At 56.0% G+C, this 81,747-nt stretch carries 73 protein-coding genes, 5 tRNA genes and 2 pseudogenes; 60 read left to right on the top strand and 20 right to left on the bottom strand.

The genetic code is table 11. The features are described 5' to 3' along the window. The first annotated feature begins 44 nt into the window (after window positions 1-44). A tRNA-Trp gene (locus GRPL_RS21680) sits at window positions 45-120 on the top strand. A 92-nt stretch (window positions 121-212) separates the two neighbouring features. On the opposite strand, the gene hdfR is transcribed toward GRPL_RS21680, so the two are convergent. Next, a complete protein-coding gene (gene hdfR / locus GRPL_RS21685; RefSeq protein ID WP_032690060.1) occupies window positions 213-1,034 on the bottom strand; it encodes an HTH-type transcriptional regulator HdfR in 822 nt (273 codons plus the stop codon). A 118-nt stretch (window positions 1,035-1,152) separates the two neighbouring features. On the opposite strand from hdfR, the gene GRPL_RS21690 reads away from it, so the two are divergent. Continuing rightward, entirely contained in the window at window positions 1,153-1,491 is a 339-nt protein-coding gene (locus tag GRPL_RS21690; RefSeq protein WP_004869479.1) for a MaoP family protein, read from the top strand. Window positions 1,492-1,515: 24 nt separating this feature from the next. Here GRPL_RS21690 and GRPL_RS0125510 read toward each other — a convergent pair. After that, window positions 1,516-3,037: pseudogene (locus GRPL_RS0125510) on the bottom strand (YifB family Mg chelatase-like AAA ATPase). A 365-nt stretch (window positions 3,038-3,402) separates the two neighbouring features. Here GRPL_RS0125510 and ilvL point away from each other — a divergent pair. The 7 genes from ilvL (at window position 3,403) to ilvA (ending at window position 9,973) form a co-directional block, all read left to right on the top strand. Beyond that, the gene (gene ilvL / locus GRPL_RS26510; protein WP_001311244.1) at window positions 3,403-3,501 is read left to right on the top strand and encodes an ilv operon leader peptide; all 99 of its coding nucleotides are present in this window, start codon (window positions 3,403-3,405) and stop codon (window positions 3,499-3,501) included. 66 nt (window positions 3,502-3,567) lie between these two features. Continuing rightward, a complete protein-coding gene (gene ilvX / locus GRPL_RS28485) occupies window positions 3,568-3,639 on the top strand; it encodes a peptide IlvX (protein WP_201405924.1) in 72 nt (23 codons plus the stop codon). A gap of 2 nt (window positions 3,640-3,641) precedes the next feature. Next, the gene (ilvG, locus tag GRPL_RS21695; RefSeq protein ID WP_032698435.1) at window positions 3,642-5,288 is read left to right on the top strand and encodes an acetolactate synthase 2 catalytic subunit; all 1,647 of its coding nucleotides are present in this window, start codon (window positions 3,642-3,644) and stop codon (window positions 5,286-5,288) included. Further along, window positions 5,285-5,542 (top strand): acetolactate synthase 2 small subunit, encoded by a 258-nt coding sequence (gene ilvM / locus GRPL_RS21700; protein ID WP_004869489.1) that lies wholly within the window; start codon window positions 5,285-5,287, stop codon window positions 5,540-5,542. Before ilvG ends, ilvM begins: the two co-directional genes overlap by 4 nt. 16 nt (window positions 5,543-5,558) lie before the next feature. After that, a complete protein-coding gene (gene ilvE, locus GRPL_RS21705) occupies window positions 5,559-6,488 on the top strand; it encodes a branched-chain-amino-acid transaminase (RefSeq protein WP_004869492.1) in 930 nt (309 codons plus the stop codon). 87 nt (window positions 6,489-6,575) lie between these two features. Next, a complete protein-coding gene (gene ilvD / locus GRPL_RS21710) occupies window positions 6,576-8,426 on the top strand; it encodes a dihydroxy-acid dehydratase (RefSeq protein ID WP_032697961.1) in 1,851 nt (616 codons plus the stop codon). A gap of 2 nt (window positions 8,427-8,428) precedes the next feature. Continuing rightward, window positions 8,429-9,973, top strand: coding sequence for a threonine ammonia-lyase, biosynthetic (ilvA, locus tag GRPL_RS21715; RefSeq protein ID WP_015585418.1), 1,545 nt, complete (start codon window positions 8,429-8,431; stop codon window positions 9,971-9,973). A 70-nt stretch (window positions 9,974-10,043) separates the two neighbouring features. Here ilvA and ilvY read toward each other — a convergent pair whose 3' ends face one another. Continuing rightward, window positions 10,044-10,934, bottom strand: coding sequence for an HTH-type transcriptional activator IlvY (gene ilvY / locus GRPL_RS21720; protein ID WP_004869503.1), 891 nt, complete (start codon window positions 10,932-10,934; stop codon window positions 10,044-10,046). A 150-nt stretch (window positions 10,935-11,084) separates the two neighbouring features. On the opposite strand from ilvY, the gene ilvC reads away from it, so the two are divergent. Continuing rightward, entirely contained in the window at window positions 11,085-12,560 is a 1,476-nt protein-coding gene (gene ilvC / locus GRPL_RS21725) for a ketol-acid reductoisomerase (protein ID WP_032698433.1), read from the top strand. Window positions 12,561-12,644: 84 nt separating this feature from the next. On the opposite strand, the gene ppiC (GRPL_RS21730) is transcribed toward ilvC, so the two are convergent. Together ppiC (GRPL_RS21730) and ppiC (GRPL_RS21735) are read right to left on the bottom strand one after the other, a co-directional pair. Then, window positions 12,645-12,926: a peptidylprolyl isomerase PpiC gene (gene ppiC / locus GRPL_RS21730; RefSeq protein ID WP_004869510.1), complete on the bottom strand. Its 282-nt coding sequence runs from the start codon at window positions 12,924-12,926 to the stop codon at window positions 12,645-12,647. A 50-nt stretch (window positions 12,927-12,976) separates the two neighbouring features. Continuing rightward, window positions 12,977-13,258, bottom strand: a complete 282-nt coding sequence (gene ppiC, locus GRPL_RS21735; protein ID WP_032690055.1) for a peptidylprolyl isomerase PpiC — start codon at window positions 13,256-13,258, stop codon at window positions 12,977-12,979. Between the two features lie 112 nt (window positions 13,259-13,370). Between ppiC (GRPL_RS21735) and rep the strand changes: the two genes are divergently transcribed. Then, complete coding sequence (gene rep / locus GRPL_RS21740) at window positions 13,371-15,392, top strand: DNA helicase Rep (protein WP_032690054.1); 2,022 nt, start codon at window positions 13,371-13,373, stop codon at window positions 15,390-15,392. A gap of 70 nt (window positions 15,393-15,462) precedes the next feature. Here rep and gppA read toward each other — a convergent pair whose 3' ends face one another. Together gppA and rhlB are read right to left on the bottom strand one after the other, a co-directional pair. Then, a complete protein-coding gene (gene gppA, locus GRPL_RS21745) occupies window positions 15,463-16,947 on the bottom strand; it encodes a guanosine-5'-triphosphate,3'-diphosphate diphosphatase (RefSeq protein WP_015585415.1) in 1,485 nt (494 codons plus the stop codon). Window positions 16,948-16,955: 8 nt separating this feature from the next. Then, window positions 16,956-18,221, bottom strand: a complete 1,266-nt coding sequence (gene rhlB, locus GRPL_RS21750) for an ATP-dependent RNA helicase RhlB (protein ID WP_004869522.1) — start codon at window positions 18,219-18,221, stop codon at window positions 16,956-16,958. Window positions 18,222-18,563: 342 nt separating this feature from the next. Here rhlB and trxA point away from each other — a divergent pair, with 342 nt between their 5' ends. The 17 genes from trxA to GRPL_RS21835 all read left to right on the top strand — a co-directional run bounded on the left by trxA (window position 18,564) and on the right by GRPL_RS21835 (window position 33,922). Beyond that, entirely contained in the window at window positions 18,564-18,893 is a 330-nt protein-coding gene (gene trxA, locus GRPL_RS21755; protein WP_004869525.1) for a thioredoxin TrxA, read from the top strand. A 333-nt stretch (window positions 18,894-19,226) separates the two neighbouring features. Continuing rightward, window positions 19,227-20,486, top strand: coding sequence for a transcription termination factor Rho (gene rho / locus GRPL_RS21760; RefSeq protein WP_002883293.1), 1,260 nt, complete (start codon window positions 19,227-19,229; stop codon window positions 20,484-20,486). A gap of 240 nt (window positions 20,487-20,726) precedes the next feature. Beyond that, window positions 20,727-21,830, top strand: coding sequence for a UDP-N-acetylglucosamine--undecaprenyl-phosphate N-acetylglucosaminephosphotransferase (wecA, locus tag GRPL_RS21765; RefSeq protein ID WP_004869531.1), 1,104 nt, complete (start codon window positions 20,727-20,729; stop codon window positions 21,828-21,830). Between the two features lie 13 nt (window positions 21,831-21,843). Then, window positions 21,844-22,890 (top strand): ECA polysaccharide chain length modulation protein, encoded by a 1,047-nt coding sequence (gene wzzE, locus GRPL_RS21770; protein WP_015585414.1) that lies wholly within the window; start codon window positions 21,844-21,846, stop codon window positions 22,888-22,890. Window positions 22,891-22,946: 56 nt separating this feature from the next. After that, a complete protein-coding gene (gene wecB, locus GRPL_RS21775; protein ID WP_072000056.1) occupies window positions 22,947-24,077 on the top strand; it encodes a non-hydrolyzing UDP-N-acetylglucosamine 2-epimerase in 1,131 nt (376 codons plus the stop codon). Further along, window positions 24,074-25,336: a UDP-N-acetyl-D-mannosamine dehydrogenase gene (wecC, locus tag GRPL_RS21780; RefSeq protein WP_032698432.1), complete on the top strand. Its 1,263-nt coding sequence runs from the start codon at window positions 24,074-24,076 to the stop codon at window positions 25,334-25,336. The genes wecB and wecC overlap by 4 nt, the downstream gene beginning before the upstream one ends. 78 nt (window positions 25,337-25,414) lie before the next feature. Then, window positions 25,415-26,089: a dTDP-4-amino-4,6-dideoxy-D-galactose acyltransferase gene (gene rffC / locus GRPL_RS21785; protein WP_032698430.1), complete on the top strand. Its 675-nt coding sequence runs from the start codon at window positions 25,415-25,417 to the stop codon at window positions 26,087-26,089. A 4-nt stretch (window positions 26,090-26,093) separates the two neighbouring features. Beyond that, on the top strand, window positions 26,094-27,224 hold the full coding sequence (gene rffA / locus GRPL_RS21790) for a dTDP-4-amino-4,6-dideoxygalactose transaminase (RefSeq protein ID WP_032690062.1): 1,131 nt from the start codon (window positions 26,094-26,096) through the stop codon (window positions 27,222-27,224). Between the two features lies 1 nt (window position 27,225). After that, a complete protein-coding gene (gene wzxE, locus GRPL_RS21795; protein ID WP_032698429.1) occupies window positions 27,226-28,476 on the top strand; it encodes a lipid III flippase WzxE in 1,251 nt (416 codons plus the stop codon). Then, the gene (locus GRPL_RS21800) at window positions 28,473-29,552 is read left to right on the top strand and encodes a TDP-N-acetylfucosamine:lipid II N-acetylfucosaminyltransferase (RefSeq protein ID WP_032698428.1); all 1,080 of its coding nucleotides are present in this window, start codon (window positions 28,473-28,475) and stop codon (window positions 29,550-29,552) included. The genes wzxE and GRPL_RS21800 overlap by 4 nt, the downstream gene beginning before the upstream one ends. Then, window positions 29,549-30,898, top strand: coding sequence for an ECA oligosaccharide polymerase (gene wzyE / locus GRPL_RS21805; RefSeq protein ID WP_032690044.1), 1,350 nt, complete (start codon window positions 29,549-29,551; stop codon window positions 30,896-30,898). The genes GRPL_RS21800 and wzyE overlap by 4 nt, the downstream gene beginning before the upstream one ends. Before the next feature lie 8 nt (window positions 30,899-30,906). Beyond that, window positions 30,907-31,647 carry a lipopolysaccharide N-acetylmannosaminouronosyltransferase gene (gene wecG / locus GRPL_RS21810; RefSeq protein WP_032690043.1) on the top strand — a complete coding sequence of 247 codons (741 nt, stop codon included), beginning with the start codon at window positions 30,907-30,909 and terminating at the stop codon, window positions 31,645-31,647. 339 nt (window positions 31,648-31,986) lie between these two features. Continuing rightward, entirely contained in the window at window positions 31,987-33,372 is a 1,386-nt protein-coding gene (gene thrP / locus GRPL_RS21815; RefSeq protein WP_032690042.1) for a bifunctional threonine/serine APC transporter ThrP, read from the top strand. 102 nt (window positions 33,373-33,474) lie between these two features. Then, a tRNA-Arg gene (locus tag GRPL_RS21820) sits at window positions 33,475-33,551 on the top strand. Window positions 33,552-33,618: 67 nt separating this feature from the next. Continuing rightward, window positions 33,619-33,694: transfer RNA gene (locus GRPL_RS21825), tRNA-His, on the top strand. A gap of 22 nt (window positions 33,695-33,716) precedes the next feature. Next, window positions 33,717-33,803: transfer RNA gene (locus GRPL_RS21830), tRNA-Leu, on the top strand. 42 nt (window positions 33,804-33,845) lie between these two features. Beyond that, window positions 33,846-33,922 (top strand) — tRNA-Pro (locus GRPL_RS21835). A gap of 528 nt (window positions 33,923-34,450) precedes the next feature. On the opposite strand, the gene hemY is transcribed toward GRPL_RS21835, so the two are convergent. From hemY to hemC, 4 genes and pseudogenes are all read right to left on the bottom strand, one after another. Further along, window positions 34,451-35,647 (bottom strand): protoheme IX biogenesis protein HemY, encoded by a 1,197-nt coding sequence (hemY, locus tag GRPL_RS21840; RefSeq protein WP_032690041.1) that lies wholly within the window; start codon window positions 35,645-35,647, stop codon window positions 34,451-34,453. Window positions 35,648-35,650: 3 nt separating this feature from the next. Further along, window positions 35,651-36,851 (bottom strand): annotated as a pseudogene (gene hemX, locus GRPL_RS0125505) (uroporphyrinogen-III C-methyltransferase). A gap of 21 nt (window positions 36,852-36,872) precedes the next feature. Continuing rightward, on the bottom strand, window positions 36,873-37,613 hold the full coding sequence (gene hemD / locus GRPL_RS21845; protein WP_032690039.1) for a uroporphyrinogen-III synthase: 741 nt from the start codon (window positions 37,611-37,613) through the stop codon (window positions 36,873-36,875). After that, window positions 37,610-38,551, bottom strand: a complete 942-nt coding sequence (gene hemC, locus GRPL_RS21850) for a hydroxymethylbilane synthase (protein WP_032698426.1) — start codon at window positions 38,549-38,551, stop codon at window positions 37,610-37,612. The genes hemD and hemC overlap by 4 nt, the downstream gene beginning before the upstream one ends. Before the next feature lie 356 nt (window positions 38,552-38,907). Here hemC and cyaA point away from each other — a divergent pair, with 356 nt between their 5' ends. Next, window positions 38,908-41,460: a class I adenylate cyclase gene (gene cyaA, locus GRPL_RS21855; RefSeq protein WP_032690037.1), complete on the top strand. Its 2,553-nt coding sequence runs from the start codon at window positions 38,908-38,910 to the stop codon at window positions 41,458-41,460. Between the two features lie 84 nt (window positions 41,461-41,544). Here the strand turns inward: cyaA and cyaY are convergent, their stop codons facing one another. After that, window positions 41,545-41,865, bottom strand: coding sequence for an iron donor protein CyaY (gene cyaY / locus GRPL_RS21860; RefSeq protein WP_032690036.1), 321 nt, complete (start codon window positions 41,863-41,865; stop codon window positions 41,545-41,547). Window positions 41,866-42,003: 138 nt separating this feature from the next. Here cyaY and lptM point away from each other — a divergent pair, with 138 nt between their 5' ends. The 8 genes from lptM (at window position 42,004) to corA (ending at window position 48,931) form a co-directional block, all read left to right on the top strand. Next, window positions 42,004-42,207, top strand: coding sequence for an LPS translocon maturation chaperone LptM (lptM, locus tag GRPL_RS21865; protein WP_015585402.1), 204 nt, complete (start codon window positions 42,004-42,006; stop codon window positions 42,205-42,207). A gap of 35 nt (window positions 42,208-42,242) precedes the next feature. Continuing rightward, window positions 42,243-43,067, top strand: a complete 825-nt coding sequence (gene dapF / locus GRPL_RS21870; RefSeq protein WP_004869591.1) for a diaminopimelate epimerase — start codon at window positions 42,243-42,245, stop codon at window positions 43,065-43,067. Then, window positions 43,064-43,771 carry a DUF484 domain-containing protein gene (locus GRPL_RS21875; RefSeq protein WP_004869595.1) on the top strand — a complete coding sequence of 236 codons (708 nt, stop codon included), beginning with the start codon at window positions 43,064-43,066 and terminating at the stop codon, window positions 43,769-43,771. Before dapF ends, GRPL_RS21875 begins: the two co-directional genes overlap by 4 nt. Continuing rightward, a complete protein-coding gene (gene xerC / locus GRPL_RS21880; RefSeq protein WP_032690035.1) occupies window positions 43,768-44,670 on the top strand; it encodes a tyrosine recombinase XerC in 903 nt (300 codons plus the stop codon). The genes GRPL_RS21875 and xerC overlap by 4 nt, the downstream gene beginning before the upstream one ends. Further along, complete coding sequence (gene yigB / locus GRPL_RS21885; RefSeq protein WP_032697954.1) at window positions 44,670-45,386, top strand: 5-amino-6-(5-phospho-D-ribitylamino)uracil phosphatase YigB; 717 nt, start codon at window positions 44,670-44,672, stop codon at window positions 45,384-45,386. The genes xerC and yigB overlap by 1 nt, the downstream gene beginning before the upstream one ends. Before the next feature lie 78 nt (window positions 45,387-45,464). Then, window positions 45,465-47,627 carry a DNA helicase II gene (uvrD, locus tag GRPL_RS21890; RefSeq protein ID WP_046853272.1) on the top strand — a complete coding sequence of 721 codons (2,163 nt, stop codon included), beginning with the start codon at window positions 45,465-45,467 and terminating at the stop codon, window positions 47,625-47,627. A 148-nt stretch (window positions 47,628-47,775) separates the two neighbouring features. Then, window positions 47,776-47,832 (top strand): YsgD/CorL family protein, encoded by a 57-nt coding sequence (gene ysgD, locus GRPL_RS28480; RefSeq protein WP_350028775.1) that lies wholly within the window; start codon window positions 47,776-47,778, stop codon window positions 47,830-47,832. A gap of 148 nt (window positions 47,833-47,980) precedes the next feature. Further along, the gene (gene corA / locus GRPL_RS21895; RefSeq protein WP_004869610.1) at window positions 47,981-48,931 is read left to right on the top strand and encodes a magnesium/cobalt transporter CorA; all 951 of its coding nucleotides are present in this window, start codon (window positions 47,981-47,983) and stop codon (window positions 48,929-48,931) included. A 58-nt stretch (window positions 48,932-48,989) separates the two neighbouring features. Here the strand turns inward: corA and rarD are convergent, their stop codons facing one another. Both rarD and yigI read right to left on the bottom strand, forming a co-directional pair. Further along, the gene (gene rarD, locus GRPL_RS21900) at window positions 48,990-49,883 is read right to left on the bottom strand and encodes an EamA family transporter RarD (protein WP_032690031.1); all 894 of its coding nucleotides are present in this window, start codon (window positions 49,881-49,883) and stop codon (window positions 48,990-48,992) included. A 49-nt stretch (window positions 49,884-49,932) separates the two neighbouring features. Then, window positions 49,933-50,397, bottom strand: coding sequence for an acyl-CoA thioesterase YigI (gene yigI, locus GRPL_RS21905; RefSeq protein WP_032690030.1), 465 nt, complete (start codon window positions 50,395-50,397; stop codon window positions 49,933-49,935). 156 nt (window positions 50,398-50,553) lie between these two features. Here yigI and pldA point away from each other — a divergent pair, with 156 nt between their 5' ends. The 3 genes from pldA to rhtC all read left to right on the top strand — a co-directional run bounded on the left by pldA (window position 50,554) and on the right by rhtC (window position 54,025). Further along, window positions 50,554-51,426: a phospholipase A gene (gene pldA, locus GRPL_RS21910; RefSeq protein WP_032690029.1), complete on the top strand. Its 873-nt coding sequence runs from the start codon at window positions 50,554-50,556 to the stop codon at window positions 51,424-51,426. Between the two features lie 67 nt (window positions 51,427-51,493). Next, window positions 51,494-53,320, top strand: a complete 1,827-nt coding sequence (gene recQ, locus GRPL_RS21915) for an ATP-dependent DNA helicase RecQ (RefSeq protein ID WP_032698424.1) — start codon at window positions 51,494-51,496, stop codon at window positions 53,318-53,320. 84 nt (window positions 53,321-53,404) lie between these two features. Continuing rightward, on the top strand, window positions 53,405-54,025 hold the full coding sequence (gene rhtC / locus GRPL_RS21920; protein WP_032690027.1) for a threonine export protein RhtC: 621 nt from the start codon (window positions 53,405-53,407) through the stop codon (window positions 54,023-54,025). A 45-nt stretch (window positions 54,026-54,070) separates the two neighbouring features. Here the strand turns inward: rhtC and rhtB are convergent, their stop codons facing one another. After that, on the bottom strand, window positions 54,071-54,691 hold the full coding sequence (rhtB, locus tag GRPL_RS21925; RefSeq protein ID WP_004869632.1) for a homoserine/homoserine lactone efflux protein: 621 nt from the start codon (window positions 54,689-54,691) through the stop codon (window positions 54,071-54,073). Window positions 54,692-54,800: 109 nt separating this feature from the next. Here rhtB and pldB point away from each other — a divergent pair, with 109 nt between their 5' ends. From pldB to GRPL_RS21940, 3 genes are all read left to right on the top strand, one after another. Next, on the top strand, window positions 54,801-55,823 hold the full coding sequence (pldB, locus tag GRPL_RS21930) for a lysophospholipase L2 (RefSeq protein ID WP_032690026.1): 1,023 nt from the start codon (window positions 54,801-54,803) through the stop codon (window positions 55,821-55,823). A 14-nt stretch (window positions 55,824-55,837) separates the two neighbouring features. Beyond that, the gene (gene yigL / locus GRPL_RS21935) at window positions 55,838-56,638 is read left to right on the top strand and encodes a sugar/pyridoxal phosphate phosphatase YigL (protein WP_032690024.1); all 801 of its coding nucleotides are present in this window, start codon (window positions 55,838-55,840) and stop codon (window positions 56,636-56,638) included. An 88-nt stretch (window positions 56,639-56,726) separates the two neighbouring features. Beyond that, the gene (locus GRPL_RS21940) at window positions 56,727-57,626 is read left to right on the top strand and encodes a carboxylate/amino acid/amine transporter (RefSeq protein ID WP_032690023.1); all 900 of its coding nucleotides are present in this window, start codon (window positions 56,727-56,729) and stop codon (window positions 57,624-57,626) included. Here GRPL_RS21940 and metR read toward each other — a convergent pair. After that, complete coding sequence (gene metR / locus GRPL_RS26500; RefSeq protein WP_047663719.1) at window positions 57,514-58,467, bottom strand: HTH-type transcriptional regulator MetR; 954 nt, start codon at window positions 58,465-58,467, stop codon at window positions 57,514-57,516. The genes GRPL_RS21940 and metR overlap by 113 nt on opposite strands. A 233-nt stretch (window positions 58,468-58,700) precedes the next feature. Here metR and metE point away from each other — a divergent pair, with 233 nt between their 5' ends. Together metE and GRPL_RS21950 are read left to right on the top strand one after the other, a co-directional pair. Continuing rightward, window positions 58,701-60,962: a 5-methyltetrahydropteroyltriglutamate--homocysteine S-methyltransferase gene (metE, locus tag GRPL_RS21945; RefSeq protein WP_032697966.1), complete on the top strand. Its 2,262-nt coding sequence runs from the start codon at window positions 58,701-58,703 to the stop codon at window positions 60,960-60,962. A gap of 154 nt (window positions 60,963-61,116) precedes the next feature. Further along, window positions 61,117-61,806 carry a transporter substrate-binding domain-containing protein gene (locus tag GRPL_RS21950; protein WP_080718621.1) on the top strand — a complete coding sequence of 230 codons (690 nt, stop codon included), beginning with the start codon at window positions 61,117-61,119 and terminating at the stop codon, window positions 61,804-61,806. A gap of 4 nt (window positions 61,807-61,810) precedes the next feature. Here the strand turns inward: GRPL_RS21950 and GRPL_RS21955 are convergent, their stop codons facing one another. After that, a complete protein-coding gene (locus tag GRPL_RS21955; RefSeq protein WP_032690020.1) occupies window positions 61,811-62,623 on the bottom strand; it encodes a dienelactone hydrolase family protein in 813 nt (270 codons plus the stop codon). Between the two features lie 266 nt (window positions 62,624-62,889). On the opposite strand from GRPL_RS21955, the gene udp reads away from it, so the two are divergent. From udp to tatD, 9 genes are all read left to right on the top strand, one after another. Further along, window positions 62,890-63,651, top strand: coding sequence for a uridine phosphorylase (gene udp, locus GRPL_RS21960; protein ID WP_004869655.1), 762 nt, complete (start codon window positions 62,890-62,892; stop codon window positions 63,649-63,651). Window positions 63,652-63,790: 139 nt separating this feature from the next. After that, window positions 63,791-65,239, top strand: coding sequence for a DNA recombination protein RmuC (gene rmuC, locus GRPL_RS21965; RefSeq protein WP_032698420.1), 1,449 nt, complete (start codon window positions 63,791-63,793; stop codon window positions 65,237-65,239). Window positions 65,240-65,305: 66 nt separating this feature from the next. Further along, a complete protein-coding gene (gene ubiE / locus GRPL_RS21970) occupies window positions 65,306-66,061 on the top strand; it encodes a bifunctional demethylmenaquinone methyltransferase/2-methoxy-6-polyprenyl-1,4-benzoquinol methylase UbiE (protein WP_004869660.1) in 756 nt (251 codons plus the stop codon). A gap of 13 nt (window positions 66,062-66,074) precedes the next feature. Continuing rightward, complete coding sequence (gene ubiJ / locus GRPL_RS21975; RefSeq protein WP_032690019.1) at window positions 66,075-66,680, top strand: ubiquinone biosynthesis protein UbiJ; 606 nt, start codon at window positions 66,075-66,077, stop codon at window positions 66,678-66,680. Continuing rightward, window positions 66,677-68,317 (top strand): ubiquinone biosynthesis regulatory protein kinase UbiB, encoded by a 1,641-nt coding sequence (gene ubiB, locus GRPL_RS21980; RefSeq protein WP_032690018.1) that lies wholly within the window; start codon window positions 66,677-66,679, stop codon window positions 68,315-68,317. Before ubiJ ends, ubiB begins: the two co-directional genes overlap by 4 nt. Before the next feature lie 131 nt (window positions 68,318-68,448). Then, window positions 68,449-68,700 carry a Sec-independent protein translocase subunit TatA gene (gene tatA, locus GRPL_RS21985; protein ID WP_004869668.1) on the top strand — a complete coding sequence of 84 codons (252 nt, stop codon included), beginning with the start codon at window positions 68,449-68,451 and terminating at the stop codon, window positions 68,698-68,700. A gap of 3 nt (window positions 68,701-68,703) precedes the next feature. Next, window positions 68,704-69,252, top strand: a complete 549-nt coding sequence (gene tatB / locus GRPL_RS21990; RefSeq protein ID WP_032697945.1) for a Sec-independent protein translocase protein TatB — start codon at window positions 68,704-68,706, stop codon at window positions 69,250-69,252. 2 nt (window positions 69,253-69,254) lie between these two features. Further along, a complete protein-coding gene (tatC, locus tag GRPL_RS21995; RefSeq protein WP_004869672.1) occupies window positions 69,255-70,028 on the top strand; it encodes a Sec-independent protein translocase subunit TatC in 774 nt (257 codons plus the stop codon). Between the two features lie 27 nt (window positions 70,029-70,055). Beyond that, window positions 70,056-70,850 (top strand): 3'-5' ssDNA/RNA exonuclease TatD, encoded by a 795-nt coding sequence (gene tatD / locus GRPL_RS22000; protein ID WP_181890757.1) that lies wholly within the window; start codon window positions 70,056-70,058, stop codon window positions 70,848-70,850. 8 nt (window positions 70,851-70,858) lie between these two features. Here the strand turns inward: tatD and rfaH are convergent, their stop codons facing one another. Further along, complete coding sequence (rfaH, locus tag GRPL_RS22005; RefSeq protein ID WP_004869678.1) at window positions 70,859-71,347, bottom strand: transcription/translation regulatory transformer protein RfaH; 489 nt, start codon at window positions 71,345-71,347, stop codon at window positions 70,859-70,861. Window positions 71,348-71,524: 177 nt separating this feature from the next. Between rfaH and ubiD the strand changes: the two genes are divergently transcribed. Further along, window positions 71,525-73,000 carry a 4-hydroxy-3-polyprenylbenzoate decarboxylase gene (gene ubiD, locus GRPL_RS22010; protein ID WP_032698418.1) on the top strand — a complete coding sequence of 492 codons (1,476 nt, stop codon included), beginning with the start codon at window positions 71,525-71,527 and terminating at the stop codon, window positions 72,998-73,000. 49 nt (window positions 73,001-73,049) lie between these two features. After that, entirely contained in the window at window positions 73,050-73,751 is a 702-nt protein-coding gene (gene fre / locus GRPL_RS22015; RefSeq protein ID WP_004869682.1) for an NAD(P)H-flavin reductase, read from the top strand. Between the two features lie 297 nt (window positions 73,752-74,048). Here fre and fadA read toward each other — a convergent pair whose 3' ends face one another. Then, complete coding sequence (gene fadA / locus GRPL_RS22020) at window positions 74,049-75,212, bottom strand: acetyl-CoA C-acyltransferase FadA (RefSeq protein ID WP_032690013.1); 1,164 nt, start codon at window positions 75,210-75,212, stop codon at window positions 74,049-74,051. Window positions 75,213-75,221: 9 nt separating this feature from the next. Continuing rightward, window positions 75,222-77,411 carry a fatty acid oxidation complex subunit alpha FadB gene (fadB, locus tag GRPL_RS22025; RefSeq protein WP_032690012.1) on the bottom strand — a complete coding sequence of 730 codons (2,190 nt, stop codon included), beginning with the start codon at window positions 77,409-77,411 and terminating at the stop codon, window positions 75,222-75,224. Between the two features lie 191 nt (window positions 77,412-77,602). Between fadB and pepQ the strand changes: the two genes are divergently transcribed. The 4 genes from pepQ to hemG are packed head-to-tail and all read left to right on the top strand — an operon-like array spanning window position 77,603 to window position 81,586. Then, window positions 77,603-78,934 carry a Xaa-Pro dipeptidase gene (pepQ, locus tag GRPL_RS22030; RefSeq protein WP_032690011.1) on the top strand — a complete coding sequence of 444 codons (1,332 nt, stop codon included), beginning with the start codon at window positions 77,603-77,605 and terminating at the stop codon, window positions 78,932-78,934. Further along, entirely contained in the window at window positions 78,934-79,548 is a 615-nt protein-coding gene (locus GRPL_RS22035) for an IMPACT family protein (RefSeq protein WP_032698417.1), read from the top strand. The genes pepQ and GRPL_RS22035 overlap by 1 nt, the downstream gene beginning before the upstream one ends. A gap of 41 nt (window positions 79,549-79,589) precedes the next feature. Further along, the gene (gene trkH, locus GRPL_RS22040; RefSeq protein WP_004119068.1) at window positions 79,590-81,041 is read left to right on the top strand and encodes a Trk system potassium transporter TrkH; all 1,452 of its coding nucleotides are present in this window, start codon (window positions 79,590-79,592) and stop codon (window positions 81,039-81,041) included. 11 nt (window positions 81,042-81,052) lie between these two features. Then, window positions 81,053-81,586 carry a menaquinone-dependent protoporphyrinogen IX dehydrogenase gene (gene hemG, locus GRPL_RS22045; RefSeq protein ID WP_032690008.1) on the top strand — a complete coding sequence of 178 codons (534 nt, stop codon included), beginning with the start codon at window positions 81,053-81,055 and terminating at the stop codon, window positions 81,584-81,586. Window positions 81,587-81,747 lie beyond the last annotated feature (161 nt).

Genomic DNA, 81,747 nt, shown 5'->3' with positions numbered 1-81,747 from the left:
TTAAGCCTGCTAAATTAATTAGCGGGCTTAATAGTAAGAGATTTAGGGGCGTAGCTCAGTTGGTAGAGCACCGGTCTCCAAAACCGGGTGTCGCGAGTTCGAGTCTCTCCGCCCCTGCCATATATAATCCTTTGCTCAGGCAAAGGATTTTTTTTGTCTGTTATTTTCCATCCCCAAAATCTTCCAGCATCCTCCGTCCCTGGAGGTACGCATTATTCCAGTATGTTTGTCTTCAGTATTTCGCGGATCTGTACCTGTTTATCGCTGTTTTGTAGCCAGATAGCGTACAGGGGGCGGGATAGCGTTGTACTGTCCGTCACCGTATGCAGGCCGCTTTTATCCTTTGCCCAGCGTGTCGGTAGCCATGTGCAACCGTTGAGCGCAGCAAGTTGCTGATAGGCCAGTTCAGCGGAACTGGTTGTCAGCAGAGGAACATCATCACTGCCAATTAGTCCGACCTCATTTTGTTGGAAGTCCGGACCCCATTCCAGGCGCAGATAATTCAATTCATTCTTAGTTTTAAATGGCGAGGCGCAGTAGAGTGCCAGGGTGAAATTACCGAGTAACTGGCTGCTTAATTCGTCCATTTTCGGGGATTCTGTCGTGATCAGTAGATCAAGCTGTCGTTCATGTAACTGTTTAACAAGCGATTGTCGCTGTGCAATCCGCGCTTCAAACTGCAGGTTACAGGGCTCTTTGTAGAGCTTCCCCAGCCATCCGTTAAGCATGCATTCCCACAAAGATGCGCTGCCGCCAATTGAAAATTCATTGTGCCGGGAAGCATTCGCAACCTCTTTTCGCGCCGCCTGCCAGGTGTTCATCAGGGTTTCGGCATAAGGAAGGAGTTTATCGCCGGCTGACGTCAGGCGGATGTTATTGCGATGGCGGGTAAAAAGGTTCACGCCAAGCTGGTTTTCCAGCTGGCGAATACGAAAGCTGACGGCCGACTGCGTCAGATAAAGCGCCTCTGCTGCTCGTCCAAAGTGGCGAGTTCTGCTCACCTCAAGGAAAGTTTTGAGCAATTCCGTATCCACACTCTTCTCCGCAAAATTATTTGTCGTAATGATTTAAATCTTTTGTTTTACACTCTGTCAAGCGTAACTAATACTCCGCGCCATAAATAGCTCGGCCAAAGAATCAGGAGCGTGTAGGATGGCGGAAAGCTTTATGACGACTAATCGTTTTTTCGATAATAAACATTATCCGCGCGGGTTCTCCCGTCATGGTGATTTCACCATCAAAGAGGCACAACTGCTGGAACAGCATGGTTATGCTCTTAACGAACTGGAACTGGGTAAACGCGAACCTGTCACCGAAGATGAAAAACAGTTTGTTTCGGTATGTCGTGGTGAACGTGAGCCAGCCACGGAAATGGAACGCGTCTGGATTAAGTATATGGCGCGTATTAAGCGGCCTAAGCGTTTTCATACGCTGTCCGGCGGGAAACCGCAGGTTGAAGGCGCTGAAGATTACACCGAAAGCGATGATTAACAAAAAAGGGCGTAAGCCCTTTTTTTATGCCATGAGTTTTTGCAAATGGTTCAGCATCCTGTCTATCGCCCGATAACCAAGGGCCTCCTGCAGGTGGTAGCGCTCAATACAGGGTTCCCCCCCTATGTCGGCGATGGTCCGGGCGACTTTCAGCAGACGCTGCCAGGCGCGGATAGAAAGCCCCAGCTGCGATAGTACCTGTTCCAGCCAGATAGCATCCTCTTTACTGAGCGGACACCAGATTTTCATTTCGTTACTCTCCAGATGGGCATTGAGTTTCTCCTGCCGGACCAGCTGTTTGTCTCGGGCGGCGAGAACCCGCTTCCTCACGCTGGCGCTATTTTCCACGCCAGAGACTGCCTGGCTGAGCACGCCTGGAGGCGGTAGAGGAATTTCCAGCGAGAGGTCGAACCGGTCGAGGAACGGCCCGGACAGGCGACCCAGATAGCGTAAGGTTTGTTCCGGTGATGCGCGATTATGATGACCCTGGTAATGCCCGGTGGGGCTGGGATTCATAGCCGCAATAAGCTGAAAATGTGCCGGATAGTCAATTTTCGCACGCGTTCGTGAAATATGTATTTTCCCTGACTCTATCGGCTCCCGCAAAGCATCCAACACCCGGCGTTCAAACTCCGGTAGTTCATCGAGAAATAGCACCCCGTTGTGTGCCAGCGAGATCTCTCCGGGTATCGGGATTGAACCCCCCCCCTACCATTGCCGCGAGAGAAGCGCTGTGATGCGGACTGCGAAACGGCCGCCGGCGCCACTGTTTTGTTGCGCGATGGCGACTCAACAGACTAAGAATGGCGGCGCTTTCGAGCGCCTCCTGATTGCTTAACGGTGGCAGAAGACCTGGCAACCGGCTGGCAAGCATGGTTTTTCCTGTTCCGGGAGGGCCAATCAACAGCAGGTTGTGACCCCCTGCGGCAACGATTTCCAACGCCCGTTTTCCTTGCTGCTGGCCAATAACATCGCTCAGATCAGGTAGAGGGTCATCAGGAAGTTCTTCCTCCGGTATGGAAGGATTGAGCGCATGGCGTCCCTCGAGAAAAGCACACACTTCCTGCAGATGCCCGGCGACAAGACACTCGTGGCCCTCAATGAGCCCCACTTCTGCAGCGTTATCCTCGGCGACGATAATTTGTCGTCCGGCTTTTATCGCCTCCATTGCACTGGAGATAGCGCCAGGAACGCCGCGTAGCGCCCCTGTGAGCGCGAGCTCGCCGATAAACTCATATTGATTCAACCTGGACGCATCTAGCTGCTCCGACGCGACCAGAAGCGCGAGAGCGATGGGGAGATCGTATCGCCCGCCTTCTTTTGGCAAATCAGCAGGGGCCAGATTGATGGTGATCTTTTTGGCCGGAAACGTATAGCCGCTGTTAATTATCGCGCTGCGTACCCGGTCGCGAGCCTCTCTTACCGTGGTTTCAGGAAGCCCTACCATGGTTAACCCGGGAAGCCCGTTGCTGATATGTATTTCGATCGTAATAAGTGGGGCACTGATACCGAAAGCAGCCCGTGTGTAAATAATCGCGAGTGACATAATGCCTCCTGAGTACGGGCATTATGTCGGCAGAAAAAGGGGCAGTAATGAGTAAGAAATGTATTTTACGCGCCATGTTCCAGCGAATATCACCGGTTATTGTGACATTTCACTCATGATGGAAGCAGCATCGCAGACGGCCATCATGGTGAAATAGCGTATTGCCGGAAACCGCCGCATCGTCATAGAAAAGGGTGATAAATTGAATTTTTTTCATTTTATATTTTTTCTATTAAAAACAATTGTTTTACAAAAAACTGTTAGCGCGATCAGTAAGTGATGTATAAAAAAATCTTGTGTTTATTGTGATGTCTGTGGTAACTCTTTAGGTATTCCTTCGAACAAGAAGCCAGAAAGTACAGAAAATGACAGCCCTTCTACGAGTGATTAGCCTGGTCGTGATTAGCGTGGTGGTGATTATTATCCCACCGTGCGGGGCTGCACTTGGACGAGGAAAGGCTTAGAAATCAAGCCTTAACGAACTAAGACCCCCGCACCGAAAGGTCCGGGGGTTTTTTTATAACTTAAAAATGATAAGCGAGGAGCAGACAATGACGAATAGCATAAAATTCTGTTTCTCCCGATCTATGACGGGGAACTAACTATGAATGGGGCACAGTGGGTAGTACATGCTTTGCGGGCACAGGGGGTCGACACGGTTTTTGGCTATCCTGGTGGCGCGATTATGCCGGTTTACGATGCATTGTATGACGGCGGCGTGGAACACCTGTTGTGCCGCCACGAGCAAGGAGCGGCCATGGCAGCTATCGGCTATGCTCGCGCCACCGGCAAAACCGGCGTGTGCATCGCCACATCAGGTCCAGGTGCGACGAACCTGATCACCGGCCTGGCTGATGCGTTACTGGACTCTGTCCCTGTTGTCGCCATCACTGGTCAGGTCGCGGCGCCGTTTATCGGCACCGATGCTTTCCAGGAAGTGGACGTCCTTGGTTTATCACTGGCCTGTACGAAACATAGTTTTCTCGTGCAGTCGCTGGAAGAACTGCCGCGAGTGATCGCTGAAGCTTTCCAGGTCGCAAACTCTGGCCGCCCAGGCCCGGTTCTGGTTGATATCCCGAAAGATATCCAGCTGGCGAAGGGTGAGCTTGAACCGTATTTCTCGACGGTTGATAACGACATTGCCTTCCCCCATGCAGAAGTTGAGCAGGCGCTGCAGATGTTAGCTGCCGCGCAAAAACCGATGCTGTACGTCGGCGGTGGCGTGGGCATGGCGCAGGCGGTGCCTGCGTTGCGCGAATTTATCGCCATTACGCAAATGCCGGCCACCTGCACGCTGAAAGGTCTGGGGGCCGTTGATGCGGCCTATCCGTACTATCTGGGCATGCTGGGGATGCACGGCACCAAAGCGGCCAATCTGGCGGTACAGGAATGTGACCTGCTGATCGCCGTTGGCGCCCGCTTCGATGACCGTGTTACCGGGAAGCTGAATACCTTTGCTCCGCACGCCAAAGTTATCCATCTGGATATCGATCCGGCGGAGCTGAACAAGCTGCGTCAGGCACATGTTGCCCTGGCGGGCGATCTGAATACATTGCTGCCAGCGTTGCAGAAGCCGCTGACTATCGACGCCTGGCGCCAGCATAATCAGGCGCTGCGTGACGAGCACGCATGGCGCTACGACCATCCGGGTGAGGGTATTTACGCACCGCTGTTGCTCAAACAGCTCTCCGACCGTAAGCCGGCCGATAGCGTTGTGACAACCGACGTGGGTCAACATCAAATGTGGTCAGCGCAGCATATGACCTATACACGCCCTGAGAATTTTATTACCTCCAGCGGTCTGGGCACGATGGGCTTTGGCCTGCCGGCTGCGGTTGGCGCTCAAGTTGCACGTCCGAACGATACCGTTATCTGCATCTCCGGCGATGGTTCGTTCATGATGAACGTGCAGGAGCTGGGTACCGTGAAGCGTAAACAGCTGCCGTTGAAGATCCTGTTACTGGATAACCAGCGTTTAGGTATGGTGCGTCAGTGGCAGCAGCTGTTTTTCGAGGAGCGCTATAGCGAAACCACCCTCACCGATAATCCCGATTTTGTCACGCTGGCCAGCGCTTTCGGCATTCCTGGACAGCACATCACCCGTAAAGACCAGGTTGAAGCGGCTCTCGACACCATGCTTTCGAGCCAGGGGCCATACCTGCTTCATGTCTCAATCGATGAGCTTGAGAACGTCTGGCCGTTGGTACCGCCCGGTGCCAGTAATGCAGAAATGCTGGAGAAATTATCATGATGCAACATCAGGTCGCTTTGCAGGCTCGCTTCAATCCGGAAACCTTAGAACGCGTGCTGCGCGTGGTACGTCACCGTGGCTTTCAGGTTTGTTCCATGAATATGGAAACCGCGGCAGATGCCGGCAACATAAATATTGAATTGACCGTTGCCAGCCAGCGGCCCGTCGAATTACTGTTTAGTCAATTAAGTAAGCTGGTCGACGTCGCCTGCGTCGAGATCCAGCAACCAACATCACAACAAATCCGCGCATAAGCGCAAGGGAAGAAAAATGACGACGAAAAAAGCTGATTACATTTGGTTCAACGGCGAGATGGTTCCGTGGGGAGAGGCGAAGGTTCACGTGATGTCTCACGCGCTTCACTACGGCACTTCCGTGTTTGAAGGCATCCGTTGCTACGACTCACATAAAGGACCGGTGGTGTTCCGTCATCGCGAACATATGCAACGTCTGCATGACTCAGCCAAAATCTATCGTTTTCCGGTCTCTCAAAGCATTGATGAGTTGATGGAAGCCTGCCGCGAAGTTATCCGTAAAAATAACCTGACCAGCGCGTATATTCGTCCACTGGTCTTTGTTGGCGACGTTGGCATGGGTGTTAACCCGCCTGCGGGATACAGCACTGACGTGATCATCGCGGCGTTCCCGTGGGGAGCTTATCTTGGCGCTGAAGCGCTGGATCAGGGGATCGATGCGATGGTTTCTTCCTGGAACCGTGTCGCGCCCAATACCATCCCGACCGCGGCAAAAGCCGGGGGTAACTACCTCTCTTCCCTGCTGGTTGGCAGCGAAGCGCGCCGCCATGGTTATCAGGAAGGGATCGCGCTGGACGTTAACGGCTATATCTCCGAGGGCGCGGGTGAGAACCTGTTTGAAGTGAAAGATGGCGTGTTGTTCACTCCGCCATTTACCTCTTCTGCGCTGCCGGGCATTACCCGCGACGCGATCATTAAACTGGCAAAAGATCTGGATATTGAAGTCCGCGAGCAGGTGCTGTCCCGTGAATCTCTGTATCTGGCTGATGAAGTCTTTATGTCTGGTACTGCTGCGGAAATCACTCCGGTGCGCAGCGTTGACGGTATTCAGGTTGGCGAAGGTCGCTGCGGCCCGGTCACCAAGCGTATTCAGCAAGCTTTCTTTGGTCTCTTCACCGGTGAAACCGAGGATAAATGGGGCTGGTTGGATCAGGTTAACCAATAAACATACCCGTCATATTTCAAGCATAAGCATAAAAAAATGGGGTGGCACGCAGCGCCCCATGTCACAGAGACTGGGAGTAACTAAAGCATGCCTAAGTACCGTTCCGCCACCACCACTCACGGCCGTAATATGGCGGGTGCCCGCGCGCTGTGGCGCGCAACCGGGATGACCGATGCTGATTTCGGTAAGCCGATTATCGCCGTTGTTAACTCCTTCACCCAATTTGTACCGGGTCACGTACATCTGCGCGATCTGGGTAAGCTGGTTGCTGAGCAGATTGAAGCCTCAGGCGGCGTTGCCAAAGAATTTAACACCATCGCGGTGGATGATGGGATCGCCATGGGGCATGGGGGTATGCTTTATTCACTGCCATCCCGTGAACTGATCGCCGACTCGGTTGAGTACATGGTTAACGCGCACTGCGCCGATGCCATGGTCTGCATTTCCAACTGTGACAAAATCACCCCGGGGATGCTTATGGCGTCCTTGCGCCTGAATATTCCGGTGATTTTTGTCTCCGGTGGCCCAATGGAAGCCGGGAAAACCAAGCTTTCTGACAAAATCATCAAACTCGACCTTGTCGATGCGATGATTCAGGGGGCGGATCCAAAAGTCTCCGACGAACAGAGTGAGCAGGTCGAGCGTTCCGCCTGTCCGACCTGTGGTTCCTGTTCGGGGATGTTTACCGCCAACTCGATGAACTGCCTGACCGAAGCGCTGGGTCTGTCCCAGCCGGGTAACGGCTCTCTGCTGGCGACACACGCCGACCGTAAGGAGCTGTTCCTCAACGCGGGGAAACGCATCGTTGAGCTGACTAAGCGCTATTACGAGCAGGATGATGCATCCGCGTTGCCGCGCAACATCGCCAGCAAAGCGGCGTTTGAAAACGCCATGACCCTGGATATTGCCATGGGCGGTTCGACGAATACCGTTCTGCACCTGCTGGCCGCCGCGCAGGAAGCGGAAATCGACTTCACTATGAGTGATATCGATAAGCTGTCCCGCAAGGTTCCGCAGCTGTGTAAAGTGGCGCCGAGCACGCAGAAGTACCATATGGAAGATGTGCACCGCGCGGGCGGCGTACTGGGGATTCTTGGCGAGCTCGATCGTGCCGGGCTGCTGAACCGCGAGGTGAAAAACGTTCTCGGTCTGACTCTGCCACAAACGCTCGATCAATATGATGTCATGCTGACTAAAGATGACGCGGTGAAAAAAATGTTCCGCGCCGGCCCGGCGGGTATCCGGACGACTCAGGCGTTCTCGCAGGACTGCCGCTGGGATACATTGGACGACGATCGTGCCGAAGGGTGTATCCGTTCACTGGAGCATGCTTACAGCAAAGACGGCGGTCTGGCGGTTCTGTACGGCAACTTTGCGGAAAACGGCTGTATTGTTAAAACCGCAGGGGTGGATGACAGTATTCTGAAATTCACCGGCCCGGCGAAAGTCTATGAAAGCCAGGATGAAGCCGTTGACGCGATCCTGGGCGGTAAAGTGGTGGCGGGCGACGTCGTGGTTATTCGCTACGAAGGGCCGAAGGGCGGTCCGGGAATGCAGGAAATGCTCTATCCGACGACCTTCCTGAAATCCATGGGTCTGGGTAAAGCCTGTGCGCTGATCACCGACGGGCGTTTCTCCGGCGGTACCTCGGGTCTGTCGATTGGCCACGTCTCACCGGAAGCAGCCAGCGGCGGCAATATCGCGATCATTGAAGACGGCGATATGATTGCCATTGATATTCCGAACCGGGGTATTCAGCTGCAGCTGAGCGATGCCGAAATCGCCGCGCGTCGTGAAGCACAAGAGGCCCGCGGCGATCGTGCCTGGACGCCGAAAGCACGTGAACGTCAGGTCTCCTTTGCACTCCGCGCGTACGCCAGCCTGGCAACCAGCGCCGATAAGGGCGCGGTTCGCGATAAATCAAAACTGGGGGGTTAATGATGGCTGAATCACAACCCCTGTCTGCCGCCCCCGAAGGGGCGGAATATCTCAGGGCGGTGCTGCGCGCACCGGTCTATGAAGCGGCGCAGATTACGCCGTTGCAAAAAATGGAAAAAATCTCGTCGCGTCTTGATAACGTGATTCTGGTGAAGCGTGAAGATCGCCAGCCGGTTCATAGCTTCAAGCTGCGCGGGGCCTACGCAATGATGGCAGGCCTGACGGAAGAGCAAAAAGCGCAGGGAGTGATTACCGCTTCTGCGGGCAACCACGCCCAGGGGGTTGCGTTCTCGGCATCGCGTCTTGGCGTGAAGGCGCTGATCGTCATGCCGGTTGCCACGGCGGACATCAAAGTGGATGCCGTACGTAACTTTGGCGGTGAGGTACTGCTGCACGGCGCTAATTTTGATGAAGCGAAAGCGAAAGCCATCGAGCTGGCGCAACAGCAGAACTTCACCTGGGTCCCGCCGTTTGACCACCCGATGGTGATTGCCGGGCAGGGCACGCTGGCGCTGGAGCTGCTACAGCAGGATGCACACCTGGACCGCGTGTTTGTCCCGGTTGGCGGCGGTGGGCTTGCCGCAGGCGTAGCGGTGCTGATCAAGCAGCTGATGCCGCAGATCAAAGTGATCGCGGTGGAAGCAGAGGACTCCGCCTGTCTGAAAGCCGCGCTGGATGCCGGACATCCGGTCGATCTGCCGCGCGTCGGGCTGTTTGCCGAAGGCGTGGCGGTGAAACGTATCGGCGACGAGACCTTCCGCCTCTGCCAGGAGTATCTTGATGATATCGTCACCGTCGACAGCGATGCGATTTGTGCGGCGATGAAAGATCTGTTCGAAGATGTTCGCGCCGTGGCTGAACCGTCTGGTGCGCTGGCGCTGGCAGGAATGAAAAAGTATATCGCGCAGCATGATATCCGCGGCGAGCGGTTGGCACATGTGCTTTCCGGGGCCAACGTTAACTTCCACGGCCTGCGCTACGTCTCCGAACGCTGCGAGCTGGGAGAGCAACGTGAAGCGCTGCTGGCGGTGACCATTCCTGAAGAGAAGGGCAGCTTCCTGAAGTTTTGTCAGCTGCTGGGTGGCCGTTCAGTGACCGAGTTCAACTACCGTTTTGCTGATGCCAAAGACGCCTGCATTTTTGTCGGGGTTCGTCTGAGCCGCGGTCTGGAAGAACGCAAAGAGATTTTGAGTCTGCTGCACGAAGGTGGCTATAGCGTTGTCGATCTTTCTGATGACGAAATGGCGAAACTTCATGTGCGCTATATGGTCGGTGGGCGGCCGTCAAAACCGCTGCAAGAGCGACTGTTCAGCTTCGAATTCCCCGAATCACCGGGGGCGTTGCTCAAGTTCCTGCATACGTTAGGGACCCACTGGAACATCTCGTTGTTCCACTATCGCAGCCACGGAACCGATTATGGCCGCGTGCTGGCGGCGTTCGAGCTTGGCGATCATGAGCCGGATTTCGAGACCCGACTCCATGAGCTGGGCTATGACTGCCACGATGAAACCAATAACCCGGCGTTCAGGTTCTTTCTCGCGGGCTAATGGCTGATGGCGCTGCGCTCATCGGGCCTACAATCAGATTACAGGCCAGGTAAGGCGTGCGCGCCAAATATCAGTGGTTCGGCAGAATCGACCAGAAAGCATCAATAAGCGGCTCATACAGCCGCTTTTTTTGTGCGCACACGCCTAGTTCAAACGGCGTTTTCTCATCGCTGCGCTCTAAAATCATCACGCGATTGCGTACCGGTTCCGGACTGTTCTCCAGTACCACTTCCGGAATTAAAGCCACGCCGCAGCCGAGCGCGACCATCGACACCATCGCTTCATGGCCGCCCACGGTGGCGTAAATCGAGGGATTGCTGATTTTATGGCGGCGAAACCACAGTTCGATGCGGCGGCGCACCGGCCCCTGATCGGCCATGATAAACGGTACGGTTGACCAGTCGGGCTTCTCCTGGCTCACCTGGGTGCGTACCGGACAGGCCAATGCCGGGGCGATCAGCACGACCGCCAGGTTTTCCAGCATCGAAAACGCCACGGAGCCCGGCAGCGTTTCCGGCTTGCCGGCAATCGCCAGATCGGCCTCGCCGGTGACAACTTTTTCCATTGCATCCGCGGCATCGCCGGTGGAAAGCTTAATCTCCACCGAAGGGTGAGCCGCGCGGAAGCGATCGAGAATCGGCGGCAGATGACTGTAGGCTGCCGTCACCGAGCAGAAGATATGCAGCTCGCCGGAAAGCGAAGGGCCTTGCTGATCGATGGCATGACGAAGCTGCTGGTACTGTAGCAGCGTCTGCTGTGCGAACAGGCGTAGCTCTTCGCCAGCTTCGGTCAAGGTGACAGTACGGTTATCGCGAACAAACAGCGGCTGCCCGAGATCTTCTTCCAGGCGCTGGATCTGGCGCGAAAGGGTGGAGGGGCTGACGTGCATCGCCCGCGCGCTGCGGCCAAAATGGCGGCTTTCGGCCAGATGCAGGAAGGTTTTCAGATCGCGTAAATCCACACTCCGTACTCCACGGTTTTGCATTGCAGAAATTGCAACGTGACGTTGTGAATATATCAATTTCCGCAATAAATTTCCTGTCATATAGTAAGTTCATTCTCGCAAAAGCGAACCGAACAATAAGACAGTACAACATCACGAGGTATCACCATGGCTAACTACTTTAATACACTGAATCTGCGCCAGCAGCTGGCGCAGCTGGGTAAATGTCGCTTTATGGGCCGCGACGAATTCGCTGATGGCGCCAGCTACCTTCAGGGTAAAAAAGTGGTCATTGTCGGCTGTGGCGCGCAGGGTCTGAACCAGGGCCTGAACATGCGTGATTCCGGTCTGGATATCTCCTATGCGCTGCGTAAAGAAGCGATTTCTGAAAAGCGCGCATCCTGGCGTAAAGCGACCGAAAACGGCTTCAAAGTGGGGACCTACGAAGAGCTGATCCCACAGGCTGACCTGGTGGTTAACCTGACGCCGGACAAACAGCACTCCGACGTTGTGCGTTCCGTTCAGCCGCTGATGAAAGATGGCGCGGCGCTGGGCTACTCCCACGGCTTCAACATCGTCGAAGTGGGTGAGCAGATTCGTAAAGACATCACCGTTGTGATGGTGGCGCCGAAGTGCCCGGGTACCGAAGTGCGTGAAGAGTACAAACGTGGTTTCGGCGTACCGACGCTGATCGCGGTTCACCCGGAAAACGACCCGAAAGGTGAAGGCATGGCGATTGCTAAAGCCTGGGCCGCAGCAACCGGTGGTCACCGTGCGGGCGTTCTGGAATCTTCCTTTGTTGCGGAAGTGAAATCTGACCTGATGGGCGAGCAGACGATTCTGTGCGGTATGCTGCAGGCTGGTTCTCTGCTGTGCTTCGACAAGCTGGTGGAAGAAGGTACCGATCCGGCATACGCCGAAAAACTGATTCAGTTCGGCTGGGAAACCATCACTGAAGCGCTGAAGCAGGGCGGTATCACCCTGATGATGGATCGCCTGTCTAACCCGGCGAAACTGCGTGCTTATGCGCTGTCCGAACAGCTGAAAGAGATCATGGCGCCGCTGTTCCAGAAACATATGGATGACATCATCTCCGGCGAATTCTCCTCCGGCATGATGGCTGACTGGGCCAACGATGATAAGAAACTGCTGACCTGGCGTGAAGAGACCGGTAAAACCGCGTTCGAGACCGCCCCGCAGTTTGAAGGTAAAATCGGCGAGCAGGAGTACTTCGATAAAGGCGTTCTGATGATCGCGATGGTGAAAGCGGGCGTTGAGCTGGCGTTCGAAACCATGGTTGATTCCGGCATCATCGAAGAGTCTGCTTATTACGAATCACTGCATGAGCTGCCGCTGATCGCGAACACCATCGCGCGTAAGCGTCTGTACGAAATGAACGTGGTTATCTCCGATACCGCAGAATACGGTAACTACCTGTTCTCTTATGCCTGCGTACCGCTGCTGAAAGAGTTCATGACTACCCTGCAGACCGGCGACCTGGGCAAAGCAATTGCCGAAGGCGCGGTAGACAACGCTCAGCTGCGCGACGTGAATGAAGCGATTCGCGGCCACGCTATTGAGCAGGTTGGTAAGAAACTGCGCGGCTATATGACTGATATGAAACGTATCGCGGTAGCAGGTTAAGCAGATTGTCGGGTGGCGCTCCGCTACCCGACCTACAAAACCGCAAGATGTAGGCCGGGTAAGGCGTAGCCGCCACCCGGCTTTTTATTTGCGGTACAGGACTTTGATGATGTGATAGCCGAACTGAGTGTGCAGCGGGCCGGTCGGCTCCAGCTCAGGGCAGGAGAAGACGACTTTATCAAATGCCGGAACCATCTGACCCTGTTTGAACTCGCCTAAATGACCGCCCTTTTTACCTGACGGACAAGTGGAGTGCTTTTTCGCCAGCTTCTCGAAATCGGCGCCGTTTTTAATCTGCTCCAGCAGGTCGAGTGCCAGTTTCTCTTCTTTCACCAGGATGTGCATTGCTGCCGCTGTTTTTGCCATGATCGTACCTTGATAATTTACGATGAATCAGACGGCAATATTAGCATGCGCTAACGGCGGTAGAGCACCTTAATGATGTGGTAGCCGAACTTCGTTTTTACCGGTCCGTAGGGTTTTAGCAGCGGGCAGGTGAAGACGGCTTTATCAAACGGCCCGACCATCGCTCCCTGCGTAAACTCACCGAGATCGCCACCGTTGCGCCCGGAGGGGCATTTCGAATAGCGCTTTGCCAGGTGATCGAAGCTGACGCCTCGCTCCAGTTTAGCGAGGATCTCCTGCGCCAGTTTCTCTTCTTTTACCAGGATATGCAGGGCTGCTGCTGACTTTGCCATTGTTTTGTTCTCTGGAGTATCGGTGTTGCCAACACTTTACCATTAGCCGGTAAATCTCCACCCGGCTTTCTGCTACAATCCCCACCCCGTTCGAAGATTGAGCAAGACTCCCATGCGTTTAAACCCTGGCCAACAACAAGCCGTCGAATTTGTTACCGGACCGTGCCTGGTGCTGGCGGGCGCCGGTTCCGGTAAGACCCGCGTTATCACCAATAAAATCGCTCACCTGATCCGCGGGTGCGGCTATCAGGCGCGCCATATTGCGGCGGTAACCTTTACCAACAAAGCGGCACGTGAAATGAAAGAACGTGTCGGGCAAACGCTGGGGCGCAAAGAGGCGCGGGGCCTGATGATTTCCACCTTCCATACCCTGGGGCTGGATATTATTAAGCGTGAGTATGCTGCGCTAGGGATGAAATCTAACTTTTCTCTGTTCGATGATACCGACCAGGTTGCGCTGCTTAAAGAGCTGACCGAAGGGCTGATCGACGACGATAAAGTCGTGTTGCAGCAGCTGATCTCGACGATCTCCAACTGGAAAAACGATCTGCAAACCCCGGCGCAGGCCGCGGCAGGCGCAAAGGGTGAACGGGAGCGGATCTTTGCCCACTGCTACGGGCTCTATGATGGCCATATGAAGGCCTGCAACGTGCTGGATTTTGACGATCTGATCCTGTTGCCGACCCTGCTGTTACAGCGCAATGAAGAGGTGCGCGAACGCTGGCAGAACAAGATTCGCTATCTGCTGGTGGATGAATATCAGGATACCAACACCAGTCAGTATGAGATGGTGAAGCTGCTGGTGGGGCAGCGTGCGCGCTTTACCGTCGTTGGCGATGATGACCAGTCGATCTACTCCTGGCGCGGGGCCCGGCCGCAGAACCTGGTCCTGCTGAGCCAGGATTTCCCGGCGCTGCAGGTGATCAAGCTGGAACAGAACTACCGTTCTTCCGGGCGCATACTAAAAGCCGCTAACATCCTGATTGCCAACAACCCGCACGTCTTCGAAAAACGCCTGTTTTCCGAGTTGGGGTATGGCGTAGAGCTTAAAGTGCTTTCAGCAAACCACGAAGAGCACGAAGCGGAACGGGTGACCGGGGAACTGATCGCCCATCACTTTATCAATAAGACGCAATATAAAGATTACGCCATTCTCTACCGCGGCAACCATCAGTCGCGGGTCTTTGAAAAGATGCTGATGCAAAACCGCATCCCGTACAAAATTTCGGGCGGTACGTCGTTCTTTTCACGGCCCGAGATTAAAGACCTGTTGGCCTATCTGCGCGTGCTGACTAACCCGGATGATGACAGCGCCTTCCTGCGTATCGTCAATACGCCAAAACGCGAAATCGGCCCGGCCACCTTGCAAAAGCTGGGCGAGTGGGCGATGACCCGTAACAAGAGCTTGTTTACCGCCAGTTTTGATATGGGTCTCAACCAGACGTTAACCGGCCGCGGCTATGATGCGCTCACCGGGTTTACCCAGTGGCTGGCTGACATCCAACGCCTGGCGGAGCGCGAACCGGTCGCCGCGGTGCGCGATCTGATTCGCGGAGTGGATTATGAATCCTGGCTGTATGAGACCTCCCCAAGCCCGAAGGCCGCAGAAATGCGGATGAAAAACGTCAATCAGCTGTTCAGCTGGATGACGGAGATGCTTGAAGGCAGCGACATAGACGAGCCGATGACCCTGACCCAGGTGGTCACTCGTTTTACCCTGCGCGATATGATGGAGCGCGGCGAGTCTGATGAAGAGTCGGATCAGGTGCAGTTGATGACCCTGCACGCCTCGAAGGGGCTGGAGTTTCCCTACGTCTATCTGGTGGGTATGGAAGAGGGGCTGCTGCCGCATCAGAGTAGCATCGATGAAGACAACGTCGATGAAGAGCGCCGCCTGGCGTATGTCGGGATTACCCGCGCGCAAAAAGAGCTGACCTTCACGCTGTGTAAAGAGCGCCGTCAGTACGGAGAACTGGTGCGCCCTGAGCCCAGCCGTTTTCTGCTGGAGCTGCCGCAGGATGACCTGATCTGGGAGCAGGAGCGCAAGGTTATCTCGCCGGAGGAGCGGATGCATAAAGGGCAGGCCAACGTCGCCAATATTCGTGCGATGCTGGCAAAAGCGAAAGGGAAGTAGGACGACCGCGTATCTCCCGGTGGCACACACCGGGGGAGATGTTACTGAACCCGCTGCTTATCAGGCGGAATTAAGCCACTTCGAGAGCCCAGTGGACATAGCTTTGCCACTGGCACTCCTGCTCCACCATCTCCCGACCCAGCGGATGACTTTCCAGCCATCCCTCCGGCAGCGTCAGCACCAGTTTCTCGCCGTCGACGGCCAGTGAAATGGCCGGCAGCAGATCGTCGCGACGGCGGCTGGCAAACAGGATCGCCAGACGCAGCAGCCGACACAAGTGCTCTGCAACCCGCGGTTTCACCGCATTTTGCTGATGGAGCGAGGAGAGGTCGATGGTGTTGGTCTGGTTGAGCAGTAGCGTCGCGAGCAGTTTTTTCTGCGCCGGCGTGAAGCCGGGGAGATCGAGGTTGCTCACCAGATAGGCGGCGTGCTGCGGGGCGCGTTTAAAATCGACGCTCAGGCCAATTTCGTGCAGCTCGCAGGCGCTGGCGAGCAGCTCGCGGCTGAGCGATTCCAGCTCCCAGGCATCGTCCAGCTGATTCACCAGATGTGCTGCGAGTTGGGTGACGCGCTGGGCCTGCTCGGTGTCGATCATAAAGCGGCGTTGAATATTGCGCAGCGTACGGCTACGGATATCCTGATCGACGGACAGATGCAGCATGCCGTAAACCAGACCTTCACGGAGCGCACCGCCCGCGAGGGTCATACACTGAATATTCAGTTCGCTGAAAATGGCGATAAGTATGGCCAGCCCGCTGGGGAAAACCAGCGCTCGTTCTAAGGTTAAACCTTCGATTTCCAGCTCTTCCAGGCGCCCGCACTGAATCGCGCGCTGCTTGAGCTGCTGCAATTTAGCCAGGGTGATACGCTCGTCCATTCCCTGCGCCATCATGATTTCCTGCAGAGCCTGAACGGTACCGGATGCGCCGACGCAAACTTTCCAGCCGTGGTAATTCAGGATGTCAGTAATCGGACGCAGAACTTCCCGAGCCGCATTCTCGGCGAGATCGAAGTTTTCTTTCGTCAGGTTACGATCGGCGAAGTAGCGTTCCAGCCAGGTGACGCATCCCATCGACAGGCTAAACAGAGAGGTAGTCTGTGCCCCCGTGCCGGTCACCAGTTCGGTACTGGCGCCGCCAATATCGACCACCAGGCGCCGGTCTTCGCCGCCGGTCGTATGTGCAACGCCTTGATAAATCAGCCGGGCTTCTTCTTCACCGCTGATGACCTGCACCGGACAGCCGAGGATTTCCCGGGCCTTCGCTAAAAACTCGTCGGCATTGACGGCCAGGCGCAGCGTGGCGGTCGCCACAACGCGAATTTGAATGGGGGGGATATCCTGCAGGCGTTCGGCAAACAGACGCAAACACTGCCATCCACGCTCCATCGCTTCCGCGGAGAGCGTGTTATCGCTGTTCAGACCAGCGGCCAGACGCACTTTGCGTTTGATGCGGCTGAGCGTCTGGATGCTCCCGGCCACCTCGCGTACAACCAACATATGAAAGCTATTAGAACCAAGATCGATAGCTGCATAAAGCGAGGTGGAACTGAGCATAGATTTATTTAACCTGAACGACGACGGTTACGAGGCGGACCGCTGCGACGCGGGCCATTGCCAGTGCGTGGGCGCGTCAGGCGCAGCGGCTTAGGCAAATCTGTCATAAGTGCATCTGGGTTGTACTTGCTGACCGGAATAGAGTGACCGGTGTAGGTCTCAATCGCCGGAAGATTCAGCGCGTACTCTTCGCAGGCCAGGCTGATTGAGTGACCGCTGGCGCCCGCGCGACCGGTACGGCCGATACGGTGGACATAATCTTCACAGTCGTCCGGCAGGTCATAGTTAAAGACGTGCGTGACGGCCGGGATATGCAGACCACGTGCAGCAACGTCAGTCGCCACCAGAATGTCGATATCGCCACGGGTGAACTCTTCAAGAATCCGCAGACGTTTTTTCTGTGCGACGTCGCCGGTTAACAAGCCGACGCGATGACCGTCTGCTGCCAGGTGGCCCCAGATATCTTCGCAACGATGTTTAGTGTTCGCGAAAATAATGGCGCGATCCGGCCACTCTTCTTCCAGCAGCGTCTGCAACAGGCGCATTTTTTCTTCGTTGGAAGGATAGAACAGCTCTTCTTTAATCCGGTGACCCGTTTTCTGTTCCGGCTCGACTTCAACATATTCGGCGTTGTTCATTTGTTCAAACGCCAGTTCGCGGACACGGTAAGAAAGCGTTGCGGAGAACAGCATGTTCAGACGCTGATTGGTCGGCGGCATACGACGGAACAGCCAGCGGATATCTTTAATAAAGCCGAGATCGTACATGCGATCGGCTTCATCCAGCACGACGACCTGAATCGCACCAAGGTTAATATGATTTTGTTTGGCGTAATCAATAAGACGACCGGTGGTACCGATCAGAATATCGACGCCGCTTTCCAGCACTTTCAGCTGCTTATCGTAGCCATCGCCGCCGTACGCCAGACCCAGCTTCAGGCCAGTGGCTGCAGCCAGCGGTTCTGCGTCAGCGTGAATTTGTACCGCCAGCTCACGCGTAGGAGCCATGATCAGCGCACGCGGTTGGTTTACCTGGCGGTCAGCGCTGGCCGGGTGAGAGAGAAGGTAATGAAACGTTGACGTCAGGAACGCCATCGTTTTTCCGGTACCGGTTTGCGCCTGCCCGGCGACATCACGACCTTCCAGCGTTAGCGGAAGAGCGAGTGCCTGAATGGGCGTACAATTATGAAACCCTTTCTTTTCAAGGGCTTCAATCACTGCCGGGTGCAGGGCGAAGTCGGAAAACTTCTGTTCAGTTAAATGTGTTTTGCTCATAGTGTGGTAGAATATCAGCTAACTATTGCATTAAGAAAGCGTATCCGTTGAAATAACGTCAACCTTTCGTTGGCTATACGCGAAATGACTTAAGGTGCATCTACGGCAACCTGATGAATCCTCGAAAGCTTAGACTACTCAGCGAGTCGAGGAGAATTAATCTACCGGGAACGGTTTGAAGGCGGTTTGCTTTGGCTCCTGCAAGACGACGTCCATGAGGGATCGGATCGCGCAGTTGCCAGTAATAGAAGCATCCTGAACAATAACGTGTATAACGTAGCATCGGCACGTCGTTGATGTCTGCGACACCAACACACCAGGCTTATTCCTGTGGAGTTAAATATGAGCGATAAAATTATTCACCTGACTGACGACAGTTTTGACACGGACGTACTCAAGGCAGACGGGCTAACCCTCGTTGATTTCTGGGCAGAGTGGTGCGGTCCGTGCAAAATGATCGCCCCGATTCTGGATGAGATCGCTGAAGAGTATCAGGGCAAACTGACCGTAGCTAAACTGAACATCGATCAGAACCCGGGTACTGCGCCGAAATACGGCATTCGCGGCATCCCGACTCTGCTGCTGTTTAAGAACGGCGAAGTGGCGGCAACGAAGGTTGGCGCCCTGTCTAAAGGCCAACTGAAAGATTTCCTCGACGCCAACCTGGCGTAAGCGGTTTGCCATTCCGGCGTCCGGGTTCCTATTTTTAGCGGAACTCTGGACGCCCGGCTAGAGTCGTGCTAAGTTAACTTCAGACTTCGTTTTAAACATACCTTATTGTTTGAATCTTGTTTTACCCGAAGCGTCCCGCAGAAAATGCGCGAGAGGCTACAAATTCCGGGCTTTTCACTCATTCCGTTTTGTCGTTCCAGCTCTGCGTTCTTTCCTGTGACCAGGCAACGTACAGGCACGAGATGAAGGCCGTTAACAGGCATGGATGTTCCTGCCATACCATTCACAACATTAAGTTCGAGTTCTACCCCGAGTTTAAGAACCCACACCATTATGAATCTTACCGAATTAAAGAATACGCCGGTTTCTGAGCTGATTACTCTCGGCGAAAATATGGGGCTGGAAAACCTGGCCCGTATGCGTAAGCAGGATATTATTTTTGCCATCCTCAAGCAGCATTCGAAGAGTGGCGAAGATATCTTTGGCGATGGCGTACTGGAGATACTGCAGGATGGATTTGGTTTCCTCCGCTCCGCAGACAGCTCCTACCTCGCCGGTCCCGATGACATCTACGTATCCCCAAGCCAAATCCGCCGTTTCAACCTCCGCACTGGTGACACCATTTCCGGTAAGATTCGTCCTCCTAAAGAGGGTGAGCGTTACTTTGCGCTGTTGAAAGTTAACGAAGTTAACTACGACAAGCCGGAAAACGCGCGTAATAAGATCCTGTTCGAGAACTTGACGCCGCTGCATGCGAACTCACGTCTGCGTATGGAACGTGGTAACGGTTCAACCGAAGACTTAACCGCACGTGTGCTGGATCTGGCTTCGCCAATTGGTCGCGGTCAGCGTGGTCTGATTGTGGCGCCGCCGAAAGCGGGTAAAACCATGCTGCTGCAGAATATCGCGCAGAGCATCGCCTACAACCATCCTGACTGCGTGCTGATGGTGCTGCTGATCGACGAACGTCCGGAAGAAGTGACCGAGATGCAGCGTCTGGTTAAAGGTGAAGTGGTTGCTTCCACCTTTGACGAACCGGCTTCTCGCCACGTTCAGGTTGCCGAGATGGTTATCGAGAAGGCGAAACGCCTGGTTGAGCACAAGAAAGACGTTATCATTCTGCTTGACTCCATTACTCGTCTGGCGCGTGCCTACAACACCGTTGTTCCGGCTTCCGGTAAAGTGTTGACCGGTGGTGTGGATGCCAACGCCCTGCATCGTCCGAAGCGTTTCTTCGGTGCAGCACGTAACGTGGAAGAGGGCGGTAGCCTGACTATCATCGCCACCGCGCTGATTGATACCGGCTCCAAAATGGATGAGGTTATCTACGAAGAGTTTAAAGGCACCGGTAACATGGAGCTGCATCTCTCGCGTAAGATCGCTGAAAAACGCGTCTTCCCGGCTATCGACTACAACCGTTCCGGTACCCGTAAAGAAGAGCTGCTTACCACCCAGGAAGAGCTGCAGAAGATGTGGATCCTGCGTAAAATCATCCATCCGATGGGTGAGATTGACGCGATGGAGTTCCTCATCAACAAACTGGCAATGACCAAAACGAACGATGACTTCTTCGATATGATGAAGCGCTCGTAAGTTAAAAAAAGCCCAAAAACGCCACGCAATCGCGTGGCGTTTTGTTTTTTGGGTTTGTATGATCCAGGAAGGGAAAAGGAAGCAGGGATTATCGTATGATTAGCGCGCCACTCCAGGCAGAGATGATTTTAACAGACTAAAATCTATACAATAAATTTGTAATGTTCTGCTTTACCCCTTCAGGAGTTGAGACATCGTCGTTATACTTCCCGGATTAACCATGCTGAGAGCACATGTGTTGTGAATTTACTCACTGCTATTACTGAATTAATCAGTATTTTCTTATTCACTACCCTTTTTATATTTGTTGCCCGAAAAGCAGCAAAAAAAGTCGGGTTAGTGGATAAACCTAACTATCGAAAACGGCACCAGGGTTTGGTTCCGTTAGTGGGTGGCATCTCAGTTTATGCTGGCATTTGTTTTACTTTTGCCATCGCTGATTATTACATTCCCCATTCATCCTTATATCTGGCCTGCGCCGGCATCCTTGTGCTGGTCGGTGCGCTGGATGATCGGTTTGATATCAGTGTAAAAATTCGCGCGGTGATTCAGGCCGCCATTGCCGTTGTCATGATGACGGCAGGAAATCTGCACCTGAGTAGTCTGGGCTATATTTTTGGTTCGTGGGAGCTGGTCCTCGGCCCCTTTGGCTTCTTCCTCACCCTTTTCGCCGTCTGGGCCGCGATTAACGCCTTTAATATGGTGGATGGTATCGACGGGCTGCTCGGCGGTCTGTCATCGGTCTCCTTTGCGGCAACCGGCATTATTCTGTGGTTTGACGGCCAATACAGCCTGGCAATGTGGTGTTTTGCGATGATAGCCGCCATTCTGCCCTATATTTTACTTAACCTCGGCGCGCTTGGCCGTCGTTATAAAGTTTTTATGGGTGATGCCGGCAGTACCATGATTGGCTTCACCATCATCTGGATTCTGCTGGAAACGACCCAGGGCAAAACGCATCCCATTAGCCCGGTGACCGCCCTGTGGATTATTGCGATTCCGTTGATGGATATGGTGGCGATTATGTATCGTCGCCTGCGTAAAGGTATGAGTCCGTTCTCTCCGGATCGCCAGCATATTCATCATTTGATCATGCGTGCCGGGTTTACTTCCCGACAGGCGTTTGTCCTGATCACCCTGGCGGCCGCGCTACTGGCGCTGGTGGGCGTGGTGGCGGAATATACCCGTATCGTTCCTGAATGGGTGATGTTAATTCTCTTTTTGTTGGCCTTTTTCCTTTATGGCTACTGCATTAAACGCGCATGGAAAGTGGCGCGACTGGTTAAGCGCATCAGACGCAGAATACGGCGACACAGCGGCAATAATCCAAAATTAACCAAGTAGAACTGGGGACGTGATGACTCAACCATTACCGGGAGCACAAGCAGTGAACGTTGAGAATGAGCTGGATATTCGCGGGCTGTTTCGCGCCTTATGGGCAGGAAAAATCTGGATAGCCGGCATGGCCGTGCTATTTGCGCTGATCGTTCTGGTTTACGCCTTCTTTGCTCGCCAGGAGTGGAGCGCAACGGCGATAACCGATCGGCCAACCGTGAATATGCTGGGCGGTTACTATTCTCAACAGCAGTTCTTACGCAATCTGGATATTAAAGCCAATCTGGTTCCGGTCGACCAGCCGTCGGCGATGGATCAAGCCTACAAAGAGTTCATCATGCAGCAGGGGTCCTGGGATACCCGCCGCGATTTTTGGTTGCAAACTGACTATTACAAACAGCGCCAGTCGGGCAATGCCCGCGCGGACGCTGCGCTGCTGGACGATCTGATTAACAATATTCAGTTCATGCCCGGCGACCCGCTAAAAAATGTTAATGACAGCGTGAAGCTGACGGCCGAGACCGCGGCGGATGCCAATAATCTGCTGCGCCAGTACGTGGCCTTCGCCAGCCAGCGTGCGGCAGGGCACCTAAATGACGAGCTGAAAGGCGCCTGGGCGGCCCGCACCGTGCAGATGAAAGCGCAGGTGAAGCGCCAGGAAGAGGTGGCGCGCGAAATTTTCAACCGCCGTACCCACAGCGTGGAAGAGGCGTTGAAAGTGGCGCAGCAGCACAACATCTCCCGCAGTGAAACGGACATCCCGGCCGATCAGCTGCCGGATTCCGAGCTGTTCTTGCTCGGCAGGCCAATGCTGCAGGCGCGGCTGGAAAATTTGCAAGCGGTGGGGCCGGAATACGATCTCGACTATGACCAAAGCCGTGCCATGCTGAATACGCTCAACGTCGGACCGACATTAGATCCGCGTTTTCAGACTTACCGGTATTTGCGTACGCCGGAAGAACCGGTAAAACGCGATAGCCCGCGGCGCGTATTTCTGATGGTGATGTGGGGTATCGTGGGCGCGCTCATCGGCGCAGGCGTTGCATTATCGCGACGCAGAGTCCAGTGAATGCGGCCTGTGATGAAGCATTAATCAACTTCATCACCTAATCGAAGAGAATCGATGTGAAAGTACTAACGGTATTTGGCACCAGACCCGAAGCCATCAAAATGGCACCTCTGGTTCATGCGCTGGCAAAAGATCCTCACTTTGAGGCGAAAGTGTGCGTAACCGCCCAGCATCGGGAGATGCTCGACCAGGTGTTGAAACTTTTTTCTATTGTGCCGGATTACGACCTCAATATTATGCAGCCAGGTCAGGGCCTGACGGAAATCACCTGTCGTATCCTCGAGGGGCTGAAACCGGTCCTGGAGTCATTTAAGCCGGACGTCGTGCTGGTGCATGGCGATACCACGACGACGATGGCCGCGAGCCTGGCCGCTTTCTACCAACGAATCCCGGTGGGGCACGTTGAGGCGGGACTGCGGACCGGCGATCTGAGCTCGCCGTGGCCGGAAGAAGGGAACCGTACGCTGACCGGGCATCTGGCAACGTACCACTTTGCCCCGACAGAGACCTCGCGGCAAAATCTGCTGCGCGAAAATATCACCGATGACCATATCACGGTCACCGGCAACACGGTCATTGATGCATTGTTCTGGGTTCGCGATCGGGTGCTGGGAGATGAGGCTCTGCGTAGCGCACTGATGCAGCGCTATCCTTTTCTGGCGAACGGCAAGAAGATGATTCTGGTCACCGGCCACCGCCGGGAAAGCTTTGGGCGCGGGTTTGAGCAAATTTGCCACGCGCTGGCAGAAATCGCTGCCAGCAATCCCGATGTCCAGATTGTGTATCCGGTGCACCTGAACCCGAACGTCAGCGAGCCGGTGAACCGTATTCTCGGTCATATCGATAACGTGATGTTAATTGAACCGCAGGATTATCTGCCGTTTGTCTGGTTGATGGATCGCGCATGGCTGATCCTCACCGACTCCGGCGGTATTCAGGAGGAGGCGCCATCGTTAGGGAAGCCGGTACTGGTGATGCGTGAAATGACGGAACGCCCGGAGGCGATTGCCGCAGGTACCGTGCGTCTGGTCGGGACCGATAGCCAGCGTATCGTCGCTGAAGTCACGCATCTGCTGCAGGATGATGCCGCGTATCAGGCAATGAGCCGGGCGCATAATCCCTATGGCGATGGTCAGGCATGTCGCCGTATTTTGTCCGCACTTAAAAATAATCAGGTAACGCTATGAGTTTTTCTACCATTTCAGTGATTGGCCTTGGATATATCGGCCTGCCAACCGCTGCCGCGTTCGCCTCCCGGCAAAAGCGGGTGGTCGGCGTTGATATCAATCAACATGCCGTGGAGACCATTAACCGTGGCGAGATTCATATCGTAGAGCCGGATCTGGCGAGCGTGGTCAAAACGGCGGTTGAGCAGGGCTATTTATGTGCGACGACCGAGCCGGTTGCGGCGGATGCGTACCTGATTGCCGTACCCACCCCGTTCAAAGATCTGCATGAACCGGATATGGTCTTCGTCGAGGCGGCGGCAAAATCCATTGCGCCAGTGCTGAAGAAGGGGGCGCTGGTGATTCTGGAGTCCACCTCTCCGGTGGGTTCGACGGAGCAAATGGCCGCCTGGCTCGCTGAAATGCGCCCGGACCTGAGCTTCCCGCAGCAGGTTGGTGAAGCGGCGGATGTCAATATTGCCTACTGCCCGGAGCGCGTGTTGCCAGGTCAGGTAATGGTCGAGCTGATTAAAAACGACCGCGTCATCGGCGGTATGTCGCCGGTTTGCTCCGCCCGCGCCAGCGAGCTGTATAAAATTTTTCTCGAAGGCGAATGCGTGGTCACCAACTCCCGCACCGCTGAGATGTGTAAGCTGACCGAAAACAGCTTCCGCGACGTTAACATTGCGTTTGCGAACGAACTGTCGCTGCTCTGCGCTGAGCAGGGCATTAACGTCTGGGAGCTGATTCGCCTGGCAAACCGTCATCCGCGCGTGAATATCCTGCAGCCGGGACCTGGGGTAGGAGGGCACTGCATCGCAGTCGACCCGTGGTTCATCGTGGCGCAAAACCCGCAACAGGCGCGGCTGATTCGCACCGCCCGTGAAGTTAACGACCATAAACCTGACTGGGTTATCGAGCAGGTCAAAGCCCGGGTCGCCGATTGTCTGGCCGCCAGTAATAAACGCGCCAGTGAGTTGAAGGTCGCCTGTTTTGGCCTGGCTTTTAAGCCGAATATCGACGATCTGCGCGAAAGTCCGGCGATGTCGATCGCTATGCAAATCGCCCGCTGGCACAGCGGTGAAACGCTGGTTGTGGAACCCAATATTCACCAGCTACCGGCGAAACTTGACGGCCTGTGTACGCTGGCCTTGCTGGATGATGCACTGGCGACCGCCGATGTGCTGGTGATGCTGGTTGACCATCACGAGTTTAAAGCCATCAGCGGCGATAGCGTGACGCAGGATTATATTGTCGATACCAAAGGGGTGTGGCGGTGAGAACGGTTCTGGTCATCGGCGCAAGCCTGTGTTTTATGCCAGCTTCTGGCCGTGACCAATCTAACCAGGATACCTTCCATGTCTCTCCACGCCAGTATTGAACCCCTGGAGTGGGAAAATCGCTTCTTCGGCATCCAGAGCGCGATTGTGCGCTTTCGCGATGACGCCCCGCAGCTGACCGCTCAGGCGCTGGCCGGCTGGACGCGTTTGCAGGCGAAGATTGCGGCGGATGATGGCGTGCGGCTGGATGCGCTACAGCTGCTGGGTTTCCAACTGGTGGAAGGCGAAGTCGATCTGGCACTGCCGGTCGGTCGGTCTGCCGACGCGGGCTGTGAAGTGGCTACGCCGGCAGAGATTCCACGACTGCGCGAGCTGGCGGCACAGGCCTTTGCGCAAAGTCGCTTCCGCGCTCCCTGGTATGCCGCAGATGCCAGCGGCCGTTTCTACGCCCAGTGGATTGAAAACGCGGTGCGGGGGACGTTCGATAACCAGTGTCTGATTTTTCGCGCTGCCGATGGCGACATTCGCGCTTTTGTTTCACTGCGTCAGCTCAATGAGACGGATGCCCGCATCGGCCTGCTGGCCGGTCGCGGCGCGGGTGCTGAACTGATGCAGGCCGCACGGCATTGGGCCGAACTCCGCGGGCTGTCTACACTGCGGGTGGCAACCCAGATGGGGAACACCGCCGCGCTTAAACGTTATATTCTCAGCGGTGCGAATGTGGAAAACACCGCGTACTGGTTATACAGGTGACATGATGATTCCATTTAACGCACCGCCGGTGGTGGGAACCGAGCTTGATTATATGCAATCCGCGATGGACAGCGGAAAACTGTGCGGCGACGGCGGATTTACCCGCCGCTGCCAGCAGTGGATGGAGCAGCGGTTTGGGACTGCGAAAGCACTGTTGACGCCTTCCTGCACCGCTTCGCTGGAAATGGCGGCGCTGCTGCTGGATATCCAGCCGGGCGATGAAGTGATTATGCCGAGCTATACCTTCGTCTCAACCGCCAACGCCTTTGTGTTGCGCGGGGCAAAAATCGTCTTTGTCGATATTCGTCGCGATACGATGAATATCGATGAAACCAAAATTGAAGCGGCGATCGGTGAGAAAACCCGCGCCATTGTACCGGTACACTATGCCGGCGTGGCCTGTGAGATGGACACCATCATGGCCCTTGCCAGCAAGTACAATCTGTTCGTGGTGGAAGATGCCGCGCAGGGTGTCATGTCGACTTACAAAGGGCGAGCGCTGGGCACAATCGGGCATATCGGCTGTTTCAGTTTCCATGAAACCAAAAACTATACCGCCGGCGGTGAAGGTGGCGCGACGCTGATTAACGATCGTAAGTTGATCGAGCGTGCGGAAATTATCCGCGAAAAAGGGACCAACCGTAGCCAGTTCTTCCGCGGGCTGGTGGATAAATACACCTGGCGCGATATCGGCTCCAGCTATCTGATGTCTGACCTGCAGGCGGCATACCTGTGGGCGCAGCTGGAAGCGGCGGAACAGATTAACCAGCAACGTTTAACGCTCTGGCAGCGCTATTACGATGCGCTGCTGCCACTGGCGCGGGCTGGTCGCATCGATCTGCCGGTGATTCCGGCCGACTGCGGACACAACGCGCACATGTTTTATATTAAGCTGCGCGATATTGACGATCGCAGTAATCTGATCGCCTGGCTAAAAGAGGCGGAAATTCTGGCGGTGTTCCACTACATTCCGCTGCATAGCTGCCCGGCGGGAGAGCACTTTGGCGAGTTCCGCGGTGACGATCGTCATACCACCCAGGAGAGCGAGCGCCTGCTGCGCCTGCCGCTGTTCTATAACCTGTCGTCAGCCAATCAGCGTACGGTGATTAATTCGCTGCTGAGTTATTTCTCCTGATATGTCGCTGGCTAAAGCTTCACTGTGGACCGCCGCGTCCACGCTGGTCAAAATTGGGGCCGGACTGCTGGTGGTTAAACTACTGGCTGTCTCCTTTGGCCCGGCAGGGGTTGGTCAGGCCGGTAACTTTCGCCAGCTGGTGACCGTGCTTGGCGTACTGGCGGGCGCCGGTATTTTCAACGGTGTCACCAAACTGGTCGCACAGCATCATGACGATCGCCAGCAGCTGAATAAGGTCGTCGGCACCTCCTCAGCAATGGTGCTTGGCTTCTCAACGCTGCTGGCGCTGGTCTTTCTGCTGGCGGCCGCGCCGGTCAGCCAGGGGCTGTTCGGCCATACGCACTATCAGGGGCTGGTGCAACTGGTGGCGCTGGTACAGATGGGCATTGCCTGGGCAAACCTGCTGCTGGCCTTGATGAAAGGTTTTCGCGATGCGGCGGGCAATGCCCTGTCGCTGATCGCCGGTAGCCTGATTGGCGTCGTGGCCTATTACGTCTGCTATCGCTTCGCGGGCTACCAGGGGGCGCTGCTCGGGCTGGCGCTGGTGCCGGCGCTGGTGGTGATCCCGGCGGCAATCGTGCTATGGCGGCGCGGGACAATCCCGCTCAGCGCGCTGCGTCCGCGCTGGGATAACGGCCTCGCGGGGCAGCTTTCCAAATTTACCCTGATGGCGCTGATTACCTCGGTGACGCTGCCGGTGGCTTACGTGATGATGCGTAACCTGCTGGCGGAGCATTATGGCTGGGAGGCGGTAGGGATCTGGCAAGGGGTCAGCAGCATTTCCGATGCCTACCTGCAGTTTATCACCGCATCGTTTAGCGTCTATCTGCTGCCTACGCTCTCCCGATTGACGGCCAAATCAGAGATTACCCGTGAGATCGGCAAATCATTAAAATTTGTCCTTCCGGCGGTGGCGGTGGCGAGCTTAACCGTCTGGCTACTGCGCGACTTTGCCATCTGGCTGCTGTTTTCCGACCGCTTTACGGCGATGCGCGACCTGTTTGCCTGGCAACTGGTCGGCGATGTGCTGAAGGTCGGCGCCTATGTTTATGGCTATCTGGTGATTGCGAAAGCGTCGCTGCGTTTTTATATACTAACGGAAATCAGCCAGTTCACGCTGTTGACCGCATTCTCGCACTGGCTGATCCCGGCGCATGGCGCGATTGGCGCAGCGCAGGCGTATATGGCTACGTATATTGTTTATTTCGCCCTTTGTAGTGGCGTGTTTTTACTCTGGCGTAAACGGGCATGACAGCACTGATACATGTACTGGGATCGGATATCCCGCACCACAACCAGACCGTTTTACGGTTCTTTAATGACGAGCTGGCCGCCCATGACGAGCAGGCGCGTAGGTTTATGGTCGTCGGTGATGCAACAGGAGTGCGCGAGGCCTACCCGGCATTATCTGTCACCTGTTATCCCGGGAAAAAATCCCTGGCGCAGGCGGTGATAACTCTGGCAAAAGCCGATCGCCGACAGCGCTTTTTCTTCCACGGCCAGTTTAATACCGGGCTGTGGCTGGCGCTGCTAAGCGGGGGGATTCGTCCTGCCCAGTTTAACTGGCATATCTGGGGTGCCGACCTGTATGAAAATTCGTCCAGCCTGAAGTTTCGCCTGTTCTATCCGCTGCGGCGCCTTGCCCAGAGTCGGGTCGGGCGCGTTTTTGCCACCCGGGGCGATCTCAGCTGGTTCGCTCGCCGTCATCCGCGCGTGCCCGGCGAACTGCTCTATTTTCCGACGCGCATGGATCCGGCGCTTAATTCGCTGGCCGAGAGCGCACCGCGCGCCGAGACGCTGACGATTCTGGTCGGGAACTCGGGTGACCGCAGTAATGAGCATATTGCGGCGCTGCGTGCTATCCATCAGCAATTTGGCGATACGGTAAACGTGATCGTGCCGATGGGGTATCCGGAAAATAATACGGACTATATTAACGAGGTCCGTGAAGCGGGCGCTGCACTGTTTAGCGCCACCCACCTGCAGATTCTCAGTGAGAAGCTGGCGTTTCCTGATTATCTGAATCTGCTGCGCTGCTGCGATCTGGGCTATTTCCTGTTTGCTCGCCAGCAGGGCATCGGGACACTATGTTTATTAATTCAGGCAGGGATACCCTGTGTGCTGAACCGGGAAAACCCGTTCTGGCAGGATATGACGGAGCAGAATATTCCGGTGCTGTTTACTGGCGATGCGCTGGATGTTGACGTAGTGCGTGAAGCCCAGCGTCAGCTGGCGAGCGTTGATAAGAACCAGATTGCTTTCTTCCGGCCGAACTACCTGGCGGGCTGGCAGCAGGCATTGCAGATTGCCGCGGGGGTCAACGCATGACATTAATGCAATTTTGCGGGCTGCTGGTGGTCTGGCTGCTGTCAACGCTGTTTATCGCCACCGCGACGTATTTTGAGTTTCGCCGCGTGCGCTTTAACTTCAATGTGTTCTTCTCGTTGTTGTTTCTGCTGACCTTCTTCTTTGGTTTCCCGCTGACCAGTATCCTGGTGTTCCGCTTTGATGTCAGCGTTGCTCCGCCGGACGTGTTGCTGCAAACCTTGCTGGTGTCGGTCTGTTTCTATGCGGTCTATTACGTGACCTATAAAACGCGTCTGCGTTCGGCCACGCACGACAGCCAGCGACGGCCACTATTTACGATGAACCGCGTGGAAACGCATCTGGCATGGATCATTCTGCTGGGCGTAGCGCTGCTGTGCGTCGGGATTTTCTTTGCCCACAATGGCTTCCTGCTGTTTAAGCTCAACTCTTACAGTCAGATCTTCTCTGCCGAAGTCTCCGGCGTGGCGCTGAAGCGCTTTTTCTATTTCTTTATCCCGGCGATGCTGGTGGTCTATTTCCTGCGCCAGGATTATAAGGCGTGGATATTCTTCCTGCTCAGCACCGTGGCGTTTGGGCTGTTGACCTATGCCATTGTCGGCGGTACCCGCGCGAATATCATTATCGCTTTCGCCATTTTCCTGTTTATCGGCATTATTCGCGGCTGGATCAGCCTGTGGATGCTGGCGGCGGCTGGCGTCCTGGGTATTGTGGGAATGTTCTGGCTGGCGCTTAAGCGCTATGGCATGAACGTCAGCGGCGATGAAGCGTTTTATACCTTCCTCTATCTGACCCGCGATACGTTTTCGCCGTGGGAGAATCTGGCGCTGCTGCTGCAAAACTACGACAAGATCGCCTTCCAGGGGCTGGCGCCGATGATCAGGGATTTCTACGTCTTTATCCCCAGCTGGATGTGGCATAGCCGACCGTCGATGGTGCTCAATACCGCTAACTACTTTACCTGGGAAGTGCTGAATAACCACTCCGGCCTGGCTATCTCGCCGACGCTGATCGGCTCGCTGGTGGTGATGGGGGGGATCTGGTTTGTTCCGCTGGGCGCGGTGGCGGTCGGACTGATTATCAAATGGTTCGACTGGCTGTATGAGCTGGGTAACCGCGAGAGTAACCGTTATAAAGCGGCTATCCTGCACAGTTTCTGTTTTGGCGCTATCTTCAACATGATAGTGCTGGCGCGCGAAGGGCTGGACTCATTTGGCTCCCGCGTGGTGTTTTTCCTCGTGATCTTTGGTATCTGCTTACTGGCGGCGAAATTGCTGTACTGGTTCCTGGATAGCGCGGGACTGATTCACCGGCGGGTTAAACCGCTTTCGCAACCTCAGGTCAGATAAGGATGGACATGACTGAGACTATTTCTGCGCCGTTGTATCTGCTGAGAGGGTTACAACTCATTGGTTGGCGCAATATGCAGCACGCTCTGGACTATCTGTATGCGGACGGCACTATCCGCCAGGGAACGCTGGTGGCGATCAACGCAGAGAAGATGCTGGCGGTTGAGGATAATCCTGACGTACGGGCACTGATTGAAGCCGCAGAGTTTAAATATGCCGATGGCATCAGCGTCGTGCGCTCACTGCGTAAAAAATACCCTCAGGCTCAGGTTTCGCGCGTGGCGGGCGCTGACCTCTGGGAAGCGCTGATGGAACGGGCGGGCGCACAGGGGACCCCGGTCTTCCTGGTTGGCGGCAAGCCGGAGGTGCTGGCACAGACGGAGGCGCAGCTGCGTGCCCGCTGGAAGGTCAATATTGTCGGCAGTCAGGATGGGTATTTCGCTGCCGATCGACGCCAGGCGTTGTTTGAGCGTATTCGCGATAGCGGTGCGAAAATCGTAACCGTGGCGATGGGATCGCCGCGTCAGGAGATCCTGATGCGCGACTGCCGGGAGGTCTATCCGCAGGCGCTGTATATGGGGGTTGGCGGCACCTACGATGTTTTCACCGGCCATGTCCACCGGGCGCCAAAATTCTGGCAAAACCTGGGTCTGGAGTGGTTCTATCGTTTGGTCTCTCAGCCGAGTCGGATTAAAAGACAGATTCGCCTGCTGCGATATTTACGTTGGTATTATACCGGTCAGCTCTGATATTCCACTGCAAACTGGCGAGTTTACGTACGTATTGTGTTTACTACTGTCACTCGCCTGATACTTTATTTGCCATTTCCTGAAAATTCATTAACCATTCGCATGCTTAATGCACGGCGGGCAGCGTGTGCCGTCGTGCAGGCAAGGACATTTCCTTTCATTCATTAATAAAAATAACCGGTATATGGGCAAGACCATTCGCGGGTCACGCCATGGCAAACCTGTCACTCCCGACGGCATGAATCGCTGTGCTACGGGTGGGGGTAAGGTCGGCCCTCAGGCGTGCCGCTCAATGGACGAGGAACAAAAACCGGAAGCAGGGCAAACACAAGAGGTTATATGACAGAGAAAAAAGCGGAACTCCAGCGCGGACTGGAGGCCAGACACATTGAGCTTATCGCCCTTGGCGGGACGATTGGCGTGGGTTTGTTTATGGGGGCGGCAAGCACGCTGAAATGGGCCGGTCCTTCGGTCCTGCTGGCGTATATTATCGCCGGTTTATTTGTCTTCTTTATCATGCGCTCGATGGGCGAAATGCTGTTCCTTGAGCCGGTGACCGGTTCATTCGCCGTTTACGCGCACCGCTATATGAGCCCGTTTTTCGGCTATCTTACCGCCTGGTCATATTGGTTTATGTGGATGGCGGTCGGGATCTCGGAGATTACGGCCATCGGGGTGTATGTGCAGTTCTGGTTCCCGGATATGGCGCAGTGGATACCGGCGCTTATTGCCGTCGGGCTGGTGGCGCTGGCAAACCTGGCCGCAGTACGCCTGTATGGTGAGATCGAATTCTGGTTCGCGATGATTAAAGTCACCACCATTATCGTGATGATCGTCGTCGGGCTGGGGGTGATCTTCTTTGGTTTTGGCAACGGCGGGCACTCCATCGGATTTGGCAATCTGACCGAACACGGGGGCTTTTTCGCCGGCGGCTGGAAAGGATTCCTGACGGCGCTGTGTATCGTGGTGGCCTCCTATCAGGGGGTTGAACTTATCGGCATCACCGCCGGTGAGGCGAAGAATCCGCAGGTCACGCTGCGCAGTGCGGTGGGCAAGGTCCTGTGGCGTATCCTGATTTTTTATGTGGGCGCGATTTTCGTGATTGTCACGATTTTCCCGTGGAATCAAATTGGTTCCGGCGGCAGCCCGTTCGTTCTGACCTTTGCGAAAATCGGTATTACTGCGGCGGCGGGTATTATCAACTTTGTGGTGCTGACGGCGGCGCTTTCCGGCTGTAATAGCGGGATGTACAGCTGCGGTCGTATGCTCTACGCGCTGGCGCGCAACCGGCAACTGCCTGCGGCAATGGCGAAAGTTTCGCGCAATGGCGTGCCGGCCGTGGGCGTCGCGCTGTCGATTCTGATTCTGCTGATTGGCTCCTGTCTGAACTATATTATTCCCAACCCGCAGCGGGTCTTCGTCTATGTTTACAGTGCCAGCGTATTGCCGGGTATGGTGCCGTGGTTTGTGATTCTGATTAGTCAGCTGCGTTTTCGTCGTGCGCATCAGGAGGAGATGGCCAGCCACCCGTTCCGTTCGCTGCTGTTCCCGTGGGCCAACTATTTCACGATGGCGTTTCTGGTTTGTGTGCTGATAGGTATGGGCTTTAATGACGACACCCGTATGTCGCTGTTCGTCGGAATACTTTTCCTGGCCCTCGTGACGCTTATTTATAAGGCGTTTGGTCTCGGTCGACATGGAAATGTCGATAAAACGACGGAATAAACGCCAAAGTGCACAAAGCGTGACCAAACAGAAATTTTATTTAAAAAGGCACTAGACAGCGGGGGGGGAAGTCCGTATTATCCGACCCCGCAACGGCGCTAAGCGCCCGTAGCTCAGCTGGATAGAGCGCTGCCCTCCGGAGGCAGAGGTCTCAGGTTCGAATCCTGTCGGGCGCACCATTTAACCCGGTGCTTGAGCTGCGGTGGACTGTTGATTTAACAGTGCCGCGTGAAAAGATTTGCAGTGGTGGCTATAGCTCAGTTGGTAGAGCCCTGGATTGTGATTCCAGTTGTCGTGGGTTCGAATCCCATTAGCCACCCCATTATTTGATAGAGTTGTGAAATGCGAAGGTGGCGGAATTGGTAGACGCGCTAGCTTCAGGTGTTAGTGTTCTTACGGACGTGGGGGTTCAAGTCCCCCCCCTCGCACCACGACTTTAACGAATTGAACTAAAAATTCAAAAAGCAGTACATCGGCGAGTAGCGCAGCTTGGTAGCGCAACTGGTTTGGGACCAGTGGGTCGGAGGTTCGAATCCTCTCTCGCCGACCAATTTTGAACCCCGCTTCGGCGGGGTTTTTTGTTTTCTGCCGTAGCGCGACAATCTTCTATCTCCCTGATCTCCCGAATAAAAAACGGCTATCCGTGCGTTATGCGAACGCGTAATTTCGTGCCCGGAATCCTCCCAATTTACCGCTGTGGCTGATGCAATTTCCACGGAACCTGTGCGATAATAAACGGGTAGATGCTCATTCCATCTCTTATGTTCGCCCTCGGGCCTCATAAACTCAGGAATGATGCAGAGCCGTTTACGGTGCTTATCGTCCACTGACAGATGTCGCGTTTATACGCACGTTCTTCACGCTACTTCGACGTAGCTTGAGAGATACAGCGTACCGTCTCATCAAACACCATGGACATAACGTTGAGTGAAGCACCCAATTTGTTGTCAAACAGACCTGTTTTAACGCCTGCCCTGGTTTCAGTGCAGGCGTTTTTTTATGTCGCAACGGTATGAGCAGAAGAGGGCGAAAAGAAGCGCGCTATCGCCTCTGGAAGAGACGATAGCGGAAAGGCAGGTTAAGGCTGAGGATTGTTCTGTAGCGTTAGCAGCAGGCCATCACGGCGCATTAATGCCGCTTCTTCTGGCTGATGCATACGGTCGAGCGTATCGGCCAGCCATGCATAATCAAAGGCATCCGGGCGCTGTTTCAGCGCAGCACGGAACGCGATGCTGGCCTCCTGCCACTCGCCGTGGCGCATCAGGGATTGCCCCAGCGTGCTCCACAGTAAAGGCCGATCGCCGACCGATTTAATCTGCTGACGCAGCACTTTTTCCAGCTGCTCCGGATTATTCGTCTTCAGGCGCGGAATAAGCATCACCAGGCGGTCATCATACTGCTTCTTCAGTCCGTCGATAATAATCTGCTGCGCGGTATCGTGATCGTCGCTCTCGATGAGCAGACTGGCCATCGCCACCTGCAGAGGCACCTGGCTGCGAGTTTTGCGGTTCTGGTTTTTCCACCACTCACGTAATCCATCGCTTCCGCGATCGGCCAGGGTCTGGTCCATCAAGCCAATCCAGGCCTGCTGCTCCAGCGCGGCGCGGTGCTCTTCATCGCTGACGTTGGCTTTTGCCATTGACGGCAGGATATCCAGCAGTGAATTCCACGCGCCGGTGCGGGTATAGGCCTGTTCGGCCAGACGCAAGACTTCCGGATGCCGTGGGGTAATCTCCAGCAGCTTATCAATGCCGTGGCGGGCCGCATGGTTTTCATTGCGGGCCAGCTGCAGGCGCACGCGCGCGATCTCGACCGGAATCAAATCGTCTCCGGCCAGCTCCGTGGCGCGCTCCAGATGCTGATTCGCCCGGGCTTCATCACCACGCTGCTGGGCCGCTTCCGCCGCCAGCAGATAGTTCACCACCGGTTGCTCGGCATGATCGGCGTTCTTCGCCATCAGCTTCTCAACCTGCTGATAGTCGCCTTCCGCCAGCTTGAGTAGCGCCTGTTCGGTTTGCTTACGTGCGCGACGGCGTTTGCGGCCCACGAACCAGCCGCGGGTATGGGCGCCGGTACGGAAAATACGGCGGAACAGCCATTCAATCGCAAACAGTACCACCATGGTGAGGATCATGATGATCGCCAGCCCGGTTACGCTGGTTTCGATATTGTAGTTATCGGTCTGGATCAGAACGTAGCCCTGGTGCCCGGAGATAATCGGGCCGACAACGATCCCGGCGATCAGCAGTGCGAAGAGTAAGAGAATTTTCAGCATGCGTTACTCTCCTTGTGGCGCAGGTGCAGGCGCAGGTGCAGGCGCAGGTGCAGGCGCAGGTGCAGGGGGCGTCGGCGCACTGCTCTGGGTCACGGCAGGCTGCGCCATCAGGTTGCGTACCCGCGTTTGCATCAGCTTCTCAAGAATGGCCTGACTTTGCAGATTTTCCGGTACATTCATTGTGATGCTTTGCTGACTCAGCTTATCGACATCTTCCAGAAACGCCCTGGTGGTGGCATCTTCCGTGTCGTAATAGGCGCGAACCCAGGTGGAAACATTATCCAGCGCTTGTTTGTATGTCTCTTCCTGATGGCGCGGTACCGCTTGTGCCGCAACCAGCAGGCGGGAGCGAATATTTTCGCGCAGGTAGATGTCCTGGTTTGGCGCCAGCAGCGGGACTGCCGTTTCGTCGCGGCGACGAATGGTAATAAAGCTGTCCATAAAGCTCTGCCAGCTCTTTTGCAGATTCACGCGCCATTCGCCAATAGAGCTGGAGAGCTCTTCGCTGTCGGAATCCATCGGGGAGTCGTCATCGTTATTGTCGGCAAGGCGCAGATTATCAATCTGGTTAGCAAGCTGGTTGACCTTGAGGATGATACCGTCGTAGTCGACCTGGCTAACCGCCGACAGGGAGGCGATATCGTCGGTAATGGCGCGGCGGGCGCTAATCAGACTCGGATCGTTCATATCGGCGAGGCTGGCATCGGCGCTTTTTAACAGCGCCGCGGCGGTGGTGACGTCCCGATCGCTCCACAGCTTACGCCCGGCCGATTTGACCAGAAAATCAGCCTGCGCCAGCAGCCAGGTTTTGGCATCGCTGCCGGAAATGACGGCCACTTTTTGCTGCACGTCTTCCAGCTGCTTCGCCAGCGTCTCCTGCTGATGCTTCGCTTCGGTTAGCTGGTCCGCCTGCTGCTTGATAATACCTTCGAGTTCATTTTTTTTGGCTTTCTTGCGCTTTTTGCAGCTCCGCCACCCGATCGGCGAGCGCCGTGCTGGTCTCGTTCTGCCGTGATACTTGCTGTTTATTTAAACCAAACAGGCCGACGCCAGCGGCGAGGGCAATGGCGATAGCCACCGCGCTCAGAACGAGGCTGGTTTTATTACCGCCGTTTTTCTTTCCGGTATTCTCTGGCTGTGGCGCCTTGTCCACGGCCTCCCTGGTCTCTTCAACCACGGCGGATTGGTTTTGTTGTTCCGTCATTATGGCTTCCAATGTTGAGAGTTATTGTAATGCGCGTAGCAGCGCATCGTTGTCGGCGCTATCGGCAACCTGGATATCCTGCCAGCCCAATTCACGGGCCTGCCGGGCCAGGCGTTCACTGACAACTAAAATGCGACAGCGAAGGAGCCACCGTTCGCGATACCATTGGGGTATCAGCGCCCAAAGCTGTTGCAGCATCTCGCCGCTGGTGACGACCAGCGTAGTGACGCCGCGGGACTGCCAGCGCATTGCTTCTTCTGCGCCATCGTAATGCTTTGCACTACGTTGATAGCATTCACAAAAAGTGACGTCGGCGCCGCGCTCGCGGAGCGTTTCGCCTAATAATTCCCGCCCGCCGTTACCGCGAAGAAGAAGGGCTTTCTTCCCGGCAATGTTTTGTAATTCAGGTAATTGTAGCAAGACTTCGCTAATTTCCCGATCTAATGGGTAGCGAATATTCTGTCCACTGACCGTATGCAGGGCCAGCGCCGTAGTACGGCCAATCGCAAAATAGCCGGGTGCTTTCGGCCAGCGTTGGCCCAGTTGATGCAGGCGAGCATGGGCAAACTCTACCGCATGCTGCGAGAGCGCAAACAAAAGATCGCCCGCGGATAAGGCGGCCAGCTGGCCGCTTAGCGCAGGCAGTTCGCGTCCAGGGGTAAACTCGATGAGTGGAAAACTCCAGGCCACATGTCCTAGCGCGCGCAGGCGGCTGACCAGCTCTTCACTTTGGGGCAACGGACGGGTGACCAGGATACTCATCGAGGGGCTTCTCCTGCATAAACGGCGGCGAGAATGTCGCGGGCGCCGCTATCCAGCAGCTCTTCCGCCAGCGAGACGCCGAGACGCTCGGCATCTTCCGGCTGGCCGCGTCGTTCACCGCGCACCACCTGCGAACCGTCCGGCGCACCGACCAGCGCGCGCAGCCACAGCTCACCGTTAATCAGCTCAGCGTAGCTGCCGATCGGAACCTGACAGCCGCCTTCCAGCCGGGTATTCATCGCCCGTTCCGCGCGGACTCGGATGGCGGTTTCCGTATGATTCAGCGGTGCTAACAGGGTTTGCGTCCATTGATCGTCAAGGCGACATTCAATACCGACCGCCCCCTGGCCGACCGCGGGCAGAGACTGCTCCGGCGTTAACGGTTGACGAATACGCGACTCCAGCCCCAGGCGTTTCAACCCGGCGGCCGCCAGAATAATCGCATCATATTCGCCGCTATCGAGTTTGCCGAGGCGGGTCCCCACGTTACCGCGCAGAGAGCGGATCTGCAGGTCGGGACGTTGGGCTGCCAGCTGGCACTGGCGGCGTAAACTGGAAGTGCCAACGATGCTGCCGTGCGGCAACGCATCGATTGACGCATAGCGATTAGAGACGAAGGCGTCGCGCGGATCTTCGCGCTCGCAAATCGTGACCAGCCCCAGTCCATCGGGAAACTCGACGGGAACATCTTTCATGGAATGCACGGCGATATCCGCGCGCCCTTCGATAATGGCCAGTTCTAATTCTTTGACAAACAAGCCCTTGCCGCCCACTTTTGCCAGCGGAGTATCAAGGAGCACGTCGCCGCGAGTGACCATCGGCACCAGTTCCACCGCCAGCCCAGGATGGCAGGACTCAAGGCGCTCTTTCACATAATGCGCCTGCCATAGCGCAAGTGGGCTTTGCCGTGTGGCAATTCTCAAAACTTTGTCTAACATGCTTGTTACCGTCATTGTCGACCACAAACTATCCTAACATTGTTGCCTTATGGATGTTAGTTTTGTGGGATTAGGGGGGCGGCTGTTTCGTTTTTTGCGTTATTTGCGTTTGGTGCCATTGCGGTTGCCACAACCGTAGTGAGGAATTTACACGCAGTAAACGGTGCTACACTTGTATGTAGCGCATCTTTCTTTACGGTCAATGAGCAAGGTGTTAGATTGATCACGTTTTAAACCATTTGTCCGTCAGCAGCTCATCACAACCACACCGACGACAAATGGTGACGGTTTTTGTTGAAATACTGAAATCCTCCGTACTATTGTACGACGGGTTTTTGAACATCAGGCGATATGTCTTGTACCTCTATATTGAGACACTGAAACAGAGACTGGATGCCATCAACCAACTGCGCGTGGATCGCGCGCTTGCTGCCATGGGACCCGCTTTCCAGCAGGTTTACAGTCTACTGCCGACATTACTACATTATCATCACCCGTTGATGCCGGGTTACCTTGACGGTAACGTTCCCCGCGGCATTTGCCTCTACACGCCTGATGAAACCCAACGCCACTACCTTGACGAGTTAGAACTGCACCGCGGCATGCTGGCGCAGGAGCCGCCGAAAGGCGAACTGCCGATAACCGGCGTCTACTCGATGGGCAGTACCTCCTCCGTAGGCCAAAGCTGCTCTTCCGACCTCGATATCTGGGTTTGTCATCAGGCATGGCTTGATACCGAAGAGCGCCAGCTGCTGCAGCGCAAATGTAGCCTGTTGGAAAGCTGGGCGGCATCGCTGGGCGTTGAGGTCAGCTTCTTCCTGATTGACGAAAACCGCTTCCGCCATAACGAAAGCGGCAGCCTGGGTGGCGAAGACTGCGGGTCGACGCAGCATATCCTGCTGCTGGATGAGTTCTACCGCACCGCCGTGCGCCTCGCCGGGAAACGTATTCTGTGGAATATGGTGCCGTGCGACGAAGAGGATCATTACGACGATTACGTGATGGGGCTCTATGCGCAAGGTGTACTGACGCCAAATGAGTGGCTCGATCTGGGCGGCCTGAGCTCGCTGTCGGCGGAAGAGTATTTCGGCGCCAGCCTGTGGCAGCTCTATAAAAGTATCGATTCACCGTATAAAGCGGTGCTGAAAACGCTGCTGCTGGAAGCCTACTCCTGGGAGTACCCGAACAACCGCCTGCTGGCGAAAGACATTAAACAGCGTCTGCACGACGGAGAAATCGTCTCGTTTGGGCTCGATCCTTACTGCATGATGCTGGAACGCGTGACCGCCTATCTGCAGGCCATTGAAGACGACACGCGTCTCGATCTGGTGCGCCGCTGTTTCTATCTGAAAGTGTGCGAAAAACTCAGCCGCGAGCGCGCCTGCGTAGGCTGGCGTCGTGAAGTGGTGAGCCACCTGGTGCAAGAGTGGGGCTGGGATGAAAAGCGTCTGATGATGCTGGACAACCGGGCTAACTGGAAGATCGACGAAGTACGCAAAGCGCACAACGAGCTGCTGGATGCGATGATGCAAAGCTATCGCAACCTGATCCGCTTTGCGCGGCGTAACAACCTCAGCGTGTCCGCCAGTCCGCAGGATATCGGCGTACTGACCCGTAAGCTGTATGCGGCGTTTGAAGCGCTGCCGGGCAAAGTGACGCTGGTGAACCCGCAAATCTCTCCGGATCTCTCCGAGCCGAATCTGACCTTCATCCACGTGCCTCCTGGCCGTGCCAACCGTACCGGTTGGTATGTGTACAACCGTGCGCCGGATATGGAATCGATCATCAGCCATCAGCCGCTGGAATATAACCGTTATCTTAATAAGCTGGTGGCATGGGCCTGGTTTAACGGCCTGCTGACGTCACGCACTCGCCTGTTTATTAAGGGCAACGGTATCGTCGATCTGGCGAAGCTTCAGGAGATGGTCGCCGACGTTTCGCACCATTTCCCGCTGCGTCTGCCGTCGCCAACGCCCAAAGCGCTGTATAGCCCCTGCGAAATCCGCCACCTGGCGATTATCGTCAACCTCGAATATGACCCGACGGCGGCGTTCCGCAATCAGGTTGTGCATTTTGACTTCCGTAAACTGGATGTCTTCAGCTTTGGCGAAGAGCAGAAGTGCTTAATCGGTAGCGTCGATCTGCTGTACCGCAACTCGTGGAACGAAGTGCGCACCCTGCACTTTAACGGCGAGCAGGCGATGATCGAAGCGCTGAAAACCATTCTCGGTAAAATGCATCAGGATGCTGCGCCGCCGGATAGCGTTGAAGTGTTCTGCTACAGTCAGCATCTGCGCGGTCTCATCCGCACCCGCGTGCAGCAGATGGTGTCCGAGTGCATTGAGCTGCGCCTTTCCAGTACCCGTCAGGATACCGGGCGTTTTAAGGCGCTGCGCGTTTCCGGGCAGACCTGGGGACTGTTTTTCGAACGTCTTAACGTGTCGGTGCAGAAGCTGGAGAACGCCATTGAATTCTACGGCGCTATCTCGCATAACAAGCTGCACGGCCTGTCGGTTCAGGTGGAAACCAACCATGTTAAGCTACCGGCGGTAGTGGATGGATTTGCCAGCGAAGGGATTATTCAGTTCTTCTTTGAAGAGGCGGATAACGAGAGCGGATTTAATATCTATATTCTCGACGAGAGCAACCGCGCCGAGGTTTATCATCACTGTGAAGGCAGTAAAGAGGAGCTGGTGCGTGACGTGAGCCGCTTCTACTCTTCATCCCACGATCGTTTCACCTACGGCTCCAGTTTTATCAACTTCAACCTGCCGCAGTTCTATCAGATCGTCGATGTTGACGGTCGACCTCAGGTGATTCCGTTCCGCAGCCAGGCTATCGGGGCGGCTGCCGCGCCGGTGAGCCAGGATGCCGTGGCGTCGCCCATGCTGCAGCAGCACTATTCCTGACCGACGTTCCTGAGTCACCATTTCCCCGGCGACGTTGTGTTTTCGCCGGGGTTTTGCTTTCCCGATGACGATGAAAGCGCTGGCTTAGCGAAAACTCACGGCTTCGCCGGCCTGCTGAGTCGCCGCCTGCTCCAGCAGGTCCCAGAAGGTTTCACCGCTGCGGTCGCACACCCACTCATCACCTTTAAGATCAAAATGGTAGCCGCCTTGCTTTGTCGCCAGCCACACCTGATGCAGCGGCTCCTGACGGTTGATAATAATTTTGCTGCCGTTCTCAAAACTGAGGGTCAGCACGCCGCCGTTGATCTCACAGTCGATATCGCTATCGCCGTCCCGCTCGTCCAGATGTTCTTCGATGGTCATCCACAGGCTGTCAGCCAGGCGATGGAATTCACTGTCGTTCATGGTTCTACCCTGCTTTTTTGAAGATGGCGGCAGTATAGCGCGAAACAAAAGCGCGCGCAGTCGGATGCTAAACGCTTGCTTTTACGTCTTCTCCTGCGATGATAGAAAGCAGAAAGAGTGAATCACGGGCAACTATCAATGAAAAACGTTTTTCCAACGCTTGCCGTTTTATTGGCGATCTTCAGCCTGACCGGCTGTGGTCTGAAGGGACCGCTTTATTTCCCTCCGGCAGAAAAGACGGCGGCTCCGCCGACCAAACCGGTCAATAGCGGTATCCAGAGCTCGGCGCCAGATCGTAACGATCGCGGCGATAGCGGCGGCCCGACCCAGGTAAACTATTAACGATAACGTTCTGTTCCGCGCGACTGGAGTAGATGATGCAGTTCTCTAAAATGCATGGCCTTGGCAACGATTTTATGGTCGTTGACGCGGTAACGCAGAATGTTTTTTTCTCACCGGAGCTGATTCGCCGCCTGGCGGATCGGCATCTGGGCGTCGGTTTCGATCAGCTGCTGGTTGTTGAGCCGCCTTACGATCCGGATCTGGATTTCCATTATCGTATCTTCAACGCCGATGGCAGCGAAGTGTCGCAGTGCGGTAACGGCGCGCGCTGCTTTGCCCGCTTTGTCCGCTTGAAAGGCCTGACCAATAAACGTGACATCCGCGTGAGCACGGCAAACGGTCGTATGGTATTAAGCGTAACGGAAGACGATTTGGTGCGCGTCAACATGGGGGAGCCGAACTTCGAGCCCTCTCAGGTGCCCTTCCGCGCCAACAAAGCGGAAAAGACCTATATTATGCGCGCCGCCGAGCAGACAGTATTGTGCGGCGTGGTCTCGATGGGGAACCCGCACTGCGTCATTCAGGTCGATAATGTGGAAACCGCCGCGGTGGAAACCCTCGGCCCGGTGATGGAAAGCCACGAACGCTTCCCGGAGCGCGCCAACATCGGTTTTATGCAGGTGGTCGAGCGCGATCGCATTCGTCTGCGTGTTTATGAGCGCGGCGCAGGTGAAACTCAGGCCTGCGGCAGCGGTGCCTGTGCGGCGGTAGCGGTTGGTATCCAACAGGGACTGCTGGCCGAAGAAGTACGCGTGGAATTGCCAGGCGGGCGTCTTGATATCGCCTGGAAAGGCCCGGGCCAACCGTTGTTTATGACTGGCCCGGCGGCACATGTCTACGACGGATTTATTCACTTATGAAACAAGTCGGGGAAGAACAGCAGGAAATCACCGGCGCGCTGAACGACCGCGCGGTGGTGGACTATCTGTTGCAACATCCTGAATTTTTTATTCGTAATGCTGCACTGGTCGAGCACATGCGCGTTCCGCATCCGGTACGCGGCTCGATCTCGCTGGTGGAATGGCACATGGTGCGGGCACGTAACCATATCAACGTGCTGGAAGAGAACATGATGCTGCTGATGGAGCAGGCCACGGCGAATGAGAGCCTGTTCCAGCGTCTGCTGCATCTGCAGACGCGGCTGGCGGCGGCGGAAAGCCTTGATGAGATGCTCAATCGCTTTCACCGCTGGGCGCGCGAAATAGGGCTGGCGGGGGCGACGGTGCGTCTGTTTCCCGATAGCTGGCGGCTGGGCGCGCCGTCAAAATTCACCCATCTGGCGTTAAGCCGGCAGGCATTTGAGCCTATCCGCATTCAGCGTCTTGGGCAGGCTCGTCATTATCTCGGGCCGCTGCACGGACCTGAACTGCTGGTGGTACTGCCGGAAGCGAAAGCTATCGGCTCGGTGGCGATGTCGCTGCTGGGCGGCGATGATGCCCCTGGCGTGATGCTTTTCAGCAGTCGCGATGCCCAGCATTATCAACAAGGCCAGGGAACGCAGCTGCTGCAGGAAATTGCGTTAATGCTGCCGGGTCTGTTGGAGCGCTGGGTTGAACGCGCATGACCGACTCTCCCTTATTCACCGCCGTTGAGCGCTTTCTACGCTATCTGGGCGTGGAGCGTCAGCTGAGCCCGATCACGCTACTGAACTACCGGCGTCAGCTTGATGCGCTGATGGCGCTCGCGGAACAGGCGGGGCTCAAAAGCTGGCAGCAGTGCGATGCCGCTCAGGTTCGTGGTCTGGCGGTCCGTAGCCGTAAACAGGGGCTGGGGCCGGCAAGCCTTGCGCTGCGGCTTTCCGCGTTGCGCAGTTTCTTTGACTGGCTGGTGGCGCAGGGCGAGCTGGCGGCGAACCCGGCGAAAGGTATCTCCGCCCCAAAAATTCCCCGTCACTTACCGAAAAATATTGATGTCGATGACGTCAACCGGCTGCTGGATATCGATCTTAACGATCCGCTGGCGGTGCGCGATCGGGCGATGCTGGAGGTAATGTACGGCGCGGGTCTGCGTCTCTCCGAGCTGGTCAATCTGGATATTCAACACCTCGATCTGGAATCCGGGGAGGTGTGGGTGATGGGCAAAGGAAGCAAAGAACGCCGCCTGCCGATTGGGCGCAGCGCGGTGGCGTGGATCGAACACTGGCTCGATTTACGCGGTCTGTTTGGCACGGATGACGCTGCGCTGTTTTTATCTAAACTGGGGAAACGTATTTCCGCGCGTAATGTGCAGAAGCGCTTTGCCGAATGGGGCATTAAGCAGGGGCTGAATAGCCACGTGCATCCGCATAAACTGCGCCACTCCTTTGCCACCCATATGCTGGAGTCGAGCGGCGATCTGCGCGGCGTACAGGAGCTGCTGGGTCATGCTAATCTCTCGACCACCCAAATCTATACCCATCTTGATTTTCAACACCTTGCCTCGGTGTATGATGCGGCGCATCCGCGCGCCAAACGGGGGAAATAATGCGTTTTTACCGACCGCTGGGCCAAATTTCTGCACTGACGTTTGACCTGGACGATACCCTTTACGACAACCGCCCGGTCATCGACCGGACGCTGCAGGAGTCGCTGGCCTTTGTGCGCAGCTACCATCCGTCACTGAGCCAGTTTGATGCCAACGAGCTGCAGCGGCTGCGCCAGACGCTGCTGGAGAGCGAGCCCGAGATTTACCATGACGTCACCGAGTGGCGCCGCCGCGCGCTGGTGCTGGGGATGACGAATGCCGGACTCTCTGCCGGGCAGGCTGCCGAGGGCGCGGATGCGGCAATGGCGAATTTTGCCCACTGGCGTAGTTTGATCGATGTGCCGCAGGAAACTCACGATACGCTGGCCGCGCTGGCGGAGAAATGGCCGCTGGTGGCGGTGACCAACGGCAACGCGCAGCCCGAACTCTTTGGTTTGAGCGACTATTTCCGTTTTGTTCTGCGTGCTGGTCCGGACGGGCGATCGAAACCCTTTGCTGATATGTACCATCTGGCGGCGGAGCGTCTTGATTTGCCGCTGGATCAGATACTCCACGTGGGGGATGATCTGACCACCGATGTCGCGGGCGCTATTCGCTGCGGCATGCAGGCCTGCTGGATCAAGCCGCAGGGGGCCGATCTGATGCGCGCGACCGACAGCCGCCTGCTGCCACACATTGAAATTTCACGGTTGGCATCTCTGACCTCGCTGATATAATCACCACTAGTTCTGTATATATTAACAGTATGCCCGGTAGACGATGCGTTGCCGGGCAGCTCATTTCCGGCGGTGCCAATGGACGTTTCTTACCTGCTCGACAGCCTCAATGATAAACAGCGTGAAGCCGTAGCCGCTTCACGCACCAATATGCTGGTTCTGGCGGGAGCGGGCAGCGGTAAGACGCGCGTTCTGGTACACCGTATTGCCTGGCTGCTGAGCGTAGAAAACTGCTCGCCGTATTCCATCATGGCGGTGACCTTTACCAACAAAGCGGCGGCGGAGATGCGCCATCGTATCGGCCAGCTGATGGGGACGACCCAGGGCGGCATGTGGGTCGGCACCTTCCATGGGCTGGCGCATCGCCTGCTGCGGGCCCACCATCTGGACGCAAACCTGCCACAGGATTTTCAGATCCTCGATAGCGAAGATCAGCTGCGCCTGCTGAAGCGCCTGATTAAAGCCATGAACCTCGACGAGAAGCAGTGGCCGCCGCGTCAGGCGATGTGGTACATCAACAGCCAGAAAGACGAAGGGCTGCGCCCGCATCATATTCAGAGTTACGGCAACCCGGTGGAACAGACCTGGCAGAAGGTTTATCAGGCCTATCAGGAAGCCTGCGATCGCGCTGGTCTGGTGGACTTTGCCGAGCTGCTGCTGCGTGCGCACGAGCTGTGGCTCAATAAACCGCATATTCTCCAGCACTACCGCGAACGCTTCACCAATATCCTCGTGGACGAGTTCCAGGATACCAACAACATTCAGTACGCGTGGATCCGCCTGCTGGCGGGCGATAGCGGCAAAGTGATGATCGTGGGGGATGATGACCAGTCGATCTACGGCTGGCGCGGCGCCCAGGTTGAGAATATTCAGCGCTTTCTCACCGATTTCCCCGGCGCGCAGACCATCCGCCTCGAGCAGAACTACCGCTCGACCAGCAATATCCTGAGCGCCGCTAACGCCCTGATTGAAAACAACAGCGGGCGTCTGGGTAAGAAACTGTGGACCGACGGCGCCGACGGCGAACCGATCTCCCTCTATTGCGCGTTTAACGATCTCGATGAAGCGCGCTTTGTCGTCAACCGTATCAAAACCTGGCAGGAGAACGGCGGGGCGCTTGAGCAATGCGCCATTCTCTACCGCAGCAACGCCCAGTCGCGCGTGCTGGAAGAGGCGCTGCTGCAGGCCAGCATGCCGTACCGTATCTATGGCGGCATGCGCTTCTTCGAACGCCAGGAGATCAAAGATGCGCTCTCCTATCTGCGTCTGATTGCCAACCGTAACGACGATGCGGCGTTTGAGCGCGTGGTGAATACGCCCACCCGCGGTATCGGCGACCGCACGCTGGACGTGGTGCGCCAGACCTCGCGCGACCGTCAGCTAACGCTGTGGCAGGCTTGTCGCGAGCTGCTGAAGGATAAAGTCCTGGCTGGCCGCGCCGCCAGCGCGCTGCAACGTTTTATGGAGCTGATTGACGCTCTGGCGCAGGAAACGGCGGATATGCCGCTGCACGTGCAGACCGACCGGGTGATTAACGATTCCGGCCTGCGGATGATGTACGAGCAGGAAAAGGGCGAGAAAGGCCAGACGCGCATCGAAAACTTAGAGGAGCTGGTGACGGCAACGCGCCAGTTCAGCTACAACGATGAAGATGAGGATTTAATGCCGCTGCAGGCCTTCCTCTCTCACGCCGCGCTGGAGGCGGGGGAAGGGCAGGCGGATACCTGGCAGGATGCGGTGCAGCTGATGACGCTGCACTCGGCGAAAGGTCTGGAGTTTCCGCAGGTGTTTATCGTTGGCGTGGAAGAGGGGATGTTCCCGAGCCAGATGGCGCTGGATGAAGGCGGCCGGCTGGAAGAGGAGCGTCGCCTGGCTTACGTCGGCGTGACGCGCGCGATGCAGAAGCTGACTCTCACCTATGCGGAAACCCGCCGTCTGTACGGCAAAGAGGTTTACCATCGCCCGTCGCGCTTTATCGGCGAGCTGCCGGAAGCCTGTGTAGAAGAGGTACGCCTGCGCGCAACGGTGAGCCGTCCGGTCAGCCATCAGCGGATGGGGACGCCGATGGCGGAAAACGATACCGGTTATAAACTGGGCCAGCGCGTACGCCATCCGAAGTTTGGCGAAGGCACCATCGTGAATCTGGAAGGCAGCGGCGAGCATAGCCGTTTGCAGGTCGCCTTCCAGGGGCAAGGTATTAAATGGTTAGTGGCGGCCTATGCCCGGCTGGAAACAGTGTAACAGTAAGAAAAATATCGTTTTTTTGTAATAATCTGCTAGCCTTATATGCTAAAGGGCAGGATTTGCTCTTTAGCGTTCCGTTGCGTGTTGACGCCGTTTTTGTGCTGGCGTAACATGCGCGCACGATTACGCTAAGAGGACATTCGCCTTGGACACACCCAGTAGATGCTGGCTCAACTTCCTGTCCGTCAGGAACAACTCCTAAGGCTATCCTCTTATGCTGATAGCCTTAGCGGTTGTCAGCGACCCGTCATACCCGTCGCTCTGAGTCAGGCTTAATGGTCTGAAACCCAAATTGTTTCTGTGTGCCCACCGAACTGTCCGATAATTTTTTTGCATTGGGAGTCCCGGTCATGCTGAGCGCATTTCAACTGGAAAATAATCGTTTAACACGCCTGGAAGCTGATGAGATCAAACATCTCGCCAGTTCGGTGTGGGTCGATCTGGTCGAGCCCGACGACGAAGAACGAAGCCGCGTGCAGACGGAATTGGGTCAGAACCTGGCAACGCGCCCGGAACTGGAAGATATCGAAGCATCGGCGCGTTTCTTCGAAGATGAAGACGGTTTACACATTCACTCTTTTTTCTTTTTTGAAGATGCAGAGGATCACGCCGGTAACTCCACCGTGGCATTTACGATTCGTGAAGGGCGCCTGTTTACTCTGCGCGAACGTGAATTGCCGGCATTTCGCCTCTATCGCATGCGCGTTCGCAACCAGTTAATGGTTGATGGCAACGCCTATGAACTGCTGCTGGATCTGTTCGAAACCAAAATCGAACAGCTGGCGGATGAAATCGAAAATATCTACAGCGACCTGGAAAAACTCAGCCGCGTGATTATGGAAGGTCGTCAGGGCGATGAGTACGACGATGCGCTCTCAACGCTTGCCGAGCAGGAAGATATTGGCTGGAAGGTCCGTCTGTGTCTGATGGATACCCAGCGCGCTCTGAACTTCCTGGTACGCAAGGCGCGTTTACCTGCGGGACAGCTGGAGCAGGCGCGCGAAATCCTGCGAGATATCGAATCCCTGCTGCCACATAACGAATCGCTGTTCCAGAAGGTCAACTTCCTGATGCAGGCGGCGATGGGCTTTATCAACATCGAGCAGAACCGCATCATCAAGATCTTCTCGGTGGTTTCCGTGGTCTTTCTGCCGCCTACGCTGGTGGCTTCCAGCTACGGGATGAACTTTGAGTTTATGCCGGAGCTGCACTGGAGCTTTGGCTATCCCGGCGCGATCGTCTTTATGATGCTCGCCGGCCTGGCGCCGTATCTCTACTTCAAGCGTAAAAACTGGCTGTAGGGGATAAGCACCCGGATAGCGGCGCTGCCGCCTTATCCGGGCAGGATATCCGCGTCGGCTATCCTCTGCGTTGCCGGCGCTGGGTATACAGCGCATCGACGATAAAGACCGCCAGCGCCACCCAGATAAAGGCGAAGGTCACCATCTTATCTGCCCCCGGAACTTCGCCGTAAAAGATCACCGCCAGCAGGAACATCAGCGTCGGGCCGATATACTGGAAGAATCCCAGGGTGGAGAGCCGCAGACGGGTTGCCGCGCCGGTAAAGCACAGCAGGGGAATCGTGGTGACAACGCCCGCCGCCATCAGCAGCAGGTTCAGCGACCACGGGTTCTCTCCCATATGGCTGGTTGGGCTATCGGCGATGGCAAACAGGTAGACGGCGGCGACCGGCAGGAGCCACAGGGTTTCGACTAACATCCCGGTTTGCGCATCCACGGCGATCTTTTTACGCAGCAGCCCGTAAAAGGCAAAGCTGAAGGCCAGCCCAAGGCCGATAACCGGCAGCGAACCAAAGGTCCACAGCTGTACCAGCACACCGCACACGGCCAGCAGCACCGCCACCCACTGCATGCGGCGAAAACGCTCGCCGAGGAAAATCATCCCCAGCACAATATTCACCAGCGGGTTAATGAAGTAGCCGAGGCTGGCCTCCAGCATATGGTGGTTATTCACCGCCCAGATGAAGAGCAGCCAGTTGCCGCCAATCAGCACTGCCGACAGCGCCAGCAGGAAAATCTTGCGCGGCATATGCAGCAGTTTTTTCACCTGCGGCCACTGGTGGCTGAGGCTGATTAACGCCAGCATAAAAAAGAATGACCAGATCACGCGATGCGTCAGGATTTCATCGGCGGGAACATAGTAGATAAGTTTGAAGTAGGCAGGTGCGATGCCCCAGATAAAATAGGCGGCAAGAGCCAGTATAACCCCCAGCCGCGTTTGTTTTGCATCCATCGGTAAAATCCGTTACGCCAAAACAACGATGTTACTTTATTTACCGCGATCAACCCACCATATACGTCGCCGTGGCGCTGGCGATATAGACCTGCTCTTCGTTATGCAACTCCACGCGGGCGACCGCGACCTTATTCCCGGCGCGTAGCAGGCTGCTGGTGGCGGTAAAGTGCTCGCCGCGTCCGGGGCGCAGATAGTCGACGCGCAGATCGATGGTTCCCATGCGCGACAGACGCTGGCGTAGCTCTTCTTCGGTGATGGTGTTATGGCGGGTCAGCGTACTGCCCACGCACACCAGCCCGGCGGCGACGTCCAGCGCGGAGGCAATCACTCCGCCGTGCAGAATGCTCTGCGCCCAGTTACCGACCATCATCGGCTGATTTTTGAAGCTAAGTTGGGCAAACTCTTTTTCATAACGCTCCAGCTTCAATCCTAAGGCGCGATTAAACGGCATATGGTAAACAAAGATTTCGCCCACCAGCTTAAGGACGGCGTCGGCAGTGAGTTCAGACATGACAATTGTATCCATTCGTTAATAAAATGTTGATTTTATGCTTCTGAAACGGCGATTGCCACTTTCAGAGCGGATAACCGGGCAGGATGGCGGTAAACAGGTAGAATGGATGCGGGATAAAACAGAAATAAAAATCACTCATTCAGGAGAACAGTAATGCGTATCTCTTTGGCCTGGCTGTTAGCGCTGAGCGCGCTTCCGGCCGGCGTTTTGGCGCAGGATGCGCCGGTTAGTCCGCCGGTTCATGATAAACCGGCGGTGCGCGGTAGCATTATCGCGAACCTGTTGCAGGACCATGATAATCCTTTCTTGCTGTATCCCTATGAGAGCAACTACCTGCTCTATACGTGGAGTAGCGATATCAACAAGGAAGCGATCTCCAGCTATGACTGGGCGGAAAATGCCCGCAAAGATGAAGTCAAATTCCAGCTCAGTCTGGCATTTCCGCTGTGGCGAGGGATCCTCGGCGAGAACTCGCTGCTCGGGGCATCCTATACGCAGAAGTCCTGGTGGCAGCTCTCCAACAGCAAAGAGTCCGCACCGTTTCGTGAAACCAACTATGAACCGCAGCTGTTTTTGGGATTTGCTACGGATTATCAGCTTGCCGGCTGGACGTTGCGTGATGTCGAAATGGGTTACAACCACGATTCGAACGGTCGCTCGGATCCCACTTCCCGCAGCTGGAACCGCCTGTATGCCCGCCTGATGGCGCAAAATGGCAACTGGCTGGTGGAGGTGAAACCCTGGTATGTGGTCGGCAGCACCAACGATAACCCGGATATCACCAAATATATGGGCTATTACCGCCTGAAGGTGGGGTATCAGTTAGGTGAGGCGATCCTCAGCGCCCAGGGGCAATATAACTGGAACACCGGTTACGGCGGTGCGGAGCTCGGCGTCAGCTATCCGATTACCCGCCATGTGCGCTTCTACACCCAGGTTTACAGCGGTTATGGCGAGTCGCTTATCGATTATAACTTTAACCAGACCCGCGTCGGCGTCGGCGTGACGCTTAACGATCTGTTTTAATCGTTGCACTCTGGCTCACTGGCGCTGAAAATAGCGCCTGTTTTCTTTTCAGGCAGACGGGGTCAACGTGGCGCAGGCGGAAGTATTGAATCAAACATTGCTGGCAAAGCAGGTTTTACAGGAAACCTTCGGCTACCAGCAGTTTCGCCCGGGCCAGGAAACCATTATCGACACGGCGTTAGGCGGGCGTGACTGCCTGGTCGTCATGCCGACCGGCGGCGGCAAATCGCTGTGCTATCAGGTGCCCGCACTGGTGCTGGGCGGCCTGACGGTGGTGGTATCGCCGCTGATCTCGCTGATGAAAGATCAGGTCGACCAGCTGCTGGCGAACGGCGTGGCCGCCGCCTGTCTGAACTCGACCCAAAGCCGCGAGCAGCAGCAGGAAGTCATGGCCGGCTGTCGCAGCGGGCAGATTCGCCTGCTGTATATCGCCCCCGAGCGTTTGATGCTGGATAACTTCCTTGAGCATCTCAGCCACTGGAACCTGGCAATGGTGGCGGTGGATGAAGCGCACTGTATTTCCCAATGGGGTCATGATTTCCGGCCGGAATATGCCGCCCTGGGCCAGCTGCGCCAGCGTGTGCCGCAGATCCCGTTTATGGCGTTAACCGCCACCGCCGATGACACCACCCGCCGCGATATCGTGCGCCTGCTGGGGCTGAATGACCCGCTGATTCAGGTCAGCAGCTTCGATCGCCCGAACATCCGCTACATGCTGATGGAGAAGTTTAAACCGCTCGATCAGCTGATGCGCTACGTGCAGGACCAGCGGGGAAAATCGGGCATTATCTACTGCAACAGCCGTTCGAAAGTGGAAGATACCGCCGCACGCCTGCAAAGTCGCGGGATCAGCGCGGCGGCCTACCATGCCGGGCTGGAGAACGACGTGCGTGCGGATGTGCAGGAGAAATTTCAGCGCGACGATCTGCAAATCGTGGTGGCCACGGTCGCTTTCGGCATGGGGATCAATAAACCCAACGTCCGCTTCGTGGTGCACTTCGACATTCCACGCAATATTGAATCCTACTACCAGGAAACCGGTCGCGCCGGTCGTGATGGCCTGCCGGCGGAAGCGATGCTGTTTTACGATCCGGCCGATATGGCGTGGCTGCGTCGCTGTCTGGAGGAGAAACCTGCCGGGCCGCTGCAGGATATTGAGCGCCACAAGCTGAACGCGATGGGGGCGTTTGCCGAAGCGCAAACCTGCCGCCGTCTGGTGCTGCTCAACTATTTTGGCGAAGGGCGCCAGGAAGCATGCGGCAACTGCGATATCTGCCTCGATCCGCCGAAGCAGTACGACGGATTAATGGACGCGCGCAAAGCGCTGTCGACGATTTACCGCGTCAATCAGCGGTTTGGTATGGGCTACGTGGTTGAAGTGCTGCGCGGGGCCAACAATCAGCGCATTCGTGAAATGGCGCATGACAAGCTGCCGGTGTACGGCATCGGCCGCGAGCAGAGCCATGAACACTGGGTGAGCGTGATTCGCCAGCTGATTCACCTCGGTCTGGTGACGCAGAATATCGCGCAGCACTCGGCGCTGCAGCTAACCGAGGCGGCGCGTCCGGTGCTGCGCGGCGAGGTGCCGCTGCAGCTGGCGGTTCCGCGTATCGTGGCGCTGAAGCCGAAGGCGATGCAAAAATCCTTCGGCGGCAATTACGATCGCAAGCTGTTTGCCAAGCTGCGCAAACTGCGTAAAGCGATCGCCGATGAAGAGAATATCCCGCCGTACGTGGTGTTCAACGACGCGACGCTGATCGAAATGGCGGAGCAGTCGCCGATGACCGCCGGTGAGATGCTGAGCGTGAACGGCGTGGGCACGCGTAAACTTGAGCGTTTCGGGAAAGAGTTTATGGCGCTGATTCGGGCGCATATCGATGGTGAAGATGAGTAGTCAGCCGGGCAAAAAAGTGTCAGGATAGTTTCGGTCTTCACTATATTCCTGCGATCCAAATTGCCGATAGATTAGGGTGCAATCATGCTAATGCTTTTCCTCACCGTCGCGCTGGTGCATATCATTGCGCTGATGAGTCCTGGCCCGGACTTTTTCTTTGTTTCTCAGACCGCCGTGAGTCGTTCTCGTAAAGAGGCCATGATGGGCGTGCTGGGGATTACCTGTGGCGTCATGGTCTGGGCGGGCGTTGCGCTGCTTGGCCTGCACCTGATTATCGAAAAAATGGCCTGGCTGCACACCATTATCATGGTGGGCGGTGGACTGTACCTGTGCTGGATGGGTTATCAGATGCTGCGCGGGGCGCTGAAGAAAAGCGCCGTGGCGGCGCCGGAGCCGCAGGTCGAGCTGGCCCGCAGCGGCCGTAGCTTCCTGAAAGGGCTGCTGACCAACCTCGCTAACCCGAAGGCGATTATCTATTTTGGTTCCGTCTTCTCCCTGTTTGTCGGCGATAACGTTGGCACGGGCGAGCGCTGGGGGATTTTCCTGCTGATTGTTCTGGAAACGCTGGCCTGGTTTACCGTGGTCGCCAGCCTGTTCGCCCTACCGACGATGCGTCGCGGCTACCAGCGAATGGCAAAATGGATCGACGGCATTGCCGGCACGCTCTTTGCCGGATTCGGCATTCATCTGATCATTTCGCGCTAAGCGCAGATTTTCCCGGTTTGCTTCAGGCAAACCGGGACTCTCCCGTCAGGCATGGCGTGCGGAAGCTAACAGCGCGCCTACCAGCATAAATAACGATCCGAAGACTTTGTTCAACGCCTTCATCTGTTTCGGTCCTTTAATCCATGCCGCAATACGCTGCGCCAGCGTCGCGTAGCCAATCATCACAATGATATCTACCGCAATAGTGGTGACGCCGAGAACCAGATACTGCATGACCTGCGGCTGATGCGGCACGATAAACTGCGGGAACAGCGCCGCCAGAAAGACAATGCTTTTCGGGTTGGTCAGGTTGACGAAGACCGCGCGCTGGAACAGTTTTCCACGCGTTTGCGCCTTTGCCAGAGTATTGAGATTGAGCGATCCCGCCGCGCGCCATTGCTGAATACCCAGCCAGATAAGATACGCCGCCCCGGCCCACTTCAGCACCTCGAAGGCCAGCACCGAGCGGGAAAACAGCGTTCCCAGGCCGATACCAACAAGGACGATATGGATCGCCAGCCCGGTTTGTAATCCGGCAATCGAGGCGGCCGCGCCGCGGTAGCCGTGGTTGATCGAGGTTGTCATGGTATTAATAGCCCCGGAACCTGGCGACAGGCTGAGGATAATGGATGTCAGCAGATAGGCGAACCACCACTCGAACGTCATGAGAAACTCCCTGGTTGTCTGTTTTTATGCCACAATACGCTATTGCGTAAGCATTGTGTGATGCGCGCTAAAAAAACGATTTTCAGTGGTTAACAGGGGTGTAAGCCCGATGTTTCGGCAGCAAAAGGATTGGGATACACGAGAAAACGCGTTTGCGGCTTTTACGATGGGGCCACTCACCGATTTCTGGCATCAGCGGGAAGAGGCGGAATTCAGGGGCGTAGACGATGTCCCGGTCCGTTTTGTTCGCTTTTGCGCCAAAGATAACGATCGACTCGTGGTCATCTGTCCGGGGCGTATTGAAAGCTACGTGAAATACGCCGAGCTGGCTTACGATCTGTTCCACAGCGGTTTCGACGTGATGATTATCGACCATCGCGGCCAGGGGCGTTCCGGGCGCATATTGACCGACAGCCATCGCGGCCACGTGGTGCGCTTTAGCGATTATGTCGACGATCTGGCGGCGCTCTGGCAGCAGGAAGTTGCCCCCGGCCACTGGCGAAAAAGGTTTATCCTCGCGCATTCGATGGGCGGGGCCATCGCGACGCTGTTTTTGCAGCGTCACCAGCAGCATTGCGACGCTATTGCGCTGTGCGCGCCCATGTTCGGCATCGTCATGCGTTTCCCGGACTGGATGGTGCGTCATATTCTCGACTGGGCTGAGGGCCATCAGCGCATTCGTGAAGAGTATGCGCTGGGTACCGGTCGCTGGCGGGCGCTGCCCTTTTCGGTCAACGTGCTGACGCACAGTCGCCAACGCTATCGCCGTAATCTGCGCTTCTATGCCGATGAACCACAGCTGCGCGTCGGCGGGCCAACCTACCACTGGGTGCGTGAGGGGATCCTCGCAGGCGAAGAGGCGCTGGCGGGCGTAGAGAAAGACACCACTCCCACACTGTTATTGCAGGCAGAAGAAGAACGCGTGGTTGATAACCGCATGCACGAGCGCTACTGCGAACTCCGTGCCGCGGCAGGTCGGCCCTGCGAAGGTAATAAGCCGCTTGTTATAGAAGGGGCATACCATGAGATCCTTTTTGAAAAGGACGCCATGCGCTCAGTCGCGCTGAATGCCATCGTCGATTTTTTCAGTCGACACAATGAATCCGACGAAAACGCTCGTCGCCCTGCTTAGAGGTTAAAATTTTTATGTACCAGGTTGTTGCGTCTGACTTAGATGGCACGCTGCTTTCTCCCGATCACTACTTAACGCCCTACGCAAAAGAGACGCTGCAGCTGCTGACCGCGCGCGGGATCAATTTTGTCTTCGCCACCGGACGCCATTACATCGATGTCGGCCAGATTCGTGACAATCTCGGCATCAAATCCTATATGATCACCTCCAACGGCGCGCGCGTGCACGACAGCGAGGGAAAACAGATCTTTGCCCATAACCTCGACCGTGATATTGCCGCCGATCTGTTCGAAATGATGCGTAACGACCCGAAGGTGGTGACCAACGTCTACCGCGAAGATGAGTGGTATATGAATCGCCATCGCCCGGAAGAGATGCGCTTTTTCAAAGAAGCGGTGTTTAACTACAAGCTGTATGAAGTGGGCGAACTCGATCCCGAAGGGATCAGCAAAGTCTTTTTCACCTGCGATGATCATCAGCATCTGCTGCCGCTGGAGCAGGCGATCAACGCCCGCTGGGGCGATCGCGTGAACGTCAGCTTCTCCACGCTGACCTGCCTGGAAGTGATGGCCGGTGGCGTGTCGAAGGGGCATGCGCTGGAAGCGGTCGCCAAAATGCTCGGCTACGGTCTGAAAGACTGCATCGCGTTTGGCGATGGCATGAACGACGCAGAAATGCTGTCGATGGCGGGCAAAGGCTGCATTATGCAGAACGCTCACCAGCGGCTGAAAGACCTGCATCCGGATCTGGAAGTGATCGGCAGCAACGCTGACGATGCGGTGCCGCACTATCTGCGTAAGCTCTATCTCGCCTGATAAAGATTGACGACTGTTCGTTTATTGCTCAGTCGTCAACCTGACTCTCCGCTACAATGAGTGCTCTTCTTCCTGAGAGACATTCATTGTGGCGCTACTGATTATTACCACTATCCTGTGGGCTTTTTCCTTTAGCCTGATAGGCGAATACCTGGCGGGTAGCGTCGATAGCTACTTTTCCGTGCTAATGCGCGTGGGGCTGGCGGCGCTGGTCTTTCTGCCGTTTCTGCGTACCCGCGGGCAATCGCCGCGTACTATCGTGCTCTACATGCTGGTCGGGGCGATGCAGCTTGGCATCATGTACCTGCTGGCATTCCGCGCCTATGTGTACCTGACGGTTTCTGAATTCCTGCTGTTTACCGTCTTTACGCCGCTGTATATCACGCTGATTTACGATCTGCTCAGCGGACGCAAGCTCCGCTGGGGATATCTGCTGAGCGCGGGGCTGGCGGTGCTGGGCGCAGCCATTATTCGCTATGACAAAGTGAGCGATCATTTCTGGACGGGACTGCTGCTGGTTCAGCTGTCGAACCTCAGTTTTGCTATCGGTATGGTGGGCTATAAGCGCCTGATGGAGCTGCGCCCGATGCCGCAGCACAACGCGTTTGCGTGGTTTTATATGGGGGCCTTCCTGGTGGCAGTGGCGGCCTGGTTTATGCTGGGTAATCCGCAGCGGCTGCCAACCACAACCCTACAGTGGGGCGTTCTGGTCTGGCTGGGCGTGGCGGCGTCGGGGCTGGGTTACTTTATGTGGAACTACGGGGCCACGCAGGTGGATGCCGGCACGCTGGGCATTATGAATAACGTGCATGTCCCCGCCGGGCTGCTGGTTAACCTTGCCATCTGGCAGGAACAGCCCCACTGGCCGAGCTTTATTACAGGAGCTCTGGTGATCCTGGCCTCACTGTGGGTCCATCGCCGTTGGGTCGCTCCGCACTCCGGACAAACGGCAAATGATCGCAAGCGTGGTTCCGCGCTGAGCGAATAAACGCCTCGGTGACCGGCTGGCGCTGCTCGCCGTCGCGTACCGCGGCGTACAGCCGGCTCCACAGTCCTTCGCCCAGGGTTTTGGTGACCACCAGACCCTGGCGTTCAAAACTTTCCACCACCCAGTGCGGCAGGGCGGCGATGCCCATCCGTGCGGCGACCATCTGGATTAACAGCAGGGTATTGTCGACGCTTTTGAGCTGCGGGCTGATACCGGCCGGCTGCAGGAAGTGGCGCCAGATATCCAGGCGACCGCGCTGAACCGGATAAATCAACAGCAGTTCCGAGGCCAGGTCTTCTGGCGCGATGCGCGTTTTCGCCGCCAGCGGATGCTCCGGCGCCAGCACCAGACGAACTTCAAAATCGAACATCGGCGAATAGTGCAGGCCGCTACGCGGCAGGATATCGGAGGTCATGACCAGGTCCAGCTCGCTTTGCTGCAGGGCGGGCTGCGGGTCAAAGGTCACGCCAGACTGAAAATCCACTTCGACGTGCGGCCAGCGGGCGCGGAAACTCTCCAGTGCCGGGGTCAACCACTGTATGCAGCTATGACACTCGATAGCGATGCGCAGACGGGTTTGCTGCGGCTCGTGGCAGTCCTGCAGCGCGCGGCTGATTTGCGGCAGCACCTGGTTTGCCAGCTGGAGCAGGATCTCCCCCTGCGGGGTGAAACGCAGAGGCTGACTTTTACGCACAAACAGACGGAAGCCAAGGCGTTGTTCCAGATCGCTGAACTGGTGAGACAGAGCGGACTGGGTTTGATGCAGAGCCGCCGCAGCGCCTGCCAGCGACCCGCTGTTCCGCAACGCCTGTAGCGTTTTCAGGTGTTTAATTTCGATCATGAAAGTCCTTCACTTCGGCATGAATAATTTGCGCTTGAGGAATATACAGTACCTGTCAATTATGGATGTGTAAACATCTGGATGGCTAAATCCTGTGTCTTTCGAATTTATGGCGCGTTGGCTGCGCTTGCTCACCCCGGTCACTTACATGAGTAAGCACCCGGGGATGATCAAGCTTGCCGCCTTCCCTGAATCCGAAATCCTTCGGATTAAAAAATTATGAGGTCTTAAAAATGACAATTATTAATCACACCCTCGGTTTCCCTCGCGTTGGCCTACGTCGCGAGCTGAAAAAAGCGCAAGAGAGCTACTGGGCGGGTCACTCGACCCGCGAAGAACTGCTGACGGTGGGCCGCGAGCTGCGTGCCCGCCACTGGGAGCAGCAGAAGCAGGCGGGCGTTGACCTGCTGCCGGTGGGTGATTTCGCCTGGTACGACCATGTTCTGACCACCAGCCTGCTACTGGGTAACGTGCCGGCTCGTCATCAGAACAAAGATGGCTCGGTTGATATCGATACCTTGTTCCGCATTGGTCGCGGCCGTGCGCCGTCCGGCGAACCGGCGGCAGCGGCAGAAATGACCAAATGGTTTAACACCAACTACCACTACATGGTGCCGGAGTTTGTAAAAGGGCAGCAGTTCAAACTGACCTGGACCCAGCTGCTGGATGAAGTGGATGAAGCGCTGGCGCTCGGCCATAAGGTTAAACCGGTCCTGCTGGGGCCGGTCACTTATCTGTGGTTGGGCAAAGTCAAAGGCCAACAGTTTGACCGTTTGAGCCTGCTGAACGATATCCTGCCGGTTTACCAGCAGGTGCTGGCAGAGCTGGCAAAACGCGGCATCGAGTGGGTGCAGATTGACGAGCCGGCGCTGGTACTGGAGCTGCCGCAGGCGTGGCTGGATGCATTCAAACCGGCATATGATGCGCTCGCGGGCCAGCTTAAGCTGCTGCTGACCACCTACTTTGAAGGCATCGCCGCGAACCTCGACACCATCACCGCGCTGCCGGTGCAGGGCCTGCACGTTGACCTGGTGCACGGTAAAGATGATGTGGCTGCTCTGCATCAGCGTCTGCCGTCCGACTGGCTGCTCTCTGCGGGCCTGATCAACGGGCGCAACGTCTGGCGCGCCGATCTGACCGAGAAATATGCGCAAATTAAAGACCTCGTCGGCCAGCGTGCGCTGTGGATCGCTTCTTCCTGCTCCCTGCTGCACAGCCCGATCGATCTGAGCGTGGAAACCCGTCTCGACGCGGAAGTGAAAAGCTGGTTCGCCTTCGCCCTGCAAAAATGTGAAGAGCTGGCGCTGCTGCGCGATGCGCTGAACAGCGGCGAGACCGCAAAACTGGCTGAATGGAGCGCACCGATTCAGGCTCGCCGTCACTCGTCCCGCGTACATAATGCGGCGGTGGAAAAACGTCTGGCGGCCATTACCGCTCAGGACAGCCAGCGCAACAGCCCATACGCTGAGCGTGCCAGGGCACAGCGTACGCGCTTCAATCTACCGGCGTGGCCGACCACGACCATCGGTTCTTTCCCACAGACTACCGAGATCCGTGGCCTGCGTCTGGACTTCAAAAAAGGCAATCTCGATGCGAACCACTATCGCACCGGTATTGCGGAGCACATCAAGCAGGCGATTGTTGAGCAGGAACGTTTAGGATTAGATGTTCTGGTTCACGGCGAAGCCGAGCGTAACGACATGGTGGAGTACTTCGGCGAGCACCTCGATGGCTTCATCTTCACGCAGAACGGCTGGGTCCAGAGCTACGGCTCCCGCTGCGTGAAACCGCCGGTGGTGATCGGTGACGTCAGCCGTCCGGAGGCGATCACCGTTGAGTGGGCGAAATTCGCTCAGTCGCTGACCGACAAACCGGTGAAAGGTATGCTCACCGGCCCGGTGACCATTCTGTGCTGGTCCTTCCCGCGTGAAGATGTCAGCCGTGAAACTATCGCTAAGCAGATTGCGCTGGCGCTGCGTGACGAAGTGGCGGATCTGGAGGCGGCCGGTATCGGCATTATCCAGATTGATGAGCCGGCGCTGCGTGAAGGCCTGCCGCTTAAGCGTAGCGACTGGGATGCTTACCTGCAGTGGGGCGTAGAAGCCTTCCGAATCAATGCCGCGGTGGCGCGGGATGATACCCAGATCCACACCCATATGTGTTACTGCGAGTTCAACGACATCATGGATTCCATTGCCGCACTGGATGCGGACGTGATCACCATTGAAACCTCGCGTTCTGACATGGAGCTGCTGGAGTCGTTTGAAGAGTTCGAATACCCGAACGAAATCGGACCGGGCGTATATGACATCCACTCGCCGAACGTGCCGAGCGTGGAATGGATTGAAGCGCTGCTGGCGAAAGCGGCGCAGCGTATCCCGGCAGAGCGTCTGTGGGTCAACCCGGACTGTGGCCTGAAAACCCGCGGCTGGCCGGAAACCCGCGCTGCGCTGGCCAACATGGTGAAAGCCGCGCAGAATCTGCGCCAGGCCTAATTCCGTTACCCCCGTCCCGGAGGAGGCCCAGACCTCCTCCTCTTTTTTCTTTTTTCTTCCGTGCTGGCCCATGCGCCGTGCAACCTGCGGAGTTCTCGCGGCTGGGCTACGCTTAGCTGCACAGGGCACGTACAGACATTTCCGGGGGAGAATGATGACCAGACTTGACGATCCGCAGCGGTCTTTATGTTTTGCTATTAATCTGGGGAACCCGGTTCTTGCCACGTTATTGCCGGATAATACCCCGGGTGGCATCACCGCCGAGTTAGCCAAAAAACTGGCCGCTGAATACGGTTGCGAGGCGCGATTTGTGACCTGGCCGACGGCCGGAAAAGTGGTTGATGCGGCTTTGCTGAACCAGTGGGATATTGCTTTCCTGGCGATTGATCCCGCTCGCGAAGACAAACTGTGCTTCACCCCGCCCTATGTCACGATTGAAAGTTCAGCGCTGGTCAGAAACGACAGAGATATTCACTCCGTACAAGAGATGGATCGCCCGGGAGTGACGATTAACGTCGGGAAAGGGGCGGCCTATGAGCTGTATCTGATTCGCACGTTACAGCATGCCACGATGCGTCAATACGCCACCTCCCAGGAGGCGATCCGCGCTTTTATCGCCGGGGAAGGGGAGATGGTTGCCGGGATCCGTCAACCGCTTGCCAGCGTGGCGCGGGAATATCCCCAGTTTCGCCTGCTGCCTGATAGCTTTAGTCAGATACAGCAAGCGATTTGCGTTCCACGAAACCGGCTACAACACTATGAATTTGTCTGTGGTTGCCTGGCGGCATGGAAGAATGACGGCACGATCGCCGATATGATTAACCGTCATATCGGCAACCGCTAGCGGCTTACGCGCGCTTCCCGCCATACTGTGCAAACCACGCCAGCATGCGCTGCCAGCCGTCTTTGGCCGACTCTTCATGATAGCTGGCGCGATAATCGGCGTTAAAGGCGTGATCGGCTTCCGGGTAGACGATGATCTCTGCTTTGGCGTTGGCCGCGCGAAGCGCGTGGCGCATGGTTTCCACCGTATCCTGCGGAATGCTGGCGTCTTTGCCGCCATACAACCCCAGCACCGGCGCGTTGAGATCAACGGCGATATCCACCGGATATTTCGCTGAGTTGAGGGTTTTCTGCCCGACCAGCTTCCCGTACCAGGCGACGGCGGCTTTCAACTGCGGGTTGTGGGCGGCATAAAGCCAGGTAATGCGTCCCCCCCAGCAGAAGCCGGTGATCAGCAGACGATGAGCATCGCCTCCGTGACGTGCGGCCCAGCTGGCGACATGGTCGAGGTCCGCCAGCACCTGTGCATCCGGCACTTTGCTGACCAGCTCCTGGAACAGGGTAGGGATATCGGTATAGTCATTCGGATCGCCCTGACGGAAGTAGAGCTCTGGTGCGATAGCCAGATACCCCTCCTGCGCCAGACGGCGGCAAATGTCGCGGATATGTTCATGGACGCCGAAAATTTCCTGAACAACGATAACGACCGGGAGCAGGCCATCGGCGTTCTTCGGACGAGCATGATAGGCCGGCATGTTCTCTCCCTGAGTGGGGATCGACGTTTCGCCTGTGGTGATGCTCTCCTCCGAGGTATGAACGGCGGTAGAAGCGTGCGGCGTGGCTGCAGGCGCAAAGCCAGGTTGCTTGGTTGTGGTCATGGTATTCTCCGTACCCTTATTTATTAGCGCATCGATAACTATAGACGCTATCGACCGGACGTTAACAAAGCACAGTGCCTGAAACAGGCTATCTTTTGTTCAGGCACGATGAATATAACTTGTTAATGTGATGTTTATCACTTTTTGATGGAAAATCATTGCAATGTTTTTTGTTCATGGTGATTTTTGTCACAAAATTTAGCGGGTAGCTTCTGTAAAGTACCGTTTTGCTTCTGCTGATAATTCGACCCACAGAGGAGTTTTTTATGTCTAAGTCTGATGTTTTTCATCTCGGCCTCACCAAAAACGATTTACAAGGGGCTACGCTGGCTATCGTCCCTGGCGATCCGGAGCGTGTGGAAAAGATCGCCGCGCTGATGGATAAGCCGGTCAAGCTGGCATCTCACCGCGAATTTACCTCCTGGCGTGCCGAACTGGATGGCAAGTCGGTCATTGTCTGCTCTACCGGTATCGGCGGCCCGTCAACGTCGATTGCCGTTGAAGAACTGGCGCAGCTGGGGATTCGTACCTTCCTGCGTATCGGCACCACCGGGGCTATCCAGCCACACATTAACGTCGGCGACGTGCTGGTCACCACCGCATCGGTACGTCTCGATGGCGCGAGTCTGCACTTTGCGCCGATGGAATACCCGGCCGTGGCTGACTTTGCCTGTACCACTGCGTTGGTTGAAGCGGCAAAATCGATCGGTGCGACCACCCATATCGGCGTTACCGCATCATCTGACACCTTCTACCCGGGCCAGGAGCGCTACGACACCTTCTCCGGTCGCGTGGTCAGCCGTTTTAAAGGTTCTATGGAAGAGTGGCAGTCCATGGGGGTCATGAACTACGAGATGGAATCTGCGACCCTGCTGACCATGTGTGCCAGCCAGGGGCTGCGTGCCGGGATGGTCGCCGGGGTTATCGTCAACCGTACCCAGCAGGAAATTCCGAACGCGGAAACCATGAAGCAAACCGAAAGCCACGCGGTAAAAATCGTGGTGGAAGCGGCTCGCCGTCTGCTGTAATTCCTCGCCTCTCACCCCAGGGCCGGATCTTCCGGCCTTTCTTTTTTGCGCTGCGCCTCGCAGGAAATCTCTTTTAAACTGGACGTTTGTACAGCACAATTCTATTTTTGTGCCGTAAGTTGTTGCCGCAGGGGGCGTTGTGGATATCTCGATTGTGATAAGTGCCATCGTGGCGCTGGCCGTAGGGCTGGTCGCAGGGTGGCTGGCGACCAAAGCCAAAGCTGACCAAATTCGCGCCGACCTTATCGAGGATCGCCGTGAACTGGATATCGAGCTCAGCGCTGCGCGCCAGCAGCTGGTGCAAGAGGCCCACTGGCGCGATGAATGCGAGTTGCTGAATAACGAACTGCGCAGCCTGCGTGACATCAATAGCTCACTGGAGGCCGATCTCCGCGAAGTCACCACCCGCCTTGAATCTACCCGGATACACGCCGAGGATAAAATCCGCCAGATGGTGAACAGCGAACAGCGTCTGAGCGAGCAGTTTGAAAACCTGGCTAACCGCATTTTCGAACACAGCAACCGGCGCGTCGATGAGCAGAACCGGCAGAGTTTACATGGCCTGCTAACGCCGCTGCGTGAACAGCTGGACGGTTTCCGCCGCCAGGTGCAGGACAGTTTTGGCCAGGAGGCGCGCGAGCGGCATACGTTGGCCCATGAGATCCGCAATCTGCAGCAGCTGAACGCGCAGATGGCGCAGGAGGCGCTGAACCTGACCCGGGCGTTGAAAGGGGATAACAAAACGCAGGGTAACTGGGGAGAGGTGGTGCTAACCCGCGTGCTGGAAGCTTCCGGGCTACGCGAAGGGTATGAATACCAGACCCAGGTCAGCATCGAAACAGAAGAGCGTTCGCGCATGCAGCCCGATGTGATCGTCCGCCTGCCGCAGGGGAAAGACGTGGTCATTGATGCCAAAATGACGCTGGTGGCCTACGAGCGCTATTTTAATGCCGAAGATGACTACACCCGCGAGGCGGCGCTGCAGGAGCATATCGCCTCGGTGCGGAACCATATTCGCCTGCTCGGGCGTAAAGATTATCAACAGCTGCCGGGCCTGCGCTCGCTCGACTATGTGCTGATGTTTATTCCCGTGGAGCCGGCTTTCCTGCTGGCTATCGACCGTCAGCCTGAACTTATCAGCGAAGCGCTGAAGAACAATATTATGCTGGTCAGCCCGACGACGCTGCTGGTGGCGCTGCGGACGATTGCCAATCTCTGGCGTTATGAACATCAAAGCCGCAATGCGCAGAAAATCGCTGAACGCGCAGGTCGTCTGTACGACAAAATGCGCCTGTTCGTTGATGATATGTCCGCCATCGGACAGAGCCTGGATAAAGCCCAGGATAACTATCGCCAGGCGATGAAAAAGCTCGCTTCCGGGCGCGGGAATCTGCTGGTGCAGGCAGAGGCGTTCCGCGGTCTTGGTGTTGAAGTGAAGCGCGGGATTAATCCTGATTTAGTCGATCAGGCAACGGCTCAGGATGACGAATATCGTTCTGAAGAAGACGAAAACGCGCTGGAAGATAACGAATTTATCGCCGATCGGGCCGATGAGGCGATGTCCGGTGAACCCTCTACGCCGCGTTGAACCGTATGGGAAATGCGCTGAATCTGTTACACTCGGCGAACATTTTCTTGATAAGCAGGCATTGAGATGGTTGAGGATTCACAAGAAACGACGCACTTTGGTTTTCAGACCGTAGCCAAAGAGCAGAAGGCGGACATGGTGGCACATGTATTCCATTCTGTGGCCGCAAAATATGATGTTATGAATGATCTGATGTCGTTCGGTATTCATCGTTTGTGGAAGCGTTTCACCATCGACTGCAGCGGCGTACGCCGCGGACAGACCGTTCTGGACCTGGCCGGCGGCACCGGCGACCTGACGGCGAAGTTCTCTCGCCTTGTGGGTGAAACGGGGCGCGTCATGCTGGCGGATATCAACGACTCCATGCTGAAAATGGGCCGCGAAAAGCTGCGCAACATCGGTATCGTCGGCAACGTTGAATACGTTCAGGCTAACGCGGAAGCCCTGCCGTTTGCCGACAATACGTTTGACTGCATCACCATTTCCTTCGGTCTGCGTAACGTCACCGATAAAGAAAAAGCGCTGCGTTCAATGTATCGCGTCCTGAAGCCGGGCGGTCGTCTGCTGGTACTCGAGTTTTCGAAACCGATTATTGAACCGCTCAGCAAAGCCTATGATGCCTACTCCTTCCACGTGCTGCCGCGCGTAGGGGAGCTGGTTGCCAAAGACGGTGAAAGCTATCGCTACCTGGCGGAATCTATTCGTATGCACCCGAATCAGGACACCCTGAAAGCCATGATGCAGGACGCCGGTTTCGAAAACGTCGACTACTACAACCTGACGGCTGGTATCGTTGCGTTGCACCGCGGTTATAAGTTCTGACAGGAGGGATCGCATGCCTTTCAAACCACTGGTTACCGCTGGCATTGAAACCGCCCTCAATACCTTTCTCTGGCGCGACAAAGCGTTAAAACCTGCTCGCCAGCGTCTGCTGGGGAAGGTGCTGCGCGTTGAGCTGAAGGAGCTGTCGACGCCAGTTGTGCTGGTCTTCAGCGAGCGTCAGGTGGATGTGCTGGGGGCCTGGGAAGGCGATGCCGACTGTACCGTCATTACCCGCCTCAGCGTGCTGCCACAGCTGCGCAACCGTCAACAGCTCACGGCGCTTATTCGCAGCGGTGACCTGGAAGTGCAGGGCGATCTGCAGGTGGTGCAGAACACGGTAGCGCTATGTGACCTGGCGGAATTCGATCCGGCTGAGCTGCTGGCGCCTTACACCGGCGATATCGTTGCGGAAGGGGTCAGTAAGGTCTTTCGCTCCGGAGCTCGCTTTCTGCTGCACGGCGTTCAGCGTCAGCAGCGCTATGTCGCTGAGGCGCTGACCGAAGAGTGGCGTATGGCGCCGGGGCCGCTGGAAATGGCCTGGTTTGGCGAAGAGACCGCGGCTGTGGAACGCGCGCTTTCCGCACTGGAAAAACGGCTGGAAACGCTGGAGGGCAAATGACGCCAGGAGAATTACGGCGCCTGTATCTTATTATCCGCACCTTTTTGAGCTATGGGCTTGATGAGCTCATTCCCAAAATGCGTATCACGCTGCCGCTGCGTATCGGGCGGCGGATGCTGTTCTGGATGCCGAATCGTCATAAAAACCAACCCCTCGGCGAACGTCTGCGCCTTGCGCTGCAGGAGCTGGGGCCGGTGTGGATCAAGTTCGGTCAGATGCTCTCTACCCGCCGCGATCTGTTCCCGCCGCAAATCGCCGATCAGCTCGCGCTGCTGCAGGATCGCGTAGCGCCCTTCGATGGTCGGCTGGCGAAACAGCAGATCGAACAGGCGATGGGCGGCCTTCCCGTAGAGGCCTGGTTTGACGATTTCTCGATTGAACCGCTGGCATCGGCCTCTATTGCGCAGGTCCATACCGCACGGCTGAAAGAAAACGGCAAAGAGGTCGTTATCAAGGTGATCCGCCCGGACATCGTGCCGGTGATTAAAGCGGATATGAAACTTATCTATCGTCTCGCGCGCTGGGTGCCGCGCTTACTGCCCGACGGTCGCCGCCTGCGCCCGCAGGAAGTGGTGCGCGAATACGAAAAAACGCTGCTGGATGAACTTAACCTGCTACGTGAATCGGCCAACGCCATTCAGCTGCGGCGCAACTTTGAAGACAGCCCGATGCTCTATGTACCGGAAGTCTACTCTGATTACTGCAGCGAAGGCATGATGGTGATGGAGCGGATTTACGGGATTCCGGTTTCCGATGTGGAGGCGCTGGAGGCGCAGGGCACGAACATGAAGCTGCTGGCGGAACGCGGCGTGCAGGTCTTTTTCACCCAGGTGTTCCGCGACAGTTTCTTCCACGCGGATATGCATCCGGGTAATATTTTTGTTAGCTACGACCATCCGGAGAACCCCCAGTACATCGGGATCGACTGCGGTATCGTGGGGTCGCTGAACAAAGAAGATAAGCGCTACCTGGCGGAAAACTTCATCGCCTTCTTCAACCGTGATTACCGTAAAGTCGCCGAGCTGCACGTGGATTCAGGCTGGGTTCCTGCGGATACCAATGTTGAAGAGTTCGAGTTTGCTATTCGCACCGTCTGCGAACCGATCTTCGAGAAGCCGCTGGCTGAGATCTCGTTTGGTCATGTGCTGCTGAACCTGTTTAACACCGCCCGGCGCTTCAATATGGAAGTGCAGCCGCAGCTGGTGCTGCTGCAGAAGACATTACTTTACGTAGAAGGGGTAGGCCGCCAGCTCTATCCTCAGTTAGACTTGTGGAAAACGGCGAAACCTTTCCTTGAGTCGTGGATTAAAGATCAGGTCGGCATTCCGGCGCTGGTGCGTGCGTTTAAAGAAAAAGCGCCGTTCTGGATCGAAAGAATGCCGGAGATACCTGAGCTGGTGTACCAGACTTTGCAGCAGAGTAAGCAGCTACAGACCAGCGTGGATACCATCGTGCGCGACTTCCAGGTGCGACATGTTCGTCAGGGGCAGTCCCGTTATCTGTTTGGTATAGGCGCGGTTCTGTTACTGAGTGGTACGCTGTTATTTATCCACCGCCCGGAATGGGGCATGATGCCAGGCTGGCTGATGGCCGCTGGCGCGGTGTCCTGGCTGATTGGCTGGCGGAAAACGCACTGATGGGAAGCGCCTTTATCACAGCGCATTGGTTTTTGCGCGAAGTCATGCGAGCGGCCTGACAAAGAGGCGGCTTGTGGGATGACGTGTATAATGCGTCCTAATCATTCATCATCTGTCATAGAGGAACGTGTATGGGTGGTATCAGTATTTGGCAGTTATTAATTGTTGTCGTCATTGTGGTTCTGCTTTTCGGGACGAAAAAGTTGAGCTCGCTGGGGTCAGATTTGGGGGCATCGATCAAAGGCTTTAAAAAAGCCATGAGCGATGATGAAAAACCTGAAAAGTCTGCTCCGGATGCAGATTTCACGGCGAAATCGATCGCTGATAAGCCGGATGATGCGAAAAAAGACGAGACAAAACGCCACGACAAAGAGCAGGTGTAATTCGTGTTCGATATCGGTTTTAGTGAACTACTGCTGGTGTTCGTCATTGGCCTCATTGTCCTGGGGCCACAGCGATTGCCTGTAGCGGTAAAAACGGTGGCCAGCTGGATTCGTACGCTACGATCGCTGGCGGCTACCGTACAAAATGAGATCACTCAGGAACTAAAACTGCAGGAGTTCCAGGAAAGCCTGAAGAAAGTGGAAAAGGCGAGCCTGGATAACCTGACGCCGGAGCTGAAAGCGTCAATGGATGAGCTGCGTGAAGCCGCTGAATCTATGAAACGTTCTTATACCGCCCACGATCCTGAGAAAGCGAGCGACGAAGCGAACACGATTCATAACCCGATAGTGAAGGGCAGTGAAGCGCAGCGCCAGGACATTACGCCGGCGACGGCTGAACATCAGGCCAGCGCGCCCGTTCACGCTCCAGCCGCAGAAGAGAGCGTTGTGCCAGAGCAGCCGGCTACGCAGCCTGACCCGCTCCCGGTCGCCAAAGAAAAAGTTGCCGTGACAGCTTCCGATTCCTCCCCTGCATCGAGTGATAAACCGTAAAAATGGGCGTAGAAGATACTCAACCGCTAATTTCGCATTTGATTGAGCTGCGTAAGCGCCTGATCAATAGCATCATCGCGATACTGGTCATTTTCCTGGCGTTAGTGTACTTCGCCAACGACATCTATCAGCTGGTTTCCGCACCGCTTATCCGGCAGATGCCGGTGGGTGCAACGATGATCGCCACCGACGTGGCTTCCCCTTTCTTTACGCCGATCAAACTGACCTTCATGGTTTCGGTGATTCTGTCGGTGCCGGTGATTCTTTACCAGGTCTGGGCGTTTGTTGCCCCGGCGCTGTATAAACATGAGCGTCGGCTGGTTATGCCGCTGCTGGTTTCCAGTACGCTGCTGTTCTATATCGGTATGGCGTTTGCCTACTTTGTCGTTTTTCCGCTGGCGTTTGGTTTCCTGACCCACGCGGCGCCGGAGGGCGTGCAGGTCTCGACGGATATTCGCAGCTATCTCGATTTCGTCATGGCGCTGTTTATCGCCTTTGGCGTTTCGTTTGAAGTGCCGGTTGCGATCGTGCTGCTGTGCTGGATGGGCGTCACGACCCCGGAAGATTTGCGTAAGAAGCGGCCGTACGTGTTGGTGGGAGCATTCGTCGTCGGCATGCTGCTGACGCCACCGGATGTTTTCTCGCAAACGCTGCTGGCAATTCCGATGTACTGCTTGTTTGAGATCGGGGTGTTCTTTGCGCGTTTCTATACCGGAAAACGTCTGACGCGTGACGAGGATGCCGCCGCTGAAGAGGCGGGGAGCAAAGAAGAGTAACCAGCCGCCCGTCAGGGCGGTTGTCATATTGGAGAAGCGATGTTTGATATCGGCGTCAACCTGACCAGTCCACAGTTTTCCCGCGATCGCGATGAGGTCGTGGCCCGCGCTCAGGCGGCGGGCGTGACCGGCATGCTGTTCACCGGGACTAACCTGCATGAAAGCGAGCAGGCCCGGCAGCTGGCACATCGCTATACCCGCTGCTGGTCAACCGCCGGGGTGCATCCTCATGACAGCAGCAGCTGGGCGGCATCGGTGGCTGACTCCATTTTTCAGCTGGCGCGCCAGCCGGAAGTCGTCGCTATCGGCGAATGTGGGCTGGACTTCAACCGCAACTTTTCAACCCCTCAGGAGCAAGAGGCCGCCTTCAGCGCACAGCTGGCGCTGGCAGCCGAGTTGTCTCTGCCGGTTTTTTTGCACTGCCGCGATGCCCATGAACGTTTCCTGACGCTCCTGACGCCCTGGCTGGATAAACTGCCTGGCGCGGTGCTGCACTGCTTCACCGGAACCCGCGAAGAAATGCGTGCCTGCGTGAACCACGGTTTGTATATTGGCATTACAGGCTGGGTCTGCGACGAGCGACGAGGGCTTGAGCTGCGCGCGCTGCTGCCGGATATCCCGGCAGAACGCCTGCTGATTGAAACGGATGCCCCGTATCTGCTGCCCCGCGACCTTAGCCCGAAGCCCGCTTCCCGCCGGAATGAACCGGTATATCTGCCGCATATTCTGACCCGCATAGCGGGATGGCGCGGGGAGGAGGCTCAGCGGCTGGAAGAGATCGCTGACACGAATGTCAGAACGCTTTTCGGCATCCGTTTTTAAGCGTACCGTCAGATTTTATGAAAGTCGGTATTTTTGATGCTTTGCAGTACCTGCTTGTTAAGCAGATTCAGCAGCAGCATGGAGCGCGCTTCACCATCCGGTTCGCTAAAGATAGCCTGCAGGCCTTCAAACGCGCCGTCGGTAATCAAGACGAAGTCACCTTCGTGCGGTGTTTCCGGGTCGGTGATGCCTTCCGGTTTATAGATAGAGAGCTGGTGAATGACCGCGGACGGTACCGTGGCGGGCTGGGCGCCAAAGCGCACGAAGTTATTCACACCTCGCGTGGCGCTGATAGTCGTAGTGTGGATAATTTCCGGATCGAATTCGACAAACAGGTAATTGGGGAACAAAGGTTCACTGACCGTAGTGCGTTTGCCGCGGATGATTTTTTCCAGTGCGATAGTCGGCATCAGGCAATTAACTGCCTGTCGTTCGAGGTGTTCCTGGGCGCGCTGAAGCTGCCCACGTTTGCAATACAGTAAATACCAGGCTTGCATAATAACTCTTTCCACTCTATTAGCAGCAAGCATAACAAAAGCCTGGGGCGATCGCGAAAGCCAATATAACTGAAATCAAAAATTCTATGTTCTTTCACTCTAATTTAACAAAAGTACAGCATGGCGCTGGCGAACACCGTATAATCAGCCGCCTGTATAGAGGTCAATAATAACTCCATGAAATACCACGATCTACGCGACTTTCTGACATTACTGGAGCAGCAGGGCGAACTGAAAAGAATCTCCCTGCCGGTCGATCCGCACCTTGAGATCACCGAAATTGCCGATCGCACTTTACGTGCCGGCGGCCCGGCCCTGCTTTTTGAAAACCCCAAAGGCTACACCATGCCGGTGTTGTGCAATCTGTTTGGCACTCCGCGCCGCGTCGCCATGGGGATGGGGCAGGAGGATGTCAGCTCGTTGCGTGAAGTGGGTAAGCTGCTGGCTTTTCTGAAAGAGCCGGAACCGCCGAAAGGCTTTCGCGATCTGTTCGATAAGCTGCCGCAGTTTAAGCAGGTATTGAATATGCCGACAAAGCGCCTGCGCGGAGCACCCTGCCAGCAAAAAATCATTGAAGGTGACAACGTTGATCTGACGCGTATTCCGATCATGACCTGCTGGCCGGAAGATGCTGCCCCGCTGATTACCTGGGGACTGACGGTCACTCGCGGTCCGCATAAAGAACGGCAGAACCTCGGCATCTATCGCCAGCAGCTCATTGGTAAGAATAAGCTGATCATGCGCTGGCTCTCCCATCGCGGCGGCGCGCTGGATTTTCAGGAGTGGTGTGTGGCTCATCCGGGCGAACGCTTTCCGGTCTCCGTGGCGCTGGGCGCTGACCCGGCGACCATTCTTGGCGCCGTGACGCCGGTTCCCGATACGCTTTCAGAGTATGCGTTTGCCGGCCTGCTGCGCGGCACCAAAACGGAAGTGGTCAAGTGCATTTCCAACGATCTTGAAGTACCGGCCAGCGCGGAAATTGTGCTGGAAGGGTATATTGAGCCAGGTGAAATGGCGCCGGAAGGGCCGTATGGCGATCATACCGGCTACTACAATGAAGTGGATAATTTCCCGGTATTTACGGTTACGCATATCACTCAGCGTGAAGATGCGATTTATCATTCAACGTATACCGGGCGCCCGCCGGATGAACCTGCGGTCCTGGGCGTCGCGCTGAACGAAGTCTTCGTGCCGATCCTGCAAAAGCAGTTCCCTGAAATTGTTGATTTCTACCTGCCGCCGGAAGGTTGCTCTTATCGTCTGGCCGTGGTCACGATGAAGAAACAGTACGCCGGACACGCCAAGCGCGTCATGATGGGCGTGTGGTCATTCCTGCGCCAGTTTATGTACACGAAGTTCGTGATCGTCTGCGATGATGACGTTAATGCGCGCGACTGGAACGACGTGATCTGGGCGATTACTACCCGTATGGACCCGGCTCGTGATACGGTACTGGTAGAAAATACGCCGATCGATTATCTGGATTTTGCCTCGCCGGTTTCCGGCCTGGGTTCAAAAATGGGGCTGGATGCCACAAATAAATGGCCAGGCGAAACCCAGCGTGAATGGGGTCGTCCTATTAAGAAAGATCCTGAGGTGACGGCGCGCGTTGACGCCATCTGGGATGAGCTGGCTATCTTTAAATCACAGTAAGCGGGGCTAACGCCGCTGTTTTGCTCTATAGACCCGACAGAGGGGACGCATGACAACCTTAAGCTGTAAAGTGACCTCGGTGGAGGCAATTACCGATACCGTGTATCGCGTTCGATTAGTGCCGGAAGCGGCGTTTTCTTTCCGCGCTGGTCAATATTTGATGGTGGTAATGGATGAGCGCGACAAGCGTCCGTTCTCCATGGCTTCCACGCCGGCGGAGCAGGAATGTATTGAACTGCATATCGGCGCCTCTGAGCTCAACCTGTATGCGATGGCGGTTATGGATCGCATTCTGAAAGAGCGCGAGATTGAGGTTGATATTCCGCATGGTGAGGCCTGGCTGCGTGAGGACGAAGATCGTCCGCTGATCCTGATCGCCGGGGGGACCGGGTTCTCCTATGTGCGTTCCATTCTGCTTACCGCCCTGGCGCGTAACCCGAACCGCGATATTGCCGTGTACTGGGGGGGTCGCGAAGCGAAACATCTCTACGATCTGGCAGAGCTGGAAGCGCTGAGCGTGGAGCACCCGGGTCTGCGTGTTGAGCCGGTTGTGGAACAGCCGGAAGAAGAGTGGCGTGGGCGCTCTGGCACCGTGTTGACCGCGGTACTGCAGGACTATGGCACTCTGGCAGAGCATGATATTTATATTGCCGGCCGCTTCGAAATGGCAAAAATTGCCCGTGAGCTGTTCTGCAATGAGCGCAATGCCCGCGAAGATCGCCTGTTCGGCGATGCATTTGCCTTTATCTGATTCTCACGCCCTCTTCTTCAGGGAGAGGGTAGAGAACGGTAGAAATAAAAAACCCGCCCCTGACAGGCGGGAAAAACGGCAACTAAACCCCCCTCTCTTCGCCATGGTCACCATAACTGCGTTGGCTGCGCTTATTCATCCCGAATCACTTACGGTATGTAAGCGCATCAGGGTGAATAAGGGACATCCGTGTCCCTCATCGAAGGCAGCCTTCGGCTGTTCGCATTCGTTCCTGACGAATTTGTCATTCGCCTGCCGCCTTGTTCTGGCACCAATAGCTTTGAGATAACTCTTTAATCAAACTCGCTCAAATACCGTTGCGATCCCCTGACCTAAACCAATACACATGGTGGCAAGACCGAACTGTGCGTCTTTGCGCTCCATCTGGTTAATCAGGGTAGTACTGATACGCGCGCCGGAGCAGCCGAGCGGGTGGCCCAGGGCAATCGCACCGCCGTTGAGATTGATCTTCTCGTCGATCTGCTCCATCAGGCCAAGATCTTTAATGCACGGCAGGATCTGCGCGGCAAACGCTTCATTCATTTCAAAAACGTCGATATCGCTGGCAGCCAGTCCGGCCTTTTTCAGCGCCAGCTTTGATGCCGGTACCGGACCATAGCCCATAATTGATGGGTCACAGCCGACCACCGCCATGGAACGTACGCGAGCGCGAGGTTTTAGCCCCAGCTCGCGGGCACGACTTTCGCTCATTAATAACATGGCGGCTGCGCCGTCGGAGAGTGCGGAGGAGGTTCCTGCCGTGACGGTGCCGGTCACCGGGTCGAATGCGGGTCTTAATGCAGCCAGCGCTTCCACGGTCGTTTCCGGGCGGATCACTTCGTCATAGTTAAATGACTTCAGCACGCCGTCGGCATCATGGCCACCTGTCGGAATGATTTCCGCTTTAAATGCGCCGGACTGCGTTGCCGCCCATGCGCGAGCGTGGGAACGCGCGGCGAACTGGTCCTGCATTTCCCGGCTGATGCCGTGCAGGCGCGCCAGCATTTCGGCGGTCAGCCCCATCATACCGGCCGCTTTTGCCACATTACGGCTCAGACCCGGGTGAAAATCCACGCCGTGGCTCATCGGGACGTGGCCCATATGCTCCACGCCGCCAATCAGGCAGACGCTGGCGTCGCCGGTCATGATCATGCGCGCCGCATCGTGCAGCGCCTGCATCGATGAACCGCACAGGCGGTTGACCGTGGTGGCCGGTACCGAATGCGGAATCTCGGCCAGCAGTGCGGCGTTACGCGCAATGTTGAAACCTTGCTCCAGCGTTTGCTGTACGCAGCCCCAGTAGATATCGTCAATCGCAGCCGGATCAAGCGACGGGTTACGCGACAGCAGGCTACGCATCAGGTGCGCAGAGAGGTCTTCCGCACGCACGTGGCGAAAGGCGCCGCCCTTCGAACGGCCCATCGGGGTGCGAACTGCATCAACAATGACAACCTGTTCCATTGTGACTCCTTAAGCCGTTTTCAGAACGCCCGCCGGGCGGGCTGGTTCTACCGGGGGATAATAGGGTTCGTTATGGCGTGCTTTATTACGCAGTCCTTCCGGCACTTCGTACAGCGGGCCGAGGTGCTGATACTGCTGCGCCATATCGAGATATTTTGCGCTGCCCAGGGTATCCAGCCAGCGGAATGCGCCGCCGTGGAACGGAGGGAAGCCGAGGCCATAAACCAGCGCCATATCCGCTTCCGCCGGGCTGGCGATAATGCCTTCCTCCAGGCAGCGGACCACTTCGTTGACCATCGGAATCATCATCCGGGCGATAATCTCATCGTCGCTGAAGTCCCGTTTTGGCTGGCTGACTTCCGCCAGCAGCGCGTCGACGGCCGGGTCTTCTTCTTTCTTCGGTTTGCCTTTACTGTCTTCTTGATACCGCCAGAAGCCGAGACCGTTTTTCTGGCCGAAACGGCTGGCGTCGAACAGCGCGTCGATCGCGTCGCGATAATCTTTCTGCATACGCTGCGGGAAGCCGGCGGCCATCACCGCCTGCGCGTGGTGCGCGGTATCGATGCCGACCACGTCGAGCAGGTATGCCGGGCCCATTGGCCAGCCGAACAGTTTCTCCATCACCTTATCGACTTTGCGGAAGTCCGCACCATCGCGAAGCAGTTGGCTGAATCCCGCAAAGTAGGGGAACAGCACGCGGTTGACGAAGAAGCCGGGGCAGTCGTTAACCACGATCGGCGTTTTGCCCATTTTGCTCGCCCAGGCCACGACTTTTGCGATGGTGTCATCTGAGGTTTTTTCGCCGCGAATCACTTCTACCAGCGGCATACGATGCACAGGGTTAAAGAAGTGCATACCGCAGAAGTTTTCCGGACGCTTCAGGACGCTGGCCAGCTCACCGATCGGAATCGTTGAGGTGTTAGAAGCCAGAACCGTATCCGGGCGGACTTTCTCTTCGGTTTCCGTCAGTACGGCCTTTTTCACTTTCGGATTCTCGACGACGGCTTCGACCACGACATCTACGCGCTCAAAGCCAGCATAATCGAGAGTCGGGTGAATCGTGCCAATAACGCCGGCCAGCTTCAGCCCATCAATCTTGCCGCGCTCAAGCTGCTTGTTGAGCAGCTTAGCGGCTTCGTTCATGCCGAGCGTCAGCGATTTGTCGTTAATGTCCTTCATGATCACCGGCACGCCTTTCCAGGCGGACTGATAGGCGATACCGCCACCCATGATCCCGGCCCCCAGTACGGCGGCCTGTTTCGGCGTCTCAACGTTTTTGGTCAGCTTCTTCGCTTTGGCTTTGACATACTGATCGTTAAGGAAGATACCGACCAGCGCGCGGGCCTCTTTGGTGTGCGCCAGCGGGACAAAGCTTTGGTTTTCCAGATTCAGCGCTTCTTCGCGGCCGAAACGAGCGGCCGCCTCGATGGTTTTTACCGCCGTCATCGGCGCCGGATAGTGTTTCCCGGCGGTCTGCGCCACCATGCCTTTGGCGATGGTGAAGCTCATGGCCGCTTCAATTTTACTGAGCTTCAATGGCTCCAGCTTCGGCTGGCGCTTCGCTTTCCAGTCCAGGTCGCCGTTAATGGCCTGACGCAGCATGGCGAGTGCGCCATCGCGCAGTTTCTCTGGTTTGACGATGCCGTCGACGAGGCCGATTTTCAGCGCCTGATCGGCACTGACATCCTTCCCAGCGGCAATAATTTCCAGCGCGCTATCGGCGCCGAGCAGACGCGGCATTCGTACTGAGCCGCCAAAGCCCGGCATGATACCCAGTTTGGTTTCCGGCAGGCCGATACGCAGGTCCGGCGTAGCCAGACGGTAGTCCGTCGCCAGCACGCACTCGCAGCCGCCGCCCAGCGCATAGCCGTTTACCGCTGAAATAGTCGGTACCGGTAAATCTTCCAGACGGTTAAAGACGCTATTGGCAAAATGGAGCCACTGGCTCAACTGCTCCTGTGGTACCAGGAACAGGGACAGAAATTCGGTAATGTCGGCGCCGACAATGAAGGCCGCTTTCCCGGAACGCAGCATCAGCCCCTTAAGATCTTGTTGTTTTTCGAGTACGTCCAGCGCCTCACCGAGGCTGGCTACGGTTGCGGTATCGAGCTTGTTCACCGAGCCGGGAGCATCGAACACCAGTTCGGCAATGCCATCTTCCAGCCAGTCGAGGTACAGGTTGTCGCCTTTGTAGAGCATGTCAGTCTCCTGAATCCAGCAATGTGATCTGGTCGTACCAGATGCAACGGAGTGTGGGATTTATGTTAAAGAATTGCAAATGAGTCTTTAAATAAATGCTGGTCGGATCACACCTGGCGGAAATCACCCTGCCCGGGGCCGATGTGCTAAGATGCGGGGAATCACGATCTAATAAAAGCAAAGGATAAAAGATGGAATCACTAGCCGCGCTCTATAAAAATCATATCGTTACCCTACAAGAACGTACCCGTGATGCTTTGGCTCGTTTTAACCTTGATGCGTTGCTGATTCACTCCGGTGAGCTGGTCAATGTCTTCCTCGACGATCATCCGTACCCGTTTAAGGTCAACCCGCAATTTAAGTCCTGGGTCCCGGTGACGCAGGTACCCAACTGCTGGCTGCTGGTTGATGGCGTCAACAAACCGAAACTGTGGTTCTACCTGCCGGTCGATTACTGGCATAACGTTGAACCGCTGCCGACCTCGTTCTGGACGGAAGAGGTGGAAGTGATTGCCCTGCCGAAAGCCGACGGTATTGGTAGCCAGCTGCCAGCTGCGCGCGGCAATATCGCCTATATCGGGCCGGTGCCGGAGCGTGCGCTCGGTCTGGAGATCGCGGCCAGTCATATCAACCCGAAAGGGGTGATTGATTTTCTGCACTACTATCGTTCCTTTAAGACCGATTATGAGTTGGCCTGCATGCGCGAAGCGCAGAAGTCGGCGGTCAACGGGCATCGCGCGGCCCATGAAGCATTCCTCTCAGGAATGAGCGAATTCGATATCAACCAGGCGTATCTGACGGCCACCGGTCATCGCGACACCGATGTGCCTTACAGCAATATCGTGGCGCTTAACGAACATGCCTCTGTGCTGCACTACACCAAACTGGATCATCGTGCGCCGGCAGAAGCGCGCAGCTTCTTACTGGATGCCGGAGCGGAATACAACGGCTATGCGGCAGACCTGACGCGTACCTGGGCGGCGCACGGCGATAATGACTTTGCTCATTTGATTAAAGACGTTAACGATGAGCAGCTGGCTCTGATTAGCACGATGAAGGCTGGAAAAAGCTATGTGGATTACCATATCCAGTTCCACCAACGCATCGCTAAGCTGTTGCGTAAGCACCAGATCGTGACCAACATGAGCGAAGAGGCCATGGTTGAAAACGACCTGACCGGACCGTTTATGCCACACGGTATTGGCCATCCGCTGGGCCTGCAGGTCCATGATGTGGCTGGTTTCATGCAGGATGATAGCGGTACTCATCTGGCGGCGCCGTCGAAATATCCGTATCTGCGCTGCACACGTATTTTGCAGCCGCGTATGGTGCTGACCATCGAACCGGGCATCTACTTCATTGAGTCTCTGCTGGCGCCGTGGCGTGAAGGGCAGTTTAGCAAACACTTCAACTGGCAAAAAATTGAAGCATTGAAGCCGTTTGGCGGCATCCGTATTGAAGATAACGTCGTCATCCACGAAAACAGTGTTGAAAATATGACGCGTGACCTGAAACTGGCGTAATGGAAAGTTGGTTGATACCGGCCGCGCCGGTGACCGTTGTCGAAGAGATCAAAAGAAGTCGTTTTATCACGCTGTTGGCACATACTGACGGCGTGGTAGCGGCAAAGGCGTTTGTTGAGTCCGTCAGGGCGGAGCACCCTGACGCCCGTCATCATTGCGTGGCGTGGGTGGCCGGGCCACCCAATGACTCTCAACAGCTGGGTTTTTCTGACGATGGCGAACCGGCAGGCACCGCGGGTAAACCTATGCTGGCGCAGCTGATGGGCAGCGGCGTCGGCGAGATAACGGCCGTCGTGGTACGCTACTACGGCGGTATTTTGCTGGGTACCGGCGGTCTGGTTAAAGCGTATGGCGGCGGCGTTCATCAGGCGCTTGCCGTGCTGACAACGCAGCGCAAGACGCCGCTGACCGCATATACTTTGCAGTGTGAGTACGGGCAGTTAGCCGGAATTGAAACGCTGTTGGCTCAGTTCTCAGGGCAAATTGTCGACAGTGACTATCAGGCCTCCGTCCAGCTTCGTGTGGCGCTTCCGCAAGCTGAAGTGGCGTCTTTTTCGACAAAACTGGCTGATTTTAGTCGTGGCTCGTTGCAATTACTGAAGATTGACGAATAATCCCCACCTGATTTTTTCGCATACCAAAGGAAGCGCCAGAGATGCATTTTCGCGCCATAACCCGAATCGTTGGACTGTTGGTCATTTTGTTTTCGGGGACGATGATCCTTCCGGGATTAGTGGCCCTGATATACCGCGATGGCGCGGGGCGGGCGTTTACCCAGACCTTTTTTGTCGCTCTGGCGATAGGCTCTCTATTATGGTGGCCGAACCGCCGTGAAAAGGGCGAACTGAAATCCCGCGAGGGTTTTCTGATTGTCGTACTCTTCTGGACCGTGCTGGGCAGCGTTGGTGCGCTACCGTTTATTTTCGCCGAACAACCGAATTTGACGATAACGGATGCGTTTTTTGAGTCATTCTCAGGCCTGACTACGACCGGTGCCACCACGCTGGTGGGGCTGGACTCTTTACCTCATGCCATCCTCTTCTATCGACAGATGCTGCAGTGGTTTGGCGGTATGGGGATCATTGTGTTGGCGGTAGCAATACTGCCGATACTGGGCGTCGGCGGGATGCAGTTGTATCGGGCGGAAATGCCGGGGCCTCTGAAGGACAATAAAATGCGCCCGCGTATCGCCGAGACGGCCAAAACGCTGTGGCTTATCTACGTGTTGTTGACGGTAGCCTGTGCGCTTGCGCTCTGGTTCGCGGGTATGCCGGCATTTGATGCCATCGGTCACAGCTTTTCGACTATCGCGATTGGCGGCTTTTCTACACATGACGCCAGCGTAGGGTATTTTAACAGTCCAACCATTAACACGATTATTGCGGTTTTCCTGCTGATCTCAGGCTGTAACTATGGCCTCCATTTTTCATTGCTCAGCGGACGCAGTCTGAAGGTGTACTGGCGCGATCCTGAATTCCGCATGTTTATTGGTGTTCAACTGACGCTGGTGGTGATTTGTACGCTGGTGTTGTGGTTGCATGATGTGTATAGCTCGGCGCTGACGACGCTGAATCAGGCCTTCTTCCAGGTGGTCTCAATGGCGACGACGGCGGGTTTTACCACCGACAGCATCGCGCGCTGGCCATTATTCCTGCCGGTGCTGTTATTGTGCTCGGCATTTATTGGCGGTTGTGCCGGGTCGACGGGCGGCGGGCTGAAAGTTATCCGCATACTGCTGTTGTTCAAACAGGGGAACCGTGAACTCAAGCGTCTGGTGCATCCGAACGCGGTATACAGTATTAAGTTAGGCAACCGTGCGCTGCCGGAACGTATTCTGGAGGCGGTGTGGGGATTCTTTTCTGCCTATGCGCTGGTGTTCATTATTAGCATGCTGGCGATCATCGCGACCGGAGTGGATGACTTTTCTGCTTTCGCCTCGGTTGTGGCAACGTTAAACAACCTCGGGCCAGGACTTGGCGTAGTGGCGGACAACTTCGCGACAATGAACCCGGTCGCGAAATGGATCTTGATTGCTAATATGCTGTTTGGTCGTCTGGAAGTGTTCACCTTACTGGTGCTCTTTACCCCCACTTTCTGGCGCGAATAACAGGAGTGCTTGTGAAAACGTTGATTCTATTTTCCACCCGCGACGGGCAGACGCGTGAAATTGCCTCCTTCCTTGCCTCTGAGTTGAAAGAGCTGGGTATCGATGCGGATACGGTTAATCTCAACCGTACTGAAGAGGTTGAATGGCGCCACTACGATCGCGTGGTGATTGGTGCATCGATTCGTTATGGACACTTTCATCCGGCGCTGGACCGTTTCGTGAAGAAACACCTGCAATCGCTGAATGCGCTGCCGGGGGCGTTTTTCTCGGTGAATCTCGTGGCGCGTAAGCCAGAGAAGCGTACGCCGCAGACAAATAGCTATACGCGTAAGTTTCTGCTTAATTCGCCATGGCAGCCGCAGCGCAGCGCGGTGTTTGCCGGCGCACTGCGCTACCCGCGCTATCGTTGGTACGATCGCTTCATGATTCGCCTGATAATGAAGATGACCGGTGGTGAAACGGATACCAGTAAAGAAGTCGTCTATACCGACTGGAAGCAGGTTGCCAATTTTGCGCGGGAAGTCGCACAAATGACGAGCAAATAGCACGTAAAATGGGCGTGATGGCGGGAATTTGAGCGGTTGAAAAGTTTTTTTAAAACAGGGCTTGTCAACGTCTCAGAACTCCCTATAATGCGCCTCCACTGACACGGAACAACGGCACGCAAGCCGCCGGGTCAGCGGGGTTCAGAGATGAACACCAACGG

Origin of the sequence: Klebsiella planticola ATCC 33531 (assembly GCF_000735435.1) — a bacterium.
In the GTDB taxonomy this organism is placed as follows: Bacteria; Pseudomonadota; Gammaproteobacteria; order Enterobacterales; family Enterobacteriaceae; genus Klebsiella; species Klebsiella planticola.
Note: the sequence above shows the minus strand (reverse complement) of the source record. Positions and strands in the feature narration are given on the sequence as shown.

What these genes read in the sequence shown, in the direction of transcription:
- fre (WP_004869682.1), top strand. Translation starts at nt 73,050, where the DNA reads ATGACAACCTTAAGCTGTAAAGTGACCTCGGTGGAGGCAATTACCGAT.
- fadA (WP_032690013.1), bottom strand. Translation starts at nt 75,212, where the DNA reads ATGGAACAGGTTGTCATTGTTGATGCAGTTCGCACCCCGATGGGCCGT.
- hemC (WP_032698426.1), bottom strand. Translation starts at nt 38,551, where the DNA reads ATGTTAGACAAAGTTTTGAGAATTGCCACACGGCAAAGCCCACTTGCG.
- tatA (WP_004869668.1), top strand. Translation starts at nt 68,449, where the DNA reads ATGGGTGGTATCAGTATTTGGCAGTTATTAATTGTTGTCGTCATTGTG.
- GRPL_RS21875 (WP_004869595.1), top strand. Translation starts at nt 43,064, where the DNA reads ATGAAACAAGTCGGGGAAGAACAGCAGGAAATCACCGGCGCGCTGAAC.
- udp (WP_004869655.1), top strand. Translation starts at nt 62,890, where the DNA reads ATGTCTAAGTCTGATGTTTTTCATCTCGGCCTCACCAAAAACGATTTA.
- ilvM (WP_004869489.1), top strand. Translation starts at nt 5,285, where the DNA reads ATGATGCAACATCAGGTCGCTTTGCAGGCTCGCTTCAATCCGGAAACC.
- ppiC (WP_032690055.1), bottom strand. Translation starts at nt 13,258, where the DNA reads ATGGCAAAGTCAGCAGCAGCCCTGCATATCCTGGTAAAAGAAGAGAAA.
- pepQ (WP_032690011.1), top strand. Translation starts at nt 77,603, where the DNA reads ATGGAATCACTAGCCGCGCTCTATAAAAATCATATCGTTACCCTACAA.
- gppA (WP_015585415.1), bottom strand. Translation starts at nt 16,947, where the DNA reads ATGCTCAGTTCCACCTCGCTTTATGCAGCTATCGATCTTGGTTCTAAT.
- ubiJ (WP_032690019.1), top strand. Translation starts at nt 66,075, where the DNA reads ATGCCTTTCAAACCACTGGTTACCGCTGGCATTGAAACCGCCCTCAAT.
- GRPL_RS21800 (WP_032698428.1), top strand. Translation starts at nt 28,473, where the DNA reads ATGACAGCACTGATACATGTACTGGGATCGGATATCCCGCACCACAAC.
- ubiD (WP_032698418.1), top strand. Translation starts at nt 71,525, where the DNA reads ATGAAATACCACGATCTACGCGACTTTCTGACATTACTGGAGCAGCAG.
- dapF (WP_004869591.1), top strand. Translation starts at nt 42,243, where the DNA reads ATGCAGTTCTCTAAAATGCATGGCCTTGGCAACGATTTTATGGTCGTT.
- thrP (WP_032690042.1), top strand. Translation starts at nt 31,987, where the DNA reads ATGACAGAGAAAAAAGCGGAACTCCAGCGCGGACTGGAGGCCAGACAC.
- ilvE (WP_004869492.1), top strand. Translation starts at nt 5,559, where the DNA reads ATGACGACGAAAAAAGCTGATTACATTTGGTTCAACGGCGAGATGGTT.
- wzyE (WP_032690044.1), top strand. Translation starts at nt 29,549, where the DNA reads ATGACATTAATGCAATTTTGCGGGCTGCTGGTGGTCTGGCTGCTGTCA.
- hemD (WP_032690039.1), bottom strand. Translation starts at nt 37,613, where the DNA reads ATGAGTATCCTGGTCACCCGTCCGTTGCCCCAAAGTGAAGAGCTGGTC.
- corA (WP_004869610.1), top strand. Translation starts at nt 47,981, where the DNA reads ATGCTGAGCGCATTTCAACTGGAAAATAATCGTTTAACACGCCTGGAA.
- tatC (WP_004869672.1), top strand. Translation starts at nt 69,255, where the DNA reads ATGGGCGTAGAAGATACTCAACCGCTAATTTCGCATTTGATTGAGCTG.
- rho (WP_002883293.1), top strand. Translation starts at nt 19,227, where the DNA reads ATGAATCTTACCGAATTAAAGAATACGCCGGTTTCTGAGCTGATTACT.
- ilvG (WP_032698435.1), top strand. Translation starts at nt 3,642, where the DNA reads ATGAATGGGGCACAGTGGGTAGTACATGCTTTGCGGGCACAGGGGGTC.
- ubiE (WP_004869660.1), top strand. Translation starts at nt 65,306, where the DNA reads ATGGTTGAGGATTCACAAGAAACGACGCACTTTGGTTTTCAGACCGTA.
- ilvA (WP_015585418.1), top strand. Translation starts at nt 8,429, where the DNA reads ATGGCTGAATCACAACCCCTGTCTGCCGCCCCCGAAGGGGCGGAATAT.
- rfaH (WP_004869678.1), bottom strand. Translation starts at nt 71,347, where the DNA reads ATGCAAGCCTGGTATTTACTGTATTGCAAACGTGGGCAGCTTCAGCGC.
- yigB (WP_032697954.1), top strand. Translation starts at nt 44,670, where the DNA reads ATGCGTTTTTACCGACCGCTGGGCCAAATTTCTGCACTGACGTTTGAC.
- ubiB (WP_032690018.1), top strand. Translation starts at nt 66,677, where the DNA reads ATGACGCCAGGAGAATTACGGCGCCTGTATCTTATTATCCGCACCTTT.
- rhtC (WP_032690027.1), top strand. Translation starts at nt 53,405, where the DNA reads ATGCTAATGCTTTTCCTCACCGTCGCGCTGGTGCATATCATTGCGCTG.
- pldB (WP_032690026.1), top strand. Translation starts at nt 54,801, where the DNA reads ATGTTTCGGCAGCAAAAGGATTGGGATACACGAGAAAACGCGTTTGCG.
- metE (WP_032697966.1), top strand. Translation starts at nt 58,701, where the DNA reads ATGACAATTATTAATCACACCCTCGGTTTCCCTCGCGTTGGCCTACGT.
- pldA (WP_032690029.1), top strand. Translation starts at nt 50,554, where the DNA reads ATGCGTATCTCTTTGGCCTGGCTGTTAGCGCTGAGCGCGCTTCCGGCC.
- GRPL_RS21690 (WP_004869479.1), top strand. Translation starts at nt 1,153, where the DNA reads ATGGCGGAAAGCTTTATGACGACTAATCGTTTTTTCGATAATAAACAT.
- yigI (WP_032690030.1), bottom strand. Translation starts at nt 50,397, where the DNA reads ATGTCTGAACTCACTGCCGACGCCGTCCTTAAGCTGGTGGGCGAAATC.
- xerC (WP_032690035.1), top strand. Translation starts at nt 43,768, where the DNA reads ATGACCGACTCTCCCTTATTCACCGCCGTTGAGCGCTTTCTACGCTAT.
- rffA (WP_032690062.1), top strand. Translation starts at nt 26,094, where the DNA reads ATGATTCCATTTAACGCACCGCCGGTGGTGGGAACCGAGCTTGATTAT.
- yigL (WP_032690024.1), top strand. Translation starts at nt 55,838, where the DNA reads ATGTACCAGGTTGTTGCGTCTGACTTAGATGGCACGCTGCTTTCTCCC.
- GRPL_RS21950 (WP_080718621.1), top strand. Translation starts at nt 61,117, where the DNA reads ATGACCAGACTTGACGATCCGCAGCGGTCTTTATGTTTTGCTATTAAT.
- uvrD (WP_046853272.1), top strand. Translation starts at nt 45,465, where the DNA reads ATGGACGTTTCTTACCTGCTCGACAGCCTCAATGATAAACAGCGTGAA.
- wzxE (WP_032698429.1), top strand. Translation starts at nt 27,226, where the DNA reads ATGTCGCTGGCTAAAGCTTCACTGTGGACCGCCGCGTCCACGCTGGTC.
- ppiC (WP_004869510.1), bottom strand. Translation starts at nt 12,926, where the DNA reads ATGGCAAAAACAGCGGCAGCAATGCACATCCTGGTGAAAGAAGAGAAA.
- rarD (WP_032690031.1), bottom strand. Translation starts at nt 49,883, where the DNA reads ATGGATGCAAAACAAACGCGGCTGGGGGTTATACTGGCTCTTGCCGCC.
- rhtB (WP_004869632.1), bottom strand. Translation starts at nt 54,691, where the DNA reads ATGACGTTCGAGTGGTGGTTCGCCTATCTGCTGACATCCATTATCCTC.
- wecG (WP_032690043.1), top strand. Translation starts at nt 30,907, where the DNA reads ATGACTGAGACTATTTCTGCGCCGTTGTATCTGCTGAGAGGGTTACAA.
- ilvD (WP_032697961.1), top strand. Translation starts at nt 6,576, where the DNA reads ATGCCTAAGTACCGTTCCGCCACCACCACTCACGGCCGTAATATGGCG.
- fadB (WP_032690012.1), bottom strand. Translation starts at nt 77,411, where the DNA reads ATGCTCTACAAAGGCGACAACCTGTACCTCGACTGGCTGGAAGATGGC.
- wzzE (WP_015585414.1), top strand. Translation starts at nt 21,844, where the DNA reads ATGACTCAACCATTACCGGGAGCACAAGCAGTGAACGTTGAGAATGAG.
- GRPL_RS21955 (WP_032690020.1), bottom strand. Translation starts at nt 62,623, where the DNA reads ATGACCACAACCAAGCAACCTGGCTTTGCGCCTGCAGCCACGCCGCAC.
- wecC (WP_032698432.1), top strand. Translation starts at nt 24,074, where the DNA reads ATGAGTTTTTCTACCATTTCAGTGATTGGCCTTGGATATATCGGCCTG.
- lptM (WP_015585402.1), top strand. Translation starts at nt 42,004, where the DNA reads ATGAAAAACGTTTTTCCAACGCTTGCCGTTTTATTGGCGATCTTCAGC.
- metR (WP_047663719.1), bottom strand. Translation starts at nt 58,467, where the DNA reads ATGATCGAAATTAAACACCTGAAAACGCTACAGGCGTTGCGGAACAGC.
- rffC (WP_032698430.1), top strand. Translation starts at nt 25,415, where the DNA reads ATGTCTCTCCACGCCAGTATTGAACCCCTGGAGTGGGAAAATCGCTTC.
- hemY (WP_032690041.1), bottom strand. Translation starts at nt 35,647, where the DNA reads ATGCTGAAAATTCTCTTACTCTTCGCACTGCTGATCGCCGGGATCGTT.
- trkH (WP_004119068.1), top strand. Translation starts at nt 79,590, where the DNA reads ATGCATTTTCGCGCCATAACCCGAATCGTTGGACTGTTGGTCATTTTG.
- rhlB (WP_004869522.1), bottom strand. Translation starts at nt 18,221, where the DNA reads ATGAGCAAAACACATTTAACTGAACAGAAGTTTTCCGACTTCGCCCTG.
- trxA (WP_004869525.1), top strand. Translation starts at nt 18,564, where the DNA reads ATGAGCGATAAAATTATTCACCTGACTGACGACAGTTTTGACACGGAC.
- GRPL_RS22035 (WP_032698417.1), top strand. Translation starts at nt 78,934, where the DNA reads ATGGAAAGTTGGTTGATACCGGCCGCGCCGGTGACCGTTGTCGAAGAG.
- ilvC (WP_032698433.1), top strand. Translation starts at nt 11,085, where the DNA reads ATGGCTAACTACTTTAATACACTGAATCTGCGCCAGCAGCTGGCGCAG.
- ilvL (WP_001311244.1), top strand. Translation starts at nt 3,403, where the DNA reads ATGACAGCCCTTCTACGAGTGATTAGCCTGGTCGTGATTAGCGTGGTG.
- rep (WP_032690054.1), top strand. Translation starts at nt 13,371, where the DNA reads ATGCGTTTAAACCCTGGCCAACAACAAGCCGTCGAATTTGTTACCGGA.
- cyaY (WP_032690036.1), bottom strand. Translation starts at nt 41,865, where the DNA reads ATGAACGACAGTGAATTCCATCGCCTGGCTGACAGCCTGTGGATGACC.